The organism is Qipengyuania gaetbuli (assembly GCF_020171365.1).
Classification (GTDB): domain Bacteria; phylum Pseudomonadota; class Alphaproteobacteria; order Sphingomonadales; family Sphingomonadaceae; genus Qipengyuania; species Qipengyuania gaetbuli_B.
In genome coordinates this window covers 2,395,181-2,509,366 of sequence record NZ_JAIUZO010000002.1, presented here as the reverse complement: position 1 = coordinate 2,509,366, position 114,186 = coordinate 2,395,181, and the positions used below count along the sequence as shown (strand labels likewise).

Annotated in this window: 104 protein-coding genes (2 of these 104 only partly in view); 37 read left to right on the top strand and 67 right to left on the bottom strand. The window is 64.3% G+C overall.

What is annotated here, in order from left to right; genetic code table 11:
- A protein-coding gene (locus LCL94_RS12895; protein WP_224832547.1) for an Rne/Rng family ribonuclease crosses the window boundary here: on the top strand, nt 1-1,959 show its 3' portion. The gene continues 771 nt to the left of window position 1, outside the view; the window shows 1,959 of its 2,730 coding nt (coding positions 772-2,730); its start codon lies off the left edge, out of view; it ends in the stop codon at nt 1,957-1,959.
- Between the two features lie 48 nt (nt 1,960-2,007).
- Here the strand turns inward: LCL94_RS12895 and LCL94_RS12890 are convergent, their stop codons facing one another.
- The 3 genes from LCL94_RS12890 to LCL94_RS12880 all read right to left on the bottom strand — a co-directional run bounded on the left by LCL94_RS12890 (nt 2,008) and on the right by LCL94_RS12880 (nt 4,793).
- Nucleotides 2,008-2,643 carry a class I SAM-dependent methyltransferase gene (locus LCL94_RS12890; RefSeq protein ID WP_224832546.1) on the bottom strand — a complete coding sequence of 212 codons (636 nt, stop codon included), beginning with the start codon at nt 2,641-2,643 and terminating at the stop codon, nt 2,008-2,010.
- Between the two features lie 66 nt (nt 2,644-2,709).
- Complete coding sequence (locus LCL94_RS12885) at nt 2,710-3,465, bottom strand: nucleotidyltransferase family protein (protein ID WP_224832545.1); 756 nt, start codon at nt 3,463-3,465, stop codon at nt 2,710-2,712.
- The gene (locus LCL94_RS12880; protein WP_224832544.1) at nt 3,462-4,793 is read right to left on the bottom strand and encodes a lipopolysaccharide biosynthesis protein; all 1,332 of its coding nucleotides are present in this window, start codon (nt 4,791-4,793) and stop codon (nt 3,462-3,464) included. Before LCL94_RS12880 ends, LCL94_RS12885 begins: the two co-directional genes overlap by 4 nt.
- Nucleotides 4,794-4,874: 81 nt before the next feature.
- On the opposite strand from LCL94_RS12880, the gene LCL94_RS12875 reads away from it, so the two are divergent.
- Entirely contained in the window at nt 4,875-6,047 is a 1,173-nt protein-coding gene (locus tag LCL94_RS12875; RefSeq protein WP_224832543.1) for a hypothetical protein, read from the top strand.
- Here LCL94_RS12875 and LCL94_RS12870 read toward each other — a convergent pair.
- Complete coding sequence (locus LCL94_RS12870; RefSeq protein ID WP_224832542.1) at nt 6,022-6,678, bottom strand: HAD family hydrolase; 657 nt, start codon at nt 6,676-6,678, stop codon at nt 6,022-6,024. The genes LCL94_RS12875 and LCL94_RS12870 overlap by 26 nt on opposite strands.
- A 121-nt stretch (nt 6,679-6,799) precedes the next feature.
- Here LCL94_RS12870 and LCL94_RS12865 point away from each other — a divergent pair, with 121 nt between their 5' ends.
- The 3 genes from LCL94_RS12865 to zapE are packed head-to-tail and all read left to right on the top strand — an operon-like array spanning nt 6,800 to nt 9,166.
- On the top strand, nt 6,800-7,582 hold the full coding sequence (locus LCL94_RS12865) for a succinate dehydrogenase iron-sulfur subunit (RefSeq protein ID WP_224832541.1): 783 nt from the start codon (nt 6,800-6,802) through the stop codon (nt 7,580-7,582).
- Between the two features lies 1 nt (nt 7,583).
- Nucleotides 7,584-8,054: a PaaI family thioesterase gene (locus LCL94_RS12860; RefSeq protein WP_224832540.1), complete on the top strand. Its 471-nt coding sequence runs from the start codon at nt 7,584-7,586 to the stop codon at nt 8,052-8,054.
- The gene (gene zapE, locus LCL94_RS12855; RefSeq protein ID WP_224832539.1) at nt 8,051-9,166 is read left to right on the top strand and encodes a cell division protein ZapE; all 1,116 of its coding nucleotides are present in this window, start codon (nt 8,051-8,053) and stop codon (nt 9,164-9,166) included. Before LCL94_RS12860 ends, zapE begins: the two co-directional genes overlap by 4 nt.
- Before the next feature lie 10 nt (nt 9,167-9,176).
- Here zapE and LCL94_RS12850 read toward each other — a convergent pair whose 3' ends face one another.
- From LCL94_RS12850 to LCL94_RS12795, 12 genes are all read right to left on the bottom strand, one after another.
- The gene (locus LCL94_RS12850) at nt 9,177-11,075 is read right to left on the bottom strand and encodes an XrtA/PEP-CTERM system amidotransferase (RefSeq protein ID WP_224832538.1); all 1,899 of its coding nucleotides are present in this window, start codon (nt 11,073-11,075) and stop codon (nt 9,177-9,179) included.
- Nucleotides 11,076-11,086: 11 nt separating this feature from the next.
- Nucleotides 11,087-12,085 carry an exosortase A gene (gene xrtA, locus LCL94_RS12845; RefSeq protein ID WP_224832537.1) on the bottom strand — a complete coding sequence of 333 codons (999 nt, stop codon included), beginning with the start codon at nt 12,083-12,085 and terminating at the stop codon, nt 11,087-11,089.
- The gene (locus LCL94_RS12840; RefSeq protein WP_224832536.1) at nt 12,075-13,298 is read right to left on the bottom strand and encodes a TIGR03087 family PEP-CTERM/XrtA system glycosyltransferase; all 1,224 of its coding nucleotides are present in this window, start codon (nt 13,296-13,298) and stop codon (nt 12,075-12,077) included. Before LCL94_RS12840 ends, xrtA begins: the two co-directional genes overlap by 11 nt.
- 4 nt (nt 13,299-13,302) lie before the next feature.
- Nucleotides 13,303-14,364 carry a FemAB family XrtA/PEP-CTERM system-associated protein gene (locus tag LCL94_RS12835; RefSeq protein WP_224832535.1) on the bottom strand — a complete coding sequence of 354 codons (1,062 nt, stop codon included), beginning with the start codon at nt 14,362-14,364 and terminating at the stop codon, nt 13,303-13,305.
- Entirely contained in the window at nt 14,361-15,233 is an 873-nt protein-coding gene (locus tag LCL94_RS12830) for an XrtA system polysaccharide deacetylase (RefSeq protein WP_224832534.1), read from the bottom strand. Before LCL94_RS12830 ends, LCL94_RS12835 begins: the two co-directional genes overlap by 4 nt.
- Before the next feature lie 20 nt (nt 15,234-15,253).
- Nucleotides 15,254-16,450, bottom strand: a complete 1,197-nt coding sequence (locus tag LCL94_RS12825) for an XrtA/PEP-CTERM system-associated ATPase (RefSeq protein ID WP_224832533.1) — start codon at nt 16,448-16,450, stop codon at nt 15,254-15,256.
- A gap of 13 nt (nt 16,451-16,463) precedes the next feature.
- Nucleotides 16,464-18,098, bottom strand: coding sequence for a preprotein translocase subunit YajC (locus LCL94_RS12820; protein WP_224832532.1), 1,635 nt, complete (start codon nt 18,096-18,098; stop codon nt 16,464-16,466).
- A gap of 7 nt (nt 18,099-18,105) precedes the next feature.
- On the bottom strand, nt 18,106-19,137 hold the full coding sequence (locus tag LCL94_RS12815; RefSeq protein ID WP_412070784.1) for a capsular biosynthesis protein: 1,032 nt from the start codon (nt 19,135-19,137) through the stop codon (nt 18,106-18,108).
- A gap of 10 nt (nt 19,138-19,147) precedes the next feature.
- Nucleotides 19,148-20,665, bottom strand: a complete 1,518-nt coding sequence (locus tag LCL94_RS12810) for an XrtA system polysaccharide chain length determinant (RefSeq protein WP_224832530.1) — start codon at nt 20,663-20,665, stop codon at nt 19,148-19,150.
- Nucleotides 20,666-20,681: 16 nt separating this feature from the next.
- The gene (locus LCL94_RS12805) at nt 20,682-21,323 is read right to left on the bottom strand and encodes an XrtA/PEP-CTERM system exopolysaccharide export protein (protein WP_224832529.1); all 642 of its coding nucleotides are present in this window, start codon (nt 21,321-21,323) and stop codon (nt 20,682-20,684) included.
- 160 nt (nt 21,324-21,483) lie between these two features.
- The gene (locus tag LCL94_RS12800; protein ID WP_224832528.1) at nt 21,484-22,710 is read right to left on the bottom strand and encodes a pyridoxal-dependent decarboxylase, exosortase A system-associated; all 1,227 of its coding nucleotides are present in this window, start codon (nt 22,708-22,710) and stop codon (nt 21,484-21,486) included.
- Nucleotides 22,707-24,257 (bottom strand): acyl-CoA ligase (AMP-forming), exosortase A system-associated, encoded by a 1,551-nt coding sequence (locus LCL94_RS12795; protein ID WP_224832527.1) that lies wholly within the window; start codon nt 24,255-24,257, stop codon nt 22,707-22,709. Before LCL94_RS12795 ends, LCL94_RS12800 begins: the two co-directional genes overlap by 4 nt.
- On the opposite strand from LCL94_RS12795, the gene LCL94_RS12790 reads away from it, so the two are divergent.
- Genes LCL94_RS12790 through LCL94_RS12775 form a run of 4 tightly spaced genes read left to right on the top strand, consistent with a single transcriptional unit; the run spans nt 24,250 to nt 27,026 of the window.
- On the top strand, nt 24,250-25,218 hold the full coding sequence (locus LCL94_RS12790; RefSeq protein WP_224832526.1) for a GNAT family N-acetyltransferase: 969 nt from the start codon (nt 24,250-24,252) through the stop codon (nt 25,216-25,218). The genes LCL94_RS12795 and LCL94_RS12790 overlap by 8 nt on opposite strands.
- A 49-nt stretch (nt 25,219-25,267) precedes the next feature.
- Nucleotides 25,268-25,567 (top strand): acyl carrier protein, encoded by a 300-nt coding sequence (locus tag LCL94_RS12785; RefSeq protein ID WP_224832525.1) that lies wholly within the window; start codon nt 25,268-25,270, stop codon nt 25,565-25,567.
- Nucleotides 25,568-25,578: 11 nt separating this feature from the next.
- On the top strand, nt 25,579-26,256 hold the full coding sequence (locus tag LCL94_RS12780) for a hypothetical protein (RefSeq protein ID WP_224832524.1): 678 nt from the start codon (nt 25,579-25,581) through the stop codon (nt 26,254-26,256).
- Complete coding sequence (locus tag LCL94_RS12775) at nt 26,253-27,026, top strand: hydrolase 1, exosortase A system-associated (RefSeq protein ID WP_224832523.1); 774 nt, start codon at nt 26,253-26,255, stop codon at nt 27,024-27,026. Before LCL94_RS12780 ends, LCL94_RS12775 begins: the two co-directional genes overlap by 4 nt.
- Here the strand turns inward: LCL94_RS12775 and LCL94_RS12770 are convergent.
- The 7 genes from LCL94_RS12770 to LCL94_RS12740 form a co-directional block, all read right to left on the bottom strand.
- On the bottom strand, nt 27,023-28,219 hold the full coding sequence (locus LCL94_RS12770; RefSeq protein WP_224832522.1) for a class I SAM-dependent RNA methyltransferase: 1,197 nt from the start codon (nt 28,217-28,219) through the stop codon (nt 27,023-27,025). The genes LCL94_RS12775 and LCL94_RS12770 overlap by 4 nt on opposite strands.
- Nucleotides 28,216-29,601, bottom strand: coding sequence for an NAD(P)H-hydrate dehydratase (locus tag LCL94_RS12765; protein ID WP_224832521.1), 1,386 nt, complete (start codon nt 29,599-29,601; stop codon nt 28,216-28,218). The genes LCL94_RS12770 and LCL94_RS12765 overlap by 4 nt, the downstream gene beginning before the upstream one ends.
- Nucleotides 29,594-29,950 (bottom strand): hypothetical protein, encoded by a 357-nt coding sequence (locus LCL94_RS12760; protein WP_224832520.1) that lies wholly within the window; start codon nt 29,948-29,950, stop codon nt 29,594-29,596. The genes LCL94_RS12765 and LCL94_RS12760 overlap by 8 nt, the downstream gene beginning before the upstream one ends.
- 46 nt (nt 29,951-29,996) lie before the next feature.
- Nucleotides 29,997-31,844, bottom strand: coding sequence for a dihydroxy-acid dehydratase (gene ilvD, locus LCL94_RS12755; protein WP_224832519.1), 1,848 nt, complete (start codon nt 31,842-31,844; stop codon nt 29,997-29,999).
- A 92-nt stretch (nt 31,845-31,936) separates the two neighbouring features.
- Complete coding sequence (locus LCL94_RS12750; RefSeq protein WP_224832518.1) at nt 31,937-32,662, bottom strand: N-formylglutamate amidohydrolase; 726 nt, start codon at nt 32,660-32,662, stop codon at nt 31,937-31,939.
- Nucleotides 32,659-33,471, bottom strand: a complete 813-nt coding sequence (locus tag LCL94_RS12745) for a 4-(cytidine 5'-diphospho)-2-C-methyl-D-erythritol kinase (protein WP_224832517.1) — start codon at nt 33,469-33,471, stop codon at nt 32,659-32,661. The genes LCL94_RS12750 and LCL94_RS12745 overlap by 4 nt, the downstream gene beginning before the upstream one ends.
- Before the next feature lie 273 nt (nt 33,472-33,744).
- Nucleotides 33,745-35,394, bottom strand: coding sequence for an electron transfer flavoprotein-ubiquinone oxidoreductase (locus tag LCL94_RS12740; protein ID WP_224832516.1), 1,650 nt, complete (start codon nt 35,392-35,394; stop codon nt 33,745-33,747).
- 83 nt (nt 35,395-35,477) lie between these two features.
- Here LCL94_RS12740 and LCL94_RS12735 point away from each other — a divergent pair, with 83 nt between their 5' ends.
- Genes LCL94_RS12735 through LCL94_RS12720 form a run of 4 tightly spaced genes read left to right on the top strand, consistent with a single transcriptional unit; the run spans nt 35,478 to nt 39,642 of the window.
- Entirely contained in the window at nt 35,478-36,263 is a 786-nt protein-coding gene (locus tag LCL94_RS12735; protein ID WP_224832515.1) for a hypothetical protein, read from the top strand.
- A complete protein-coding gene (locus LCL94_RS12730; protein WP_224832514.1) occupies nt 36,260-37,975 on the top strand; it encodes a lytic transglycosylase domain-containing protein in 1,716 nt (571 codons plus the stop codon). The genes LCL94_RS12735 and LCL94_RS12730 overlap by 4 nt, the downstream gene beginning before the upstream one ends.
- Nucleotides 37,975-38,502 carry a molybdenum cofactor biosynthesis protein B gene (gene moaB / locus LCL94_RS12725; protein WP_224832722.1) on the top strand — a complete coding sequence of 176 codons (528 nt, stop codon included), beginning with the start codon at nt 37,975-37,977 and terminating at the stop codon, nt 38,500-38,502. The genes LCL94_RS12730 and moaB overlap by 1 nt, the downstream gene beginning before the upstream one ends.
- A gap of 42 nt (nt 38,503-38,544) precedes the next feature.
- Nucleotides 38,545-39,642, top strand: a complete 1,098-nt coding sequence (locus tag LCL94_RS12720; RefSeq protein WP_224832513.1) for a PA0069 family radical SAM protein — start codon at nt 38,545-38,547, stop codon at nt 39,640-39,642.
- 22 nt (nt 39,643-39,664) lie between these two features.
- Here LCL94_RS12720 and merB read toward each other — a convergent pair whose 3' ends face one another.
- From merB to LCL94_RS12660, 12 genes are all read right to left on the bottom strand, one after another.
- The gene (gene merB / locus LCL94_RS12715; protein WP_224832512.1) at nt 39,665-40,345 is read right to left on the bottom strand and encodes an organomercurial lyase; all 681 of its coding nucleotides are present in this window, start codon (nt 40,343-40,345) and stop codon (nt 39,665-39,667) included.
- Nucleotides 40,345-41,673, bottom strand: coding sequence for a spinster family MFS transporter (locus tag LCL94_RS12710; protein ID WP_224832511.1), 1,329 nt, complete (start codon nt 41,671-41,673; stop codon nt 40,345-40,347). Before LCL94_RS12710 ends, merB begins: the two co-directional genes overlap by 1 nt.
- 102 nt (nt 41,674-41,775) lie before the next feature.
- A complete protein-coding gene (locus LCL94_RS12705) occupies nt 41,776-42,210 on the bottom strand; it encodes a DUF1330 domain-containing protein (RefSeq protein WP_224832510.1) in 435 nt (144 codons plus the stop codon).
- Nucleotides 42,211-42,219: 9 nt separating this feature from the next.
- Complete coding sequence (locus LCL94_RS12700; RefSeq protein WP_224832509.1) at nt 42,220-42,765, bottom strand: pseudouridine synthase; 546 nt, start codon at nt 42,763-42,765, stop codon at nt 42,220-42,222.
- Nucleotides 42,766-42,775: 10 nt separating this feature from the next.
- Nucleotides 42,776-44,377 carry a long-chain fatty acid--CoA ligase gene (locus LCL94_RS12695; RefSeq protein ID WP_224832508.1) on the bottom strand — a complete coding sequence of 534 codons (1,602 nt, stop codon included), beginning with the start codon at nt 44,375-44,377 and terminating at the stop codon, nt 42,776-42,778.
- Between the two features lie 44 nt (nt 44,378-44,421).
- Nucleotides 44,422-47,895 carry a DNA polymerase III subunit alpha gene (gene dnaE / locus LCL94_RS12690; protein ID WP_224832507.1) on the bottom strand — a complete coding sequence of 1,158 codons (3,474 nt, stop codon included), beginning with the start codon at nt 47,893-47,895 and terminating at the stop codon, nt 44,422-44,424.
- A gap of 75 nt (nt 47,896-47,970) precedes the next feature.
- Nucleotides 47,971-48,300 (bottom strand): hypothetical protein, encoded by a 330-nt coding sequence (locus tag LCL94_RS12685; RefSeq protein WP_160606978.1) that lies wholly within the window; start codon nt 48,298-48,300, stop codon nt 47,971-47,973.
- A gap of 30 nt (nt 48,301-48,330) precedes the next feature.
- Nucleotides 48,331-48,810: a glutathione peroxidase gene (locus LCL94_RS12680; protein ID WP_224832506.1), complete on the bottom strand. Its 480-nt coding sequence runs from the start codon at nt 48,808-48,810 to the stop codon at nt 48,331-48,333.
- Nucleotides 48,807-49,325 carry a hypothetical protein gene (locus LCL94_RS12675; protein WP_224832505.1) on the bottom strand — a complete coding sequence of 173 codons (519 nt, stop codon included), beginning with the start codon at nt 49,323-49,325 and terminating at the stop codon, nt 48,807-48,809. Before LCL94_RS12675 ends, LCL94_RS12680 begins: the two co-directional genes overlap by 4 nt.
- Before the next feature lie 78 nt (nt 49,326-49,403).
- Complete coding sequence (locus LCL94_RS12670) at nt 49,404-49,682, bottom strand: hypothetical protein (RefSeq protein WP_224832504.1); 279 nt, start codon at nt 49,680-49,682, stop codon at nt 49,404-49,406.
- Nucleotides 49,683-49,729: 47 nt separating this feature from the next.
- Nucleotides 49,730-50,404, bottom strand: a complete 675-nt coding sequence (locus LCL94_RS12665; RefSeq protein ID WP_222553477.1) for an ABC transporter ATP-binding protein — start codon at nt 50,402-50,404, stop codon at nt 49,730-49,732.
- A complete protein-coding gene (locus LCL94_RS12660; RefSeq protein WP_224832721.1) occupies nt 50,397-51,638 on the bottom strand; it encodes a lipoprotein-releasing ABC transporter permease subunit in 1,242 nt (413 codons plus the stop codon). Before LCL94_RS12660 ends, LCL94_RS12665 begins: the two co-directional genes overlap by 8 nt.
- A gap of 168 nt (nt 51,639-51,806) precedes the next feature.
- Between LCL94_RS12660 and purF the strand changes: the two genes are divergently transcribed.
- From purF to LCL94_RS12645, 3 genes are all read left to right on the top strand, one after another.
- Nucleotides 51,807-53,294 carry an amidophosphoribosyltransferase gene (purF, locus tag LCL94_RS12655; protein ID WP_224832503.1) on the top strand — a complete coding sequence of 496 codons (1,488 nt, stop codon included), beginning with the start codon at nt 51,807-51,809 and terminating at the stop codon, nt 53,292-53,294.
- Nucleotide 53,295: 1 nt separating this feature from the next.
- Nucleotides 53,296-54,006 carry an SDR family NAD(P)-dependent oxidoreductase gene (locus LCL94_RS12650; protein ID WP_222553478.1) on the top strand — a complete coding sequence of 237 codons (711 nt, stop codon included), beginning with the start codon at nt 53,296-53,298 and terminating at the stop codon, nt 54,004-54,006.
- A 117-nt stretch (nt 54,007-54,123) separates the two neighbouring features.
- Nucleotides 54,124-54,471 carry a PilZ domain-containing protein gene (locus LCL94_RS12645; RefSeq protein ID WP_224832502.1) on the top strand — a complete coding sequence of 116 codons (348 nt, stop codon included), beginning with the start codon at nt 54,124-54,126 and terminating at the stop codon, nt 54,469-54,471.
- 128 nt (nt 54,472-54,599) lie between these two features.
- Here the strand turns inward: LCL94_RS12645 and LCL94_RS12640 are convergent, their stop codons facing one another.
- From LCL94_RS12640 to LCL94_RS12625, 4 genes are read right to left on the bottom strand one after another with little or no spacing between them, the layout of a single operon-like run.
- Nucleotides 54,600-55,805, bottom strand: a complete 1,206-nt coding sequence (locus tag LCL94_RS12640; RefSeq protein WP_263611781.1) for a serine hydrolase domain-containing protein — start codon at nt 55,803-55,805, stop codon at nt 54,600-54,602.
- Nucleotides 55,802-57,052 (bottom strand): SAM-dependent methyltransferase, encoded by a 1,251-nt coding sequence (locus LCL94_RS12635; protein WP_224832501.1) that lies wholly within the window; start codon nt 57,050-57,052, stop codon nt 55,802-55,804. The genes LCL94_RS12640 and LCL94_RS12635 overlap by 4 nt, the downstream gene beginning before the upstream one ends.
- Nucleotides 57,053-57,093: 41 nt before the next feature.
- Nucleotides 57,094-58,488: a cryptochrome/photolyase family protein gene (locus tag LCL94_RS12630; RefSeq protein WP_224832500.1), complete on the bottom strand. Its 1,395-nt coding sequence runs from the start codon at nt 58,486-58,488 to the stop codon at nt 57,094-57,096.
- A gap of 28 nt (nt 58,489-58,516) precedes the next feature.
- Nucleotides 58,517-59,401, bottom strand: a complete 885-nt coding sequence (locus LCL94_RS12625; protein ID WP_412070794.1) for a metal-dependent hydrolase — start codon at nt 59,399-59,401, stop codon at nt 58,517-58,519.
- A 120-nt stretch (nt 59,402-59,521) separates the two neighbouring features.
- Between LCL94_RS12625 and LCL94_RS12620 the strand changes: the two genes are divergently transcribed.
- Complete coding sequence (locus LCL94_RS12620) at nt 59,522-60,235, top strand: phosphatase PAP2 family protein (protein WP_224832499.1); 714 nt, start codon at nt 59,522-59,524, stop codon at nt 60,233-60,235.
- On the opposite strand, the gene LCL94_RS12615 is transcribed toward LCL94_RS12620, so the two are convergent.
- Both LCL94_RS12615 and LCL94_RS12610 read right to left on the bottom strand, forming a co-directional pair.
- Nucleotides 60,236-61,270, bottom strand: a complete 1,035-nt coding sequence (locus tag LCL94_RS12615) for a 2-oxoacid:ferredoxin oxidoreductase subunit beta (RefSeq protein WP_224832498.1) — start codon at nt 61,268-61,270, stop codon at nt 60,236-60,238.
- Complete coding sequence (locus LCL94_RS12610) at nt 61,267-63,216, bottom strand: 2-oxoacid:acceptor oxidoreductase subunit alpha (protein ID WP_224832497.1); 1,950 nt, start codon at nt 63,214-63,216, stop codon at nt 61,267-61,269. The genes LCL94_RS12615 and LCL94_RS12610 overlap by 4 nt, the downstream gene beginning before the upstream one ends.
- Nucleotides 63,217-63,390: 174 nt before the next feature.
- Between LCL94_RS12610 and LCL94_RS12605 the strand changes: the two genes are divergently transcribed.
- Nucleotides 63,391-64,341: an alpha/beta hydrolase gene (locus tag LCL94_RS12605; protein WP_224832496.1), complete on the top strand. Its 951-nt coding sequence runs from the start codon at nt 63,391-63,393 to the stop codon at nt 64,339-64,341.
- Between the two features lie 32 nt (nt 64,342-64,373).
- Nucleotides 64,374-64,811: an RNA pyrophosphohydrolase gene (locus tag LCL94_RS12600; RefSeq protein WP_263611920.1), complete on the top strand. Its 438-nt coding sequence runs from the start codon at nt 64,374-64,376 to the stop codon at nt 64,809-64,811.
- 4 nt (nt 64,812-64,815) lie between these two features.
- On the opposite strand, the gene LCL94_RS12595 is transcribed toward LCL94_RS12600, so the two are convergent.
- From LCL94_RS12595 to LCL94_RS12575, 5 genes are read right to left on the bottom strand one after another with little or no spacing between them, the layout of a single operon-like run.
- Nucleotides 64,816-65,322: a tetratricopeptide repeat protein gene (locus tag LCL94_RS12595; protein ID WP_224832494.1), complete on the bottom strand. Its 507-nt coding sequence runs from the start codon at nt 65,320-65,322 to the stop codon at nt 64,816-64,818.
- A 57-nt stretch (nt 65,323-65,379) separates the two neighbouring features.
- Nucleotides 65,380-66,561, bottom strand: coding sequence for an RsmB/NOP family class I SAM-dependent RNA methyltransferase (locus tag LCL94_RS12590; protein ID WP_224832493.1), 1,182 nt, complete (start codon nt 66,559-66,561; stop codon nt 65,380-65,382).
- 3 nt (nt 66,562-66,564) lie between these two features.
- Nucleotides 66,565-68,067 (bottom strand): IMP dehydrogenase, encoded by a 1,503-nt coding sequence (gene guaB / locus LCL94_RS12585; protein WP_224832492.1) that lies wholly within the window; start codon nt 68,065-68,067, stop codon nt 66,565-66,567.
- A gap of 39 nt (nt 68,068-68,106) precedes the next feature.
- Nucleotides 68,107-68,505, bottom strand: a complete 399-nt coding sequence (locus LCL94_RS12580) for a hypothetical protein (protein ID WP_224832491.1) — start codon at nt 68,503-68,505, stop codon at nt 68,107-68,109.
- On the bottom strand, nt 68,505-69,260 hold the full coding sequence (locus tag LCL94_RS12575; RefSeq protein ID WP_224832490.1) for a 3-hydroxybutyrate dehydrogenase: 756 nt from the start codon (nt 69,258-69,260) through the stop codon (nt 68,505-68,507). The genes LCL94_RS12580 and LCL94_RS12575 overlap by 1 nt, the downstream gene beginning before the upstream one ends.
- A gap of 77 nt (nt 69,261-69,337) precedes the next feature.
- Here LCL94_RS12575 and LCL94_RS12570 point away from each other — a divergent pair, with 77 nt between their 5' ends.
- The gene (locus tag LCL94_RS12570; RefSeq protein WP_224832489.1) at nt 69,338-70,189 is read left to right on the top strand and encodes a neutral zinc metallopeptidase; all 852 of its coding nucleotides are present in this window, start codon (nt 69,338-69,340) and stop codon (nt 70,187-70,189) included.
- A gap of 54 nt (nt 70,190-70,243) precedes the next feature.
- On the opposite strand, the gene creD is transcribed toward LCL94_RS12570, so the two are convergent.
- The 3 genes from creD to LCL94_RS12555 form a co-directional block, all read right to left on the bottom strand.
- Complete coding sequence (creD, locus tag LCL94_RS12565) at nt 70,244-71,629, bottom strand: cell envelope integrity protein CreD (protein WP_224832488.1); 1,386 nt, start codon at nt 71,627-71,629, stop codon at nt 70,244-70,246.
- Between the two features lie 135 nt (nt 71,630-71,764).
- Nucleotides 71,765-73,447: a M56 family metallopeptidase gene (locus tag LCL94_RS12560; protein WP_224832487.1), complete on the bottom strand. Its 1,683-nt coding sequence runs from the start codon at nt 73,445-73,447 to the stop codon at nt 71,765-71,767.
- Entirely contained in the window at nt 73,444-73,833 is a 390-nt protein-coding gene (locus LCL94_RS12555; RefSeq protein ID WP_160606934.1) for a BlaI/MecI/CopY family transcriptional regulator, read from the bottom strand. Before LCL94_RS12555 ends, LCL94_RS12560 begins: the two co-directional genes overlap by 4 nt.
- A gap of 217 nt (nt 73,834-74,050) precedes the next feature.
- Between LCL94_RS12555 and LCL94_RS12550 the strand changes: the two genes are divergently transcribed.
- Nucleotides 74,051-74,692 carry a peptidylprolyl isomerase gene (locus tag LCL94_RS12550; RefSeq protein ID WP_224832486.1) on the top strand — a complete coding sequence of 214 codons (642 nt, stop codon included), beginning with the start codon at nt 74,051-74,053 and terminating at the stop codon, nt 74,690-74,692.
- Here the strand turns inward: LCL94_RS12550 and LCL94_RS12545 are convergent.
- The 5 genes from LCL94_RS12545 to sdhC are packed head-to-tail and all read right to left on the bottom strand — an operon-like array spanning nt 74,689 to nt 78,779.
- Nucleotides 74,689-75,525, bottom strand: a complete 837-nt coding sequence (locus LCL94_RS12545) for a glycoside hydrolase (protein ID WP_224832485.1) — start codon at nt 75,523-75,525, stop codon at nt 74,689-74,691. The two genes, LCL94_RS12550 and LCL94_RS12545, sit on opposite strands and share 4 nt — an antisense overlap.
- A 50-nt stretch (nt 75,526-75,575) precedes the next feature.
- Complete coding sequence (locus LCL94_RS12540) at nt 75,576-76,103, bottom strand: hypothetical protein (protein WP_224832484.1); 528 nt, start codon at nt 76,101-76,103, stop codon at nt 75,576-75,578.
- 58 nt (nt 76,104-76,161) lie between these two features.
- Complete coding sequence (gene sdhA / locus LCL94_RS12535) at nt 76,162-78,003, bottom strand: succinate dehydrogenase flavoprotein subunit (protein ID WP_224832483.1); 1,842 nt, start codon at nt 78,001-78,003, stop codon at nt 76,162-76,164.
- Nucleotides 78,003-78,389: a succinate dehydrogenase, hydrophobic membrane anchor protein gene (gene sdhD / locus LCL94_RS12530; RefSeq protein ID WP_160606926.1), complete on the bottom strand. Its 387-nt coding sequence runs from the start codon at nt 78,387-78,389 to the stop codon at nt 78,003-78,005. The genes sdhA and sdhD overlap by 1 nt, the downstream gene beginning before the upstream one ends.
- A 9-nt stretch (nt 78,390-78,398) precedes the next feature.
- Nucleotides 78,399-78,779 carry a succinate dehydrogenase, cytochrome b556 subunit gene (gene sdhC / locus LCL94_RS12525; protein WP_224832482.1) on the bottom strand — a complete coding sequence of 127 codons (381 nt, stop codon included), beginning with the start codon at nt 78,777-78,779 and terminating at the stop codon, nt 78,399-78,401.
- Nucleotides 78,780-78,890: 111 nt separating this feature from the next.
- Here sdhC and LCL94_RS12520 point away from each other — a divergent pair, with 111 nt between their 5' ends.
- Genes LCL94_RS12520 through LCL94_RS12505 form a run of 4 tightly spaced genes read left to right on the top strand, consistent with a single transcriptional unit; the run spans nt 78,891 to nt 82,096 of the window.
- The gene (locus LCL94_RS12520) at nt 78,891-79,601 is read left to right on the top strand and encodes an SDR family NAD(P)-dependent oxidoreductase (protein ID WP_224832481.1); all 711 of its coding nucleotides are present in this window, start codon (nt 78,891-78,893) and stop codon (nt 79,599-79,601) included.
- Nucleotides 79,591-80,505: a subclass B3 metallo-beta-lactamase gene (gene bla / locus LCL94_RS12515; RefSeq protein WP_224832480.1), complete on the top strand. Its 915-nt coding sequence runs from the start codon at nt 79,591-79,593 to the stop codon at nt 80,503-80,505. The genes LCL94_RS12520 and bla overlap by 11 nt, the downstream gene beginning before the upstream one ends.
- Nucleotides 80,502-81,404, top strand: a complete 903-nt coding sequence (locus tag LCL94_RS12510) for a 50S ribosomal protein L11 methyltransferase (RefSeq protein WP_224832479.1) — start codon at nt 80,502-80,504, stop codon at nt 81,402-81,404. Before bla ends, LCL94_RS12510 begins: the two co-directional genes overlap by 4 nt.
- On the top strand, nt 81,401-82,096 hold the full coding sequence (locus LCL94_RS12505) for a DUF2459 domain-containing protein (RefSeq protein WP_224832478.1): 696 nt from the start codon (nt 81,401-81,403) through the stop codon (nt 82,094-82,096). Before LCL94_RS12510 ends, LCL94_RS12505 begins: the two co-directional genes overlap by 4 nt.
- Here LCL94_RS12505 and LCL94_RS12500 read toward each other — a convergent pair.
- From LCL94_RS12500 to ligA, 3 genes are read right to left on the bottom strand one after another with little or no spacing between them, the layout of a single operon-like run.
- Nucleotides 82,093-83,184 carry a serine hydrolase gene (locus LCL94_RS12500; protein WP_224832477.1) on the bottom strand — a complete coding sequence of 364 codons (1,092 nt, stop codon included), beginning with the start codon at nt 83,182-83,184 and terminating at the stop codon, nt 82,093-82,095. The two genes, LCL94_RS12505 and LCL94_RS12500, sit on opposite strands and share 4 nt — an antisense overlap.
- Nucleotides 83,185-83,231: 47 nt before the next feature.
- Nucleotides 83,232-84,038: a cytochrome c gene (locus LCL94_RS12495; RefSeq protein WP_224832476.1), complete on the bottom strand. Its 807-nt coding sequence runs from the start codon at nt 84,036-84,038 to the stop codon at nt 83,232-83,234.
- A 2-nt stretch (nt 84,039-84,040) separates the two neighbouring features.
- Entirely contained in the window at nt 84,041-86,119 is a 2,079-nt protein-coding gene (gene ligA / locus LCL94_RS12490; RefSeq protein ID WP_224832475.1) for an NAD-dependent DNA ligase LigA, read from the bottom strand.
- A 74-nt stretch (nt 86,120-86,193) separates the two neighbouring features.
- On the opposite strand from ligA, the gene LCL94_RS12485 reads away from it, so the two are divergent.
- Nucleotides 86,194-86,691: a DUF2165 domain-containing protein gene (locus LCL94_RS12485; protein ID WP_224832474.1), complete on the top strand. Its 498-nt coding sequence runs from the start codon at nt 86,194-86,196 to the stop codon at nt 86,689-86,691.
- A 42-nt stretch (nt 86,692-86,733) separates the two neighbouring features.
- On the opposite strand, the gene LCL94_RS12480 is transcribed toward LCL94_RS12485, so the two are convergent.
- The 6 genes from LCL94_RS12480 to LCL94_RS12455 all read right to left on the bottom strand — a co-directional run bounded on the left by LCL94_RS12480 (nt 86,734) and on the right by LCL94_RS12455 (nt 92,606).
- Nucleotides 86,734-87,336, bottom strand: coding sequence for a hypothetical protein (locus LCL94_RS12480; RefSeq protein WP_224832473.1), 603 nt, complete (start codon nt 87,334-87,336; stop codon nt 86,734-86,736).
- A 39-nt stretch (nt 87,337-87,375) separates the two neighbouring features.
- The gene (gene recN / locus LCL94_RS12475; protein ID WP_224832472.1) at nt 87,376-89,040 is read right to left on the bottom strand and encodes a DNA repair protein RecN; all 1,665 of its coding nucleotides are present in this window, start codon (nt 89,038-89,040) and stop codon (nt 87,376-87,378) included.
- A 34-nt stretch (nt 89,041-89,074) separates the two neighbouring features.
- On the bottom strand, nt 89,075-90,118 hold the full coding sequence (locus LCL94_RS12470) for a TerC family protein (RefSeq protein WP_224832718.1): 1,044 nt from the start codon (nt 90,116-90,118) through the stop codon (nt 89,075-89,077).
- Nucleotides 90,118-91,308: a Na+/H+ antiporter NhaA gene (gene nhaA, locus LCL94_RS12465; RefSeq protein WP_224832471.1), complete on the bottom strand. Its 1,191-nt coding sequence runs from the start codon at nt 91,306-91,308 to the stop codon at nt 90,118-90,120. The genes LCL94_RS12470 and nhaA overlap by 1 nt, the downstream gene beginning before the upstream one ends.
- 97 nt (nt 91,309-91,405) lie before the next feature.
- On the bottom strand, nt 91,406-91,579 hold the full coding sequence (locus tag LCL94_RS12460) for a YdcH family protein (protein WP_160606902.1): 174 nt from the start codon (nt 91,577-91,579) through the stop codon (nt 91,406-91,408).
- A gap of 223 nt (nt 91,580-91,802) precedes the next feature.
- Entirely contained in the window at nt 91,803-92,606 is an 804-nt protein-coding gene (locus LCL94_RS12455) for an outer membrane protein assembly factor BamD (RefSeq protein WP_224832470.1), read from the bottom strand.
- 315 nt (nt 92,607-92,921) lie between these two features.
- On the opposite strand from LCL94_RS12455, the gene LCL94_RS12450 reads away from it, so the two are divergent.
- The gene (locus LCL94_RS12450) at nt 92,922-93,101 is read left to right on the top strand and encodes a Flp family type IVb pilin (RefSeq protein ID WP_160606896.1); all 180 of its coding nucleotides are present in this window, start codon (nt 92,922-92,924) and stop codon (nt 93,099-93,101) included.
- A gap of 3 nt (nt 93,102-93,104) precedes the next feature.
- On the opposite strand, the gene proB is transcribed toward LCL94_RS12450, so the two are convergent.
- Nucleotides 93,105-94,253 (bottom strand): glutamate 5-kinase, encoded by a 1,149-nt coding sequence (gene proB, locus LCL94_RS12445; RefSeq protein WP_224832469.1) that lies wholly within the window; start codon nt 94,251-94,253, stop codon nt 93,105-93,107.
- Nucleotides 94,254-94,482: 229 nt separating this feature from the next.
- On the opposite strand from proB, the gene LCL94_RS12440 reads away from it, so the two are divergent.
- The 6 genes from LCL94_RS12440 to LCL94_RS12415 all read left to right on the top strand — a co-directional run bounded on the left by LCL94_RS12440 (nt 94,483) and on the right by LCL94_RS12415 (nt 102,541).
- Nucleotides 94,483-95,250, top strand: coding sequence for a pyrroline-5-carboxylate reductase family protein (locus LCL94_RS12440; protein ID WP_224832468.1), 768 nt, complete (start codon nt 94,483-94,485; stop codon nt 95,248-95,250).
- Between the two features lie 46 nt (nt 95,251-95,296).
- Nucleotides 95,297-96,562, top strand: coding sequence for a glutamate-5-semialdehyde dehydrogenase (locus LCL94_RS12435; protein WP_224832467.1), 1,266 nt, complete (start codon nt 95,297-95,299; stop codon nt 96,560-96,562).
- Between the two features lie 261 nt (nt 96,563-96,823).
- Nucleotides 96,824-97,324 (top strand): hypothetical protein, encoded by a 501-nt coding sequence (locus tag LCL94_RS12430; protein ID WP_224832466.1) that lies wholly within the window; start codon nt 96,824-96,826, stop codon nt 97,322-97,324.
- Nucleotides 97,324-99,864, top strand: coding sequence for an HWE histidine kinase domain-containing protein (locus tag LCL94_RS12425; protein WP_224832465.1), 2,541 nt, complete (start codon nt 97,324-97,326; stop codon nt 99,862-99,864). The genes LCL94_RS12430 and LCL94_RS12425 overlap by 1 nt, the downstream gene beginning before the upstream one ends.
- A 36-nt stretch (nt 99,865-99,900) precedes the next feature.
- A complete protein-coding gene (locus LCL94_RS12420; RefSeq protein WP_224832464.1) occupies nt 99,901-100,725 on the top strand; it encodes a hypothetical protein in 825 nt (274 codons plus the stop codon).
- 244 nt (nt 100,726-100,969) lie between these two features.
- On the top strand, nt 100,970-102,541 hold the full coding sequence (locus LCL94_RS12415; protein WP_224832463.1) for an ATP-binding protein: 1,572 nt from the start codon (nt 100,970-100,972) through the stop codon (nt 102,539-102,541).
- Nucleotides 102,542-102,576: 35 nt separating this feature from the next.
- Here LCL94_RS12415 and lepA read toward each other — a convergent pair whose 3' ends face one another.
- The 3 genes from lepA to LCL94_RS12400 all read right to left on the bottom strand — a co-directional run bounded on the left by lepA (nt 102,577) and on the right by LCL94_RS12400 (nt 108,966).
- Entirely contained in the window at nt 102,577-104,394 is a 1,818-nt protein-coding gene (lepA, locus tag LCL94_RS12410) for a translation elongation factor 4 (protein WP_224832462.1), read from the bottom strand.
- A 64-nt stretch (nt 104,395-104,458) separates the two neighbouring features.
- Nucleotides 104,459-106,645: a putative bifunctional diguanylate cyclase/phosphodiesterase gene (locus LCL94_RS12405; RefSeq protein ID WP_224832461.1), complete on the bottom strand. Its 2,187-nt coding sequence runs from the start codon at nt 106,643-106,645 to the stop codon at nt 104,459-104,461.
- Nucleotides 106,646-106,737: 92 nt separating this feature from the next.
- Nucleotides 106,738-108,966, bottom strand: a complete 2,229-nt coding sequence (locus tag LCL94_RS12400; RefSeq protein WP_224832460.1) for an EAL domain-containing protein — start codon at nt 108,964-108,966, stop codon at nt 106,738-106,740.
- 182 nt (nt 108,967-109,148) lie between these two features.
- Here LCL94_RS12400 and LCL94_RS12395 point away from each other — a divergent pair, with 182 nt between their 5' ends.
- The 4 genes from LCL94_RS12395 to LCL94_RS12380 form a co-directional block, all read left to right on the top strand.
- Entirely contained in the window at nt 109,149-110,456 is a 1,308-nt protein-coding gene (locus tag LCL94_RS12395; protein WP_224832459.1) for an FAD-dependent oxidoreductase, read from the top strand.
- A gap of 77 nt (nt 110,457-110,533) precedes the next feature.
- A complete protein-coding gene (locus LCL94_RS12390; protein WP_222553519.1) occupies nt 110,534-112,222 on the top strand; it encodes a PHA/PHB synthase family protein in 1,689 nt (562 codons plus the stop codon).
- A gap of 31 nt (nt 112,223-112,253) precedes the next feature.
- Nucleotides 112,254-113,120 (top strand): alpha/beta fold hydrolase, encoded by an 867-nt coding sequence (locus tag LCL94_RS12385; RefSeq protein WP_412070783.1) that lies wholly within the window; start codon nt 112,254-112,256, stop codon nt 113,118-113,120.
- Between the two features lie 25 nt (nt 113,121-113,145).
- Nucleotides 113,146-114,186, top strand: partial view of an MFS transporter gene (locus tag LCL94_RS12380; protein ID WP_224832458.1) — the 5' portion only. 453 nt of this gene lie beyond the right edge of the window; only the first 1,041 of its 1,494 coding nucleotides appear in the window; it begins with the start codon at nt 113,146-113,148; its stop codon lies beyond the right edge, outside the window.

The window sequence follows — 114,186 nt, the reverse complement described above, 5'->3', positions numbered from 1 at the left end:
ATGCCGAACAGCAGCCATGGTGGCGGCATTTCTCGCAAGATCAATTCCGCCAGCGACCGCAAGCGCCTGAAGCAGATCGTCGGCGATCTCAGCCTGCCCAAGACCATGGGCCTGATCGTGCGCACTGCCGGCCTTTCGCGCACCAAGACCGAGATCAAGCGCGACTTCGATTACCTTGCCCGCCTGTGGGACGAAATCCGCGAGAACACACTCGCATCGGCCGCACCGGCGCTGATCCATTCGGACAGCGACCTGATCAAGCGCGCCATCCGCGACATCTACAACAAGGAAATCGAGGAAGTCGTCGTCGAGGGCGAGGAAGGCTACAAGTCGGCCAAGGCCTTCATGAAGATGCTCATGCCCAGCCATGCGCGCCGGGTGAAGCAGTATGTCGACCCTGTGCCGCTGTTCCAGCGCTATGGCGCGGAAGACCAGCTCAAGGCGATGTACGATCCAGTGGTCCAGCTCAAATCGGGCGGCTACCTCGTCATCAACCCGACCGAAGCGCTCGTTTCGATCGACATCAACTCGGGTCGTTCCACCAAGGAACACAATATCGAGCAGACGGCGCTGTCGACCAACCTCGAAGCGGCCAAGGAAATCGCTCGCCAGCTGCGCCTGCGCGACATGGCCGGCCTGGTCGTGATCGACTTCATCGACCAGGAACACCATTCGAATACCCGCAAGGTCGAGCGCGCGATGAAGGATGCGCTCAAGAGCGACCGCGCGCGCATTCAGGTGGGCCGCATTTCAAGCTTCGGCCTCATGGAGATGAGCCGTCAGCGCCTGCGCACCGGCGTGCTCGAGGCGACCACGCGCGAATGTCCGCATTGTGACGGTACCGGCCTCGTGCGCACGGCCAGTTCGGCCGGCCTTTCGGCTCTCCGCCTGATCGAAGAAGAAGCGGCCAAGGGCAAGGGAACGAAGATCCGCCTCGCTGCCAGCACCGAAGCGGCAGTCTACCTCCTCAACGAGAAGCGCAACGACCTCATCGAAATCGAACAGCGCTACGGCGTGACCGTCGAAGTCGTGCCCGAAGGCGAGGACGAAGGCGCCAAGATGAGCGTGTCGAGCCACGGCCCCAAGCCGAAGGACGCGCCGCGCTTCGACACCATTGTCGATGACGAGGACGACGACGAAAATATCGTCGACGAGACCGACGAAGACGAAGAAACCGAAGAAGACGAGGGCGACGACCGTCCGCGCAAGAAGCGCCGCCGCCGCCGTGGTGGTCGCGGTCGCAACAAGAACCGCGACCGTGACGACGATTCCGAAGACGAAGGATCCGAGGACGCCGACGAAGAAGACGACAAGCCCGAAGCCGGCGAGGAAGACGGCGAGGACAAGCCGCGCAAGCGTCGTCGTCGCGGCGGTCGCCGCCGTGGTGGTCGCGGGCGCGGCGGCAAGTCGGAGGAAGTGACCTCCGAAGACGCCGCCAATCTCGAAGAAGTGTCCGAACAGGTCGTTGACGACATGGCAATCGTTGCCGGTCCGGAAGACGCCCCCCAGACCGCCGAAGAGGCATTCGAGGACAAGCCCAAGAAGAAGCGCGCCCCGCGCCGCAAGAAGGCTGCCGAGGCCGAGGCTCCCGAACAAGCGGAAGCGCCTGCAGAGGAAAAGTCCGCCGAAGAAAAGCCGAAGCGCACCCGCAAGAAGAAGGCCGATGCCGAGGCTGAACCGGCTGCGGAAAAGCCAGCGGACGCAGAGGAAAAGCCGAAGCCCAAGCGCACCCGGCGCAAGGCGGCTGACGCTGAGCCTGCGGTCAGCTCGGAAGAACCTACCGAGAAGCCCAAGCGCACGCGCAAGAAGAAGGCAGAAGAAACGGTCGAGGATCAGCCTAAGGAGAAGAAGGCTACGAAGCCCGCCGCCAAGGCTTCAGCCGAGGCCGGTGACGACAGCGATGGCGATGCCGATGGCAAGCCGAAGCGCGGCTGGTGGCAGAGAACCTTCGGCGAATAACCGCTTAGCGACCGCCCGCCCTGCCAGTGCAGCGCGGGCGGTTTGCTTTCAGACGCCGGCGCGCCGCGCGACGCCCCATTCCATCCACCCCATGATACGGGGGGCGTTGGGTAGGTAGTCCTGCCCCATCGGGGCAACATCGAACCCGGCGGCTCTCAGGCTGGAGCCGATCGGGCGCGTCAGGTGGCAGCCGCCTGCCAGCGGCTTCCATACGGGCTCCACGCGTTCCTGCCAGCGGGCTACGCCGGGGTCGGGGGCACGGCCATGCTCTAGAAACAGCAGCTTGCCGCGTGGCTTGAGAATTCGCCGCAACTCGCCCAGCACCTTGGCCGGATCCTCCACCGAACACAGGGTAAAGGTCACCACGGCTGTATCGAACGAACCGTCTGCGAACGGGATATCTTCTCCCACGCCTTGACGGATGTCGTGCTCCCAGCCCTTCTCCCGCGCTCTCTGGCGGGCAGCATCGAGCAATGTTTCGTTGGGGTCGATCCCGCTGAAGGACGTGACCCGTTCACTGTCGTACAGCGACTGGTTGAGGCCACCGCCGCACCCGAGTTCGAAAACCTTGCCTTCGGCCAGCGGCACGATTTCGCGCCGGCGCTTCTCGATCGGCTTCTGCCCGCAAGCGAGCGTGATCATCCGCGGCATTATGTGCCGGTCGTAGAAACTTCGCACTCCCATGCGTTTCTCCACCTGCGGGGAAGCGCACTATGCCCGATTTTTCGAAAGTGGGAACCGGTTTCGGTATCAGCCCAGTTTGCGGGCAAGGTAGCCCCTGATGTCGGCGAGGTCCTGCGGCTTGTCCACATCGACTGCAGCAAGCCCGTTTTCCGCCCTGACCAACCGCGCTTCGACACCCAGACGGCGACCCAGAGTCTCGATGCCCTGCGCAAGGGTCAACCTGCCAAGCGCATAGGACACCAGCGAAGCGAGCCCGAGGCGCCTCACGATACGCCAGGGACGCTTCCTGTCAGCCTCGACCGCTTTCCAGCTTTCAATCGCTGCGCGCGACCGGGGGGTCGCGAGATAGAAGAGATTGCATCCCGACCACGCTCCATCGGCGAAGTTGAGGTAGGTCCGCCGCGTGCCGGGCATATGCGCCTCGATATCGTCGCGATGCGCCAGCATGACCCCGATGTCCGCGTCGGCGGGCGTGTCCGATACGAGTTGCGTGACCCATCCGCTTTCGAGCAGGGCATGGTCAGCCGTGGTGACGACAAGCGGCGTCCCGAGTTCCTCGAAAGCGATGGCAGCACTCTCGCTCGGCCCCTGCCCCGTGAGCAAGACCTCGGCGCCAAGCTGCCTCGCGAGTGACACCACTTCGGGATGGTCGCAGGACACGCCGATACGCGCCGCCCCCGAAGCTTTCAGGCTGGAAACGACCCGCTCCAGCAAGCTGCGCCCCTCTATTTGGATCAGCGCTTTGTGCGCGGCACCCTCGGCGCCCGCCAGCGGGTCGCCCCCGGGCCTCGTTCCGGCAAGAACCAGAGCGGAAAAGGTCACGCAGCGGCCGCCTTCCGGCGAAGCTGGCGCAGGATCATCCATACCGTGGCGCTCATCGCGAAGTAGAACACGCTCATCGCCAGCGCGACCGCCCAGCCCACACCGACCGGGCCGAAGGATACGAAGCCGAGGATCGCAATCACCAGGACCGCTATGGCGAGCAGCCTGACGCGCAGGGCATGTCCGGCATAGCCGGTCGAGTAAAGAGTGGGCTCGTAGGACACGCTGGCCAGTTCGAAGGCCGCGCCCACCGCCAGCGGAACAAGCACGACAGCGCCGCGCGCGTAGTCATCGCCTCCAATGAGGACGAGCAGCGGCTCGCCCAGGAACAGGGCCGCCAAGAGGACAACCACGCCGGCCAGCGCGGCTATGCGGGTCACCCGCCGGACCAGCGTTTCGAAACGGTGTGCTTCGTCGGCCATCTGCGCGATGGCGAATTCGGGCAGGACGGCTCGCGCGATCAGGACGGCGAACTGCTTCACGCCCTGCGCCAATTGGTCGGCAAGACGATAAAGACCCGCAGCACTCGTCCCGAGGAACAGGCCGACCGCCAGCAGCGGCCCCTGCCTGACCGCAGCGTCGAGCGAGGTCGCCAGATAGGTCACACCGAAGAAGCCGCGCACGCCCTCGTTCTCGGCGAACATCGCCTGCCAGTGCCCGAAGTGCTTCCGATGGAAGGCTTCCGGCGCGAGGCGCGAGGCGGCGATCCAGTAACAGGCGGCCGAAAGCAGGTCGAAGAATGCCCAGGCGAAGAGGAACTTGCCGACGCTCGCCCCGGTCCACAGGATGATCCCGCTGGCAATCAGGCGGCCGGTCGGAATTATCGCTTCGATATACATGCCGACATCGAACCGGCCCAGGACGCGCACGATACCGCTCGGCGTGGTCAGCCGCGACCACATCAGCGCGCAGGCGAACAGGAAGCCCATGGTCGTGAATTCGGGATTGAGTTCGAGGATTTCCGCAAAGCCGAAGTACAGCAACGCAGCAATCATGCAGCCCGTGACCGCCCCAAGGATATCGGCAGAAGTGCAAAACCAGATCAGGCGGCCGAAGCGCGGATGGTCGTTTTCGAGCACGGGCTGCGCACCGAAGCGCACCAGCGTCTGCCAGGTCTGGAAACCGGCAACCGCCACCAGCGCCTGCGCGGTTCCGAAGATGAGCGAAAAGTGCCCGAAATCCTTCAGGCCTAGCGAACGGGCGAGGATCGCGAGGTAGAAAAAGCTGCAAACGGCCCCGAAGCCCTTGCCTCCGAGGATCCATGCCAGGTTGCGCAGAATGTTGGACAACCCGTCACGACGCTGCGCGGGTTCTTGGGGCGGCTGCATGGCGCGGACCTTTGGACGAATTGTGCCTCTGGTGCAATTGCGGCATTTGCCGGACGCCCATCGACGCATTATGGGCGCGCCATGCGGGCGCTGTTCCTCTTCAACCACGATGCCGGTCACCAGGTCGCTCACCTCGCGGGGATTGCCGCCGCCATGGCCCGGTTGCACCGCGACTTCGAGACGGTGGTCGCTTTTGCGACTCCGGCCATTCGCGCGAGGCTCGAAGAATTAATCGAGGAGACCGATGCAGCACTGATCCGCTGGGAAGAGCTAAGCCTGTCGCCAATGCAGGCGCTGGTGACGCGTCCGCTCGACAAGTTGCTCCCGGCAAGCCGCCTGTTGCGACTGCGCGCCCATGTCGACCTGTTTGCCAGCGCCGACATGATCATATCGACCGAGCGCACCTGCCTGCGCCTGCGCAAGCATATCGCAGCAGACCGCATGCCGCTGTTCGCCAAGGTGCCGCATGGTGCAGGCGACCGCAGCGTCGCCTATCACCCGGACTACACGCTCTTTGACCGCAGTTTCGTGGCGGGGCCCAAGGTAGTGGACCAGCTCGTCGCGCACGGCGTGGACCGCGAAAAGCTGGTGGTGGTCGGCTATCCCAAGTTCGAGGGCATCGATCTCGACGCAAAGCCGGACTTCTTCGGCAATGGCCGGCCGACCTTCGTCTACAATCCCCATTTCGACCCGAACCTGTCGAGCTGGTACGACCACGGCCCCGACCTGCTGCGGTGGTTCGCCAGCGAGGAGGGGCAAGCCTTCAACCTCGTGTTCGCGCCGCACGTCATGCTCTTCAAGAAGGAGCTGCACGTCTCGCCCGAATACAAGATCGCCCGCAAACGGCCGGAAGTCCCTGCAGAGGCGCTGGCGGCTGACAACATCATCGTCGATCTCGACAGCCCGCGCCTGTTCGACATGAGCTACACGCTGGGCGCGGATGCCTATATCGGCGACGTATCCAGCCAGGTTTACGAATTCCTCGCTCGCCCCCGCCCCGCCTTCTTCATCGATGCACGGCGAGAGAAAATGGCCGAGGACGACGAATGGCACCTCTTCTGGGAGGCTGGTCCTGTCGTCCAGTCCGCGTCCGAACTTGCGGCGATGCTGCCGGATTTCGCGTCCATCGGCGAACGCTTCATGCAGCGCCAGAAGGAGATTTTCTCCTACACGATCGACCTGGGGGACCGGCCTGCCAGCGAACGGGCGGCGGATGCGATTTCGCAGGCTATCCGGCAGAAAGCGGGTCTATAACCCGCCACCCCCGCGCCTCGGCGCGTGCAGTTTCCCGTTTCGAGGTTGTCACGAAGATCGGCTCGTCCGCCCAGTCGAGGAGCGGCGCATCTGCGAAACTGTCGCTCACGAACCGGACCGTTGCCTGCTCGCGGTCGATTTCGTTTTTGGCGAACCACGCCAGCACGCGCGCTTTCTTGGTTTCACCATAGCAATTGCCGCCGGGGATATCCGAACCATCCCATTCGGTGGCGATCAAATGCGCAATCCCCAGCCTTTCGGCAAAGCCCGAAGCGTAGAAGCCGAAAGCGGCAGTGGCGATCATCAGGCGAGCATCGGCCTTGCGGTCTTCTTCCAGCAGGCGGAGCGTGTGGGGCATGAGGCCGGGATCCTCGATCCGCGCCTGTGCATATCGGTCCCCTAGCTCGGACAGGGTTTCGCGCTCGGGACATCCCGTCATCAACTTCATTCCGAAACGCTTCAGCGCTGTGCGGGAATAGAGGCCGGCCCGGTAGCCGATCATGGCGAGCACCCAAACAGGCATCAGCGCCAGGCGCCAAGGGGCCAGCCTCCTCGCTCCGAATGCGAGAAACGGAGTGAATGTCGGCTGCCTGGTAAGGGTCCGGTCGAGGTCGTAGATCGCTATCCGCACGTTGCCGCGCTGCCACGGAGAAGGGCGCGGTGCAAGCATCGCGCTCAAGGGCCCATCCAGCCCTTGCACCATGCGCCCGAAACGCTAGATGGGTTGCGTAAAGCAACAGGATCGCTTCGCAATGGCTACTTTCACCCTCCCGAAGAACTCGAAGATCAATGGCAAGGGCCGTGCCCACAAGGCCGACGGCGCGGGCCGGGTGAAGAAGTTCAAGATCTACCGCTACGATCCCGACAGCGGCGAAAACCCGCGCTACGATACGTTCGAGATCGATCTCGACGATTGCGGCCCGATGGTTCTCGACGCGCTGTTCAAGATCAAGAACGAGATCGACCCCACTCTGACTTTCCGCCGGTCCTGCCGCGAAGGCATCTGCGGTTCCTGCTCGATGAATTTGAACGGCAAGAACGGCCTCGCCTGCACCACCGCGATCGACGATCTCAAGGGCGAAATCCGGATCACCCCCCTGCCCCACATGGATGTGGTCAAGGATTTGGTGCCCGATTTCACGCACTTCTACGCGCAATATGCCTCGATCCGCCCCTGGCTCCAGACGGTCAGCCCGACGCCCAGCGGCAAAGAACGGCTCCAGTCGCCCGAACAGCGCGAAAAGCTGGACGGCCTTTACGAGTGCATCCTGTGCGCATGCTGCTCGACCTCGTGCCCGAGCTATTGGTGGAACAGCGACAAGTTCCTGGGTCCGGCAATCCTGCTCCAGGCCTATCGCTGGCTGGCCGACAGCCGCGACGAGATGACGGGCGAACGCCTAGACCAGCTCGAGGATCCGTTCCGCCTCTATCGCTGCCACACCATCATGAACTGCGCGAACGTCTGCCCCAAGGGCCTGAGCCCGGCAAAGGCGATCGCCGAAACCAAGAAGATGATGGCAGAGCGCACCATCTAAGGTGGCGCTTCCCGATTCCGTTTTCGAGCATGGCCCCGACCCGGAAAATCCGGGCTGGCGGCATTGGAACCTGAAAGACGACACGCTGTTCAACGGCGCCGTGATGGGCAAGCTTATCACGCGGGTCGATGACGATGGCCGCGCGCGCCTCCGGATGTTCCCGGAACGCCGGCACGAGAATTTGCAGGGCATCGTCCACGGTGCGGTGACGCTGTCGCTGATCGACATATCGCTGTTCACCACCATGCACACGATCGGCAGCGGCAATGCAGGGCCTTCGGTCACGCTGGAGCTGTCCACCCAGTTCGTGGGCGCAGGCGATCCCACCCGCCCGCTCGATGCCGTGTGCGAAATCGTGCGGGAGACCGGCAGCCTCGTATTCGTGCGCGGAACCGTGGTGCAGGAAGACCACGTCGTCTGCGCCTTTTCCGGCATCGTGAAGAAGATGCACGCCCGCCCGAAACCGCAATGACCGGCATGCTGGCCCGCTACGAGCGGCTGGTGGCCGCGGGCGAATTGCAGGCAGATCCGGACCAGCGCCGCGCGGCACAACGCCTAGACCGCCTGCAGAAGGACCTCGAGGCAGAGAATCCCGGCGGTCTCTTGTCGCGGCTGTTCCAGGCCAGGAAGGCACGGCCGCAAGGTGTCTACATGTGGGGCGGCGTGGGTCGCGGAAAGTCCATGCTCATGGACCTGTTCGTGGATACGCTCGGCATTGACCAGAAGCGCCGGGTCCATTTCCACGAGTTCATGCTGGAGGTGGACCAGCTGATCCGGGAAGAGCGCCATAAGGAAAGCGGCAATCCGATCGGCCCGGTCGCAAAACGGATCGCAGAACAGGTGCGCTGCCTTGCCTTCGACGAGATGGTCGTCACGAATACCGCCGATGCGGCAATCATGGCCCGCCTGTTCACCGCGCTTATCTGCGACGAGAACGTGACCATCGTCACGACGAGCAACCGCCCGCCCGCGGATCTCTACAAGGATGGCCTGAACCGGTCGCTGTTCCTGCCCTTCATCGACTTGGTCGAAGCAGAACTGGACGTGCTGCCGCTGAACGGGCCGACCGACTACCGCCTTGATCGTCTCGGCGACCTCGAAACATGGCACACGCCCCTTGGCGAGGAAGCGACCGCACAGGTTCGCGAGGCATTCTTCCGCCTGACCGACTACGCGCCTGAAGATGCGGTCCACGTGCCCAGCGGCGAACTCCAGCTTTCAGGGGGGCGCACGCTCCATGTACCCAAGAGCTTCAAGGGTGTGGCCGTCTTCAGCTTCAAGCGCCTTTGCGCGGAGAACCGCGGGGCTGCCGACTACCTCGCCATCGCGCACGCCTATCACACGGTGATCGTGGTCGGCATTCCGCGCCTTTCGCCCGAGAACCGCAACGAGGCGATCCGCTTTACCAAGCTGATCGATGCGCTCTACGAAAACAGCGTGAAACTTTTCGCGACGGCCGCGGCAGAGCCGGAAGACCTCTACGTCAGCGGTGACGGGGCGTTCGAATTCGAACGGACGGTCAGCCGCCTGAAGGAAATGCAGAGCAGCGACTACATGGCGCGCGGCCACGGCCTCGAAGCCTGAAATCTGCCCGCTAGGCGCTGGGGCCGAGCTTCGCGATCGACCTTTCCAGCATCAGCAATTGCCACAGGGTGCGGCCATGGTCCGCCCGTCCGCCAATATGTTCATCGGCCAAGCGCGAGAGGGCCTTGCGCGAGAACCATCCGCTGTCGACCAGTAGGCTGCTGTTCGAAACCCGCCGCGCCTCATCGGCAAGCGCTCCCCTGAACCACTGCGACAGCGGCGTCACGAACCCCTGCTTCGGGCGGTAGAGAATGTCTCCGGGCAGGTACCGTTCCATCGTGTGCTTCATCAGCCACTTGCCGGTGGTACCGCGAATGCGCTCGCGATCGGGCAGTCGGGCCGCGAATTCGACCAGGCGATGATCCAGCAGGGGCTCGCGCGCCTCCAGCCCGACGGCCATGCTGGTCCGGTCGGTCTTGGTCAGGATATCGCCCGGCAGCCAGAATTTGAGATCGGCATATTGCGCCCTGTCCAGCCCGCTGCGGGCCGGCGCCGCGCGCATCAAGGCTTCGAACGGCTGTTCGGCGCGGTAGTCTCCTCGCAGGGCCAGCAACGTATCGCCGTACAGGACTTCGCGCTGCTCGGGCGCAAGGATCGAAAGGGCCCTCGCGTATCCCGCTTCACCGCTTTGCGATAGCGCAAGCAAGGTGGTTTTCGCCCGCAGCGGGCGCGGGGCCCAGTCTGCCTTGGGCCAGAGGCGCCCCAGCGTCCCGAACACCGGTCCGCGCAGGGCAGAAGGCATGACGGAACGCGCCTGTTCCTCGCGCATCTGGAACATCTGGCGGCGATAGCCAGCCAGCGCCTCGTCCGCGCCGTCTCCGGACAGGGCCACGGTCACGTGTTCCCGCGCCAGTTCGCATACGCGCAGGGTCGGCAGAGCGCTCGCATCGGCGAAGGGCTCGTCGAAGATTGCGGCGATCCGGTCGATCTCGCCGAACTGGTCGGCCGAAACGATGCGCTCGTGATGGTCGGTGCCGAAGAGCTTTGCGACAGCGCGCGCATAGGAGGTCTCGTCAACGCTCTCCACGTCGAAGCCGATCGAACAGCTTGTCACGGGCCGATTGCTCGCCTCGCTCATCAGCGCGACGACCGAAGAGCTGTCGACCCCGCCGGACAGGAACGCACCCAGCGGCACGTCTGCAACCATCCGGCTGGTCACGCCTTCGCGCATCAGGTGCAACAGCTGCGCGGAATGGTCCGCGGCGCTGCCTCGCTCACGATGTTCGAAGGTGACGTCCCACCACTGGCTCGGCGGCGAAACGGGCTTGCCGTGTTCCAGCAGCATGAAATGTCCTGCCGGGAGCTTCGACACGTTCTTCAAAACGGCGCGATGATCGGGGACGTAACCCCAAGTCATGTAGTCCTCGATCGCCAGCGGATCGATTTCGCGCCGCATCATCGGATGGGCCAGCAGTCCCTTCAATTCGCTCGCAAAGGCCAGCGCCCCGCCCGGCAAATGGGCGAGATAGAGCGGCTTTACACCGAGCCGGTCGCGTGCGAGGAAGAGCTGCCTTTTCTGCAGGTCGTACAGCGCGAAGGCGAACATCCCGTCGAGCCTCGACAGGCAATCGGGCCCCCATTTCTGCCATGCGGCGAGGATGGTTTCCGTGTCGCCATCGGTCCGGAACTGCGCCCCGCCTTGTTCCAGTTCGCGTCGCAGGGCGAGGTAGTTGTAGATCTCGCCGTTGAAGACGATCATTGCCCGCCCGTCGGCAGAAGCCATGGGCTGCGGCGAACCGGCAAGGTCGATGATCGAGAGCCGCCGGTGTCCGAGCCCAACGCCGGGTGCAGTCCAGACCCCCGATCCGTCCGGCCCGCGGTGGGCCAGCGCGTCGGTCATCGCCTCGACCCGCTTGGGATCGACCGGCTTGATCGTCTCGTAGTGGAAAAGCCCCGCAATCCCGCACATGGCGGTGCCCCCTAGACCAGTCGAACCGCTGCCGCAAAAGCTCCTGCGACGAGGAGGCTTGCAGCAAGGACCGAAAACGGCTGTGCGGGCCAATCGAGACGTGCCAGCGCAGGCAGGCTGGCGACTTGCGAAGCGGTAAAGCCAGCATCCTCCGGATCGCGCTCGAACCAGCGCCATGCGATGCCCAGCACCAGTGCGATGACGAAACCGAAGAAGAACCAGCCATAGACGATATGGTCGAAGCTGCCTGCCGCTTCCGCACCGACATATTGCGCGATGAATATCGTCGCCCATGCGCGGATGCCGTTCGCCACGATCGGCACGACAAGGCAGGCGGCAAGAAACCAGAACCGGCGTTTCCAACGGGTGAAACAGGTATGCGCGACCATGACGCCCAGCGCCAGCATGGCGATCAGGAATTTCACGCCCGAACACGCCTCGGCCACGATGAAGAGGCCTGCCGGGGTCTCGATATAGATACCGTCGGACAGCGTCTCGATACCGCTCAGCTTGGTCAACCAGGTGGCGAGATAGGCGGTAATCGTCTGCAATTGCGGAATGATCTCGTCGCCGAACGGCACTAGCGCGAAGGCGTAGAGAAGCGGAAAGGCAAGGATCAGCCCCGCCCTCGGCCCGATGATGGCTAGCGTAGCACCCTGGAACGCAGCGATCGCTCCAGCCTGGGAGAAGAGGTTGATGTCGAGCCAGCGACCGCCGAGCCACAGGCCCAGCCCCGCCAACATCCAGGCGATTCCGAGCCACCATCCGGCAGGTCGGACCTGCGCCAGATCGTCACGCTTCAGCCAAGCCAGCCAGCCAATGATCGGGATGATCAACAGGATGTGGCTGTAAGTGTCGATGTTCCACCACTGGTGCGCCATGCGCTGCCAGTCGCCGAAAGTAAGTCCGAACAGAGCGATCCAGAGTGCAGCCAGCCTGAGGCCCGCCGCCTTCCAGCCATCGCTCGCGGTCCCGGCCTCAGCCTGGGTCGTGGCGCTATTAGGCTGCATGGCTTGAAGCCGTCTTTGCCGAAACGATCTGGGCAAGTTCGGAATACACTGCCTCCCAGCTCATTCTTTCCCGCACGAATTCGCGGGCCGATTTACCGATATCATCGCCGCGCGAGCGTTCGGCAAGCAGCCAGCGCATGCGTTCGGTCATCGCCCACTGCTCGGCCTGTTCGATCAGGAAATGCTTGCCATCACTTCCATCGATGCCGGTGGCTGCTTCACGGGTCAGCATGACAGGCCGAGCCATCGCCATGGCTTCGAGCACCTTGTTCTGCACTCCTCGAGCGATGGTCATCGGTGCAAGCACGCAGTCTGCCGCGGCAAGGAAAGGCCGCACATCGGGCACCTCGCCCCAGATGCGCACGCCCGGCTGCCCGGCGCGGCGTTTCAGGAGGTCCGCGGGAGAGCGTCCCACAACATGGAACTCCGCTGTCGGAAAATGCTCGCGAATGGCCGGCATGAACGCATCGATGACGCAGAGCGCAGCGCGCTCGTTGGGCTCGTAGTCCATCTGCCCGGTGAAAACGAAATGCGGACCGGGCGTCCTGGCGATCTCCTCGTTCGGAGCCACCGCGTCAGGATCGAAGAAGGCCGTGTCGACGCCATTGCCAAGCACGCGAATGTCTCGGCCCTCTTGCCCCTCCAGCCGGTTGCGGAACAGGTCCGCCTCGCTTTCGCTGATCAGCAGGGTCACATCCGCGCGCGACGCTATATCGGCTTCGACCTCGCGCAGCAGGCGCCCCTCGCGGCGGTTGATCCAGACGCGCGAGCCATTTTGCGCATAGGCTTCGAACTTGGCGGAATCGACATCGCACAAGTCGACGATGACGCGGCCTATGAAGCTGTCGGGCACATATTGCGCCATCTGGCCGGAAAAGACGAAGATGGTGTCGATGGGCCGCGCCGAGAGGGTATCCTCCACCCACCTCTTCAGGCTCGCATCGTCGAATGCGGCGAGGCTGACCGGCCGCCGCGACAAGACGGCCTGGACCCCGGATAGCGCTAGCGGCTTGCTGCGCGAGGGTGCATGCCAGGACGAGGCAAGCTGTGCCAAGGCACCGGTCTGCGCACGATCTTCCGCATTCTCGGTGAATGTGCCGACATGGACCGGTCCGAGCCGGACAAGGCCTTTGAGCAGATGGTGCGAGCGGATCTTGTCCCCGCGATTGGGCGGAAACGGGATGCGATGCGCAAGGAAAAGGGTTTCGCCCATCGTCTCAGCCTAGCCCCCGCGCGATCCAGGGGCCGATGGCATTGGCCAGCGGCAGCGGCAGCTTTTTCCAGAGCTCGATCTTGGCCGAATGACCATCGTCGGTCGGATCGATATTGCGCGCCGCGGCGCCAGGGGCAGTCCATGCGCGGTAAACCAGCGGTTCCGGCTCGAAACCCCAGTTCTTCTTGAAATGGTAGGGACCGCTTCCGGTTTTCGAACGACCGAAGTCGAATTTTTTCATACCCTTGCGCCGTGCATGGCACATCAGTTCGTAATACATGCGCTCGTTCGCGCGAAGGCCGCGAGCCTCCAGGCCGCCGCCGCCCCAGAACGGCATCACGGCACCGTCATGATAGAACGAGAGCACGCTGGAAACCGGCTTGCCGCGATGGTGGACGGTCAGGATATCGGCATCCTCCCCGAAGGCTTCCAGCATCGCCGAGAAGAGAGATTTCGGGAACACCGGAGTGCCGAGATTGCGAACGCTTTCCGAAAAGCAGGCAAAGTGACGGGCCAGATCTTCAGGCCCTCGCCCGACGGTCACTGCAAGTTCTTTGGCTAGGCCCTTGCGCACCTCGGCGCGGGCCTTGCGCGGGATCGCGAGCAATTGTGCCTCGTCATCACCGGCAAGCTCGCCTGCGAAATTGGCGTGCCTGCCCTCGATCCTGGACCATTCCGGAGCAGCGACTGGCCCACGCAATTCAACCGTAGACGCCCCACGACGCACTGCCAGTTCCTCGGCGGCGCGGCACAAGGCGGCTACCTGTCCCTCGTCCTTGGCTAGAATTCCGCCTCCGACAGCGAAACCGCTGGAAACCAGCGCCCGTCCGAACAGAGGTGAGTGGATATCAGTGAGCGGCAGCCAACCCTGCACTACGCCGCCCTGCTCGCTCACCAGCCCGAGCGCCTTCTGGCCCGTCCCGCGCTCCACGGCCTTGAGCCAGGCCGGTCGGTGGAAAATGGAACCGCGCCGGTCAGCAACGAACTCTTCGATCCGCGCCGCCACGGCAGCGTCGGAAAGGTCGGCCAACCGGACCGTACACGCCATGGCGAGCGGCGCATTCACGCCGCCCAATCCAGTGCGCGGACCCTCTCCCGCTCGGCAAGCTCGTCCATTCGGCCCCAGGCGAATTCCCCCAGCAGGTCGGTGAGCTTGCCGGCCATGCGCGACAGGTTGGTGTAGTGGCGCAGCCTCGAACGCAGGGGCGCCCCGCCAACGCGCGGCTGCTCCGGATCGACTTCCCATGGGTGGAAATAGAAGATGGCCGGTCGCCCCTCTTCGTGGTTCACCTGCCGGATCGCCCAGCGGCTGAAGCCATAGGGCAGGACGCGGAAGAACCCGCCCCCGCCTGCCGCCAAGCGCCGGTTGGCGAACAATGCGGTCGTCACAGGGATTTCCACCAGATCGCTGCCCGGTACCGGATTGAACGCGAAGCGCGGCGCCTCGCGCCAGCCGTAGTGATCGTGAACCACCGGCGCGACGCTGGAGGAATAGGCGTAGCCGTGTTCCGCCAGAACCTCATGCGCCCAGCTATTGCGGGCATCGATCGAAAAGCTCGGAGCGCGGTAACCGGTGATCGCGCACCCGCCTGTGTCTTCGAGAATCGCACGGGCCTTGGCGAGATCGGCTGCGAATTCCTCTCGTGTGAAAGTGAATACGCGGGTGTGGTCATAGCCGTGACTTGCCAGTTCGTGGCCGCGTTCGACGATGGCGCGCATCGCCGCAGGGCTGCGCTCCGCCACCCAGCCAAGCGTGAAGAAGGTCGCCTTGACCCCGGCTTCGTCAAACAGGTCCAGAATGCGCGCGACATTGTCGCCGACACGCAGCTGGAGCGAATCCCAGTCCTCGCGCTTCAGCGTGTTCTCGAACGCGCCGACCTGGAACCAGTCCTCCACATCGACCGAGAGGCCGTTCACTATCCTGCTGTCTGTCATCCGGCCCGCCCCCAAGCGCGTCAGGCCGCTTCGCGGGTTCCGGCCGACTCGAAATAGTCGATCATCATCGAAAGGACGTGGCGCAGCGAGCGCTCCTGCTCATCGAGGCGCGCCTCGATAGCAGCGAGCCGCTTGTCGAGATCGGCCGGCGTCTCGTTGCCCTCTCCACGCGAGGCGGCGAGCTTTTCGATTTCCCGACGCAGTGCAGCCATGTGCTTGTCGCGCTGGGCAAAGGCGCCTTCGATCGCTTCGATCTGGACGTCGAGCAGGCCCTTCTGCCGCGCTTCGACATCGGCAGCGCTGGGTACCGGGGCTGCCTGGGTCCGCGCCTGCGCAATGGCATCGCTCGCCGGGAGGTTGCGGTCGGGCCTGACGCGCGGCGCTTCGGCAGCGGTTTCGGCGGCGGCATCGCCCGTCATTTCCTCGATCACGGCATCGAGCATATCGATCTCGAGCACCGATTGTTCTTCCAGCGCGCCCATCAGCAGCAGCCGGTTCATGACCTGGTTGACCTTGCGCGGAATGCCGCCCGTCGCCTTGTGCAGGCGCGGCCAGATTGCCGATGCGAACTCGGGATTGCCTGTCCAGCCGACATGTTCCAACCGGTGCGCCACGTAAGGTTCCATCTCGCCCGGCTGCATCGGTTCGAGGTGGTGTGCCGCGATGACGCGCTGGCGCAGCTGCTCCAGTTCGTCCGACTGTGCGAGCAGGTGCTTGAATTCGGGCTGGCCGAGCAGCAGCGTCTGGAGCAGCGGATGCGAACCGAGCTGGAAGTTCGACAGCATGCGCAGCTCTTCCAGCGCGCCGATCGAGAGGTTCTGCGCCTCGTCCACGATCAGCAGGACGCGGCGGCCCTGGCGTGCTTCCTCGTGCAGGAACAGTTCGATCGCCGCGAGCGCGCTTGCCTTGTCCCCGCCCTCGACATCGAGGCCGAAGCTGCGGGCGGCAACGTGGATCATTTCCTCGCCGTCGAGCGCGCTGGTGACGACTTCGCCCACGGTCATGCGGCGCTCGTCCAGCCTTTGTTTGAGATGCGCGACCAGCGTCGATTTACCCGCCCCGACCTCGCCGGTGATGACGACGAAACCTTCTCCCTGGTTCAGGCCATAGCCGAGATAGCTCAGCGCCTTCTTGTGCGTGATGCTCTCGAAATAGAATGCCGGGTCCGGCGTCAGCTGGAAGGGGCGCTCGGAAAGGCCGTAGAATTCCTCGTACATGTAACGTCCCTTATCAGAAATCGTAGCGCAGGCCGAGCAATGCGCTTGCCGCGCGCAGGTCCGCGTCGCTGACCTCGGTATCGACAGCATAGACCGAAAGTGCGGCGCGTGCCGACAGGTTCTGCCAGATGCGCTGGTAATAGGAGGCGGCGCTACCATAGGCGAAGGTATCGCCTATCTCGCCGATGCCGCTGTCGAACCAGTTGGCAAAGGTGTTCACGCTGAAGTTGCCGCGCCATGCCGGCCCGCTGACGCCGGCAGTCACGTAATAGCTTTCATCGACGATATCGTTGGCCACTTCGAGCACGGTCCCGGGCGCGGCGATGAATTTGCGGTTGTCGTAGCCTGCGGCGATGCCCGCGGTCATCCGGCCGACTTCACGCGTGTAGCTGGCGGTCACGCCGCGACCGCGGAAGACCGAGGAGCGGACCGAGCCGAGCAGGCCGGACAAGCAATTGGTGCCCAGCGTCGGGCTGGTGCAGCCGGTGATATCGCCGCTAACGGGGTCGCGGATCACCTCGAAATCGGTGGGCAGCGCGGCCAGCGCATTGTTGAGCCTGCCGCCGAAGCCCTGGATCGAATCGTAGACTGCGATGCCGAGGTTCGAGCGGCTGGACGGCTGCCAGGTAAAGCTGCCGTAATAAGTGTCGCTGTCGTAGCGGCGTCCGAAGGTTGCCTGCAGCTGCGTGCGGCTGCTCGGGCGCCAGATGACCCCAACGTCCCAGATTAGGCCTTCCGCCTCGTAAGCAATCTGGCGCGGGCTGTTGCTGTCGACGACGTAGCGACCATTCGGGCCGACGATCGGATTGCCGTCCGTATCGCGCAGGGCGTCACGGGAGGAGACTTCGACGTCCTCGACGCCGGCACCGGCGACGATGGCCAGCGTGGGCGTAACCGGAATAGTCACGTCTCCGCGCACGTAGGCATCGCGTACCCGCTGGTCCAGCGTGTCGATATCTTCCTGGTAGAAGCCCGCACCGACGCCCACGCCCACCGGGAAAGGCATATCGGGCGAAGTCGCCGCACGAACCATGGCGGAATGAGCGACGCTCTCGTCAAACAGGTCCACGGCGTCACCGCCGAGCGTGACGAAATCGGGGCCTTCCACCCGCGTATAGCCGATGCGGTAATTCGCATCGATCTTGACGTCGTCGACGCGGGTCGAAAGCGTCGGGCCGGCATAGGCGGAATAGGTCTTCGTGACGGTATCGTCGTCACCGATAACAGGCACGAGCAGCGATCCGCCCGAGCCATCCGTCCTTGTGCGGCTTGCCAGAGCGCCCGCCTCGATCTGCAGTGTACGCGGGACGATGGCCGTGTAGCCGCGCACGATGCCGGTCAGCGTGTCGGTGTCGCGCGCGTTCCCATCCCAGGCGAAATTGCGTTCGTAGCGCAGGGCAATGGCAGCGCCGCTGTTTCGGCCGCGGATCTGGGCGTCCACTCCGGCGGCGACCTGCGTGTAGGTAACGGTCTCGTCCACCGGATCGAACTGCCAGGTCACGATCTGGGAGACTTCGATGTACGGATCGATGCGCGTGCGATCCCCTTCGCGGGAGGACTCGCGATCATCCCCACGGCGATCCTGCGCAGCAACGGGGCCGGCGACGGCCAGCGCGCCTAGCGCGATCGCTGTCAGGATGCCCCGCATTGTGGGATTACTCCCCGTAACCGTAATAGCTGCCGAACTTGCGGCCGCTCGGGCTGAAGGTCGCATCGTTGAGCAGCAGGCGGATATCGGGACAGGCCGACAGCAGGTCGATCGCGTCTTCCAGAGCCACCTGTCCGGTCCGGTCCGCGCGCGCAACCAGCAGCGCCTGGCCGACATGCTTGGCAAGCTCGCTCGCGGGCGTCGCCGCCAGTGCGGGCGGGCTGTCGAACACGATCATGCGGTTCGGTGCGCCACGGGTCAGGCGATTGAGCACTTCCCACGTCCGTTCGCTGGCAAGGTATTCGCTGTCGCGGCCGGTGCGCGCGCCGGCGCCCAGCACCCAGAGGCCGGGTACATCGGTGCCGAGAACGTAATCCTCCACGTGGGCGGACGGATCGGCGAGGACGTCCATGAAGCCGGTCTCGCTCGACAGGCCGAGCTTCGACAGGATCGACGGCTTGCCGAAATCGGCGTCGATCAGCAGCACTTCACCGTCGCGTTCCGACGCCATCGCCAGCGCGAGGTTCAGGGCGCAGAAGGTCTTGCCCTCGTTGGGATGCGGCGAGCAGACGAGCACGCGGCGCGAGGCAGCCGTGCCTTCCGCCTTGGCTGTCGCCAACACTTGCCGTTTGACGATGCGGAATTCTTCCAGCAGGCGCGATGCCCCGCCATCGGGGTCGATCAGGCCCTGTTCGCGCAGCAATTCGCGCACGATTTCGTGTTTCGTTCCGGTGAATTCGACCGCGGCGGTTTCCGCGCGGCGCGGGGCTGGCTGGGCAACAGGTGCAGCAGCGGGCTCTACGACAGGCTCCGCCACACGCTTGGCAGGCGGATCGGCCAGGGCAGGCTTTTCCTCGAACTTGCGCTTGGTGGCGAATTTCTTCGCCTTGTCGCCTTCAAGCATGACCGGAACCGCAGCCGGAGCCAGCTTGTCGAGGCCGAAGGCGCCGCTGGCGCGTTCGAGCAGCGAGGCGCGTTCGGACGGAGGCGTTTCATCCTTCGCCTTGTCGGCGGGCGTGATCTTGGTGGGCTTGTTCACGCTCATCTCCTCAAGCCACCGATCCGACCTGGACGATCTCGACAACGAGCAGCAGGAAGCAGATGCCTGCCAGCGCGCCCGATCCGGCAAGGAATTGCTTGAGGCGCAGCTTCTCGTGCAGCGTCGCTTCCACCGTCATCGAGCGCGAAACGGTGCCGATGACGGGCAGTTCGAGCGCCTTTTCCAGCCGTTCTGCCGTGGTGAAGCTGGACCGCAGCAATCCGAGCAGGAAAGCAACGCCCGCCCCCACGAGAAGACCCGACAGCAGCACGCCGACCAGCAGCAACGGACGGTTTGGTGCGGCAGGCTTTTGCGGCAGGATCGGCGGATCGATCACGTCGAACTGGAACGAGCTGCGGTTGGTCTCGTAGTCGCCGCGCACCCGCATACGTTCACGGCTCTGAAGGAGCTCGTCGTATTTTTCCTTCTGGACCTCGTAGTCACGGCTGATCCGGCTGGCTTCGGCAGCAACGGCCGGTTCGTCCGCCTGCGTGGCGATCAGCGCCGAGATATCCGACTGCAGCGCCACCTTGCGCGCCTGGAGCGCTTGGACGTTGGCCTGCCGCTCGGCACGGATCGAGACCAGCGAACTATAGGCAGGGTTGAGCGAGCCGCCGGAACCGGCCGGTTCACGTTCAGCCTGCGCGCGCAGCGCCTCGATCTGACGCAACTGGGCCTGGACGTCGGGATGGCTGTTGGTGAGGCCGCGCGCACGCATGCCGGAAAGCTGGGCTTCGGCCTGCATCAGCGCGCCGCGTGCACCGCCCTCGCCCGGCATCACGATGGTGCGCGGCGTACCGGCAATCTGGCCGTTTATGGCTGCAAGCGCGCTTTGTGCAGCGGCGATGTCCGCATCGACATTGCGCATCTCGCTACGCATGGTCTGGAGCCGCATGGCGCTGGCACCCGCACCGGCCACGGCCTCGGGGTTTGCGGCCTCGAAGGCAAGGCGGCGCTGTTCGATCGCCTCGAGCTCCTTCTTGCGCTCTTCCAGCTGCTGTTCGAGGAAAATCATGGTCTGCGCCACGTCGCCGCGGTTGTCGGCAATGTTCTGTTCGCGGAACAGGTCGATCATTTGCTGGACGACTTCCTGCGCCAGCTTGGCGTTCTCCGCATCGGACAGGCTGCCCTCGCCGATGGTCGCAGTGATTTCGAACAGATTGTCCTGCTGCAGGCTGACCCGGATATTGTCCGACAGGTCCTCGACCGCGTTCTGCATCTCGAGGTCGGTCTGCACCTTGTCGCCCAGCTGGGTCGAACGGATGATCTTTTCCAGATTGGTCGCGCTGGTCAGCGTCTGGCGAACGCGGGTGATGGCCTGTTCACCGTCGCCTGCGATCTTGAGCTCGTCACCCAGCACATCGTCCAGTTCGACGAAGATGCGCGCCCGGCTTTCGTAGCTGTTGGGGATCATCGCGACCGCCAGCCAGCCCAGAAGGCACACGCCCCAGGCCACCGCCAGCGCGATCCACCGGCGGTTCCAGACCGTGTGCAGCGCGCTGCGAAACTGGTCGATGATGTCCTGCATGCCCCCTTGCCCGGCCCTAGAAGGCGCTTTCCGGGATGATGATCACATCGCCGGGCTGCAGCAGCACGTTGGCATCGCTGTCGCCGCGGCGAAGCAGGTCGGCTAGGCGCAGCGCATATTCTTTCTGCGAGCCCGACTGCTTGTCGAACCGGATGAGCTTGGCGCGGTTACCGGCGGCAAATTCGCTGAGGCCGCCGACCGAGATCATGGCATCGAGCACCGTCATGTTCGCGCGGTAGGGCAGCGATGCCGGCTTTTCCGTGGCGCCGACGATGCGGATCTGCTGGCTGAAGGTACCCGCGAACTCGTTCACGATGACCGAAACCAGCGGTTCCTCGATGTACTGGCTGAGCTGCTGGGCGATGTCCTTTTCCAGCATCGACGGCGTCTTGCCGACGGCAGGCAGGTCCTTGACCAGCGGGATGGTGATGCGCCCGTCGGGACGGACCTGGATCTTTTCCGCACCCAGTTCCGGATTGCGCCAGACGTGGATGGTCAGCTCGTCGAGCGGGCCGATCACATATTCCTCGCCCGGCTGTTCCTGCAGGGCAACGAAGGTCGCCGGCGGTAGCTCGTCGGCGCCTGTCGTGGCGCAGCCGCCCAGTCCCAGGCTCGTGCAAGCAAGAGCAACGATAGCGGCAGATCGGATCGAACGCATTCGGTATTTCCCTGTCATCGAGCGCGGTTGCCGATTGGCGGCCCCGCGCAGTCATCCCAATTTCACACAGGTCATTGCCCGAAAAAGGTGAACATACTGTTAGCCATGGAGCCGCGAACCAGCGGAATCGCTGGGATTTACCACGAAATTCGCAACTGTCTCAAATCAGGACTTCGGCAGCCGGTCCCTGGGCGAGAAATGCTGCCGGAGAGGCGCTGGCACCATAGGCCCCGGCACAGAATACCGCGACCAGATCGCCGACTTCGGCACGCGGCAGGTGCGCCTTGTCGGCAAGACGGTCCAGCGGGGTGCAAAGGCAGCCCACGACATTGGCGACCTCTTCGGGTTCCGCCCCGAACCGCGAGGCAATGGCGACCGGGTAATTGCGGCGCACGACGGTCCCGAAATTGCCCGATGCGGCCAGCTGGTGATGGAGTCCGCCATCGGTGACGAGATAGACCTCGCCATGGCTTTCCTTTCGATCGAGGATCCGCGTGAGGTAAACACCTGACTCGCCCACAAGATAGCGGCCCAATTCGACGAAGATCTCCGCCTGGGAAAGAGTTTCAGGTAGCGTTTCCAGACGCTTGGACAGATTTTCTCCCACCTTCTCGATATCGAGGGGCGTGTCTCCGCTGAAATAGGGGATACCGAAACCGCCGCCCATGTTCAGCTTCGGCAAGGTCACGCCCGCCTCCAAGGCGATCCTGTTGGCGAGGTCGAGGATATTGCCCTGCGTTTCGGCGACTGCGTCGGCGTCGAGTGCCTGGCTGCCCGTGAAGATATGCAGGCCGCGCCAATCGCACCCGGCAGCGATAATCTCCCGGGCAAGCGCGGGCACGCGTTCCGCATCGACGCCGAACGGCTTTGCGCCGCCTCCCATCTTCATGCCGGAGCCCTTGAGTTCGAAATCCGGGTTTACCCTGATTGCGAGGCGAGGCGTTTTTCCGAGACGTTCGGCAATCGCCAGCGCCCTTCTCGCCTCGTTCTCGCTCTCGAGATTGAGCGTGACACCTGCCGAAATTGCAGCCTCCAGTTCCGTGTCGCGCTTGCCGGGGCCGGCAAAGCTGATGCGCGCACCCTCCATGCCGATCGCCTGCAGCATGGCTAGTTCGCCCCCAGAGGCGATATCCAGCCCGTCGACAAATTCCGAAATAAACTGAAGAAGCGGAGAGAAACTATTGGCTTTTATGGCGTAATTTACACGAATCCGCTCAGGCAGGGCCTTGCGCAGCATCGCCAGCCGAGCCGCGATGAGATCCCTCGAATGGACGAACAGCGGGCTCGCCCCCGCCGCCTCGACGAGGTCGGAAGCCTTGCGGCCCGCAATCGCGAGTTCGCCGTCGATGGCTTCGAAGCCGTCCGGAATGGGGCCAAGCGGCTTCATGCGCCGATCTCCTGCTCGAGCCTTGTGCGGTCGATCTTGCCATTCGGGTTGAGCGGCATCGTTTCGCGCCAGTGATAGACATGCGGCTGCATGAAATTGGGCAGTTCACGCGCCAGCGCCCGCCTAAGCTCCGCCTCGGTGTTATCGGAGGCATCAGCTGCCGCCCGCACTACCAGGTGGATCGCATGGCCGAGCTGCATGTCGGGCACCCCGATCGCAACCGCCTCGGCGACCAGGCCCGAAGCCAGCGCCGCACTCTCGACCTCCTGCGGGCTGATCCGGTTGCCCGCGCTCTTGATCATGGCGTCACGGCGACCGACGAAGTGCAGCAACCCTTCTGCATCCCGCCTGACACGGTCGCCGGACCAGACGGCGGTGCCGCCATAGGTTGATGCATCCGGCGCAGGCCGGAACCGTTCTGCAGTGCGCGCCGCATCCTGCCAGTACCCTTGCGCCACGAGCGGGCCGCAATGCACCAGTTCGCCCTCTTCTTCCGGGTCGGCCACCGCGCCCTCATCGTCGATGACGAGGATTTCCGCAAAGGGGATCGCCTTGCCCATCGAGGTCGGATGGCTGTCGACAAGGTCCGGATCCAGATAAGTCGAACGGAATGCCTCGGTCAGGCCGTACATCGGGAACAGCCGCGCTTCGGGGAACAGTGCCCGCAGGTCGCGTACCAGTTCGACCGTGAGGGCACCCCCGCTGTTAGTCAGGCGGCGCATGGACGCCAGCGCCTCGGCAGGCCACTCCATCTCGGTCAGCTGGACCCAGAGCGGGGGGACGGCGGCCAGCGTGGTGACGCCGTGCCGGGCGCAGGCCTTCGCGACGTCACGCGGGAAAAGGTAATCGAGCGGAACGACGCACCCGCCCGCGTACCAGGTGGAAAGCAGCTGGTTCTGACCGTAGTCGAAACTGAGCGGCAGGACTGCAAGCGTGACGTCATCGCTGCTCATGCCAAGGTAATCGGCCACCGAGACGGCACCCAGCCAGAGGTTCGCATGGCTGAGCATGACGCCCTTGGGCTTGCCCGTCGAACCGCTCGTGTAAAGAATTGCCGCCAGCGCATCGGGATCGCTGTCCGACGGCTTCAACCGGGCGGCGGTAGCTTCGGCGCTTGCGAAGACTTCGGCTTCGTCGACCGCCTGGCACCCTGCGGGAAGATCGCCGTCCTCCAGCGTCTGGAGCCGGGCTTTGGTGCCCATGAGGAGGCACGCGCCGCTATCGGCCAGGATATGCGCCACCTGCGCGCGCTTCAGCAGCGGATTTATCGGCACGTGGACAAGCCCCGCCCGTGCAGCCGCCAGCGGCAGGAGGCAGGTCAGTTCCCCCTTTGCCGCCCAGCTTGCAACCCGCGAACCCGCCTCGCACTGGCCGGCCAGCCACCCGGCCAGCAGCGAGACCTGCTCGCGAAGTTCGGCAAAACTCAGCACACGGTCCTTGAGCACCAGGGCGCGCGCCTGTGCATCGCCGCGTTCCGCCAGTTGATCGAGCGGATAGGGCGTGGGATCAGGCGTGGAAGGTCCGGGCAAGGGATTACCGGTGGTCATTACGGTCAGCTATCACGACACGGCCAGCAAACTGCAAGGGGTTCGGCACGATCGCTCCGGGCCTTTCGACGGTCATGAGTGGTTCGAACTGCTCGAACAGCATGGCTGGGAGCCTGTGATCGCCCTTGCCGAGGACGCCCTTGCCCTGCCCCTGACGCGTGTGCCGAAAGGGCTGGAGAGCCTGACGAACTGGTTTTCGTTTACCTGGGCTCCGGTCGGTGAAGCGGGAGAGGGGGCAGCCGGTCAGCTTCGTGCGCTGGCAGCAGACCTCAAACGCAGGACCGCCCGTGTCGACTTGAGTCCCCTGGCGGGGGAGGACCGCTGGCTTGGCCTGCTGGAGGAGGCATTCCGCACTTCAGGTTGGCTGGTCTTCCGCGAGAAGTGCGACGACAACCACATCTTGCAGGTGAACGGCCGAAACTTCGAGCAGTACTGGGCGTCGCGTCCGGGCCAGATGCGGTCCACGGTCCAGCGAAAGTTGAAGAAAGTCAAAACCAAGATTTCGACGCAATTCTATGCACTTGAATGGCAAACCTACCAGTCAATATACAAAGAGAGCTGGAAACCGACCGAAGAACGCGCGGACCTGCTCGAAGCCTTCGCGCGCAGCGAAAGCGAAAGAGGGCACTATCGCCTCGGCATCGCTTTTGCCGATGACGAACCGGTGGCGGCACAGTTCTGGACCATCGAGAACGGCACGGCCTACATCCACAAGCTGGCGCATCTCAAAGAGGCGGAAAACCTCTCGGCCGGGACGGTGCTGACCGCCGCGATGTTCGAGTGCGCTATCGACACCGACGGTGCAACATTAGTCGATTTCGGAACCGGCTCCGACCCTTACAAGCGCGACTGGATGGAGGAGTGCCGGCCGCGTTATCGCCTCACCTGCCTCGACCCGCGACAAGTTGCGGCATGGCCTGGCATAGCCAAGCGCCTTCTCGGCCGCCTTGCACGCGGTTGACCACGCGGCTAAGGCGGCACCCGCTTTCAGCAGGGACACCGAAAAACGCATGGCAGAAACCGCCACCGCCGAACCGACCGGACCGAGCCGCAGCGCGATCGATGCGACGCTGCGCGCGATCCTGAGCGATGTCCTCGCGCTCGATGCCGAGCGGGTAGAGGGTTTCGATGGCGACACGGGCCTGTTCGGACACCTGCCGGAACTCGATTCCATGGCCGTGGCAACGCTGCTGACCGAAATGGAAGACCGCCTCCACATCATCATCGAAGACGACGATGTCGACGGCGAAATGCTCGAAACCTACGGCGGCCTCCTCGCTTTCGCCGAAGCGAAAACCATCGAAGGCTGAGCGCCCGCCCGATGTACGAAACCTGGCCCGCCCCGCTGCCCGAAGGTGGGACCAGCGAGGAAATGGCCCTGGTCTTCACGGCAACGGGCGGCAATCGCCTGCTCGTGCTGCCTCCCCTTTTCGAAGAAGCCAACAGGCTGCGCCGGCAATTGCGCGAGGTCATGCGCCTCCTCTCGCTGCGCGGTATCGCCAGCGTCCTGCCTGACCTGCCGGGCTGCAATGAAAGCCTTGCGCCTTTGGGCAGGCAGACCCTCGCGGGGTGGCGGACGGCCGCACAAGCGGCCGCGGGTCACTTCGGAGCTACCCATGTGCTGGCGGTGCGAACGGGCGCGGCGATCGCTCCGGGCGCGCTGCCGGGATGGCTCTACGCTCCGCAGGCACCCGCAAGGGCCCTCACATCGCTGGCCCGCGCGCAGAGCCTGTCCGAAGCGGAGACAGGCGTCGGGCGGCAGCCTGCGGAAGTCATCGCAGACGCACGCGAGCATGGCGGTATCGTCGCCGGCTGGACCCTCTCGGGCGAAATGGTCCGCGAGCTTGAGCAAGGCACCGAAGTGCAAACCGGCGATCTAATGGTCGTGGATCACCAGAAAATCGGCGGATCACCGCTGTGGCTGAGGGCCGAAATCGGCGAGGACGCGGATCAGGCGCGAGCCCTGGCCGACCTGCTCGCGCGGGAGCTCGCGCTGTGAAGCGGCTTCATCTCGCCTTCCACTGCAACGGTTTGAACCTTGCCGGTACGCTCGACAATGCGCCGGGCACGACGGGCCTGCTGATCGTGACGGGCGGGCAGGAGCCGCGCGCGGGGGCGTTCGGCTGGCAGGCGCGGCTCGCATCAGAAATCGCGGCATCCGGTTTCCCGGTTTTTCGCTTCGACCGGCGGGGGATCGGCGACAGCGACGGCGAGGATCGCGGGTTCGACAAATCGCGCGCCGATATCGCGGCAGCCCTGCGCTCGTTCCGCGCGCTGGTGCCGCAGATGACCCGCGTGGTCGGCTTCGGCAATTGCGATGGCGCCTCCGCCCTGATGCTGACCGAGGGTCTCGGCTTCGATGCGCTGGCCCTGAGCAACCCCTGGGCCATCGACGAAGAGGACGGCCCCCTGCCCTCGCCTGCACGAACCCGGGCGCGTTATCGTGCGAAACTCACCGACCCCGGGGCCATCTGGCGCCTGCTCACCGGCAAGACCGACATCGGAAAGCTCAAGGCTGGCCTGAAGCAAGCGGCGAAGGGCGAGAGCGGGCCTTCGAGGCTGGCGCAGCAGTTGCAGGAGGCTCTCGGGCAGTTCGATGGCCCGGTGCGTTTCCTGCTGGCCCAGAATGACCGCACCGCACAGGCCTTTGCGGACAACTGGTCGAGTGACGAGCGCATCCGGCAGTGTCCGGGCGCCGGACATGCCTATGCCGAACCCGACGCACGCACATGGCTGCGAAGTCAGGTGCTGGAGGCCTTGCGCGCCTAGCGGGTGAAGAGGCTGGTCAGCTCGACGTGGGTAGACCAGCGAAACTGGCCCACGGGCCGCAGCTTCTCAAGCCTGAAGCCTGCGTCCACCAGCGTCTTCGCATCGCGCGCCCAGCTCGACGGATTGCAGCTGACATAGGCGACGCGGCTCACTTCGCTTGCCGCGATCTGTGCGACCTGCTCGCGCGCGCCGGCACGCGGCGGATCCAGCAAGATGGATGAAAAGCGCGAGATTTCCGCGGCCTGCAGCGGATTGCGGAACAGGTCGCGGTGCATCGCATGAACGGGTATGCCGCGCCCATTGGCCGCCGTCTTGCAGGCCAGATGTGCATCGCGCGCTGCCTCCACCGCCAGCACCTTGGCCGGACCTGCGAGCGCAAAGGCAAAGGTACCGAGACCAGCGAACAGGTCGGCAATGGTCGCACTCTGCGCCAGCCATTCCTTCGCGTCGGCAAGCAGGACCGCCTCACCGTCGCGCGTCGGCTGGAGGAAAGCGCCGTGGGGCAAGGGAACCGCCACGCCGGCCAGCGTGATCGTCGCAGGCTCCGGCTCCCACACTGTTTCAGCACCGTAACCCTGGTCGAGCGACAAGCGCGCAAGCCCATGGTCGCGCGCGAAATCGAGCATTGCCTCGGTCGCGGCGAGGCCTTCGGTCACGATGCCCGTGATGGCGCAATCCACGCCCTGGTCCGCCAGCGTCAGCGAAATGTCCACCGGCCCGCGCCCTGCATGGGCGGCGACCAGCTTGCGCAGCGGCGCAACCAGCGCGAACAGTGCCGGGTCCAGGATCAGGCATTCCTGCATGTCGACGATGCGGTTGCTGCGTCCTTCGCGAAACCCGATTGCTCCGCCCTTGGCAGTGCGCAGGGCGTGGAGGGTCGCGCGGCGACGGGTCGCGGGCGGAGACAGGTGTGTGGGCAAGACTTCGGCGGCTGCGACCTCCTGCCCCTCGGCAGCATTCACCACCCTTTCGGTCACGAAACGGCGTAGCGCCTCCTCGTCGGCGTGCTGCAACTGGCAGCCCCCGCAAGTGCCGAAATGACGGCACGGAGGAGCGACATGGTGCGGCCCTGCTTCGACGGTTCCGTCGGGCAGGATGACGTCACCGGTGACGGCGCCCGCAACGTGCCTGCCGGACGCGGTGACGCCATCGCCCTTGGCGGCAATGCGCAGGATGGTTTCGGGCGCAGTCAAAGGAAGTTCTCCAGGGCGCGGTTGACCGAACTGGCCAGCTCTCCGGCGGTGAATGCCGCACCGGACAGGCGCGCAGCCTCGTGGTGAAGCCAGACCGCCTCCTCGCAGGCACGCGCCGGTTCGCCAAGCGAGGCGAGGCGTGCGGCGATGATGCCGGCAAGGACGTCACCCGACCCTGCGATCGAAAGCCAGCTGGACCCCGCGTCGAAGAACACCGCACTGCCCTCGCCCACGCAGATCGTGTCGGGGCCCTTGGCGAGGACGGTCATACCTGTGACGTCGTGCAGCTTTCTCGCCCGGTCCAGCTTGCTGTCCGCCTCGACTTCGAAGGTTTTGCAGAGTGCCGCCAGTTCGCCTTCGTGCGGCGTCACGACGATGCGCGAAGTGTCGACGCCTTCGATGACGTCATGGTCAAGCAGGTGCAATGCGTCGGCATCGACCACGCAAGGCTTTCCGCTTTCGAGCGCTGCGCACAGCCTGCCGCGCGCCTCATCGCTGCGGCCGAGGCCCGGCCCGACCAGGACCCCGGAAATTCGTTCGTCCGAGAGGCTCTCGGAAAGATCGCCCTGTTCGATCACCAGTTCGGCAGGCGCATCGGGATGCGAATGGTCGCTCATGAGCTTCACATATCCCGCCCCTGCCCGCATTGCCGCCTCGCAGGAGAGCAGCGGGGCACCCGGCATCTCGCCCGCAACGACTGCCACCAGTCCGCGGCGGTATTTGTGGCTGTCCTTCGGGGGCGCCGAGAATCCGGGACGCGCCGACAAACGCGCGACTAGCCCCGCGTCAGGCAGGTCGAGCGGGACCAGCCGCTTGCAGCCCATCGCGGCCATCGCCGGCATCAGGAATTGCGCCTGCTTCCACGCGCCAAGCGCCAGCGTCAGGTCGTAGTCCGGAAGCGGACCCAGGGCTTTTCCCGTATCGCTTTCGACGCTACTGGGAACGTCGATAGCTATTTTATAACAATCGTTTGAGGCGATTTCTTCAAGTAGTTCGGAAAACTTTCCCTCGACCTGTCGAGCAAGGCCGTAGCCGAACAGGCAGTCGACGACGACCGCGCCTTCGGGGGAACCGTCGCTCGCGACCTCACCGCGGAATTCCGAGCGCGCCTTTCGCGCAGTCTCAGTCCCGGGTTCGAGCGGCGCGATGACCGAAACCGCGTAACCGCGGCGGCGCAGGCTCTCTGCAATGACGTATCCGTCACCGCCATTGTTCCCCGGGCCGCACAATACGCAGACATCGCGTCCTGCCGCGACGCGGTGCACATAATGCGCCGCTCCCTCGCCTGCCCGCGACATCAGCTCCCATTCGCTGGTCCCGGCGTCCATTGCAGCACGCTCTGCGGCGCGCATCTGCTCGACCGTGAGAACGGGATCAGTCACCGGCCACCGGCATATCGAAGCGGTAACGGTCGTTGCCGATGGAGACGATCACCTTGTCGCCTTCGACCGTTTCGACCGAACTGTCGGCGCCGTCGCGCGCCAGCAGGCCACTATTGGTCTCGCCATATTCGAACACGCGGAAGCCGCCGTCGGGATGCTGGATTACCCGCGCGAGGGATTCCGCATCTGCAGACGGCAGTAGCGAGCACACGGGCGCGAAGGTTTCGGCTCCGTCGAGCGCGCATTCGACCGGCTCACCGCCCTGGTCGGCCACTTGCGGGGACGCCTCCGGCTCTCCGGAACAGGCGCTCGCCAGCAGGAACGGGGTCAGGCAAAGCAATCGGTGCATCGGGGCGCGCTGCCACTTCGGCGGCGCTCATGCAAGCGGGTTGCCGTCAGTCCTTCCGGATCTGGGAGACGTCGCGGATCGCCCCGCGCGCTGCCGAGGTGGTCATCGCCGCATAGGCTTCGAGCGCAGGCGAAACCCGCCGGTCGCGCGGCTTCGCAGGCTTCCAGCCCTTTGCGTCCTGCGCAGCGCGGCGTTCGGCGAGCGTTTCATCCGATACGGCAAGGGTGATGGTGCGGTTGGGAATCGAGATCTCGATCAGGTCCCCGTCCTCCACCAGTCCGATCTCGCCGCCTTCCGCGGCCTCGGGAGAAACGTGGCCGATCGACAGGCCCGAAGTGCCGCCCGAAAACCGCCCGTCGGTCAACAGGGCGCAGGCTGCACCAAGGCCCTTCGATTTGAGATAGCTCGTCGGGTAGAGCATTTCCTGCATGCCCGGCCCGCCGCGCGGCCCTTCATAGCGGATGACCACCACGTCGCCTTCGACCACCTGACCCGTCAGGATCGCGGTCACGGCATCGTCCTGGCTCTCGTAGACCTTGGCCGGACCTGCGAAATCCAGAATGCTTTCGTCCACGCCTGCCGTCTTCACGATGCAGCCGTCACGAGCGATATTGCCGTAAAGGACCGCCAGCCCGCCATCATTGCTGAACGCATGTTCGGGACTGCGGATCACGCCGTTTTCGCGGTCGAGGTCGAGCTCTTCCCAGCGGCGCGACTGGCTGAAGGCGGTTTGTGTCGGCACACCGCCGGGTGCGGCGGAGAAGAACTCGCGCACCTTGTTGTTCTGCGTGCGGCCGATGTCCCAGTCGTCCAGCGCATCGCCCATGGTCGGGCTGTGCACGGTCGGCAGCGCGGTGTGGAGCAGGCCCGCCTTCTCCAGTTCGCCGAGGATCGCCATGATCCCGCCTGCGCGGTGGACATCCTCCATGTGAACGTCGCTCTTCGCTGGTGCGACCTTGGACAGGCACGGCACTTGGCGGCTCAGACGGTCGATGTCCTTCATGGTGAAGTCGACGCCGGCTTCATGTGCGGCAGCGAGCAGGTGGAGCACGGTGTTGGTCGATCCGCCCATGGCGATATCGAGGCTCATCGCGTTCTCGAACGCCTCGAAACTGGCGATGGAGCGCGGCAGGACGCTTTCGTCCTCTTCCTCGTAATAGCGGCGCGCGAGCGTGACGGCGAGCCGGCCGGCCCGCTCGAACAGGCCCTTGCGGTCGGCATGGGTCGCGAGCGTGGAGCCATTGCCCGGAAGCGAAAGGCCCAGCGCCTCGGTCAGGCAGTTCATCGAATTGGCAGTGAACATCCCGCTGCACGAACCGCAGGTCGGGCAGGCATTCTGTTCGATCGCGGTCACTTCCTCGTCCGAATAGGCTTCGTCGGCGGCAGCGACCATCGCATCGACGAGGTCGAGCGCGATCTCCTTGCCCTTCACCACGACCTTGCCCGCTTCCATCGGGCCGCCGGAGACGAAGACCGCCGGTACGTTCAGCCGCAAGGCCGCCATCAACATGCCGGGCGTGATCTTGTCGCAATTGGAGATGCAGACCATCGCATCGGCGCAGTGCGCATTGACCATGTATTCGACGCTATCCGCGATCAGGTCGCGGCTGGGCAGCGAATAGAGCATCCCGTCATGGCCCATGGCGATGCCGTCATCCACCGCAATGGTGTTGAATTCCTTGGCGACGCCGCCAGCCGCCTCGATCTGGCGTGCGACCAGCTGGCCGAGATCCTTCAGATGGACGTGGCCCGGCACGAACTGGGTGAAGCTGTTGACCACCGCGATGATCGGCTTGCCGAAATCCTCGTCCTTCATGCCCGTAGCGCGCCACAGGCCGCGGGCGCCGGCCATGTTGCGGCCATGGGTGGTTGTACGGGAACGGTAGGCGGGCATGGCTGGCTCTCTGGTTGCTTGCAGTGCGGAGCCTAGCAGAGAGAATTGCCTTCGCTAACGCTAGTTTGGTCCGGGCCAGCCCAAGTTCGCCTTTAGACTTCGAGCGCGACGCGGCCCATCACGTCGGCCAGCAGCATTGCCCAGCGCGCCTGGCCCGCCTCGGTCGCGATCTGGTCCTGCCGGATTTCTACCGTGCAATAAGGGATGCCCTGCGCTTCGGCGTGGCGGTCCATCGTGGCGTTCAGCTGCTTGCCCGAATAGGGCTGGTTGTCGCCCACGGTCAGGCCCTGTTCGCCGAACAGCCGGATCGCGTGCAGCGCGGCGCGATCGTCGTTGTTGTAAAGCAGCGCGACCTCCCACGGACGCTTCTCGTCGCTGGTCGCAAGGCTTGGCGTGAAGCTGTGGAGCGCCACGATCATGCGCGGCTTGGCTTCCTTGATCATCGCTTCCAGCGCGCGGTGATACGGGCGGTGATAGAGGTTGAGGCGCTTCTCGATGTCGGCACCGATATTGCCCGGCACCAGGTGCCCGTCGCTCGACGTGGGGATGGCTGCCGGATCGTCCTCGGTCCGGTGGAAGTCGCACACGAGGCGGCTGACCGTGGCGATATGGGCCGGGATGCCATGGCGACGCGCCAGCCGGTCTGCGATGCCTTCGACGCCGATGTCGAGCGCGATGTGATCGTCCAGCAACTTGCGGTCAATACCGAGGTCGATTTCCGGCGGAACGTAGTTGGAGGCATGATCCGCCACGCAGATCAGGCCGCCCGGGCGCATCATGTCCGTCCCCACCTGGCGGTACGGCAGGCCGTCGATCATCTGAGTTTCCCCCGCATCTGCCACCAGCCCGGGTGGTCGGCGGCGATTGATGCCGCGGCCCGGTCCCGCGCTGCTTCGTTGTCGAACAGCGCGAAACAGGTCGCGCCAGAACCCGACATACGGGCGAGAAAGGGCGAAGTTCCGCGCAGTGCGGCAAGGACTCCGGCAACCGGCGGGCAAAGCGCGATGGCCGGCCCTTCGAGGTCGTTGCGCCCTTCGATCGCCACAGTCCGCGCATCGCCTTCCGGCATCGGGCCGAGGTCGACGCCGTTCCACGCTTTGAAGACCGGCCCGGTGGACAGCGGCACGCGCGGGTTCACGAGCAGGATGGGCGTCCCCGCAAGACTATCGTCGGCAGGTTCGAGTTCAGTCCCCGTGCCGCGCCCGATGCAGGTCTTGCTTTCGACGCAGGCCGGCACATCCGCCCCCAGCGCAGCAGCGCGCGCCTGCCAGTCGTCCGGCAAGCCACACCGCTCGCGCACGATGCGGAACACCGCGCCCGCATCCGCCGACCCGCCACCGAGGCCTGCCGCAACGGGCAGGTTCTTTTCGAGGGTCACGGCCAGCTCTCCGCCACGCGGCAGCTTGCCCAGTGCCTTGGCGACGAGATTGTCGAAGGGATCGTCGAGTCCGGCCGCAAACTCCCCGACAACGCGAACGCTGTCCTGCGCACTATCGGCAACGGACAGGACATCGCCCTGGTCGACGAAGGCGAACAGCGTCTCCAGCTCGTGATAGCCATCCTCGCGCCGCCTGCGGACATGCAGCGCGAGGTTGATCTTGGCGTAGGCTGTTTCGGTCGTAGTCACACGTAAGCCATGGGGTCAGGGCACCTCAATGTTTTGCTCCGTTCCCGGAGGCAGTTCCTTGAGTTGTACCTCCCATCGCTCCTCAATCCTTTGAAGCTGGATGTGGAAGCTTGGTCCTTCCCCGCCGCTGTTCATGTACCACAGATCAATGAGGTCCCCCTCGACTGAGACGAACTGAATAAAGTCCATATCGACATAAGAGCCGACATGTTCGGAAATCAGTCCAGCAACATCGAGTGCGCCGATCCGAGAGATACCAGTCACCTAGCGCGATCACATGTTCGGATAGTTCGGACCGCCGCCGCCTTCCGGCGTGACCCAGTTGATGTTCTGGTTCGGGTCCTTGATGTCGCAGGTCTTGCAGTGGACGCAGTTCTGCGAGTTGATCTGGTACTTCGGCTCGCCCGTCGCATCGTCGACCAGCCATTCGTAGACCCCGGCGGGGCAATAGCGGGTCGAGGGACCGGCAAAGACGCCAAGCTCGCTGTCCTTCTGTAGCTCCATGTCCTTGACCTGCAGGTGGACCGGCTGGTCCTCGGCGTGGTTGGTGTAGCTGAAGCTGACGCTGGTCAGGCGGTCGAAGCTGAGCACGCCGTCGGGCTTGGGATAGTCGATCGGCTTGTAGAGGTCGGCGCGGTTGAGCGCCTCGCAGTCGCGGTGGTGCTTCATGCTGATCGGCAGGCCGATCTTGAGATAGCGCATCCACATGTCGACGCCGCCAAGGACGGTGCCGATGTCGCTTCCGAAACGCTCGATCGCGGGAAGCGCGTTCTGCACGAGCTTCAGTTCCTTGGCGATCCAGCTGTCGCGGACGGCTGCATCGTATTCCATCAACTCGGTATGCTCATGTCCAGCCGCAACGGCTGCTGCCACGCTCTCGGCGGCCAGCATCCCGCTCTTCATGGCGGTGTGGCTACCCTTGATGCGGGGCACGTTGACGAAGCCGGCGGCACAGCCGATCAGCGCGCCGCCCGGGAAGGCGAGCTTGGGCACGCTCTGCCAGCCGCCGTCGTTGATCGCGCGCGCGCCATAGGCGACGCGCTTGCCGCCCTTGAGCACCTCGGCGATCAGCGGATGGTGCTTCCAGCGCTGGAATTCCTGGAACGGGCTGACGTACGGGTTCGAATAATCGAGCCAGGTGACGAGGCCCAGGGCGACCTGGTTGTTCGCCTGGTGGTAGAGGAAGCCGCCGCCGTTGCTGCCGCTTTCGCTGAGCGGCCAGCCCTGCGTGTGGACGATCTTGCCCGGCTCGTGCAGTTCGGGATCGATGTCCCACAATTCCTTGATACCGATGCCGTAGACCTGCGGCTGGCAGTTTGCCTCGAGGTCGTACTTCGCCTTCATCTGCTTGGTGAGGTTACCGCGGGCACCTTCTGCAAACAGCGTGTACTTGGCGTGGATTTCCATGCCCGGCTGGTAATCGGCCTTCTGGCTGCCGTCGGCAGCGATGCCCATGTCCTGCGTGACGACGCCCGCAACAGCACCATTGTCGTCGTACAGCACCTCGGCAGCGGGGAAGCCGGGGAAGACCATCACGCCCATGCCTTCGGCCTGCTCGGCCAGCCAGCGGCAGAGGTTTCCGAGCGAGCCGGTGTAGCAGCCCACGTTCGACATGAAGGGCGGGAACATGATGTGCGGCATGGCCGAGGCGCCGGTTTCGTTGATCGTGTAGAACAGGTCCTCGCCCACCGGCGTTTGCGCCATGGGGCAATCCATGTCGCGCCATTCGGGCAGCAATTCGTCGAGCGCCTTGGGATCGACCACCGCGCCGGAAAGGATGTGAGCGCCGATTTCGCTGCCCTTTTCGAGCACCACGACCTCGAGGTCCTCGTTGATCTGCTTCAACCGGATCGCCGCGGCGAGGCCGGCAACGCCGCCGCCGATGATGACGACGTCGCAGGGCATGGATTCACGTTCGCTCATGTCTCTCTCTTTTCGTCGCTATTCGCTTGCGCGATGCCTTGATTGCTGCCGCGTTTGAGGTCAAGACCTCCAGCGGACGGATGATGCACGAAAACCCCACGAATAACGGCGAAATCGACGCAGCCCAAGCTCTCGAAGCCGCCTTCGACTGGTGGCGCGAAGCGGGTGTCGATCACGACTATGCGGCCGATCCGCACAGCTGGCTCGCCAGCCCTGAAGCGGAAGAAGCCGTAGCGGCGCCCAAGCCCGTGGCGCGGGTGGAAGAACCCAAGCCCACCCCGCTCGAACGCGCCTTCCAGCAGGCCCCGGAGGCAGGCCGGATCGGCGGCGATGCGTCAGCCTGGCCGGACGATCTCGGAAAATTTCGCGAATGGTGGATGAGCGAGGCCTCGCTTTCGCTCGCCGGCACCGAAGCGCGGCTCCCTCCGCGCGGAGTCGCGGGAACCAAGCTGATGGTCATCGTTGCCGAACCCTATGCCGATGACGGCGATGCGCTGCTCTCGGGCGGCGCAGGTCGGTTCGCCGCGGCCATCCTGAAAGCCATGGGCGTCCAACAACATGAAGCCTATCTCGCCAGCGCCCTGCCCGCGCCTGCCGCGCTGGCCGACTGGGAAGAACTGGCCGCCAATGGCCTCGGCGCGGTGACTGCCCACCACATCGCCCTCGCCGCGCCGGAACGCGTGCTCGTGTTCGGCAGGGGCTTGGCCCCGCTGTTCGGCATCGCGCCTGCCGCCGCGCGCGAACCCGCCTTGATTACCACCGGCGAGCGTCAGGTGCCCCTGCTCCTCGCTCCCGATCTTGCCGAACTTTCCCGCACTCCGGAACGCCGCGTGAATTTCTGGAACCGCTGGCTCGAATGGACCGCATGACCAAACGCCTCCTGCTGGCCGCCGCTCTCGGTGGCTCGATCCTCTCATCCCCCGCCGCCGCGCAAGGGTCCGACAGCCTTGCCTATTTCACCCGTTCGCACGCGGCCGTCCTGCCGCAACTCCTGTCGGGCGACGACCAGCTCTATTACCGCTCGTTGTTCGAGGCGATCGAGGCGAAGAACTGGGACCGGGTCGAGGTCATGCTGGGCGAGCGGACGGACGGCCCGCTGCACGGCTCTGTCCTTGCGGCCTATTTCCTCCACCCCGAAAGCCCGCGCATCGAACTGCCCCGCATCGAGGCGTGGCTGGCCCGTTACGCGAGCCTGCCCGAAGCCGAGGGAATCATCCGGCTCGGCCGAACGCGCGGGCTGGAAAACGCCCCCACCCTGCCCCGTGAACGGCAATTGGTCGGCCAGCGCGGCGTAACCAAGCGCATGCGCCCCCGCACCGTCTCCGACGGCTCATTGCCGGACAATGTGAAGAGCGCGATCCTCGACCGGATTTCCAACGACGATCCCGATGGCGCACGGCTGCTGCTCGACGGCGTCGACGCCTCCCTGTCTTCCGAGGCTCGCGCCGAATGGCGCCAGCGTGTTGCCTGGTCCTATTACATCGAGAACCGCGATGCCGAAGCGCTCGCCATGGCGCAGCTGGTCGGTCAGGGCCGCGGCGCATGGGTGGCAGAGGGCGACTGGGTGGCGGGCCTTGCTTCCTGGCGTCTCGGTGATTGCGAAAATGCCGCCGATTATTTCCGCCGCAGTGCCGCAGGATCGGCCAATGGATCGCTGACCGCCGCAGCGCATTACTGGGCCGCCCGTGCACTGATCCGCTGCCGCCAGCCGGAAAAGGCCGACGAGCAATTGCGCGGCGCGGCGCGGTTTTCCGAGACGCTTTATGGCATGCTCGCGCACGAGCAGCTGGCCCAGCACCTTCCCGGTGATCATGCCAGCCCCGACCTGACGCAGGACGACTGGCGCCGCCTCCAGAACGAGGCCGCGGTGCGCGAGGCGGTGATGCTGGCCGAGGTCGGCCGGCGCGATCTCGCCGACGAGGCGCTGCGCTGGCAGGCACGCCGGATCGAGCCTTCGGACTTTCCGGCGCTAACGCGCCTTGCCCGCGCGCTCGGCCTCGCCGGCACGCAGACCTTCATGGCCTACAATGCGCCGCGCGGCACGAGCTCGCCCGCCAATTTGCGCTGGCCCGTCGCCTATCACCAGCCCACCGGTGGCTGGCGCGTCGATCCGGCCCTCGCTTTCGCCCACGCGCTGCAGGAATCGAACTTCCGCGAAGGTGTAGTCAGCCCCGCCAACGCTATCGGTCTGATGCAAATCCGCCCGATCGCCGCGCGCGAATATGCGGCTTCCATCAACATGAGCGCCGGTGCGGACCTCAAGAACCCGGCGGTCAATCTCGCTTTCGGCCAAAGGGCGCTGCAGGCGTTGGCGGATGCAGGCTACACCCGCGGGCACCTGCCCAAGGTCATGGCCGCCTACAACGCCGGCCCCACGCCGGTCGCGCGCTGGAACAGCGAGATCAACGACCAGGGCGACCCGCTGCTCTGGATGGAATCGATCCCCTATTGGGAAACGCGCGAGTACGTCGCCGTGGTGATGCGCAATTACTGGATGTACCTGCGCCAGGCCGAGGCAGTCGCGCAAAGCAGGACCGAGCTTGCGCAGAACCAGTGGCCGCAATTCCCGAGGACGCGCTGATGGCAATCGACGAGACCCGCGCCTTCAAGCCCGTCAATATCGCGCTGCTGACCATTTCGGACAGCCGCAAGGCCGAGGACGATACCTCGGGCGACATCCTCGCCCAGCGGATCGAGGCAGCCGGCCACACGCTCGCCGCGCGCGAGATCAGCCGAGACGACAAGAACGAGATCGCCGCCCACCTCCACCGCTGGATCGACGACGAGATGGTGGATGCGGTGATTACCACCGGCGGTACGGGCCTGACAGGCCGCGATGTGACGCCCGAAGCGCTCGACCGCGTGAAGGACAAGGATATTCCCGGCTTCGGCGAGTATTTCCGCTACATCAGCATCGAGAGCATCGGCACCAGCACGATCCAGAGCCGCGCCTGCGCGGTACTGGCACGCGGGACCTATATCTTCGCGCTGCCCGGATCGAACGGGGCGGTGAAGGACGGGTGGGACAAGATCCTCGTCCACCAGCTCGACAGCCGCCACCGGCCCTGCAATTTCGTCGAACTGATGCCCCGCCTACGGGAACGCTGAAGCCGCTTCCACGCCCTTTATGTTCTGTGTATGTTCTCATACATGGAAGCCAGCAACGAGTCGCCCCTTCGCGGGCGCGGCGCCCAGTCCGCCGCGGTCCCGACGCGCTTCGGCCTTGCCACGCGCGAGGCCGATGGCGACTGGCGCGACCACATGGAGGCGCTGGCCAGGATCGAGGGCGGCCCGCCAGTGAAGCTGCGTACCCATGTGACGGAGGAACATCCGCGCACCATCCTCAGCTTCAACCAGTCGCCCGACATCTTCTTCGACCGGTCTATCAATGCCTATCGCGGGTGCGAGCATGGCTGCGTCTACTGCTTCGCGCGGCCGACGCATGCCTATCACGACCTGTCGCCGGGGCTCGATTTCGAGACGCGCCTGTTCGCCAAGCCCAATGCGGCGGAACTGCTGCGCGCCACGCTGGCCAAGCCGAAGTACCGCCCCCGCCCCATCGCCATGGGGACCAATACCGATCCCTACCAGCCGATCGAGCGCGACTACCGGATCACGCGGCAGGTGCTGGAGGTGTGCCTCGATGCGCGCCACCCGGTGACGATCACGACCAAGTCCGATCGGGTACTCGACGACCTCGACATCCTGTCGGAAATGGCGCAGCGGCGCCTGGTCGCGGTCGCCATTTCGGTAACGAGCCTCGATGCGAAGCTGTCGGGAAAGCTCGAACCACGCGCAGCTTCACCGGCCAAGCGACTCTCAGCATTGCAAAAACTTGTCGAAGCCGGTGTGCCGACGCATTGCTCGGTCGCGCCGGTCATTCCCTCCATCACCGACGAGTTCATGGAGGAGATCGTCCAGCGCGCTGCTGCAATAGGCGTCGACAGCGTGGGCTGGATCCCCCTGCGCCTGCCGCACGAGGTCGCCCCGCTGTTCCGCGAATGGCTCTCGGTCCATTACCCCGAGCGCGGCGACAAGGTGATGGGCATCGTCCAGTCGATCCGGAACGGGAAGGACAACGACCCCAACTTCTTCTCCCGCCTGAAGCCGACCGGCGTCTGGGCCGACCTCTTCCGCGCAAGGTTCCGCCTTGCGTGCAAGCGCGCAAGGCTGGGCAAGGCGAAATTCAAACTGGACTGCACGCAGTTCAGGCCACCTGCTGTGGGCGGACAGCTGCGGTTGCTGTGAGGGAATGCGAGAACGGGATGGACTATTCGAGGCGCCAGAAATCGCCCTCGAAGCCATGTTTGGCGAAGACGGCCGAGGCGTCCTCGACGGAACGTTTTTTCCACGGCTCGCGCAGGTAATCGCCATACCATTCGCTCGCGAAAAGCCACATCCTCTCCATGGGAACGACCGCCCCGCGGGGAAGAGCATGGCGCTGGCACCACAGGTCGATCTCTGCCTCGGAACGAAACGGCTGGAACGTCGCGCAGGCGTGGATGACATTGTCCCACCATTCGCGGACCGGCGTCGAGAGGTGGAACAACAGCTCCCTTTCCTGCACGTTCTGGTTTTCGATGTGGACCACGACCGGCTCGCCCTCTCCTCCAAGCCGAGTGTGTATCGCCGCATCTTCGCCAATGGCGGCCGCGATGCCCATTCCGCAGTAGAGGCAGTTTGCCCACCACCCGCGCGCTCCGGCTTCGACCCAGCAAGAGGCAGGGGACAGGGCGAAGGGGTGGACTGCCCACGGCTTGCAACAGTGGGGATGCAGTTGCAGCGCATGAGCGTCGTTCAGGCGCTTCAAGGCACGCTCCACAGTCGCAACCGGCGCGCCAATCCGCTCGCCAAGCGCCTCGTTGGTCGGTGCATAGCCAAGCTCCGCAATTGCGCGGGTGAGTTCGCCGCGAACCTGCAATTCGAATGGCGTGAGTGGTTCGGTGCGCATCACGCCTTGCCGAGTTCCGACGCCAGATGCGCCCTCGCACGCCAGAAGAAGAAGGCCGGCACTAGGCCCAGCCATGCTGCTCCGTAGAGCACCCAGCGCACGCTGTCCTCGCCTGCAACGGGCGCGAAGGCGTCCGACAGCATGCCGAAGAACAGCGGTCCCAGTCCCAGTCCGATCAGGTTCTGCGCGAACAGCATGACAGCGGTCGCCATCGCTCTTGCCTGCGGACGCACCAGCCCCTGCACGCAGGCATAGGTCGGGCCGTAGTAGAAGCTGTTGAGAACCGTCGCGACGACGATCATCACGAGGCCGAAGCGCCAGTCGGCGGCCGCATAACCGAAGAACAGTATCGGTGCGCCGATCACGAGGCCCAGCGCGGGCGCAGTCAAGATATGGCGCGGGTCCCGCGAGCCGTAGCGGTCGGCGATCCAGCCGCCGCCCCATGTCCCGAGCATGGCCGCCAACCCGGCCGAGATGCCGAGCCACAGCCCGGTTTCCCCCGGGGAAAGGCCGTGCGACCGGATGAAGTAGATCGTAGCCCAGACGGTCTTGCCGTAGGACAGGAAAGCCACCAGCCCGGCGGCAACCAGAAATTGCACCATAGCTTTGGAGCGCAGGATTTCCCGCAGCGCGTCGCGGGCAGGCAGAGCGGCGGGCGGCTCGCCCGGAACCGCTGCGGCCGCGCCCGGTGCGTTGGGCATGGGCGCGTGCTCGCTCGCCGCGGCCGGGCTGTGTCGGCGCGGTTCGCGGATCAGCATGGGCACCGCGACCGCCATGATGATGCCTGGCACGCCTGCAACCAGGAATGCGGTGCGCCAACCGTAAGCATCGGCAAGGAGGCCTCCCATCGCCATCCCGAGCAGGCTGCCGATCGGGATTCCCAGACCGTAGAAAGCCATCGCCGAAGACCGCTTTTCTGCCGGCACCGTGTCGGTAATGAGCGAATGGGCGGCAGGCGTGCACCCTGCCTCACCCACCCCCACACCGATCCGCGCGAGCAGCAACTGGCCGAAATTTTGTGCAAGGCCGCACAGGGCCGTCATGCCCGACCAGAAGGCGAGCGAAATTGAAATCAGCGTGGTGCGGCTGAACTTCGGGTTATCGGCATATCGCGCGATCGGGATGCCGAGAAACGTGTAGAACAGGGCAAAGGCGAGCCCGGTCATCAGGCCGATCTGGGTGTCCGACAGGCCGAGATCCTGCTTGATCGGTTCGGCCAGAATATTGACGATCTGCCGGTCGAGAAAGTTCAGGATGTAGACGACGAGCAGTGTCCAGAGGACGAGCCGTGTAGACTGCGCGGCGACGGGAGAGCTGTTCTTGTTCATGCGTTTAAAGGCTTACCGCCCCTTCCCCTGCATTTCGCGATTGGTCGCGCTGGTCGACCTTCTGCACGGCCTTTGCGAATTGCTGATCGTCACGGGCAGGCCCTACCCGAACCCTTCCCCTGCAACGCCGGGCTTGAAGCGCACCAGCCTGCTGTCCGCCAGCGCCGCCGTGCGGTTCACGACTGCCTTCTGGTAGTCCGCATCCTTGATCATCTCGAAGAAGGCTCCGGCATGCGGGTATTGCGCGACGAAGCCGTCGTGCCATTGCATCGCTTCCGGTCCCGTCACCACCGTCTGGAACGCGCCGCGCCAGACGATGCTCCCGCCCACGCGGCGGAAGATCGGGCCGCTGGTCTTGCCGTATTCCTCGTAGGCGCGCCGCCCGCTCCAGCCCTTGCCGGCGTGCTCGTGGCCTTCGGGATATTCGGCGAGATCGCGATAGCGCAGGAGGTTGAGCATGTGGATCGGCTCGTCGCGCGGCAGGTCCTTGAAGGCGGCGAAATTGGTCGGGCTCGGGTCGATATAGGTGTCGCTCATCTCTCTCTCCTAGACCTGCAATTCACGGTATGTCCCCGGTGCGATGCCGTCGAGGCTCCACTCGCCGATGCGCCAGCGGACCAGCCGCAAGGTGGGCAAGCCGACGGCCGCGGTCATCCGGCGCACCTGCCGGTTGCGGCCCTCGGTGATTTCCAGCGCAATCCAGCTGTCGGGAACGCTCTTGCGATAGCGTACCGGCGGATCGCGGTCCCACAGCGGCGGCGGGTCGATCCGCTTGGCGCGTGCAGGTCGGGTCATGCCGTCATTGAGTTCGAGGCCCCGGGCAAGACGTTCCAACGCCTCGTCGCCGACTTCGCCTTCCACCTGCACCAGGTATGTCTTGGGCAGCTTGTAGCGCGGTTCGGCGATGCGTGATTGCAGCCGCCCGTCGTCGGTCAGCAGCAGCAGCCCTTCGCTATCCTTGTCGAGGCGGCCCGCCGGATAGACGCCCGGCACATCGACGAGATGCGCCAGCGTGTCGTCCACGCCGTCCTTGCCCCCGGTGAACTGCGACAGCACACCGTAGGGCTTGTTGAGAAGGATCAGGCGCGCCACGCGCGTTGGCTCAGCCGTCGGCCAGCTTGTAGTCCGCGAACCGGTCGCGCAGGTCCTTCTTGCTGATCTTGCCGGTGGCCGTGTGCGGGATGTCGTCGACGAATTCGACCGCATCGGGCAGCCACCACTTGGCGACCTTGTCGGCGAGGTAGTCGATCACGTCGCGGTCGGAGCAATCGGCTCCTTCCTTCTTCACCACGAACAGCACCGGACGTTCGTCCCACTTGGGGTGGAACATGCCAATGCAGGCGGCTTCCGCGACTGCCGGATGGCCGACGGCGGCGTTTTCCAGCTCGACCGAGCTGATCCATTCGCCGCCGGACTTGATCACGTCCTTGGTGCGGTCGGTCAGCTGCAGCGTGCCGTCGGGATGGAGCACGCCAACGTCGCCGGTGTCGAACCAGCCATCCTCGGTCACGGCATCCTCTTCGGCCTTGAAATAGCGCTTCACCACCCAGGGCCCGCGGATCTGGAGCGCGCCAGAAGTCTCGCCGTCGCGCGGCAGGACCTTGGTGTTGTCGTCGAGGTCGACCGTGCGCAGTTCGACGCCGAAGATCGGGCGGCCCTGCTTCATGGTCTTCACCACGCGCTCTTCGAGGCTGAGGTTCTCCCAGTCGTGCGTCGGGCCGCCGACCGTGCCGATGGGCGAGGTTTCGGTCATGCCCCAGGCGTGCTGGACGCGGGTGCCGTTCTTCATCAGGCGCTCGATCATGAATTTGGGCGCGGCAGAGCCGCCGATCGTCGCGGCCTTCAGCGGCGGCAGGTCGATGCCATTGGCGTCGCAATACTGGAAATGCGCAAGCCATACAGTCGGCACGCCCGCGCTGTCGGTCACGCCTTCCTTGAGCATCATCTCGTGCAGCACGGCAGGATCGTTCACGGCCGAGAAGACGAACTTGATGCCCGCCATCGCGCCTGCATAGGGCAGGCCCCAGCTCGCCGCATGGAACATCGGCACCACGGGAAGCATCACGGACGAAGCGCTGAAATTGAATGCCGCGGGCTGCAGGCCGGCCATGGCGTGCAGCACCGTGCTGCGGTGTTCGTACTGGACGCCCTTGGGATTGCCGGTCGTGCCGCTGGTGTAGCAGATCATGCACGGGTCACGCTCGCTCCCGGCGACCCACTGGAAGTCGCCCGACTGCGCGGCGATCCAGTCCTCGAACGAAGTCGTATGCTCGCCGCTGTCGAAGCAGATGTAGTGTTCGACCGTAGTCCAGCGATCGCGCATCCGGTCGACGATCGGCTGGAAGGCCGCGTCATAGACCATCACGCGGTCTTCCGCGTGATTGACGATGTATTCGAGCTGGTCGTCGAACAGGCGCGGGTTCACCGTGTGGAGCACGCCGCCCATGCCCGCCACGCCGTACCAGCTGACGAGGTGGCGCGAGTGGTTCATCGCGAGGCTGGCGACCTTGTCGCCCTTGCGCAGACCCAGCGCCTGCAGCGCCTGCGCCATCTTCAGCGCGTCGGTGCGGATACCCTGCCAGTCGGTGCGCGTCTCGCTGCCGTCGGCCCAGCGGGTGACGATTTCACGGTCAGGTGCCTCGCGCGCCGCGTGATCGATCACGTGGGTGACGCGCATGGTCCAGTCCTGCATCGCTCCGAGCATTCAGCCTCTCCTCTCTCGTGCCGCCTCCTCGGGCGGCTCTCAACTCAGTTGACGAGTCGCAGGTGTGCCCCGCCTCGCCGCTTGTCGAGTTGCACCTTGGCAAGGCTCGGCACGCTTGCCAAGCGTTCGGCGAGTTCGCCGTCGAGAGAGAAATTGCGCCCCAGCCGCATGACCGGATCGGCCGCTTCGCCGGTCCGTAGCGTCACCAGCACTTCGTCCTGCCCGCCCATGGCCGCGAGCAATTCCGCCTTGAGCTCTTCCAGCGCCGATCCGTCGAGCACGTCGAGCGTCATGATCATCGGCATGGAGCCGCGCACTTCGGCCAGCGGCGTGCCCCCGCGCACGGTGATGCGCGGCGGTTCGTCGGGGCTCGGGGAATCGAGTTCGACCTGCAGCAGCACGCAGGTCTGGTCTTCCGCCCATTTCATGAACTTCTCGACCATGCCTTCCTCGAAACAGGCCGCGCTGAACTGGCCGGAGGCATCGGAGAAATCGGCGCGGATGAAGGGCTTGCCGCGGCGCGTGGTGCCCTTGTTCACCTTCTCCACCATGGCCGCCATCACGGCGTTGGAGCGCCCGCCGGCAGGCGCGCCGCCGGCCATCAGCGAGGCGTAGGAACGCGCGCCATTGGCCGATGCGACCTGTTTCCAGGCCGCGACCGGATGGGCGGAGAAGTAGAAGCCGAAATTCTCGCGTTCGCGCGCCATGCGCTCGGCGCGCGGCCAGTCCTCGACCTCCTTCAGGCGCAGCGTCTCGCCGGGCTGGTCCTCGCCGCCGAACAGCGCCGCCTGCCCGCTGCTACGCTCGCGCTCGGCAGCGTCGGCCACGGCGAGCAGCATGTCGGCATTCTCGAACACTTTCGCCCTGTTGGGCTCCAGCGCATCGAGCGCACCTGCACAGGCGAGCGCTTCCAGCTGGCGCGAATTGAGCGAGCCCTTCGGGATGCGCTCGAACAGGTCCTGCAGGCTCTCGAACGGGCCCGCCGCCTCGCGCTCGGCGACGATCGCCTCCATCGCCTTTTCGCCGACGTTGCGGATGCCTGCCAGCGCATAGCGCACGGCATATCCGTCATCGGTCTGCTCGACGGTGAATTCGGCTTCCGAACGGTTGAGGCACGGCGGCTCGACCGCGATGCCCTGCCGCCGCGCATCGTCGACGAAGATCGTCAGCTTTTCCGACTGGTGCATGTCGAAGCACATGGACGCGGCGAAGAATTCTTCCGGATAATGCGCCTTCAGCCACGCCGTCTGGTAGGCGAGCAAGGCATAGGCGGCGGCGTGCGACTTATTGAAGCCGTAGCCGGCGAACTTGTCGATCAAGTCGAACAGCTCGTTCGCCTTGGCCTTGTCGATGCCTGACACGTCCTTGCACCCGGCCACGAAGCGTTCGCGCTGAGCATCCATTTCCGCCTGGACCTTCTTGCCCATCGCGCGGCGCAGCAAGTCTGCATCGCCGAGCGAGTATCCGGCGAGGATCTGCGCGGCCTGCATGACCTGTTCCTGGTAGACGAAGATGCCGTAGGTTTCGGCGAGGATTTCCTCGAGCTTGGGGTGCGGATACTCGATCGGCACCTCGCCTGCCTTGCGCTTGCCGAACAGCGGGATGTTGTCCATCGGGCCCGGACGATAGAGCGAGACGAGCGCGATGATGTCGCCGAAATTGGTCGGCTTCACCGCAGTCAGCGTGCGGCGCATGCCTTCCGATTCCAGCTGGAACACGCCGACCGTGTTACCCGCCTTCATGAGGTCGTAGACCGCCGGATCGTCGAGCGGCAGCTGCGAGAGATCGATGTCGATCTCGCGCTTCTTCAAGAGGTCGGTGGCCTTCTTGAGCACCGACAGCGTCTTCAGGCCGAGGAAGTCGAATTTGACGAGACCGGAGCTTTCGACATTTTTCATGTCGTATTGCGTCACCGGCATGTCGGAGCGCGGATCGCGGTAAAGCGGCACCAGCTTCGCCAGCGGACGGTCGCCGATCACCACGCCGGCCGCGTGGGTCGAACTGTTCCGCGGGAAGCCCTCCAGTTGCATCGCCAGGTCGACGAGGCGCTTCACCTCGTTGTCGTTGTCGTATTCGGCCTTGAAATCCGCCGCGCCGTTGAGCGCGCGCGGCAGGGTCCACGGGTCGGTCGGATGGTTCGGCACCATCTTGCAGATGCGGTCGACATGACCGTAGCTCATCTGGAGGATACGGCCCGTATCGCGCAGCACGGCGCGCGCTTTCAGCTTACCGAAGGTGATGATCTGCGCGACGTGATCGTGGCCGTACTTGGCCTGCACGTAGCGGATCACCTCGCCGCGGCGCGTTTCGCAGAAGTCGATATCGAAGTCGGGCATCGACACGCGTTCGGGATTGAGGAAACGCTCGAACAGCAGGCCCAGCTTGATCGGGTCGAGATCGGTAATCGTCAGCGCCCAGGCCACCAGGCTGCCTGCACCCGAACCACGCCCCGGCCCCACGGGAATGTCCTGGTCCTTCGCCCATTTGATAAAGTCGGCAACGATCAGGAAGTAGCCGGGAAAGCCCATCTGGTTGATGATGCCGACTTCGTAGTCGAGCCGGTCGACATAGACCTTCAGCTCCTCGTCCGACATCTCGCCATAGGGTTCGAGACGCTTGGCAAGACCCTTGCGCGCGTCCTCTTCCAGCATCCGCGCCTCTCCTTCGAGGTCGCCTGCAAGGCTGGGCAGGATGGGATTGCGGTAAGGCGGCGCGAAAGCGCAGCGCTGGGCGATGACGAGTGTGTTGGACACCGCTTCGGGAAGGTCGGCAAAGCCTTCTTCCATCATGTGCGCGGTCTTCACATAGGCTTCGGGATTGGACTTGGCCCGTTCTTCCGCATCGACATGGGTCGAATTGGCGATGCACAGCATGGCGTCATGCGCCTTGTACATGTGCGGTTCGGCAAAGTTCGCAGGGTTCGTCGCGACGAGCGGCAAGTCGCGTTCGTAGGCGAGGTCGATCAGTGCGTTTTCGGCTGCCTCTTCCGCTTCGTTCCCGCGCCGGGCCAATTCGATGTAGAGCCTGCCGGGGAACAGAGCCTCCAGCCGGTCCAGCATGGCAGTGGCGTGGCTGACCTGCCCCTCGGCCAGCAGGCGTGTCACCCCGCCCTCGCTCGCGCCGGTCAGGGCGATCAATCCGTCCGTATGACCTTCGAGGTCGGACAGTCGGACGTGCGGTTCGAATTCCAGCGGGCGGTCGAGATGCGCGCGGCTGACGAGATGGCAGAGATTGTCGTAGCCAGCCTCGTCCTGCGCATAGAGCGGAAGGTAATCGACGATCCGCCCTTCCTCGTCGCGCGCCACGCCCAGCAGCGTGCCGATGATCGGCTGCACGCCTTCGGCCTTGCAGGCATTGGCGAACATGACCGCACCATAAAGTCCGTTGCGGTCCGCAATCGCGATGGCGGGAAAGCCGTGTTCCTTCGCCAGCTTGGCCATCGCCTTGGGGTCGATCGCCCCTTCGAGCATCGAATAGGCGGACAGCACGCGCAGGGGAACGAAGGGCTTGTAAGGCATCGGGCCAGAGTAGGAACTCGGCGCCCAAACTGGAAGCGGCAAGCCGCGCTTATTCTCCACAGACAGTGGAGAAAATCAGTCGTCCGAAATCGCCGCGATCTTGCGCCGCGCGTCGCGGATCGTCGACCACGCGCCATAGGCAATCAGCACGCCAAGGAAGATCCACACCCAGACCGGGATATTGCGCCCTGCGATGGCGAGGTAGAGGTAGGCCGAAACGAAGCAGAAGCCTGCGCACAGCGTCGGCACGACGGTCGACCGCTTGGCCCGCGCGCGTTTTACCAGCCACGTCATCGAAGCGAGGAAGAAAGGGATCGCCCCCACGTAGATCGCGCCGAAGATATACGGGTTCACCCCGTATTCGGCACCGAGCGAAAGGAACCACTGGTTGAGATCGGCTAGCATGGTGGTGACTTCGTCCCGGCGCGGCTGAGGTTACAGGAGCTTTTCGATATCCTTGGCGATGGCCTTGGGCGCATCGTTGGGGCCGTAACGCTTCACCACATTGCCTTCCCGGTCGATGAGGAACTTGGTGAAGTTCCACTTGATCGATTTCGACCCCATCAGGCCCGGCTTCTCGTTTTTCATCCAGTCGAACAGCGGGCTGGCCTTGTCGCCGTTCACATCAACCTTCGCCATCAGCGGGAAAGTCAGGCCGAAGTTGACCTTGCAGAACTGCTCGATCTCGTCGGCATCGCCCGGTTCCTGGTTGCCGAACTGGTTGCAGGGAAAGGCCATGACCTCGAAGCCCTTGTCGCCGTAGTCCTGGTAGAGCTTTTCCAGCCCGTCGTACTGGGGCGTGAAGCCGCACTTGCTGGCGGTGTTGACGACCAGCAGCACCTTGCCGAGCTTTTCCGACAGATCGACCTCGCGGCCCTTGTTGTCGGCAACGGTGAAATCGGCGATCGTGGTCATTCGGCGGTGTCCTTGCGGCGGTAGATGAAGTCGAAACTGTCGCTCCAGCTTCGACCGTGATCGCTGCTGGCCTGCCCGTATTGCCGGACGGAGCCGTCGCCTTGCACCGAGTAGGTCATGCGCACAAGCTGCGAATTGCCCTCGGCGTCCAGCCCCCAATAGCCGGTCAGCACCATCTTCCCGCCGGTGGGTCCACCGTCGAAGAATACGCGACCCGGCGAGCCGCCGACCCACAGCTGGTGCCAGTTTCCTGTGGCAGGATCAAAGGCGGACAGGCTGGTTCCGTGCCGACCGCGATAGGGCATCCATGTTTCGCGGATCGCGCAGCCAGCGCTCACCTTCTCGATGCGGCTGTCGGCCACCGCGTCTCCGCCGGCGGCAGGCGTTACCACCCACTCGCCGACCCAGAAGTCGAAAGCCTCGTATTTCGCGCCCTCGCACGATGGCGGGGGTGACGGCGGCGTGCCAGCACTGGCGGCCTGCGCGACCAGCAAGGCAATCGATGTAGAGAACATGGCTCATCCCTCCTGCAAGAAGGCTTGCACAGGTGCCATGCCCGCCCAAGCCGCGTTCGATGGAGGGGCTATGTTGCGCTACGAGCGCGGGAAATCGTCGCGGCGCGAGAGGCTGGCGATTTCATCCGCGTGGAATTCGCGGTCGCCGGCCTTCTCGATGTAGTAATTGGCCCGTTCGCCTTCGGGCATCAGCATAACGTGGTCGATCAGTTCGGCGAAAGTTCCGCTGCGCAGGCTCTTGGCATCGTCGAGCACGCCGTCACCATCACCGGTGCGGCGCAAGGTTGCGCGGTCATCCCACTGGATTCCCACGCGATTTGTGTCTTCGGCCTTATAAGTGCTGGGATGGTCGGTCATGGCAAATCTCCTTGCCTGACCAACGCTCGAAACGCGCTGCGGGTCCGCTATTCCAGCACGCCGTCGTGCAGGCGGACCACTCGGTCCATCCGGCTTGCCAGGCGCTCGTTATGCGTGGCGACCAGCGCCGCACTGCCTTCGCCCCTGACCAGCGCGAGGAACTGCTCGAGAACCTTGTCCGAGGTAGCCTCGTCGAGGTTGCCCGTCGGTTCGTCGGCCAGCACCAGCGCAGGCCGGTTGGCGAGCCCGCGGGCGACTGCCACGCGCTGCTGTTCGCCGCCCGAAAGCTGGCTCGGCCGGTGCGTCAGGCGATGCCCGAGGCCAAGTGCGCGCAGGAGTTCCTCCGCCCTCGCCTCCGCCTCTTCACGCGGCTTGCCTGCCACGAGCTGCGGCAGGACGACGTTCTCGCGCGCGTCGAAATCGGGAAGCAGGTGGTGGAACTGGTAGACGAAGCCCAGGTGGTTGCGGCGCAGCGTCGTGCGCGCATTGGCATCGGATTTCTCCGCCGAATGGCCGGCGATCACAATTTCGCCCCCGAACCCGCCTTCGAGCAGGCCCACGGCCTGGAGCATGGTCGACTTGCCCGAACCCGACGGGCCGAGCAGCGCCACGATCTCGCCGGGCATGATGCGCAGGTTGACGCCGCGCAGCACGTCGATGCGCTCGCCGCCCTGCTCGAAACTGCGGGTCAGGCCCCTGAGTTCGACGACCGGACTATTCATAGCGAAGCACCTGTACCGGGTCCGTGCTGGCAGCCTTGAGCGCCGGATAGAGCGTGGCGAGGAAGCTCATCACCAGCGCAAGGCCGACGATCATGGCGATTTCCACCGGATCGGGCTTCGACGGGATGGTGCTGAGGAAGCGGACCTGCGGGTCCCAGAGGTCGGCGCCGGTCAGCCAGCTGATGGCCGCCACGATCTGTTCGCGGAAGCCCAGCACGAGCGCGCCGAGGATGAGGCCGGCGATCGTGCCCAGCGCGCCCACGGTGAAGCCGGTGGTCACGAAAATCTTGGTCAGGCTGCGCCGCGTCGCGCCCATCGTGCGCATGATGGCTATGTCGCGCGTCTTGGCGCGGACGAGCATCACGAGGCTCGACAAAATGTTGAATGCGGCCACCAGCACCATGAAACTCAAGGCGAAAGCCATTGCTGCGCGTTCCACCTGAAGCGCCTCGAACAGGGTCGCGTTGATGGTCTTCCAGGTCTGGATGACCGCGCGCCCGGCAAGCTGCGCCTGCACGGGTTCGAGGATCTCCTCGACCTCGTCCGGATCGGTCACCTTCACCTCGATCATGCCGACCTTGTCGCCGATCAGGAGCAGGGTCTGCGCATCCTGCATCGGCATGACGACGAAGGCGCCGTCATAGTCGTAAATGCCGATTTCGAAGATCGCCCCGATCTCGTAGCCGATCTGGCGCGGCACGGTACCGAACGGCGTCGAACGGCCCTGCGGATTGATGACCGTGATGGTGTCGCCTACCCGCGCGCCGATGTTCTCCGCAAGCCGCGCACCGATCGCGACCTTGCCTGAGCCCGGCTGGAGCGAATCCATGTTGCCGCCGAGCGTCTTTTCGCCCAGCTCGCGAATGTCCTGCGCCGTATTGCCGCGCAGCAGGATCGCCTCCGCCCTGCCGTTGAAGGTCACCAGCAGCGGCTGTTCGATCAGCGGGCTGGCTTCCACCACACCGGGCGTCTGGCGGGTTTCCTGGAGGATTTCCTCCCAGTCTTCCATCGGTCCGCCATAGGCCTGGATGATCGCGTGCCCGTTGAGACCGACGATCTTGTCGAGCAGTTCGGCGCGGAACCCGTTCATCACGCTCATCACGATCACCAGCATGGCGACCGACAGCATGACGACGGTGATGGATATGCCCGCGACCAGCGCGATGAACGCCTCGCTCCTGCCGGGAAGCAGGTAGCGCTTGGCGATGGTCCGTTCGAAGGGAGAGAGGATCAAGGCGGCTCTTGTCTGTCGTTGTCCGTTGCCTGCCGCGTTTAGGCAGGGATTGCTGGCCGTGCAATGAATTGCCGCATCCGGTCCACCGTTACCGCCGTCATCGCCCTTGTAATCGGGGCGTAACATCGCCATTGGACCGCCATCGGTTGGCAGCGCGGACAGCACCCTGTGAATACGCCCCTTGGGAACCTCACCCACCCTTTCCTCGACGAGGATGGCGACAAGCTGCGTGAGGAATGCGGCGTGTTCGGCGTCATCAACGCTGCCGATGCATCGGCGGCCACCGCGCTTGGCCTCCACGCGCTCCAGCACCGCGGGCAGGAAGCTGCCGGGATCGTCGCCTGGGACGGCTCGGAATTCCGCGCCCGCCGCGGCCTCGGCCATGTGGCCGAGAACTTCTCTTCCGCCGACGCGATCGCAGAACTGCCCGGCCACATGGCCGCCGGTCACGTGCGCTATTCGACCACCGGCGGCGCAGGCCTGCGCAATGTGCAGCCGCTCTATGCGGACCTTGCGAGCGGCGGTTTCGCCGTCGCGCACAACGGCAATATCTCGAACGCCGGCACTCTGCGCGAAGAACTGGTCCAGCGCGGCGCGATCTTCCAGTCGACCTCCGACACGGAAGTCATCATCCACCTCGTCGCCACCAGCCGTTACCCGACCATCGTCGACCGGCTGGTCGATGCGCTGCGCCTGCTCGAAGGCGCCTATGCGCTGATCGTGATGACGCCCGAAGGCATGATCGCCTGCCGCGACCCGCTCGGCATCCGTCCGCTCGTCATGGGCCGGATCGGCGATGCGACCGCGTTTGCCAGCGAAAGCGTCGCCTTCGACGTGGTCGGCGCGGAAATGATCCGCGAGGTCGAACCGGGCGAACTGATCAAGGTCGATTACGACGGCAATATCGATTCGATCCACCCGTTCGGCACGCACCGTGCGCGCCCGTGCATCTTCGAACACGTCTATTTCAGCCGTCCCGACAGCTTCTTTGCCGGGCGTAGCGTCTACGAGGCGCGCAAGGCCATCGGCGCCGAGCTGGCGAAGGAAAAGCCGGTCGAGGCCGATCTGGTGGTGCCCGTGCCCGACAGCGGCGTTCCGGCGGCCATCGGCTATGCGCAGGCGTCGGGCATCCCGTTCGAACTGGGCATCATCCGTTCGCACTATGTCGGGCGCACCTTCATCCAGCCGTCCGACGGCGCGCGCCACGCAGGCGTGAAGCGCAAGCACAATGCCAACCGCATGCTTGTGGAAGGCAAGCGCATCGTCCTGATCGACGATTCGATCGTGCGCGGCACCACCTCGATGCAGATCGTCGAGATGATGCGCGATGCGGGCGCCAAGGAAGTGCACTTCCGCGTCGCCAGCCCGCCTACCGCCTACAGCTGCTTCTACGGCGTCGACACGCCCGAACGGTCCAAGCTGCTGGCAGCGCGCATGGATCTCGAACCGATGCGCGAATTCATCAAGGCGGACAGCCTCGCCTTCGTGTCCATCGACGGGCTTTACCGCGCGGTCGGCGAAAAGCCGCGCAAGAAGGAATGCCCGCAATTCTGCGACGCCTGCTTCACCGGCGATTATCCCACCTCGCTGACCGACCTCGCCAAGCGCGAGGACAAGCAGAAGCAGCTCGCCTTTCCGGTAAACAAGGTCGCCTGACATGACGAAACCGCTCGAGGGTAAACTCGCCCTGGTCACGGGTGCGAGCAAGGGCATCGGCGCGGCCAGCGCCGTCGCGCTCGCCGAAGCAGGCGCGCACGTGGTCCTCACCGGCCGCGACGTGCGCGCGCTGGAGGCGGTGGAAGACCGCATCCACGAAACCGGCGGCCAATCCACCATTGCCCCTGTCGACCTTGCCGAAAGCGACGGCATCGCCCGCCTCGCCTCCGCCATTGCCGGACGCTGGGACAAGCTGGATATCCTGGTGATTTCAGCAGCCTATCTGCCAACCCTTACACCGGTTACGCAGATCGACGGCAAGCAGTTCAGCCAGGCGATGACGATCAACGTGCTGGCGACGCAGGCACTGCTGGCGAATTTCGACCCGCTGCTGAAGCGCGCCGATGCCGGCCGCGTCATCGGCCTGACCAGCAGCGTCGGCGAAACCCCCCGCGCCTATTGGTCCGCCTATGGTTCGACCAAGGCCGCGTTCGACAATCTGCTCGATTCCTATGCGCAGGAGGTCGAAAAGATTTCCGGTGTCCGCGTGTCGATCGTCGATCCGGGCGCGACCCGCACCGCGATGCGCGCCAAGGCCTATCCCGGCGAAGACCCGCAGACGGTCAAACCGCCCGAAGCCGTGGGCGAGCGCCTGGTCGAGCTGCTTGTTAACGATTTCGCGACCCGCCACCGAGAGCGGATCGAAAGCTAGGTTAACCACATCCGGCGAAACTTCCGTAATCCTGCTGAGAGAGATTCCGACAGATAACCCGCGCGCGCTTTTACCCCGCGTGCGCTTCGGATTTCAGTCTCAAGCAAGGTGCCGGACATGAGCTACCAGACCCAGGATCGCTACTCGCTCGCAGCGCAGGAAGACCGGTGCGCGCCGCGCACCAGGCTGACCATTCCCGGCCAGCTGCGCGCCAGCGGCGGACGCGCCTTCCAGACGGTGGTCCACGATCTGTCGATCTCCGGTTTCTCGGCAGCGGCGATCAACCGCATGCACGAAGGCCAGATGTGCTGGCTCACCCTCCCCGGCCTCGAATCGCTGCAGGCGCAGGTCGTGTGGTGGGAAAACTGCATGGTCGGCTGCGCGTTCAGCGAGCTGCTGAGCCCGATCGTCCACGACAACATCCTCGCCCGTTACAGCGGCGAAGGTGCCTACCGCCCTTACTGACAGCCTACGGGAAGGCGACAAGACCGACGCATTGGCGGCGACTTCTGGGCGCTGGCCTGAACCTTCGTCCGGTATCGTCGTCGGTGGCGGTGTGCCTTCGCGGCCTCCGCCACCACTCGTAAAGCGGTCTAGTCCGCCCCTTCCGACAGCTTTGCGACGAGTGCCTGCGCCTTGGCGCGGTTTTCGCTGCTGGTCGCGGTCGGCCAGTTGCTGACCACGGCGACGACAAGCTTCTTTTCGGGCACGATGGTGATCGCCTGGCCGAAGATGCCCTGCGCCCCGTAATTGCCGCCCGGATATGCCCACCACTGGTAGCCATAGCCGAAGCCCGGCGCGCGCGGCGCGAAGGAGACCTGCGGTGCGCCTGCCTCGGCGAACCAGCCGTCCGGCACCACGCCGTCACCGCCTTCGAGCACGAACTGGCCGAAGCGCGCATAGTCGGACAGGCGCAGCGACAGGCAGCAGCCGCCGATATTCCCGCCGGTGAGGTCCTGCATCCAGAACAATCCGCCGGCAAAGCCCGCCGGATCGACGATCTTCTCCGCCGAATAGGCCGCGAGCGACTTGCCGGTGGCTTCCTCGACGATCAGGCCGAGGAGGTTGGTCTCCAGCGTCTTGTAGACCCATTTCTGGCCCGCGGGCGCCTCACGCTTGAGCGTCCGGGCATAGGTGACGGCCTGCGATTCGCCTTCGACGGGCGCGATGGCGAGCATCTTGGCCACGTCGCTGTCGGGATCGGTGTAGTCCTCGTTCCATGCCACGCCCGAGGTCATCATGGCGATCTGGCCGACCGTGACGCCGTCATAGGCCGTTCCCGCAAGTGCCGGGATGATCGCGGTCACGGGCGTATCGACGCTCTCGATGTGCCCGTCCTGGATCGCTGCGCCCAGCAGGGTCGAGGTAAAGCTCTTGGCGACCGAGAAGCTGGTCCAGCGGTCGTTGGAGTCTAGGCCCAGCGCGTAGTCCTCGAACCGGACCTTGCCATCCTGCAGCACCATCACGCCTGCTGCCGAGGTATCGGCCATGAAGGCGCGCACCGCAGCCTCCTGATCCGCGCTCAATGCCTTGCCGTCGGGAAGGTGACGGGTCTGCGATGCCGGAGCGACTTCCAGCCCGGGGAACATCGTCTCCATGCTGCGGAAGGCGGCAGAGCGGCGCGCATCGTTCCAGAACAGGATCGAATCGGACGGGTCGAGGCTCGCCATCTGGGCCGGGGTCGACTGCGTCACCGCAGGCGCCGAATGCACATGTACCGTCTGCGTTGCATCGTAGCTTGCGGCGCACCCGCACAGCGCGATCGCCGTCATCGATGCAAGAACCGAACGAATCCTCATTTGCCCTCTCCCTCTTTCACCAGCGTGACCTGGTGGACATCGATCCCGCCGCCGCGGAATCCCCCTTCGCAATACATCAGGTAATAGCGCCACAGATTGCAGAACCGCACGTCGAAACCGGGCGGCAGTTCGCCTGCCTGCTCGGCATGGTCGAACCGCTCGCGCCAGATGCGCAGCGTTTCGGCATAGTCGAGCGCGAAATCGGCCTGGTCCTGCCATGCAAGGCCCCGCTCTTCGGCCAGGCGGCGGAATTCGCTGGTGCGGATCAGCAGCCCGCCCGGGAAGACATAGGCCTGGATGAAGTCCGCGCTCTTCGCATAATCGTCGAACAGCTCGTCGCGCATGGAGATATACTGGATCGCCGCGCGCCCGCCCGGCTTCAGGTTTCGCGCGATGCAATCCATGAAGGTCGGCCAGTATTCGCGCCCCAGCGCCTCGACCATCTCGACGCTGACAATGGCGTCGTAGCGGCCTGCCGTGTCGCGGTAGTCCTGCTTGCGGAAATCGACGGCGTCACTGTGGCGCGCCCTCGCCCAGGACAGCTGTTCGTCGGACAGGCTTATCGCCGTGACGTCACTGCCCCGCGACGCGAAAAAGTCCGCCAGCGCGCCCCAGCCGCAGCCGATTTCGAGCAACGAGGCGGGATCGCCAAGGCGTGACGCCAGCGCGTCCCACTTGCGCCGCTGCGCCGCCTCGAGCCCGTCGCCGCGCACATCGAGCGCGGAGGAATAGCTCATCGTCGGGTCGAGCCACGCGGCGTAGAAATCATTGCCGAGGTCGTAATGCGCCGAGATGTTCTTCTGCGCGCCCTCGTGCGTGTTGCGGTTGAACAGGTGGGCGAGCTTGAGCCCGTGGCGGAACGGACCCTTGGCCCGCGCCGTATCGCCCAGCCGCGCGGCGTGCTGCATGAACAGCGCGAAGAGCGGGACCGGATCGGGGCTCCACCATTCGCCCGTCTCCCACGCCTGGTACCAGCCGACCGAGCCATTGCTGGCAAGGCGCACCAGCGCATTCCAGCTGCGCAGCTCGACCTCGCATTCAAAACCCTGCGCACGGCCGCCGAGAGTGCGCGTGCTTCCATCGGGCAGCGTCACGTGGATAGTGCCCGAAACCAGCGCCGTGTCGATGCGGTCGAGGATCTTGCCGAAGCCGGGGGCAACCAGCCGTGCCAGGAGGCCGGGCTTGCGGGCAAAGGGCCGCGCACCTTCGATAAGGTCTCGTCCGCGCTGGCTGGTAGGCATGTCCATGCCCCGCGCTATGGCGCGCAGCCGCGCCTGCGACAAGTCCGCTACGACTTGGCCGACTTGTAGGCCTCCAACGCCCGTTCGCGCGCTTCCTTGTGGCCGATCATTTTCTTGGGATACTTGCCGCGCTGGTGGTCCGGCGGATCGTGGATCTCCGCATCGGACAGTCTTGCAAGCTCCGGCACGTACTCGCGGATGTATCCCGCCGCGTCGAACTTCTCGCTCTGGGTGAGCGGCGCCATGATGCGCACGAACATGTTGCTGTCGACGCCCGTGCCGCTGATCCACTGCCAGTTGACGCCGTTATTGCCGTAATCGGCATCGACGAGGCAGTCCCAGAACCATTGTTCGCCGAAACGCCAGTCGATCAGCAGGTGCTTCACGAGGAAGCTCGCCGCGATCATCCGCACGCGGTTGTGCATCCAGCCGGTCCGCCACAGCTGGCGCATTCCCGCATCTACCACCGGATAGCCGGTCATGCCGCGCTGCCAGCATTTCAGGTCCTCGCGGATCAGGTGCCCGGCATCGGGATTGCGCCACAGCTTGCGCTCGTCATAGTCGCGGTAGCTTGTCCGCGGATAGTCGGGGAACTGGTCGATCACGTTCTGCGCATAATCGCGCCAGATGATCTCCTTCACAAAGGTCCTCCACCCGTCGGACCGTTTGTCCTTGAGCTTGTGCCACACCTGCGCAGGACTGATCTCGCCCCAGTGCAGATGCGGCGACAGGCGCGAGGTGATGTCCTTGGACGGCAGGTTGCGCCCCTCGTCATAGTCGCCCACGCGGTCCACCCACCAGTCGAGCCGGCCATGCGCCGCCGCCTCGCCCACTTCCCAGAACGCGCGGAAACCGCCCGCCCAGTCGGGCCTGGTCGGCAGCAGGTCCCAGTCTTCCAGAGTGTCGCTATCGGGCCATGCCTCGGGCGAATGGATCGTATCCGGCTCGCCCAGCACATCGCGCGGGGGCATGTGTTCGAGCAGCGCCTTCGAAAACGGCGTGTAGATCTTGTAAGGGTCGCCCGAGCCGGTCGTCACGCTGCCCGGCGGCATCAGGTAATTCCCGTCGTAGAGGCACAGCTTGCGCCCCTCGCCCAGCGCATCGCGCAGCTCGTCCTCCGCCTCCTTCCACCAGGGCTCGTAATGGCGGATGGCGTGGATGCAGCTCGCACCCGTCTCGTCGGCGAGAGCAGCAAGCACCTGCGGCGCGTCGCCCTTGCGCAGCACGATCCGCGACTTGCGAGCGCCCAGCGAACGGCCGAGCGATTCCAGCGAATGGTGCAGCCACCAGCGCGACGCACCGCCATAGGCGTGGTCGCCCGCCCGTTCGTCGTCGAGGACATAGACCGGAATGACCGGCCCGGCCTTGGCCGCGGCATGGAGCGCAGGCTGGTCGGCCATGCGCAAGTCGCGCCGCAACCAGACGATCTGTGGTAAACTCATGAAAACCCCTTTTGCGAGGGGAACGGGGTCACTGCGCCCTCGGTTCCGTGCGAATTCCCGGGCAGGCATCGGAGGGCAATTGCACTTCGAAGCGTCCGCTGGCGCGAGGGTCGGAAAAGCGGGCATCCTGCAGCCACAGCGTGCCGTCTTCGCGCGGCACGATATAGGGCGTGCGCGACCAGAACAGGAAGGCCCGGACCTGCGAATTGAAGGTATAGGGCGTCATCAGGTCGCACCGGTCGAGCGGCACGCCGGGCAAGCTCGTATCCTCGCCTAGCGTGTAGAGCCCGTTGCCGCCTGCGATCATCTCGCGTTGCCAGAACCAGAAAGGCACCGGGCTAGCGATGACGATGTCGGTTCCGGTGGGGCTTTCGCGCAGCTCGGCCTCCGCCTGCCGCGTGATCGCATGGTTCACGCCGATATAGGCGAGCATGGCGGCAAGCGCGGCCCTGGCCGGGCCTTGCCACGCACCGCCGCGCTTCTCGCGCCGGAGGGAAAACCACGTCGCAAAGCCCAGCAGCGCCCACAGCCACAAGTCGATGATGAACAGCGTGTCGCCATAGAACCAGCGCGAGGAAAACGGCTCCAGCAGGCGGATGCCATAGACGTTCATCCAGTCGAGCGCCGGATGGGTCAGGCACCCGATCAGGCTGACGAGGTAGAGCCATTTGAAATCGACCGGCAGCCGCCCTTGGGGCCGCGTGCCGCGCTTCTCCTGCCAGCGGTCGTATCCGTAGAGCAGGCCGGCCAGCAGCAGGGGTAGCAGCACCAGCGCAGGCGGCCCGTGGGTAATGCCGCGACGGAAGCCGAGGTGTTCGACCCCTTCCAGCCAGAACAGGCAGGCCGCATCCACATCGGGCAGGTTCGCCCCGATGATCAGCGCAGGCATCGCCAGCCCGGTTTTCTTCTTCAGCCCTGCCTGGCCGATCAGCGCGCCGACCAGCGAATGGGTAAGATTGTCCAGGCGACCTCTCCTTCGTGGAAATATCCGCAGCTTCGCACGTTGCGGTCAGGTCGTCCTAGAGGAATTTCCGTGCCGCTTTCCAGCCTGAAGACATACATCCACCGCGAACAGAAGCTGCTTATCGGCCTTGCGCTGGGCGCGGCGCTGACGGCAGGCTTCATCAGCCTTGCGGACGAGATGGCGGAAGGCGAGACGAAGGCCTTCGACACGGGCTTCCTGCGGGCGCTTCGCACGCCCGACGACCTGTCGACGCCGATCGGTCCGGACTGGCTGCTGCCTGCCATGCGCGACCTCACCGCATTGGGCGGTGTGACCGTGCTGACGCTGGTGTCCGCCCTTGCGGTCGCATTCCTGCTGACACGGGGGCGCGTGAGGCAGGCGTTCTACACCGCGCTTGCCACTGGCGGCGGCGCGCTATTCGGCACGCTACTGAAGGAACTTTTTGCCCGCGCGCGGCCCGAAGCGGTGCCGCATCTCGTCGAAGTCACTTCGCTCAGTTTTCCGAGCGGCCATTCGATGAACAGCGCGATCATCTATCTCACGCTGGCCGTGATGATTTCGCGAAGTTTCGAGGAGCGACGAACACGGCTTTTCGTGATCGGCGTTGCGGCGCTACTGGTGCTGACCATCGGCTTCACCCGCCTCTATCTCGGCGTGCATTATCCGACCGACGTGCTCGGCGGGTGGACCGTTGGTGCGGCATGGGCGCTCGCCATGGGCCTGGTGGCGACCAGGCTTCAGGACAGGCGAAAGATGGAACAGCCGGGCAAGGACCCGGCCTGATCAGACCGGATCCTGCGCCGTGCCGCTGACCGTCCAGGTCTGGCCCTTGCCCAGCAGCTTGGCGAGATTGGCTTCCTTGCCCGCACTCGCCTGCTCACGCTCTGCGATCACCGCTCTTTCGAAAGTCGGGCGCGGATCGTCGTAAAGCACGCCGAGAGCCATCGGGAACGGGCCGAAGGGCATTTCGACGAGCATGTGCGCGATCGAGCGGTTGGTAACGTCGTGGACGATCACGCCTGCCGCTTCCCAGTCGCCATCGACCACGTCGACCACGCCCAGCGTCAGCTTCTCCCGGTCGAGCGTGATGCCCTTGGTGTCGCCTGCGAACAGCATGGGCTTGCCGTTTTCGAGCCAGAGCTGGCGGTCTTCGGCACCCTTGGGCGCGGCGAAATCATCGAACACGTCCTTGTTGTAGACGATGCAGTTCTGGAAAATCTCGATGAAGGCCGCGCCTTGGTGGGCATGGGCTGCCATCAGCACGTCGGGCAGGTTCTTCGAAACGTCGAAGCCGCGGCCAACGAAGCGCGCCCCCGCACCCAGCGCGAAAGCAGCCGGACGGGCGGGATGGTCGACGCTGCCCAGCGGGGTCGAAGGCGACTTGGTTCCTTCGCGGCTGGTGGGCGAGTACTGGCCTTTGGTGAGGCCGTAGATCTCGTTGTTGAACAGCATGATCTGCATGTTCACGTTACGGCGCAGCACGTGCATCAGGTGGTTGCCGCCGATGGACAGGCCGTCGCCGTCACCGGTCACCAGCCAGATGTCGAGATCGGGATTGGCGAGCTTCGCCCCCGTCGCGAAAGCCGGCGCGCGGCCGTGGATCGTGTGGAAGCCGTAGGTTTCCATGTAATAGGGGAACCGGCTCGAACAGCCGATACCGCTGATGAAGCAGGTGTTGGCCGGGTTCGCACCAAGCTGCGGCAACGTGCGCTGCACGGCCTTCAGGATGGCATAGTCGCCGCAACCGGGGCACCAGCGGACCTCCTGGTCGGTTTCCCAGTCCTTGAGCGTGGTCTCGAATTTGGCAGGGGCGTTCATTCTGCACCTCCTTCGGTGCTGGGAAGCTGCTGGTCGTTCGCGGGAACCTGCCCGCCTTCGTTGCCGGGGACGCCGTCGAAGAACTTGGCAATCTCGGCTTCGAGTTCGGCGATCTGGAACGGCTGGCCGCTGGTCTTGGTCAGCGGCTGGGCGTCGATCAGGTACTGGTCGCGCAGCACGGTCTTGAACTGGCCGGTGTTCATTTCGGGCACCAGCACGTGGTCGAAACCGCGCAGCAAATCGCCGAGGTTCTTCGGCAGCGGCCAGATGTGGCGCACGTGGATGTGGCTGACGTCGAGGCCCCGGCGGATCGAATTGTCGACCGCGCGGTGGATCGGGCCGAAAGTCGAACCCCAGCCCACCACGGCGAGCTTGCCCTTCGACTTGCCGAGGCAGACGTCCTGGTCGGGCACCGCAACGCCGTCGACCTTGCCCTTGCGCAGGTCGGTCATGCGCTGGTGGTTGTCGGGCGAATAGTCGATATTGCCGGTCAGCTCGTGCTTCTCGATCCCGCCGATGCGGTGCATCAGACCAGGTGTGCCGGGCTTGATCCAGGGGCGTGCGCCCTTCTCGTCGCGCTTGTAGGGAAGCAGGCGGTCGCCATCGTTCTTCTCTTCGAGGAACTTGGCGGGGAACGGCGTGTAGTCGGCCGGATCGGGCACCTTCCACGGCTCGGCGGCATTGGCGATGTAGCCGTCGGTCAGCAGCATGACGGGCGTCATGTACTCGACCGCGATGCGGCAGGCCTCGATCGCGACTTCGAACGCATCGGACGGACTGCGCGCGGCAATGACCGGCATTGGCGCATCGCCGTTGCGGCCATAAACGGCCTGGTAGAGATCGCTCTGCTCGGTCTTGGTCGGCAGGCCGGTCGACGGACCGCCACGCTGCGAATTGACGATCACCAGCGGCAGCTCGGTCATGATGGCAAGGCCCATCGCCTCGCCCTTCAGCGCGATGCCGGGACCCGACGAAGAAGTGACGCCCAGCTGGCCGGCATAGCTCGCACCGATGGCGGCGCAGATCGCGGCGATCTCGTCTTCCGCCTGGAAGGTCGTAACGCCGAATTCCTTGAGCCGGGCAAGGTGGTGCAGAATCGCCGATGCGGGCGTGATCGGATAGCCGCCGAAGAACATCGGCAGTTCAGCCAATTGTGCGCCCGCAACAAGGCCCAGGCTGACCGCTTCTGCGCCGGTTACGGTACGATAAAGGCCCGGCGCGCTGGGTACCGGATCGACATGGACCTGCTTCAGCGGACCTGCCAGTTCGGCGGTTTCGCCATAGGCATGGCCCGCGTCGAGCGCAGCGATGTTCGCATCGGCGATGTCAGGCTTCGACTTGAACTTGGCGCGCAGCCAGTCGTGGATCGGCGCGCGGTCACGGTCGAACATCCACAGCGCAAGGCCGAGCGTCCACATGTTCTTGGACCGCAGCGCATCCTTGTTGCCGAGACCGTAGGGTTTCACCGCCTCGATGGTCTTTTCGCTGATGTCGAAGGCCAGCACATCGTACTTGGCAAGGCTCCCGTCCTCGAGCGGGTTCGCATCATAATGCGCCTTGTCGAGGTTGCGCTTGGTGAAGGCGCCGGTGTCGGCGATGATCAGCCCGCCCGGCTTCAGCGCGGCGAGGTTCACCTTGAGCGCGGCCGGGTTCATCGCCACCAGCACGTCGGGCGCGTCACCCGCCGTATTGATCTCGCGGCTGCCGAAATTGATCTGGAAGGCGGAAACGCCGAACAGCGTACCCTGCGGCGCGCGGATTTCGGCCGGGAAGTCGGGGAACGTGGCGAGGTCGTTGCCGGCCAGCGCGGTCGACAGCGTGAACTGTCCCCCGGTGAGCTGCATGCCGTCGCCGGAGTCGCCGGCGAACCGGACCACGATGGCTTCGGGGCTTGCGGGGATGCCGTCCTGCGGCGAGCCGACGCTATCGGGAGCGGCTGTTGCCATCCAATCTTATCCTTGTCGCGCGCCGCACCCGGCGGCGCTTTTCCGTTCGGAGCGGCACCTAGGAGCCACCCCTTCCTCTCGCAATGAAGTTTCTCTGCTAGCGCCAAAAAGCCCGGTGGAAAAGCGCTGCCGACGCGCTAAGTCTCAATTCGAAACGAATGGGAGAGAATAGCGATGGCCGATACCGAACACTTCGTGCGCGATGACGTGCGTGGATTTCTCGACATGCTCGAGCAGATCGGCGGCAAGGGGGTCGAGGAAGTCGGCGCGGTGGAAGGTCGCAACCAGATGCGCGCCATGGGCCAGATCGCCGAAGCGCCTGCCCGCCCGATGGCCGTTCGCAAGGACCTCACGTGCCCGGGACCGGCGGGCGACATCCCGCTGCGCTTCTACGATCCGCTCGACAGCCGCGAGGCCGGCCCCTGTGTGATCTTCATCCATGGCGGCGGCTTCGTGATCGGCGATCTCGAGGTCTACGATTCGCTCTGCACCGAAATCGCCCACCAGCTGGACCTGCCGGTCGTGTCGGTCGATTACCGCCTGGCGCCCGAACACCCCTTCCCCGCCGCACCCGACGATTGCGAAGCGGCGGCGCGCTGGGTCGCGACCTCGCCTGCCGAACTGGGACGCGAAATCACCGGCCTCGTCATCACGGGCGACAGCGCAGGCGGCAATCTGACGATCGTCACCACCAACCAGCTGGTCAACGAACCGGCCAAGGTGCCCGTGATCGTCCAGGCGCCGATCTACCCGGTGGCGAGCGACACGACGCACCACAACTCGCTGCGCGACTTTGCCGAAGGGTTCCTGCTAACCCGCGCGGCCATGGCGTGGTTCACCGACCAGTATGGCGGCGATGCCGGCGACCCGCGGCACACCCCGATGGTCGGCGATTGCAGCAACACGCCGCCGACGGTGGTCTGCACCGCCGGCCTCGACCCGCTGCGCGATTCGGGCCGCGAATATGCCGCCCACCTGATCCAGCAGGGGACCGAGGTCGTCTATCTCGAGTTCCCCGGTATCATTCACGGCTTTACGACGCTGAGAAAGGCTATACCGAGCGGGCAGAAGGATCTCGATGCCTTCCTCGATGCAATCAGACTGATGGTGGAGCGATACAGGTGAGCGAACTCGGCTACCGGCCCTGTGTGGGCGTGATGCTGGTCAATGGACACGGACGCGTTTTCGTGGGCCGGCGGATCGACAACAAGGAAGGGGACTGGTGGCAGATGCCGCAGGGCGGCGTCGACGAGGGCGAGGACCTTCACGAAGCGGCGCTGCGCGAACTGGCCGAGGAAACCGGCGCGCGCGCCGAACACGTGGCGATCATCGACCGGATGAAGGAGCCCGTGCGCTACGACCTGCCGGAAGAACTCATCGGCAAGCTGTGGGGCGGCAGGTATCGCGGACAGGAACAGGTCTGGTTCCTCGCCCGGTTTTCCGGCGAGGATGCCGACATTGACCTGGAAGCGCACGATCCGCCCGAATTCTGCGACTGGAAATGGGCCGAGCCCGACCAGCTGCCGGAGCTGATCGTACCGTTCAAGAAGCGGGTCTATCGCGCGGTGGTCGAAGCCTTCCGCGAACTGGTCTGAGCGCCTAGTTCGACTGGACCGGCTGCGCGTCGGGCAACTTGGCTTCGGCAGTCAGGACAGGCGTGCGCGGACCGGCGGCGATCGCGGCGGTCAGGCGCTGCGTTTCGGCGCAGCTGTCGCCGCACAGCGAGCGAACTTCGGCGAGTTTTGCGCGTGCCTTTTCGACCGCGCCCTTTTCGGCCAGCGCAGCGCCTTCACCGGCAAGCGCGGCAAGGTTCTTGGGATCACGGTCCAGTGCTTCGCGGTAATAGCGGATCGCCTTGCCCTGCAGGTTCTCGGCACGGGCCGCTTCGGCAAGGCGGATGAAGATCGGCGTGTGACCCGGGTCCACCGCCAGCGCCGCTTCGAACGCGTCGATCGCGCCCTGCGTGTCGCCCGCTTCGAGTGCTGCCTGGCCCTGCGCGATCAGCACGCCTGCCCGCGGTTCGGGATTGCGTTCGTTACCCCAGCTGACGCTGGCCGTGAGGGCGAAGGCAAGCGACAGAGCAGTAGCGGCGGGGGCAAAACGCATGATTGTCTCCGTAAGGGACCGGTTCACTGATGGACGCAGATCGGCCATTTCCAAAGGCTAACACGACTTTTCTGCACGGGCGATGAAAAATCCATCGGTCCCGGCATGGGACGGCGTGAGCCGGATTCCGTGCCCGCGGTGCCGGCCCGCCGGTAGTTCCGGTATGACCGCTCGGAAGTCTCCGGTGCGCGCGAGAAAGGCGTCGAACTGTCCTGCCCCTTCCTCGTCCAGCAGCGAGCAGGTGACGTAGACCAGCCGGCCTCCCGGCTTGAGCAAACCGGCTGCGATATCGAGCAAGCGCGACTGGATCGCGGTCAGCCGCCCCAGTTCTTTGTCGTCGAGCCGCCAGCGCGCCTCGGGATTGCGCCGCCACGTCCCCGTGCCGGAACACGGCGCATCGATCAGCACGGCGTCGGCCTGGCCGGCGAGGTCCGCCAGCGCTTCCATTTCTTGTCCCGGGTTGAGGAGCCTCGTCTCGATATTGGTCGCGCCAGCGCGCTCGGCCCGCGGTGCCAGCGCCGACAGGCGGTTGCGGTCCGTATCGCTCGCCACCAGCCGCCCGAGATTGTCCATCGCGGCTGTCAGAGCCAGCGTCTTGCCCCCGCCGCCTGCGCACAGGTCGATAACCGTCTCGCCCGGCTCGGCGCCGAGAGCGAGGCAGGCCATCTGCGATCCCGTGTCCTGGATCTCGATTTTACCGTCGCGCCATTCGGCCCATTGCTCGACCTGCGTGCCCGGTTCGAGACGCAGGGCCTGAGGCGCGGCAGTCGGCTCGGCCGGTGCGGGGAGCGAAAGGGTCGCGCGCTCCGCCTTCAGCGTGTTCACCCTGATGTCGAGCGGTGCGCGGCCAAGCAGTGCTGCGGCCTCTTCGCCGTCGATGCCCGACTGGCCGAGGCGGTCGGTCAGCCAACGCGGCGCCACGCCGCCTTCTGCAACCGGCTCGCCCTCGCCCAGTAAGGCAGGACCGTACTGCGACCCGTCGAACAGCGCCGATAGGCTCTGATCCTGCTGCGCAAGCCGCAGCATGGCCGCCCTGCCCGTATCCGGAACCGGACCGCAGGCGCGGATTGCCGCGAAGACAAGTTCGCGAATGGCTCTGCGGTCCTTCGAGCCGGCAAAGCGGTTGTTGCGGAACCACTCCGCCAGGATGCGGTCAGCCGGCGCACCCTTGGCGCGCGCCGAGGCGATGATCGCATCGAGCAGCTCGATGGCGGTCTGGACCCGCGCTGCGGGAGTCATGACCTAGCGCGTCGGATAGTTCGGTGCCTCGCGGGTGATCGCAACGTCGTGGACGTGGCTCTCTGCGAGGCCTGCATTGGTGATGCGCACGAACTGGGCGCGCTTGCGCAGGTCCTCGATCGTGGCGCTGCCGGTATAGCCCATGGCTGCCTTGATGCCGCCGACGAGCTGGTGGATCACGGCCGCTGCCGGACCCTTGTAAGGCACCTGGCCCTCGATCCCTTCGGGCACCAGCTTCTGCTGCGAAACGTCGGCCTGGAAGTACCGGTCGGCGCTGCCGCGCGCCATCGCGCCCACGCTGCCCATGCCGCGATAGCTCTTGTAGCTGCGGCCCTGGTAGATGAAGGTTTCGCCCGGCGCTTCTTCCGTGCCTGCGAGCATGGAGCCGACCATGATGGTCGACGCGCCGGCCGCGAGTGCCTTGGCTGCATCGCCGCTGGTGCGCAGGCCGCCGTCGCCGATCACGGGTACGCCCGCCTTCTCGGCCGCTTCGGCGCAGTCCATGATCGCGGTAAGCTGCGGCACGCCGACGCCGGCAACGACGCGGGTTGTGCAGATCGAGCCGGGGCCGATGCCGACCTTGACCGCGTCCGCGCCCGCATCGACGAGCGCCCGGGTGGCTTCTGCAGTAGCTACGTTACCCGCGATCACCTGCACGGTGTTAGACAGTTTCTTGACCCGTTCGACAGCCTTGGAAACTTCCTTGTTGTGGCCGTGCGCGGTGTCGATGACTACCACGTCGACTTCGGCGTCGATCAGCGCCTCGGTGCGCTCGAAACCCTTGTCGCCGACGGTAGTGGCGGCTGCCACGCGCAGGCGGCCGTTTTCGTCCTTGGTGGCTTCGGGATAGGCAACCGCCTTCTCGATGTCCTTGACCGTGATGAGGCCGACGCAGCGACCGTCATTGTCGACGACGAGCAGCTTCTCGATGCGGCGTTGGTGCAGCAGGCGGCGCGCTTCGTCCTGGCCCGTGCCCAGCGGCACGGTGGCAAGGTTTTCGGTGGTCATGAGTTCCTTGACCGGCTGGCGCGGGTTTTCGGCAAACCGCACGTCGCGGTTGGTCAGGATACCCACCAGCTTGCCCGAAAGATCGGTCACGGGAATGCCGCTGATGCGGTTGGTGGCCATGATTTCCTGCGCTTCGCCCAGCGTGGCGTCGGGGCGGATGGTAATGGGGTTCACCACCATGCCGCTTTCATAACGCTTCACGGCGCGAACGGCGGCAGCCTGTTCCTTGATCTTGAAGTTGCGGTGCAGCACGCCGATGCCGCCCAGCTGCGCCATGGCAATCGCCATGTCGGCTTCCGTCACCGTGTCCATGGCGGACGAGATGACGGGGATGTTCAGTTCGATCCCGCGCGTCAGCCGCGTGGCGGTGTTCGCCATCGAGGGAAGGATGTCGCTCTCGGCCGGACGCAGGAGAACGTCGTCGAAAGTAAGGCCGAGGGGAATGTCGAGATGTGCCACGTTTGAGAATCGCCTGCCGGGATGAATGTGGCGGCCCATGTAACGACGGTTTCGAGCGGGCGCTAGTGGGCCGCTGACCTAAGCTCGACCGTAGTTCACGAGTCCACCGAAACCGCTGCGATACCGCCACGCCAGGATGACCAGGCCGATGGCCCATCCGAAGCCCCAGATGGCGCTGCCGCCGAGGAGTAAGTGATAGAAGAAGATAACGGTGACGAACGGTGCGAGGAGGATAACACCCAAGGGCGCAGTTCGCTCGATCGACAACGCAAGTCCGCCTACCACGAACAAGCCGAGCATCGTCGGCACCAGGAACCCCGTCGCCTCCATAGCTGCCTGAAAGTCCGGACCTGGCCCTTCACCCGAAAGGAACGGATTACCTTGCCCCCTGAACAAGGCGACAGAGCCCCACGCACCGATCACTGCGAAAAATCCGCCGTAGGCAATACGGAATACGTGCCAGAACAATCGCGTCATTATTCCGCCGTCCAGCCGCCATCGACGCTCCAGTTCGCGCCCGTGACGTTCTGCGCCTCGGTGCGGCACAGGAAGACGGCCAGCGCGCCGATTTCCTCGGGCTGGACGAACTTCTTGGTCGCCTGCTTGACCAGCAGCACGTCGTTGATGACCTGGTCGCGGGTGAGGCCGCGAGCCTTCATCGTGTCGGGGATCTGGTTTTCGACCAGCGGGGTCCAGACATAGCCCGGGCTGATGCAGTTCGCGGTGATGCCGTCTGCCGCCAGTTCGAGCGCGATCGTCTTGGTGAAGCCGTCGAGCCCGTGCTTGGCCGCGTTGTAGGCGCTCTTGAAAGGGCTCGCGACCTTGGAATGGGCGCTGGCGGTGTTGATGATCCGACCCCAGCCCTTGGCCTTCATGTGCGGTACGGCAAGGCGCGTGGTGTGGAATGCAGCGGTCAGGTTCAGCGCGACGATCGTGTCCCACTTCGCCACCGGGAAGTCCTCGACCGGGGCGACATGCTGGAGCCCGGCATTGTTGACGAGGATGTCGATGCCGCCGCTATCGGCCATCATCGCCTCGATCTGGGCAACGTCAGTGAGGTCCGCGCCGGAGTGGGTCGCACCCAGTTCCGCGCACAGTTTCGCGATTTCGCCTGCGTCGCCGAACCCGTTGAGGACCACCTCGGCCCCCTCTGCCGCAAGCGCCCGCGCGATGGCGAGGCCGATGCCGCTGGTCGATCCGGTTACAAGTGCGCGCTTTCCTTCGAGAAACATTTCTGGCCTCAAGTGTTGTGATAGGCAAAGGTGCCATCGCGCAGGAGCGCGGCACGGTCAATCTCGGGGAGGCATGAATGCGGCTCAATCCATTCGATACCAGCAGGATCGACGTCGGAACCACGGGTGGCGGAGGCGTCGGCAAAGCGGGCGGTATCGGGTGCGGGACGATCATCATCGCCGCGCTGGGCTATTTCGTGTTCGGCCTCGACCCAATGCAGACCGCCGCGACGGTAGAAGGCATGCAGCAGGGCCAGGTCGCGCAGGCACCGACGAACGAGGACGAGGACGCGATCTGCTCCTCCAACCAGTACGCGACCGAGACGTGCAATGCGCTGCTGTCGCTCAACGAAACCTGGCAACAGACCTTCGAGCAACAGGGTTATGGCGACCAGTTCCAGCAGCCGGGGCTGCGGTTTGCCACGAGCGAGAGCTTCAGCACCGGCTGCGGCAGGGGCTCGGTCGGCATGGGTCCGTTCTATTGCCCGGCCGACCAGCGCATCTACATCGACGTGAATTTCTACGACCAGCTGGCGCAGATGTCGGGCAATCGCGGAGATTTCGCGCGCTATTACGTGATCGCCCATGAATACGGGCACCATATCCAGACCATTACGGGCATCTCGCAGCAGATCCGGTCGTACCAGCAGGCCAATCCGCGCCAGGCGAACCAGCTATCGGTCCTCATGGAACTGCAGGCCGACTGCTATGCCGGCGTATGGGCAGGCAAGAACCGCAACCTTATCGATCCGGGCGATATCGAGGAAGGGATGCAGGCCGCCGCCGCCATCGGTGACGACACGCTGACCAAGGGCCGTGTGAGTTCGGAGAACTTCACCCACGGCACCAGCGCCCAGCGTAGCCAGGCGCTCCGCCTCGGCCTGCAGGGCGACGACAGGCAATGCGACGCCATCACCAATATCGGCTAGGCATGAAAAAGGGCGCGGCTCGATAAGACCCGCGCCCTTCTTCTTTGCGAGAAATCAGGGGGCGAAAGTGCCCTCGCTCTCCTCGCGGCGCACCGCCGTCGACCAGTCAAGATTGCGGGTCGCATACATGACCGATGCGAGCGCGAAGAACATCGCCAGCGCGCCGACGATCAGCGACGCTTCCTCGAGGCTGAGGAGGACGTAGAGGCCGCCGTAGAGCAGCGTCAGCAGCCCGCCGATGAAGCCTGCCCGCTTCCATCCGCCCAGCACGGCCGCGCTGTAGGCGGTGAGCAGCCCGATGATCGCCGCGCTGGCAATGACATAGGCCAGCGCGAAGCCGGTAATCTCGGCAAAAGCCAGCAGCAGGACGAAGAACAGCACCAGCCCCGCGCCCGTCAGCAGATATTCCGCTGCAGCTACCCGCGCGCCGCCGACCACGTCGAACAGGAGGAAGGCGAGGAATGTGAAGCCGATGAAGAGGAAGCCGTATTTCACGCTGCGGTCGACCTGCGCGTAGATATCGGCCGGCTCGACAAGGTTGATCGTGGCAAGGCCGACCTCCGCTTCGGCCATTTCGGCTCCGCGATATTCGGCCTGCGGGACCAGGGGCTGGGCCGAAGGATTGTCGGTCATGCTCATCATTCCCTGCCCCAGCGCGAGATTGCCGATCGTCCAGCGGGCGCTGAAACCGTCGGGTCCGATCTCGCTTTCGTCGGGCAGGAAACCGCCGCCAAAGCCCGGGTGCTGCCAAGGGGAGCGCACCGTCCAGCGCGTCTCGCCGCCCTGGGGCGTCAGCGCGAGGGCGCGGCTACCGCGAAGGACGTAGGCATAGTCGACAGAGAGCGCCGAAGTACCGCTCCATTCGACCGGCCCGTGGAAGCCGCCGCCGCCCTGTGCGCCGCCCTTGCCCGGTGTCAGGTCGACGCGCTTGCCGCCCGCACGGACATCTGCCGCAGAGCGAAGGCCGCGCGGATCGAAGGTCGAGAAGCGGATTTCAGCCTCTTCGATCAGTAGCTGCTCGCGCTTCACGCCGTAGCGGGCGAGGTCATCGGGCAGTTCGAAGCGCGCCTTGCCTTCTATCTTCGCAAGATAGGTGACCGTCTCGTAGATGGCCTTGCGCTTCAGCTCGGGTTCGAGCGTCGTGGTTAGGTCATTGGTATGCGGGAAGAGGAAAATCTCCGAACGGACGGTGCGCGGGCGGGTGACGGTCTGGCCGTCCACCACGGTCTGGACCTCCTGTTCGCTGCGAAATGGGATCGCCAGCACGGGACCGGAAATGGTCTGCGCCCCGCCGGCACCGGCAGTAATGGCGTCCTGCGCGACCCGCGCCTGTTCCTGCCGGTCGGACACGAGGCCGTAGACCATGATCATGGGTATCAGGAGCGCGAGGCCGACCAGCCCCGCGATGAATAGTTTTGCCGTGGGCGATCTGTCTCGCATCGTCTCGTCTCCTTACGTCTGCGACGAAACGTGCTTTGTGAGCGACGAACTGAATAACTTGTGAACCCGGCCCGCCATACGAAAAAGCCCGGCGCTTTCACGCCGGGCCTTCTCGGTTGTCGGTGATGGCGAACGCTATTTGCGCTTAAGCTCGGCAATTTCCTTGTCGATGGCGCGCAGGGCCTCGGCACGTTCGCTGTCGCTGAGATTGCGGTCGGCGGCGATCGCCTTGCGAGCGGACTTCACTGCGGTCAGCGCGATCTTGTCGGCATTGGCCTCGCAGACGAACATGGTGGTGCGCCCCTTCCCGTCCACTTCGGTCGCGACGATATTGGTCTTGTCCTTGCACTTCATCACGACACGCGGTGCACTTGCACGGGCGATGTCGGACATGGCGATGGCTTCGCCGGCCGCCGCCATTGCCTCTGCCCGAGCCTCGGAAGCTTCGGCATGGGCCTCTGCCACGGCGAGCGTGATTTCGCGGCGCATGTTCGCATGGCTCATCGCGGTATCGGCGCGCATTTCGGCGAGGTCCGCTTCCATTTCCGCAAGGTCCGCTTCCAGCTCGGCGCGTTCTTCCTCGCTCATGTCGCGGCGAAAACGACGGACCACGCGGCGCTCCCCGTCCTTGTCGACGATGACGCGGCGCTCCACGCGAACTTCGCCGTCCTGCTGGATATCGATGTCGACATCGACGTCCTCGTCCACTTCGGGAGCGGGCGGTGCGTCGGGGGCCGGCGGCGCGAGAGGAGCAGCAGGCACCGGCATGACCCAGGTCAACGGCGCTTCAGGTGCAGCCGGCGGCGTCGGCGCGGCAGCGGCTTCGGCAAAGCAGACCGACGCGGTCAGCGGCACCGCGAGAAACGCGCTGGCAAGGGTGGCGCGTCCCGCAAGGCGGCGGCGCGGCGAAATGTCGGACATGTTCAAACTCCTCAAGCGATGGATGATCGACTTGTCCCCCAGAACCGGACAGGCCATCGGCGCGGCGAGCGCCGGACGCGGCGTTCCCTGCGGATGGCGAGCGAAATCGGCGATGATGCCGGCGTAAGTGGCGCGTTCCTCGCGCGGGCGGGCGGCCACGACGCGGGCATCGCAGGCGGCTTCCTGGTCGCGGCGCAGCGCGTTCCAGCCCAGCCAGCCGAGCGGGTTGAACCAGTGGATCGCGAACAGCGGCTGGACCGCCATGTTGACGATCAGGTCGCCGCCGCGGTGGTGGGCGAGTTCGTGCGCGATGGCGAGGTCGCGCGACATGCGGTCGCGGCTGGCCATGAAACCTTCGGGCAGCGCGATGACGCGGTCGATCACGCCGAACGCCATCGGGCCGGAAATCGCAGGCGTTTCGATGAGGCGGATGTTGCCTGCCTCTCCCACGGGCCGTGCATACTCCAGCAGGTCGCGGCGCAGCTCGAAATAGAGCCAGAAGCGGCGCACCAGCATCATTCCCGCACCCAGCAACCAGATCGCGACGAGCGGCATGACGAGGTCGGTGGGATCGGGAAAGGTCGACGGCGCAGGCGGCGTTGCGGCCATGTCGGCGAAATAGGTGGAGGCTGAGCCCGCCCGTTCTGGCAGGACCATCGGGGCAGTTTCGAAGCTGACGGGCACGCTCTCGCGCGTCGGTCCCATCCAAGCCGGCAGGGTGAACGGCGGCAGGACCAGCCGTGCGAGCGGGACGAACCACAGCGCATAGGCCGCGCCCGATCCGAAATAGCGCGCCACGGGGCGGCGCAGCAGCATGACCAGTGCGATCAGCGCGCCGGTCCAGACCAGCGTGTCGAACAGGAACCAGTCCCAGTATTCGCGCAGGAGCTCGGTCATTTGCGCATCTCCTTGAGGAGGGCCTCGATCTCTTCCAGATCGGCGTCGGTGAGCGCTTCGTTTTCTGCGAGGTGGGCGAAGAGCGGCGCGGCGCGGCCGCCGAACAGGCGATCGACGAGACGGCGCGATTCGCCGCCGACATAGTCGGAGCGTTCGATCAGTGGATGGTAGAGGAAGCGGCGGCCTTCGGGTTCGGTGCCCACGGCCCCCTTCGACACCAGGCGGCCGAGCAGTGTTTTTACCGTCGGGATCGACCAGTCGTTCGCCGCGCAGACGCGGTCGCAGACATCGGCAGCCGACAGCGGGCTTTCGGTCCACAGAGCCTCCATGACTGCGTGCTCAGCTTCGCTGATCCGCTCGCCCGGTGCCTGTTTACGCTTGGCCATCGCCTCTATCTCCCCTTCGGTTTCGCCGAATTCGTTTACGTGTGTAGTTCTCAAGACTACGCTTGTAAACAGAAAATGCGAACCCTACCCGATCGCAGGGCAGACGATGGGAGTCCGGCGAGCAATCCGAATTCGCCGTGAGGACACGTATTCTCGACCAACGACAGGGCGGGCGAGGAAGGTTGAAACCGCGTGATCTTGGGATAGTCTCCCCGTCATGAGCAGAATCCTCGCCGCCGCCCTCGCCCTCCTTGCCACGCCGCTTTCGGCGCAGGAGGAAGCAGCGCCCCCGCCTGCTGAGCCGGCACGCACCATGGTGGTCCTCGAAACCACTGCAGGCGACATCACGGTGGCACTCGAGACCGAACGCGCGCCCATCACTGCCGGCAATTTCCTTCGCTATGTCGACGAGGACAGGTTCGACGGCACGGTGTTCTACCGCGCGATGAAACTCGACTGGGGCGACCAGCCCAACGGGTTGATCCAGGGCGGCACGCAGTGGGATCCGGACCGTGTCCTGCCCGGTATTCCGCACGAGCCGACCACGTTGACCGGCCTCAGCCACACCAAGGGCGCGCTGTCGATGGCGATGGGCGAGCCCGGCACGGCCAATGGCGATTTCTCGATCTTCCTGCAGGATTCGACCGGAATGGACGCCGATCCCAAGTCGGAAGACCCGGTCTGGCGCAACGGCTATGCCGTTTTCGGCTACGTCACGGATGGCATGGAGGTAGTGCAGGCCATCCATGCCATGCCGACCGATCCCGACAAGGGCGAAGGCTGGATGAAGGGCCAGATGCTGGCGCAGCCAGTGAAAATCGTCGAGGCGCGCCGGCTGGATCCCGCCGCCAGCGACTAGCAGACCTCGGCGGTATTCTCCGGGATCGGCCCGGGCGGAACGCGGGCCGCGCTCATCGCGAAGGGATCGGACTTGAGGCGATGGCTTGAGCCATAGGCGCGCGCGAGAGCGGCGTAGAGCCGCGGGTCGTAGACCTCGAGATCGGGGTGGTTCAGGATACGGCGTCCGTCGACCACCACCAGCCGGTTCGAATTGAACCAGACCTGCGTCCCCTCCGCCCAGTATTCCTGGATGGTGGTGGTGGCGTATTCATTCAGCCAGAGGTCGCTTGCGAGCGCATTGGCGTAGGCTGCCTCGATCTCGCGGTAGAGCGCCGGATCGACCGCCTCGATCGCGAACAGGACGTTGTGCGCCATTTCGTGGACGAAGATCGTCTCGCCGTAATAGCGCGAGCTCGGCAGGCCGAGCACGTCCTCTTCCGAACCCACCGTACGTTCACCGCCGATGCCGCGCGCACGTTCGTTCCAATACTGCCGATCGCTCTTTGCCCCGATGCGCGTGTCATAATGCTTGAGTTCGCAGCGGGTCAGCCGCGGATCGTCGCGCGCCGGCTTGGTCCAGTGCGCCTTGTCGGGCAGGTCGAGCAGCGCCTCGTCCTGCGCGATGATCGCAACGCGGTAGTCGTTCGCGGCCAGCCATTCGGCCAGCTCGGGCCGGTGCGAAAGCATGTCCCGCGCCATGTCTCGGGCGGCGACCAATGCCGCATCGGAAACGCGCCCGGAAGACAGGATCGGGATACCCCGCGCATCGACATATTTCGCATAGAACGGCTCCGCGCCGACCGTCTCCGGCGGAGGCACTGGCGCAGCCGCGCAACCTGCCACGAGGAGCATGGCGAGGAAGGAAGCCGACCTTCCTCCCGGAAATCTTGAGATCACTGTCCTCAATCCTGCACCCGGCCGAGGCGCCCGACTCTCGTCTCGATTTCGTGGCAGAGCGTCTCGAATTCGCCTTTCACCGGAAAGGTATGTGCGCTCAGATGGATGTTCTTCCCTTGCCTGGCCCTTACCTTGATCGCCGCAGCATGCTGTATGCGGTAGCGTTCGGTGCTCGCGATATCGTCCCAACGGACCGAGGCATCACTGGCGATCGGGCGGCCGCCGAGCGTCAGCCTTCGCTCGTCCATACGGACATGCGGCTTGCCTCCGCGCAGCAGGCCAAGCGTGATAACGACCGCCGGGGCCAGCATGCCGAGCGTTCCCACGAGGAAAAGAGCTTTCCAGACCCACGGATCGAGCGAAAAGCCCGCGTCGATGCCTCGATACCGCACCGAAGTCGTGTCCTCGAAGAAGAGGCCGTAGGCAAAGACGCAGCCGAACCCCAGGCACATCGCAAGGACCACGAGGCTCGTCCACAGCGGGACGTGCATGAAGAAGACCAAAGCTCCGTCCGGCCTGCGTTCGATTGTCATGGAGCACTCCGCCGCTACTGCCTGTCGGAACAGACAGTAGGAGCGGCGGAGTAGCAAGTCAGTAAACGCGCTTCTTCGGCTTGATGTACTCGACATCGTCGGTGAGCGTGTATTCGTGCACCGGGCGGTAGCCGATCTTCACGCCGCCGCCGTTTCCGCCCCAACCGTCGAACCACGCGATCGTGTGCTTCATCCAGTTGGCATCGTCACGCTCGGGGAAGTCCTCGTGTGCGTGGGCGCCGCGGCTTTCCTTGCGGTTTTCGGCCGAAGCGATGGTGACGTTGGCCTGCGCCATGAGGTTGTCGAGTTCCAGCGTCTCGATGAGGTCGCTGTTCCAGATCAGCGAACGGTCGTGGACCTTCACGTCCGCCATGCGCTTGTTCACATCCTTGAGCAGTTCGACGCCTTCGGACAGCAGCTTGCTGTCGCGGAACACCGCGGCGTGCTTCTGCATGCCCTTCTGCATTTCGGCGCGCAGGGCCGCCGTCGGCGTGCCGCCATCGGCATAGCGGAAGTGGTCGAGACGGGTCAGCGACAGGTCGGCACTATCGGCCGGAAGCTCGTCATGGCTCTGGCCGGGCTTGACGATTTCCTTGAGGCGATGGCCGGTCGCGCGGCCGAAGACCACGAGGTCGATCAGCGAGTTCGAGCCGAGGCGGTTTGCGCCATGGACCGACACGCAGGCCGCTTCGCCCACGGCGAACAGGCCGGGGACGATCTTTTCCGGATCGTTCGGATCGCCCGCCATCACTTCGCCGTGATAGTTACAGGGGATGCCGCCCATGTTGTAATGGACCGTCGGCGTGACCGGCAGCGGCTGCTTGGTCAGGTCGACACCGGCAAAGATCTTGCCGCTTTCGGTGATGCCCGGCAGGCGCTCGCCCAGCACCTTGGGATCGATGTGGTCGAGGTGCAGGTAGATGTGGTCGCCATCCGGCCCGACGCCGCGCCCCTCGCGCATTTCCAGCGCCATCGAACGCGACACGACGTCGCGTGATGCGAGGTCCTTGGCGCTAGGGGCATAGCGTTCCATGAACCGCTCGCCCTCGGAATTGGTGAGGTAGCCGCCTTCGCCGCGCGCACCCTCGGTGATGAGCACGCCCGCACCGTAAATGCCGGTCGGGTGGAACTGCACGAACTCCATGTCCTGCAGCGGCAGGCCCGCGCGCAGCACCATGCCGCCACCGTCGCCGGTGCAGGTATGGGCCGAGGTTGCGGTGTAATAGCAGCGGCCATAGCCGCCCGTCGCCAGCACGACGGCATGGCTGCGGAAGCGGTGGATCGTACCGTCGTCGAGGCACATGGCGATGACGCCGCGGCAAACCTTGCCGTGCGGGCCGTCTTCCATGATCAGGTCGAGCGCGAAATATTCGATGAAGAAGTCCGCGTCGTACTTCAGGCTCTGCTGGTAGAGCGCGTGCAGCATGGCGTGGCCGGTACGGTCGGCCGCTGCGCAGGTGCGCTGCACCGGCGGGCCTTCGCCCATGTTCTGCATGTGACCGCCGAAGGGGCGCTGGTAGATCGTGCCGTCGGCATTGCGGCTGAAGGGCACGCCTGCGTGCTCCAGCTCGTAGACCGCCTGCGGGGCTTCGCGGACCATGTATTCGATCGCGTCCTGGTCGCCGAGCCAGTCGGAACCCTTGACCGTATCGTACATGTGCCACGACCAGTGGTCGGGCGTGTTGTTGCCGAGCGAGGCGGCGATACCGCCCTGCGCGGCGACGGTGTGCGAACGGGTCGGGAATACCTTGGTGATGCAGGCCGTGCGCAGGCCGGCTTCGGCGCTGCCCATGGTCGCGCGCAGGCCCGAGCCGCCGGCGCCGACGACGACGGTGTCATAGGTGTGGTCGACGATGGGGTAGCTGCGACCGCCGATTTCGAAAGTCTGGGTGCGGGCCATCAGGCGGCTCCTCCAAGGGCAAGGCGGGCGATCGAAACGATGCCGAAGGCCGCGCCGCCGATGGTTGCAAGGTTGAGAAGGGTGAGAACGCCGAACTTGGTGCCGGCGTCATGGACGTAATCCTCGATCAGCACCTGCAGGCCGAGGCGCGCATGCCAGAACACGCTGACGATCAGCAGCGCCAGCGCCGTCGCGGGCAGCGTCTGCGACGCCCAGCCGGTCATGGTGGCGTAATCGTAGGCGGGCAGCATCGCGAGGCTGCCGACGAGGAAGAGCATCAGCACGAGATTGCCGATCGCGGTGAAGCGCTGCACCAGCCAGTGATGCGCGCCTTCATGCGCCGAGCCGAGCCCGCGGACGCGTCCGATGGAGGTTCCGTTACCCATGGATAAAGCTCACTTGAGAAGGATCACGGCCCAGAAAAGGGCGGTGAGGAGAATGGCGATGATCGGCGCTGCCACCGACCAGAACTTGTTGGTGTCGAGTTCGTAACCCGCACCGATATCGAGCACGAAATGCCTCAGCCCGCTCATCATGTGGGTGAAGAAGGCCCAGGACAGGCCGACCAGCACCACCATGCCCAGAGGCGAACCCATGACTTCAGCGAAGGTCGCATAGCTTTCCTCGCCCCCGGCCATCGCGCCCAGCCACCACAGGAGAACGGCAAGACCGACCAGCGCCATGCCGTCGCCGGTGACGCGGTGCAGGATGGATACCGCCATGTGCGGGCCCCATTTCCAGATCTGCAGGTGCGGTGAGAGCGGGCGGTTTGCCATGCCTGATAAATTCCGTAGCGGTGGATTTGTGCCGTCTCCTTAGCGAACTGCTGAGGCAGTGCAAGGCATCCGGCCTCGACAAAAGGCGCAAATTTTCGAATAGCGTGATGCATGACATGCATCCTCCTTACCGGCGCGTCCCGCGGGATCGGCGCCGCCTCGCGAGAAGCACTCGAAGCGCGCGGGGCCAAGGTGATCGGCCAGGCCACTTCGGCAGGCGGTTTCGGAACCCTGGCTGCGGACTTCCGCGACCCCGGCGCGCCGCAGGAATTGTGGCAGGCCGCGCTCGACCAGGCAGGCGGCGAGATCGACGTGCTGGTCAACAACGCCGGCCTCTTCGCCCCCAACCCGATCGAAGCCTCGGACATCGAATGGCTCGACGGGTGGGAGGACACCATGCGGATCAACCTCACCGCTTCCGCCCAGCTCAGCCGGTTCGCGGTGAAGCACTGGCTCGAACGCGGGTGTTCGGGGCGCATCGTCCATGTCGCGAGCCGCGCGGGCCATCGCGGCGATTCGCCTGCCCACTGGCACTATGCGGCGAGCAAAGGCGGGATGCTGGCGATGCACAAGACCATTGCGCGCCAATATGCGGCAAACGGCATTCTCAGCTTCGCCATTACGCCCGGCTTCACCGACACGGCGATGGCGGGCGACTATCTTGCCAGCAGGGGCGGCGCAGGCCTGCTCGCCGACATCCCGCTGGGCCGCGTAGCCGAACCCCAAGAAATTGCCCGCATCGTCGAATTCTGCGCGCTCGACGCGCCGCCCAGCATGACGGGCGCGACGCTCGACGCAAACGGAGCAAGCTATGTCCGCTAGGTTCCTGCTCGCACCGGCGCTGATGGCCATCGCCGCCTGCGCGGCGGCTCCCACCATTGCGGACGCGCCTTCCCCGCGCGCCATCCCCGCCGACCAGCAGGCCTTTCTCGACGCCTGCGAAGACTGGGACGAGTGGGACAAGCCCGCCCCGCCCTTTCGCATATACGGCGGGACCTATTACGTCGGCACCTGCGGGATTTCCGCGATCCTCGTCACGCATAAGGACGGTCACTCGCTGATCGACACCGGGACCGAGGAAGGTGGAAAAATCGTCCTCGCGAACATAACGAAGCTGGGCTTCGACCCGAAGGACGTGGACACGATCACGCTGAGCCACGAGCATTTCGACCATGTCGGCGGGATTGCCAGCGTCCAGTATGCCACCGGCGCCACGGTCTATTCCTCTCCGGCGGCCACAAAGACGCTGCACTCGGGGCTTCCCTCTGCGGGCGACCCGCAGGCGGCATCGGACCACCCCGCGTTCCGTCCTCTCAGCACGCTCGTCTTCCTCCTCGAAGACGGCAAGAGCGATCCGGTCGGACCGAAGAAGCTGAAGCCGATCGTCACCCAGGGCCATACACCCGGCGCGCTCAGCTGGCAGTGGCGCGAATGCGAAGGCAGCGACTGCCGCTGGCTGGTCTATGCCGACAGCCTCTCGCCGATCAGCGCGGACGGTTACCGTTTCTCGGACCATCCCGAATACGTCGCCAGTTTCCGCGCCGGGCTCGACCGCTTGGCGAAGGCGCAATGCGATATCCTGATGACGCCTCACCCCAGCGCAAGCGACATGCTGGCGCGGATGAAGGGCGAGAGCGGCCTCCTGCTCGCCGACGGCTGCGCGTGGTATCCGGAGCGGATCGGCGAACGCCTCGACAAGCGGCTGGCGGAAGAAGCGGCAAAATGACCGCCTGGAGAATGTACGCAGAAGCGCCCAAGCGCGTGGTGCAGGCTGCCCTCCTCGCGCATGACGAGGCCTGGGATTTCCCGCCCGAACTCGTTGTATCGGGCCGCGAGATCGCCGAAGACAAGCCCGACGACTGGATCCTGGAAGTCTGGCTCGAACGCAAGCCGAACGCCGCCGACCGGAAGGCGGTTGCCGCGCTGTTCGAAGGCGCTGCCCCCGAACTCGATGCGGAAAAGCTGCCAGAACAGGACTGGGTGACGCTCAGCCAGCAGGGGGTGGAGCCGATCCGTGCCGGACGCTTCCACGTACGCACGCCTGATTTCCCGGCCGACCCCGAAATGGTCGATTTCGCCATTCCCGCCAGCCAGGCGTTCGGCACCGGCCAGCACGAAACCACCGCCGCCTGCCTCGCCATGCTCGACCTGATGAAGCGCGAGGGGCTTACGGTACGCAACCATGCCGACATCGGCACGGGCACCGGCCTCTTGACCTTTGCCGCCATGCACCTGTGGCCGCACGCCAAGGCGACCGCGTCCGACATCGATGCCGTCTGCGCGTGCGTGGTCGAGGATAATGCGCGCATGAACGGCGTGACCATGGGCGACGGCCCGGGTGCCCTGACCATGATCATCGCGCCTGGCATGGACGATGCCTTGCTGCAGGCGCGCGCGCCCTACGACTTGCTGATCGCCAATATCCTTGCCGGGCCGCTGGTCGAACTCGCACCCGATTTCGCGCCGGCGGTTGCGCCGGGCGGCAGCCTGCTGCTTGCAGGGCTGCTGCAGACGCAGGAACGCGAGGTGCGCCGCGCCTACCGTGCGCAGGGCTTCCGCCTCGCGCGGCGCGTGACTAATGGCGACTGGTCGATCCTGTGGCTGCGCCGGAGCCGTATCCGGTGACCACGCGCCGGGTCCTGAAGCTCGGCGGAGCCCTACTGGCCTTGCCGGTCGCGATCATCCTCCTGTTCATGCTCGCCGCGTGGATAGGCAGTTCCATCCCGCGCAACCCCGACTGGACAGAAGCCGATGAAGGCGTCGTCGTGATGATCGAGACGAACGGCATCCACACCGGCATCGTCATGCCAGTGGTGAGCGAGGTGAAGGACTGGCGCGAGACCTTCCCGTCCGCCGGACAGCCGCGCGACGACGGACGCATACCCACGCATATCGCCATCGGCTGGGGCGAGAAGGAAGTCTTCCTCAACACGCCCACCTGGGGCGACCTCAAGGCCAGCACGGCGCTGCGCATCGCCTTTTCGGGCGGCGACGGGCTGATGCGCGTCGGCCATTACGCCTGGCCGCAGCCGTCCGAATACCACCGTCCGCTGGTGCTTCGCCCGGATGAATACCGGCGGCTCGTCGCCGAGGTCGAGAAGGCCCTGCCCGCCCTGCCGCATGGCGAAGAGCGCTTCAGCTACGACAGCTTCGAGCAGGGCGCGCGCAATTACGACGCGCGCGGACGCTATACGCTGGCCAATACCTGTAACCAGTGGGTCGGCGATACGCTGGCCAAGGCCGGAGTGAAGATCGGCCACTGGACACCGCTCGCTGGCGGCGTGATGAAATGGGTACCGGTCCCCGCAGGGCGCTAGTTGCGCGACAGGTGATGGTCCGCCACGGCGCGGGTCACGGCCTGCATCATCTCGAAACGGCTCGAGAACGAACTCCGTGTGCGCCCGATCATCACGGCAATCGCATATTGCGAGCCGTCCGGCGCCCTGAGCACACCCACATCGTTATAGCCCGACTGCTCGCCGTCGAAGACCTGCCCCGTACCCGTCTTGTGCGCCATGACCCAGCCCGCAGGCGTGCCACCTTTCAGCCGGTTGGGGCCGCTCTTCGTCCTTTCCAGCGTCCCGAGGATGAAGCTGGTCGAAGCAGGCGACAGGATGTCACCCTTCGCTAGCCGCGCGAGCGCCTGCGCGATGCCGATGGCGCTGGCGCCGTCGACCGGGTCTGCCAGATATCTCTCGAAGGCCTGCCTGCGCCGCTCGGGCGACAGGCTGTCGCGCGCATCGTAGAAGCCGCGTCCCATCGAAAACGAGGGGTTCCATTCGAGACCCGCGATCGCGCTCTGCTTGGTCCGTTCGTCCGGCCCGAACTGGACGCCGGTAATCCCCTCGCGCCGCAGGAAACCGTCAACCGCTGTCGGGCCGCCTACCCGGCGCAGCAGACGGTCGTTCGCAGTGTTGTCGCTTTGGGTAAGCGCCCGTTCGAACAGATCGAAATAGTCGGTGTCGTAGCGTCCGCGCGTGCGCACGATTTCGCGGATGGGCTGGTGGAAGAGCGTGAGATCACGGCGCTCGATGCTGACCGGCTCGGCAAGGTCGAGCGCCCCCTGGTCGACCAGGTCGAGCGCGGTCATGGCGACCCACAGCTTGCTGACGCTCTGCTGCGGAAACGGCTTGCGCCCTTCGAAGTGCATCCGCGCGCCGCTGCTTACTTCGACCACGGCAATCCCGACCTCCCCCGGGAAAGCCTTGCCGATGGCGGCCAGCCGATCCTGCAGCGCCTTTTGCCGGTCATCCAGCGGCGGCGGGGCCTTGAAGCGGTTCGCCTGCGGCAGCCTGATACGGTCGCCGAATTGCGAGGCGCTTTCGCCCGGCTGGTAAACGCAGGTTCCCAGCAAGGCGAAGGTGCTGACCAGCAGCAGCGTAATTGTAACGAGGGTACGGGTCACAGGGCTTTCAGGCGGGAATCGGGTGGAATTTCAGGCGAGTTGGCGGCCTACTCGCCCGTTTTCGACAGCACGACAAGATAGTCATGGACGGCTGCCAACTCCTCGTCGGTGAATTGAGAGAAACGGCCACGCGCGACCGTGCTCATCAAGCCGATCTCGCGGTCTCCCGCCGCCTTGCCGGTCCGCATCAGCGTCTCGAAATCGGCGCGGTCATAGGACGCCGCGATCCGCAAATCCGGTCGCGGTACATCACCGGGAAAGGGCGAGGTCGCTCCGCTAAGGTCGATGCCATGACACTCCGCACAAGTGGCGCGCACGATATAGCGTCCCAGCGCGTGTTCTTCGCCGAGGTCGGGTGAATGCTCGCCCCCCATTTCGGCAACTTCCGCGGCCGAAGACTTGAGCGTGCCTTCCTCTAGCATCGCCAGAAGTTCCGGCCCGAAGGTCGGTTCGGGATGCACAGCGCCCGCAGGCGGCTTGCTGCGCAGGAAGGCAAGGATCGCTGCGAGATCTTCTGCGTGCATCATGGTGAAGACATGCGAGGGCATGCCATGAAGCTCGCGGTCCGCGCGCTGTCCGGTGAGGACCATCGCCAGCAATTCCTCGTCGGAATGTTTCTCGACGCTGCGCGTGAGGTTGGCGGTCCACAACGTGCCGAGCTCGTCGCTCCAGTCGCGGCCCTGCAGGTTCCGGTTATGGCAGCCGGTGCAGCCGACGATATCGGCAACGCGCTGCCCATGTTCGACCATGTCGGCGGACAGGCGCTGGAAGTGCGGCTCATCCGCGCGTTTGACGACACCCGGCCCGTCGCAGCCTGCAGCAAGGAGCGCCAGCAGGAGCAGGGCCGCGCGCATCGCTACCCGGCCGCCTTCACGATTTCGGCCCAGCCGGCCTCGTCGATGACTTCGATGCCAAGTTCCGCCGCTTTCTTGAGCTTGCTGCCCGCGCCCGGCCCGGCGACCAGCAGGTCGGTCTTGGCGCTGACCGAACCGCTTGCCTTGGCGCCCAGCCGTTCCGCCTGCGCCTTGGCCTCGTCGCGGCTCATGGTTTCGAGCTTGCCGGTAAAGACCACCGTCTTGCCTGCCACTGCGCTGTCCGTCGTTTCGACCACATAGGGCGGCGGTGAAACCTGCGAAAGCAGGTCGTCCCACACCTCGCGATTGTGCTCCTCGTGGAAGAAATCTCCAAGCGCTTCGACGACGGCCGAACCGATGCCATCGATGGAGACCAGCGCGGCGGCTGCATCCTCGTCCCCCGCCCTCGCCTTTTCGGCCGCATCGCGCAGCGCGGGCAATTCGTGGAAATTCTTCATCAGGTCGCGGGCCGTCACTGCGCCCACGTGGCGGATGCCGAGGCCGAACAGCAGGCGCGCCGCATCGGGCTGCCGCCGCGCCTCGATGCCGGCGAGGAGGTTGTCGACCGACTTTTCCTGCCATCCTTCAAGCGCGAGGATATCCTCCCGCCGTTCGCGCAGGCGGAAGATGTCCGCCGGGCTTTCCAGCCAGCCGAGCGCAAAGAACTGGTCGATGGTCTTCTCGCCCAGCCCGTCGATATCGAGCGCGGCGCGGCTGACGAAATGCTTCAGCCGCTCTGTCCGCTGAGCGGGACAGATGAGGCCGCCGGTGCAGCGAACGTCGACCTCGCCTTCTTCCGCCACCGCTTCGCTATCGCATTCAGGGCAATGGTCGGGGAAGATAAACGGTTCGCGTTCCACCTTGCGGGTGAGGTTTTCGACCACCTGCGGAATGACATCGCCGGCGCGCTGGATGACGATCCGGTCGCCCGGACGCACCCCGAGGCGCGCGATTTCGTCGCGGTTGTGCAGCGTGACATTGGTAACGGTGACACCGCCGACCAGTACAGGCGCGAGGCGGCCCACGGGCGTCAGCTTGCCGGTGCGTCCGACCTGGATGTCGATCGCTTCGAGCGTGGTCTCGGCACGCTCTGCCGGGAACTTGTGCGCCAGTGCCCAGCGCGGTGCCTTGGCAACGAAACCGAGGCGTTGCTGGTAGTCCAGCCGGTCGACCTTGTAGACGACCCCGTCGATTTCATATGGCAGGTCCGGCCGCGCCTTGCCGATGGCGGCATAATGCGAAAGCAGGCCTTCCACGCTATCGACCCGCGCAAACAGCGGCGAGATCGGGAAACCCCATTCGCGCAGCATTTCTACCACCTCTGCCTGGGTGTCGCCCGGCACCAGCGATGCTGCACCCCAGCCATGCGCCCAGAAGCGCAAGGGGCGCTGCGCGGTGACCTTCGCATCCTTCTGCCGCAGCGATCCTGCCGCAGCATTTCGCGGGTTGGCAAAGAGCTTTCCGCCTGCCTCTTGCTGCGCAGCATTGAGTGCAGCAAAGGCCTGTTTTTCCATGTAGACTTCGCCGCGAACCTCGAAAACCTCGGGCGCTTTGCTGCGCAGCATTTTCGGGATGTCGGGGATATGCTGCACGTTCGCCGTGACGTCCTCGCCCACCTGCCCGTCACCGCGTGTGGCCGCACGCACGAGCTGGCCGTTTTCGTACCGCAGCGAGCAGGACAGGCCGTCGATCTTGTCCTCTGCCGTGAAGGCGACGGGATCGCTTTCGCCGAGCGAGAGGAAGCGCCTGACGCGCGCGGCCCACTCCTCCACTTCGTCAGCTGAAAACGCATTGTCGAGGCTCATCATGCGGACCTCGTGCGCGACCTTGGACAGGGGCGAGGAGGCGATGGCGTGCCCGACCTTGCGCGAGGGAGAATCCTCGCGGACGAGATGCGGGAAAGCCGCCTCGATCGCGGCGTTGCGACGCACCAGCGCGTCGTATTCCGGATCGCTGATCTCGGGCGTATCCTCTGCATGGTAGAGCCGGTCGTGATGGGCGATCTGTTTCGCCAGCCGCATCAGTTCATTGGCCGCCTCGGCTTCGCTCATGTCCACAGGCGCGATTTGGTCGATTCCCATGCCCTGCGCTATGCATCACCCACGGCACGGGGAAAAGTGCCGCGAGGTCGCATCACCAGTTTGGGGGAGTTGGGATGATCGACCGCTATCTGAAAACAGCCTTTGTTGCCTCACTCGGGCTCATGGCGCTGCTCTATGTGATCCATAACATCATGAACATCGACCAGGCCTATGGCGCGGTCGGATACGTGCTCGGGATGGAAGGCAACGAGCTTTTCGACAACAATTTGCTGCCGGCCATTACCGGATCGGCGGTCTTTGTATTCGCGTGGATCATCTTCGCCTTCGAGATTGCGACAGGGCACATCTGCCTGTGGGGCGCATGGCAGTTGTGGTCTGCAAGAGGATCCGATGCTTCGGGCTTCGAGGCGGCCAAGGGCATGGCGAAACTCGGGGCCGGCCTGTCGGTCGTCACATGGTTCGGCCTGTTCGGCACCTTCGGCGGCGCGGGCTACCAGATGTGGCAGAACGAAATCGGTGCCGGGTCGCTGGGTGACGCCTTCAAGTTCAGCGTCTGGGGGCTGCTCGTGCTGATCTACCTCGGCCAGCGCGAGAGCGAAGTCGCCGTCTAGGAAATCACGCCGTTGCCGGTGCGCTCGGCGATCCATTGGCCTTCAATACGGCGCAGGCGTGTCCAGCAGGGGCGCGCCATACTGCTTCGGGGGCACGCTTTCCTGTGTGCCGGCGGTAAGGATGATATCCAGTTCCTCCGGCTCGATCCGCCACTGCCCGTCCACGAAGGTCATGCGGTAATAGCTCCAGCCGTGCCGGCCGTTGGCGTAATAGCCGGCGTAGCCGAGGCATTCGGTTGGGCGGTCGCACACGAAATCGTGCACGTCGAAGATCGCTGCCGTCTGACGCGTGTCCGAGGCCACGATGTCAAGCCCTTCCCGCTCGCAGCGCGATAGCGGAGAGAGGCCGGGAAATCGCTCGATCAGCTTCGACTCGACTTCGGAATCGAGCGGATGCGGGCGCGAGGTGGCGATGTGCGGGACCATCTTCTCGGCTGCCGCACAGACTACCGCATAGGGGCGGTCCCTTTGCGCGAGATATTTGCCCAGCCGGTATTCCAGCAACGCAAGGCGCGGGGTCTGGATGTTTTCGTAATAGCCGGTCTCGAAAGCCCCTTGCGCCGGCGCATAGCGCGGGAGATAGGCCGAGCAGGCCGACAAGGCGGTGAGCATAACCAGTGCGACCAGGCTGCGAAGGTGGGTCATGCGGCAGGAAACGCGTAACTCCCCGCCAAGTGCCTGCAATCAGGCTTTTTCCAGCAAGCGGTCCGCCTGCGCCCTTGCCTCGGGCGTGACTTCGGCGCCCGACAGCATCCGGGCGATTTCCTCCTGGCGCCCGGCATCGTCGAGCAGCGATACGCTGGTCTTGGTGACGGTGCCTTCGGACGACTTGGCGATCATGTAGTGCGTCACCCCGCGTGCCGCGACCTGCGGTGAGTGGGTCACGGCTAGCAATTGCCCGCCATCGGCAAGGCGCGCCAGCCGTTCGCCGATCGCGCTCGCCACCGCGCCGCCGACGCCGCGATCGATCTCGTCGAAAATCACGGTCGCCGCCCCGCCCTGCTCCGCCAGAGCGACTTTCAGCGCGAGAATGAAGCGCGACAGTTCCCCGCCGCTGGCGATCTTGTTGAGCGGGGCGAAATCGGCACCCGGATTGGTCGCGATCAGGAATTCGACGCTGTCCATGCCGTGCGCGCCCCAGCGTTCCTCGGGCAATTCGGCAACCGCCGTGTGAAAGCGCGCCGCGTCGAGCTTGAGCGGGGCGAGCTCGCGGGCCACCGCCTCGTCCAGCCGCATCGCGGCCGCCACGCGGTTCGCGTGCAAGGCCTCTGCCTCGGCGCGGTAGCGATTGCCCGCATCCTTCGCCGCCGCTTCGAGCGCGTCGAGTTCGGCCTCACCGCCTTCGATGGAATCGAGCTGGCTGCGCATCTCGCGCATCTTCTCGGGCAGTTCGTCCACCTCGCAGCGATGCTTGCGAGCGAGCGCGCGCAGTTCGAACAGGCGGGTTTCCGCGGCCTCCAGCGCCTGCGGATCGTGTTCCAGCGCATCGGCGGCGGCCTGCAGCTTGTCCTCCGCCTCTCCCGCCTCGATCACTGCACGGTCCAGCGCGGCAAGCGCATCGGCGAGCAAGGGATGCTCCGGCGCGATCCGGTCGAGCCGGCGCGCCGCCACGCGCAGGGCGGCGAGCGGCGAATCCGAGCCTTCCCAGATGTGGCGCAATTCCTCCAGATCGCCCGACAGCTTCTCGCCCTTCTGCATCGAGGCGCGGGTTTCGGCGAGGCGCGCCTCTTCCCCGGCCTGCGGTTCGAGCGAGGTAAGTTCGGCAAGATGGGCAAGCAGGAGGTCCTGGTCCAGCTTGGCCTGTTCGAGCGCGGCCCGCGCGCGAGCCAGCTGGTCTTCGGCCCCGCGCCACTTGGCCCAGGCTTGTTCGACCCGCGCGGTTTCCGCCCCTGCAAAACGGTCGAGCAGCGCGCGGTGGCCGCGCGGATTTACCAGCCCGCGATCATCGTGCTGGCCATGCAGTTCGACGAGGAACCCGGCGAGTTCGCGCAGCAGGCCAACGCTCACCGACTGGTCGTTTACGAAGGCCTTGCTCTTCCCGTCCGCCTTAAGCTGTCGGCGCAGGATGAGCGGTTCACCCTCCTCGATCTCGATATCGGCATCGTCCAGCAATTCGGCGATGCCCTGCGGCAGGACCGCGAAATCGAAACTGGCGGTGACGCTGGCCTTTTCCTCTCCGGCCCGCACCAGCCCGCTATCGGCGCGATTGCCGAGCACGAGGCCGAGCGAATCCAGCAGGATCGACTTGCCCGCCCCCGTCTCGCCCGTCAGCACGCCGAGACCACGCCCGAACTTGAGGTCGAGCGCGTCGATCAGGACGATATTGCGGATGGCCAGCCGGGTGAGCATCGGAAGCCGTTCCTAGCCCACCCGGCGGCCTGCGTCATCCACCCTTTGTTCCGTTAGCAACAGCTTCCGCAGGCGTGCTGCTTTCGGGGCCTGCAGGCCAGTTCGGCTCCTCCGCGCCGCGGGTCTTCCACAGCGAATAGAGGATGCCCGCCGCGATCAGGCCGAAGGTCACACCTAGGCTGATCCACGCAGGCATCTTGCCGCCGCCGAGCAGGAAGTCGGTCACGAAGATCTTGCTGCCGATGAACACCAGCACCGCTGCCAGGGCATACTTGAGGTAGTGGAAGCGGTGAACCATCGCGGCGAGCGCGAAATAGAGCGCGCGCAGCCCGAGGATGGCGAAGATGTTCGAGGTGTAGACGATGAAGGTGTCGGTCGTGATCGCGAAGATCGCCGGCACGCTGTCGAGCGCGAAGACGAGGTCGGCAAGGTTGATCACCACCAGCGCTAGGAACAGCGGCGTCGCCGCCGTCACCAGCTTGCCGGTCTTGCTGTCGGGCACTTTCACGAAGAAGTGCTGGTCGTGCAGTTCCTTGGTCACGCGCATATGCGTGCTGATCCAGCGGATCACCGGGTTCTTGCCGACATCCATCGGCTCGTCACCGGCGAAGAACATCTTGATACCGGTCACGATCAGGAAGGCTGCGAACAGGTAGAGCACCCAATAGGCTTCCGCCAGCAGGGCCGCCCCACCCGCGATCATCAGGCCGCGCAGCACGATGACTGCCATGATGCCCCACAGCAGCGCGCGATACTGGTATTTCGCCGGGATCGCGAAGTAGGTGAAGATCAGGCTGATTACGAAGACATTGTCGATCGATAGCGCCTTTTCGATGAAGAAGCCGGTGTAATATTCCATGCCCGCCGACGCGCCGCGTTCCACCCAGACCCAGGCGCCGAACAGCAGCGCCACGCCGATGTAGAAAGCGGACAGTTTCAGGCTTTCACCGATGCCCAGTTCCTTGTCCTCCTTGTGCAGGAAGCCGAGGTCGAAGGCGGTCAGGACGATGACGATGGTGATGAAGGCGGCCCAGAACCACACCGGGGTTCCGAGCCAGTCGGTAAACAGGAATTCCATCATTCAAGGCTTTCGGAATGCGCGTCATACGTGAGCGCGCGGCTGAGGAGGAGGTAACCGGCAATCGCGGCAGTGGTCGATCCGGACAGGACGCCGATCTTGACGGCGTCGATCAGGAGCGGATCCGCAAAGGCGAGATTGCCGATGAACAGGCTCATGGTGAAACCGATGGCGGCCAGGAGGCTCATGCCGTGGACCTGCCGCCAGCTGACGTCTTCGGGCAGGCTCGCGATGCGCAGTTTCACTGCAGCATAGGCGAAGCCGAAGATGCCGAGCTGCTTGCCCAGCAGCAGGCCCAGCGCGATGCCCAGCGGCAGCGGTTCGAGCAGCGCCGATGGCGACAGGCCGAACAGCGTCACGCCGGCATTGGCAAAGCCGAAGATCGGGATCACGAGGAAGGCGACCCACGGATGGAGCGCGTGCTCCATTGTTTCCAGCGGGCCGTGATCGCTCTTGGGATCGAGCGGCACCGTCATTGCGGCCGCAACACCCGCCAGCGTCGCATGGACGCCCGATTTGAGGACGAAAGCCCACATCAGGATCGCCAGCAGGATATAGGGGATGGTGGACTGTACCCGCGCCCTTCCGACCGCCAGCATGACCACGAATACGATGGCCGCTGCGCCGAGCATGCCGGTGTCGAGCTCACCCGAATAGAACAGGGCGATGATCGCGATGGCGCCGATGTCGTCGATCACCGCAATCGCCAGCAGCAGCGCTTTCAGTGCAACGGGAACACGCGGTCCGAGCAGCGAGAGGATACCCAGCGCAAAGGCGATGTCGGTCGCAGCGGGGATCGCCCAGCCATTGATCGTCTCGGGCGACCCGGCATTGAGCGAAAGGAAAATCAGGGCCGGCACGGCCATGCCGCCGATCGCGGCGACCAGCGGCAGCGATGCCTTGTCCCAGCTGGACAGCTGGCCTTCGAATATCTCGCGCTTCACCTCGAGACCGACGAGGAAGAAGAACACGGCCATCAGGCCGTCGTTGATCCACAGCAGCAGGGGCTTGTCGATGAGGAAGCTGCCGATGCCGACCACCACGCCCGTTTCGAGCAGGTTCTGGTAGCCACTCAACAGGGGCGAGTTGGCGACCACAAGCGCCAGTAGCGCTGCGAAAATCAATACGATGCCGCCAGCCGATTCCTTTTGCAGGAAGTCGCGCAGCAAGGGTGCAATGGCCTGGACCATGGTCGTCTCCGACGATCTCTGGGTGAAGTGGAAAATGGGCAGCCGCCGCGCACCGCTTATGGGGGGAGAAGCGCGCGACGGCCCCCGTTCGCTGCCGTCAGGCAGGCTTGGCGCGCTTGGCCAAGCGGTAGAGCGCGTCTTTGGCGCGCAACTTCATTTTCTTGAGGCGGGAGACCTCCAGCCAGTCGGGCACGCGCTTGCGCATTTCGCTGCGCAGGCGCTCGTCAATCCGCTGGTGGATCTGGGTCAGTCTGAAAGTACGGGCCGTCATCATAGTCTCCGAAATCGAGGCTTATGTCGATCGGACAGCCGATGGGCCGGTAGGCTGGGAGGGGAGGGGAAAGGGCCTGCCAGCACGCATCGGTTGTCCGATGCGGTCCGACATCACGTTCGCACAAGAGGCGCACGCCAGAGGGGCCCGGTCCGCATTGTCTAAATGCGACCAAAGCGATCCGGTTTCAAGGTCCGGAAAAAAATTTTCGCGAAATTGCGCTTTAGCTGGCGGTGACGCCGGCCGCGTGGTCCTGCACCAGCTCGTATGCCTTGTCGTACCATTCGCTGCCCGGGTAGTTGGCACCGAGGACGGCGGCATACTTCACCGCTTCCTGCGGGATTCCGAGCGCGAGGCTGGTTTCCGTGAGACGGTAAAGCGCTTCGGGCGCGTGGCTGGTGGTCTGGTAATTCTCGACCACGTTCTGGAAGCGGATCTGCGCGGCGATCCACTTGCCCGAACGTTCGTAATAGCGGCCGATTTCCATTTCCTTGCCTGCCAGGTGATCGCGCACGAGGTCGATCTTGAGACGCGCATCGGCAGCATACTCGGTCTGCGGGAAACGGCGGTCCAGTTCGCGCAGCGCCGTGAGCGCCTGCTCGGTAACCTTCTGGTCGCGCTGGATGTCGCTGATCTGCTCGTAATAGCTGAGCGCGATCAGGTAATAGGCGTAAGGCGCGTCCTTGTTACCCGGGTGGATCGACAGGAAACGCTGCGCCGAGGCGACCGACTTGTTGTAATCGCGCGCGACGTAATAGCTGAATGCGCTCATCAGCTGTGCGCGGCGGGCCCAGGGCGAATAGGGGTGCTGACGCTCCACCTCGTCGAACAGCGCGGCGGCAAGCTGCGGCTGGTTGCGGTCGAGCCGGCCCTTGGCTTCGGCATAGAGCGTTTCGACATCGCGAGCGACGTATGCGGTATCCTTCGGCCCATCCCCGCCGCGGCTGGCGCAGCCGGCAGTTACGAGCGTGGCACCGATCAGGGCACCGAGGGCGAGCTTGCGAGCGATACGCGAATGGGTCGTCATGGTGGCGAGCCTATAACCAGCCCCCCGCTGAACGCCAAGTGAAGTTGTCACGGCTTCCACCATATAGGTGTGCTTCCCCGCTTGTTTCGGGATTGGCAGCGCCATGGGGATATCCCTCTACACCGATATCAGGCCGGATCGCGGCGAGGAGCAAAAGGATTACCCCGCAAGCGAGATTTCATGACCAGCAGGCCACGTGCAGGGCCGCGCCGCGCTTATCGTTAACCTGCATCAAGCGCACTCGGGAAGGCTCGATTAAGCACCCTTGGCGCATATCGGCAGTGAGTGGGCCGGCCTTTCAGGGAGTCGCTTGCTATGCAGTTCTTCAAACGCCTGGGCCAGGATCGCAGCGGTGCGACGGCCATCGAATACGGCCTGATCGCCGCGCTTATCGCGGTCGCGTCGATCACCGCTCTCCAGTCGCTGGGCGGCGAGGTCTCGACGACCTTCAACACCGCAGACAGCGCCATGGCGAGCGCGAACGCAGCCGTCTGAGGCCTAGCCTTCGCTCAGCGCTGCGGGCGCGTCCCACAGGAGGTGGCGCGTGTCGAGCGCGACGAGGTTGTTGTCGCGAATGATCTCGCCCTTGGTGCGATAGCCGAGCAGCTGTTCGGCATCGGTATCGGGGTTGTTGATCATCACGCGTAGTTCTTCCGAGGTGAAATCGGACAGGCCGCGCGCGCGCTCTATGCCCTTGCTGTCGTAGACATGCAGCACGTCGCCGCGAGTAAAATCGCCGTCGGCGGATACCACGTCCGCCCGGCGGATCGGGCGGCCGCCCTGCGCCACTTCATCGGCTACTCGTTCGGAAACCACGATACTGCCTGCCATCTGCAGGCGGTTGGCAATCCAGCTGTCCCAGCCCGACAGGGGTTCGGGATTGGGCACGACCCTGGTCGCCCTGCCCTCGCCCGACAGCACGCGTGACAGCGGCCGGTCGACCTCGCCCTGCGCGATCCACGTCGTGACGCCCGCTTCCTGCGCCATGTTCGCCGCCTGCAGCTTGGTGGCCATCCCGCCCGTGCCAAGGGTGCTCTTGCCCCTGGTCGCGTCCATGTACTGCGACACATCCTCGACCTCTTCCACGAAGCGCGCGTCCGGATCGTCAGGGTTGCGATCATACAGCCCATCGACGCCGGTCAAGATGATGAAGTCGCTCGCCCCGACCATCTGGGCAACCTTGGCGGCAAGGCGGTCGTTGTCGCCGACGCGGATTTCCTCGGTCGTGATAGTGTCGTTCTCGTTCACGATCGGCATGACGCCCGCTTCGAGCAGGCGGTGAACGGTGTTGCGGGTGTTGAGGAAGCGCCGGTGATCCTCGAAATCGCCCAGCGTCAGCAGCACCTGCGCGATGTCGAAACCGAATTCGTGCCCGACCTGCTTGTAGGCGTTGAGCAACAGCGGCATTCCGCATGCCGCAGCCGCCTGCTTGTCCGACACGCCCGCGCTTTGCGGCGTTTCACCGATAATGCGCAGCCCCAAGGCGACCGAACCGGACGAGCAGACCAGCACGTTCCAGCCGTCCGCCCTCAAGGCGGCGATGTCTTCCATCAGGCGCTGAAGGAAACCGTAACGGGGGGTAAGCAAATCCTGATTTGCCAGCAGCGCGGATCCGATTTTAACGACGAGTGTCTTGCGTGAAGCCATAATAGAAAAATGATTCAACCTTGAAATAATTGGAAAGTGATATAGATACTCATGGTGCAGCGCACAATGGCAAATCCGATGAATTTCGAATGCATCGCGTAAAGATGTTTATCTAAAGAAATAAATTCATCTGAATTCCAAGTGCTCGAAGTATTTTGAAGTAATATTCATTTTGTGAAATCGCGATCTGACGCGGGAACAGGAAACAACCATTATCAATACGGTACTCATGGTCGGATGCGGAAAGATGGGATCCGCTCTATTGGGTCAATGGGCCAAGGGTCGGGAATCGATCACCGTGGTCGATCCCGGCCAGGAAAGCGTGCCCGGCGGCGCGCGGCTCCTGTCCGACCGTGCGCAAATCGAAGGCGAAGGCTTCGATTGCATCGTCGTCGCGGTGAAGCCGCAGATGATCGACGATATCATGCCTACCTATGCCGCAAACCTCGCGCCGGGCGGCTATGTCCTGTCCATCGCGGCAGGCTATTCCGCCGGCCGCCTCTCGCAGGCCATGAACGGCGCGCCGGTCGTGCGTGTCATGCCGAACCTTCCCGCAGCCATCGGGCGAGGCGTCAGCGGCATTTACCCCGCCGAAGGCGCTACCGAGGCTCAGATTGCGCACGTGCAGGACTTCATGGCCCGTGCCGGAACGACCGTAACCGTCGCCAGCGAGGACGAGCTCGACCGCGTGACGGCAGTTGCAGGTTCGGGCCCCGGCTACGTCTTCGAAATCGCCCGCGCCTATGCGCTGGCCGCGATGGAACAGGGCTTCACCGAACAGCAGGCGCGCGAAATGGTGCTGGGCACCATCGGCGGTGCAATCGCCATGGCGAGCGAGCCGGGCGCGCTGTCGTTGGAGGAGTTGCGCAACTCCGTCACCAGCAAGGGCGGCACTACCGCCGCCGGCCTCGCCGCACTCAACGGCGACGATGGCCTAACCGATCGCCTGCGTGCTACATTGCAGGCGGCTTACGACAGGGCGGTCGAGCTGCGCTGACCAGCGGCAGCACCCGCCCCGCACACGAACAGACAAGAGAATTCACATGACCGACCAGGCACTCGACCCCCAGATCCATATTCATGAGCTAGGCCAGCGCGCCCGCAAGGCTGCACGCGGTCTCGTATCCGCCAGCACCGATGCCAAGAACGCGGCCCTGCGCCAGGCCGCCAAGGCCCTCCGCAACGCGAGTGCCGAACTGATCGAAGCGAACGACCGCGACGTCGCCAGTGTCGCCGGCAAGAAACCCGACAGCTTCATCGACCGCCTGCGCCTCGACGAAGAGCGGATCGAGGGCATGGCAAAGGCGCTGGAGGAGATTGCCGAACTGCCCGATCCCGTCGGCCGCTCGCTCGCCACCTTCGAGAGGCCCAATGGCCTGAAAATCGAACGCGTAGCCGTCCCCATCGGGGTCATCGGCATGATTTACGAGAGCCGCCCGAATGTCGGCGCGGATGCATCGGCTCTGTGCCTCAAGAGCGGCAATGCCGTGATCCTGCGCGGCGGTAGCGAAAGCCGCCAATCCACGCGCGTGATCGTCGACTGCATGCAGGCCGGTCTCGAGGCTGCCGGATTACCGCGCGATGCGGTACAGACAGTGCAGACGACCGACCGTGCCGCAGTGGCCGCGCTATTGAAGGCCGACAAGTTCGTCGACCTCGTCATCCCGCGCGGCGGACGCGGCCTCGTCGAACTGGTGCGCGACCAGGCGAGCGTGCCCACGCTTCTCCACCTCGACGGCAATTGCCACAGCTACATCCATGAAGCCGCCGACGTCGCGAAGGCAGTGGACGTCATCCGCAACGCAAAGCTGCGCCGCACAGGCGTTTGCGGGGCGACCGAAAGCATCGTGATCGACCGCAGCATTGCGGGCAAGGCGGTCCCTGCCGTCGCCGACGCGATGGCAGCCGATTGCGAATTGCGCGGCGATGCGGAAGCCGTCGCCATCGACGCGCGCATCGCGGCCGCCGACGAGCAGGACTGGGACACCGAATACCTCGGCCCCATCGCCTCGGTGAAAATCGTGGACGGGCTCGATGAAGCAATCGCCTGGGTCGAAGACCATTCGAGCCATCATACCGACGCGATCCTGACCGAAGACGACGAGGCCGCTCGCCGCTTCCTGCTCGGCGTGGACAGCGCCGTCGTCATGCACAATGCCTCCACCCAGTTCTCCGACGGCGGCGAGTTCGGCATGGGCGCGGAAATCGGCATCGCTACCGGCAAGATGCACGCGCGCGGACCGGTCGGCCTGGAACAGCTGTGCAGCTTCAAATACCTGGTACACGGTACTGGCCAGACGCGGCCCTGATCCGCTCGCAAATGTGATCCGGCAAAGTAGTAACAAAAGACATTATATTAATTTCCAATCGGTTGGAACCGGCTCGGAACAAACCCGTTAGATGCCCAATGCTTCGACTGGCTCGCAAGAAGTCGGCGCCGGTAATCGGCTAGGCGCTAACGTCCGGATGAAAGGCCGGTAAACGCATTATCCGGGGGCGCGGTTAATCCGCATGAGGTGAAGACGGGACGCGAAATTCTGAACCGGCGGACCCGCCACGGCCATTCCGTGGTGGAAGAGGCATTCGACGTTTTCGATATGGAAAGCACAGATGGTATGCATGCCATCCTGTCGTCACATATCGCAGCAATCGGGCGTCTTCTGCCGGGCCTTTCCTCCACACCGGTCTACAAGAACGAAATCGAACGCCTGAGGGCTCTTGCCATGGCCTCCCGTCAAGCGCTCGATCTGCCCCAAGCTACGGAGGCGGTCAGACCTCACAGGCAACTTCACCCACTTGCCATCGCTTATGTCGTGCTCGGTTCACGTCTGGGTGCACGTGTGCTGTCCCGGCGCCTGGACCGACAAGAAAAACAATGGGATCCCGCTGTTCGCGGCTACTTTACCGACGAGAGTTCGGGACCTGCCTGGGCCCTCCTTTGCAGCGAACTTGAAGCGCTGACGCCCGACGACGAAATCGAAGTCATCGCAAATGATGCACAGCGGGTGTTCGCACTGTTCGGCGAAGAAGCGCGCGCACGGGCACCTGCCCGCTCACTAGCGAACGCGTGATGGAGGTCGACCTTACAAATTGCGAGCGTGAGCCGATCCACCAGCTCGGCCATGTGCAGAGCTTCGGCTGCCTCATCGCCCTGTCGCCCGACTGGCTAGTCCTGCATGCTTCGGCCAATACGGAAGAGCATCTGGGCATCGCCGGACAGGACATGATTGGCAATCCGCTGCGCAGTTATTTCGGCGACGCGGCGCTCCACGAAATCAGGACCGAGATTCAGACGCTCTCTTCGCCCGATGCGGTCGGCAGGTGTTACGATTTGCAGGTCCGCGACGGGGACGAGCGGCATTTCCATGTCGCCGTGCACCGGTCGGATCAATCGATCATCGTCGAGTTGGAACCGGTGCTGGAACCGGGCCGGCGCAAGGACGCATTGCCGCAGGTTCGCGGCATGGTGGAACGACTGAAGACCAGCCGCGACGTCACCGAACTCTGCAAGAATGCCGCGCGCTTCATGAAGGCGCTATGCGGCTTCGACCGGGTAATGGTCTATCGCTTCGCCCCCGACGATTCCGGCGAGGTGATCGCCGAGGCGCTCGCCCAAGGCATGGAGCCGTTTCTCGGCCTTCGCTATCCCGCCTCCGACATTCCGAAGCAGGCCCGCGCCCTGTACAAGCGTTCACCCATTCGCATCATCAGCGATGTCGACGACAGGGTCTCCCCGATCCTGCCCGAAACGGGCACCTCCGGTGAGCCGGTGGACCTGTCGCTGAGCACGTTGCGAGCCGTATCGCCCATCCACCTCGAATATTTGCGCAACATGGGTGTGGCAGCATCGATGTCGGTCAGCATCATGGACGGTGACCGGCTGTGGGGCCTGTTCGCCTGCCATCACAACACCCCGCGCAAGCTCGACTATGCGGCGCGTTCGGCCTGCGACCTCTTCGGCCAGATGTTCGGTTTCCTGCTGACGCAGGTGACCTCCCGCAGCGCGTTCGAGGAATCGGAAAGAGCGCGGGATTCGCACAATGCGCTGATGCGCAAACTGGCCGAGGGCGGGTCTATCGTCGACGACTTCGACGTCATCGTGGAGGAACTCCGCCGGCTGATCGAATTCGATGGCGCGATCGGCTGGGTCGACGGGGAATTCTGCCAGTTCGGCGTAACGCCCACGCGCGAGGAAACCATGGCGCTGGTGCGCTTCCTCAACACGACGCAGACCAGCAGCGTTTACGCGACCGACTGCCTCCAGCGCGCCTATCCCCCCGCCGCCGATTTCGTCGAGCGGGCAGCCGGGCTGATGGCCCTGCCTGTCTCGCGCAGCCCCCGCGACTACGTTATCCTGTTCCGCCGGGAAGTCGCCCGCACGGTCACCTGGGCGGGCAATCCCGAAAAGCCGGTCGAGGTCGGCCCCAACGGCGTGCGCCTGACCCCGCGCAAGAGTTTCGAGGCGTGGACCGACACCGTCTCGGGCCACAGCGCCGAATGGACCGCCGCCGAACGGCAGGTGGCGGAGGCAATCCGCATCACCTTGCTCGAAGTCGTGCTGCGCCTGTCGGACGCCGCCAATGCGGACCGCAAGCGGGCGCAGGAGAAGCAGGAACTGCTCGTCGCGGAACTGAATCACCGCGTGCGCAATATCCTCAACCTCATCCGCGGGCTGGTCGACCAGGGCAAGTCGGACTCCTCGACCGTATCGGAATTCACCCAGGTCGTCGGCGACCGCATCCACGCCCTCGCCCGCGCGCACGACCTCATCACCAGCGCGACATGGGAAGCGGCCTCGCTCGCCGGCATGATCGAGACAGAGGTCGCCGCCTATCTCGGCGACAAGCAGCACCGCGTCCACCTGCCCGATACCGATGCGATCATCCATCCCGACGCGCTTTCGACGCTCGCGCTGGTGTTCCACGAACTGACCACCAATTCCGCCAAATACGGCGCGCTCAGCGATTCCAGCGGCTCGATCGAGATCGGGCTGGAGAAGCAGCCGGACGGCGGCGCCGTGATCACCTGGAAGGAACGCGGCGGGCCGGTGGTGAGGCCGCCCATGCGCCGCGGCTTCGGCTCGACCGTGATCGAACGCTCGATCCCCTTCGAGCTGGGCGGCAAGGCCGACATCTCCTTCCCGCTGAAGGGCGTGGAGGCGGAATTCTACATCCCCGACCGCCATGTGAAAGGCTTCGAAAGCCGCGCGGCCAAGCCCGCCCCTGCCCCCTCGAGCACGGCCGCAAGGCCCTCCGCCAGCTTCGGCGGGACGGCGCTGCTGGTGGAAGACAACCTCATCATCGCGATGGATAGTGAACATTTCCTCATGGAACTGGGCGCGCAGAAGGTGCTCACCGCCTCCACCGTCCGGCAGGCGCTGGAATTCGTGGCGGAAGGAGCGCCCGATTACGCGGTGCTCGACGTCAATCTGGGCACGGAAACCAGCATCGAAGTGGCGCAGGAACTCGCCGCGCGCGGCATCCCCTTCGCCTTTGCGACCGGCTATGGCGAGGCATCGGGCCTGCTGGAACAATTCGCCGACGCCCCCGTCCTGACCAAGCCCTATGACAAGCGCGCCCTCGAAGGCGTGCTCGCCCGCATCCTCGGCTAGTTTCCTACTCTGCGCTTTTCTGCTCCATCCTCGCGGATGAGCACACCCAAACTCCTCCCCGCCTTCGCCCCCGTCCCGCGCCTGAAGGACCGCAGCAACGGATGGAAACCCGAAGTCCAGCGCGCCTTCATCGAGGCGCTGGCCGATACCGGCTCCGTCACCTCGGCCTGCCGCGCGGTGGGGCGCAGCACGCATGGCGCCTACCATCTGCGCCGCCAGCCGGGGGCGGAGGAATTCGCCGCCGCCTGGGAAGCCGCGCTCGATTTCGGCATGCGCCGGATCGAGGACGTCGCCATGGACCGCGCCTTGAACGGGGTGGAGGTGCCCGTGTACTCCTACGGCAAGCTCGTCGGCACGCGCATTTCGCATAACGACCGCCTGCTCATGTTCATGCTGAGGAACCGCTCACCCGATCGCTTTGCCGATGGCCGCAGCGCCCTGCGACAGGGCGGCGGGAACGCGATCGACAGGATGGAACTTACCCGCCTGCGCAAACAGTGGCGCAAGGAATGGGAGGCCGAACGCGCCGCCGAGCAGTTGAAGCAGGAGGCGGTGACCATGGAATCGATCAACGCCAAGATCGACGCGATCCGCGCGCGGGAGGAAGCCATCGAAAGCCCCCGCGTGCGCGCCGCGCGCGAGGCACTGGAAGCCGCAATCGCCGCCGACCGCGCCGAAGGCTACAACCCCCGGCGCGATCCCGAGCACGAAATGTACAACCCCAACCTCGCCCGCCGGACGCGCGAGGACGGCGAGGTCCAGCTACCCGAGTGGTGGGACGACGAGGTCGCGGAAATGGAAGCCGAGGAAGCGGAAAACCGCCTGCGCCTGCGGTCGCTTAAGGATGAGGAGTGGGATTAGGCCTTCACGGTTCGCGCGGGTCCGGTCCGCGACCAACGGACCGCAAGGCCGACCGGCCGCCCGAGCTTATGCGAGGAAGCCAAGGGGCGCGGATGCTAATGGTGATGGAGATGCGGGCTCAAGAGGCGGCATTTAATTTAATTGAGCGAGAAGCTGGTTAGGATGCGGTTGAATTGACTGAGTGATCCTTTTCATCTCTTTATTTGCATCATATTGTACAAGTGGATTTTTAATTGGGGACAAAATGTCAGAGCTTATCCATGTCGACGCAACACCGCAGAAGCGCCTTTTTCTATCCATCATTGCTGACTATGACATCAAGACAGCTATCTGCGAATTGGTAGACAACGCGATCGACCATTGGATCGATGGCGGACGTAGGAACATTCTCAAAATAGGCGTCCGCGTCAATTTAGACCGACAAACGATTGTTATCAGCGACAATGCAGGGGGTGTAAGCAAGGACGATTTGCAGCTCCTTGTCGCCCCCGGGGCAAGTCGAGAGAAGATCCAAGAAGGCCTCATTGGAAATTTCGGGGTCGGTGGGAAGCGTGCCGGAATTGCGCTTGGCGAACTCGTAGAGATTAAAACGAGGCATAAACAGGGCAAGACTTTCGAATTCGAACTGTCCGATAAATGGCTTAGTCAAAATGACTGGAATGTTGATGTTTATGAATCAGAAAACATTGCAGCCAATACTACAACTGTTCGTATTTCTAAGATGAGGCAAGGATTTGATGCCGATGGCGTAAAAAGTCTTCGCAAGCATCTTGCTGAAACATACGGGAAGTTCATTTCTGACAAGTGCCGCCTGGAATTCAATGGCGAACATGTAGAGGCCGTTGCGTTCGACCAATGGGCATTTCCACCTGATTATTCACCAGTTCAGCACACTGGCGAGATCGGACCTTTCGGCGTCGATGCCAAAAAGGTGAAAGTGAAAATCACAGGTGGTTTAACTTTTGACCGCGACCCCTCCGATCGAAACTATGGCGTATACTTCTACTGCAACGAGCGCTTGGTCCTCTCGCATGAGAAGAGTCACCATGTGGGTTTCATGCAGAAATTCGCTGGCGTCCCGCACCCAGATGCATCCCTTTGTCGTGTCATCGTTGAGCTGACAGGGATGCCAACGCAGATGCCATGGAATTCAAGCAAAAGCGGCATTAATTGGAGCCACCCGGCCTACTTAGAAATTCGAGAAGAGATATTTGCTCTCGCTACACGCTATTCGACGATATCTCGAAGGCTTAAGGGTGATCGCGAAGGTGAGGTTTACGCGTATAAGAGCGGAAACCTCTCAACCAAAAAACTCAAGCCAGGTTTGACCGGCAAAGAAATTGTAGCCCTACCTGTTCCACGGGGAAGGCAAAAAAACTACCCGGAGAGAATCTTAGATCAGAACGAAGCACTCTTCCGGAAAAAGCCTTGGGTCAGAGGCCTTATTGAGGCCGTCGGCCTTGCAGAAATCATATTTAGGCGGAGGTATCAGACAAAGAATCGCGTGGCCCTTATTGTCTTAGACAGTACACTTGAAATATCTTTGAAAGAGTACCTCGTCCATCAGAAGAAGAAGTATTTTTCTGACAGCCAGATCGCCGATCTCTTTAAAAGTAGAGACAAAGTACTGAAGGAAATTGAAGCCCTCACGAAAGTACCGAAGCGCGACCTCGACCTCGCCCGTCATTACGCGAACTTGCGCAATAAATTAATTCATGAACGCGCAACAGTTAACATTCTCGATGAAGACATAATAACGTATAAAGCCGTGACAGATCGCATCGTGGAAAGGCTATTCGGAGCAGATCTGGACTAATAGATCCTTACAAGCTCTAGAAGTACACGCCTTCTTCACTCCTCCCCCATCCGCAGCGCGGCGATAAACGCCTCCTGCGGGATGCTCACGTTTCCGTACTCGCGCATCCGGGCCTTGCCCTTCTTCTGCTTCTCCAGCAGCTTCTTCTTGCGCGTGATGTCGCCGCCGTAGCACTTGGCGGTGACGTCCTTGCGCAGGGCGGCGATAGTTTCGCGGGCGATAATCTTGCCGCCGATCGCGGCCTGGATCGGGATCTTGAACAAATGGCGCGGGATGAGGTCCTTCAGCCGTTCGCACATGCCGCGACCGCGTTCTTCCGCCACGGCGCGGTGGACGATCAGCGATAGCGCGTCGACCGGCTCGTTGTTGACGAGGATGTTCATCTTCACGAGGTCGCCTTCGCGCAGGCCGATCTGTTCATAGTCGAAGCTGGCATAGCCGCGGCTGATCGACTTCAGGCGGTCGTAGAAATCGAACACCACCTCGTTCAGCGGCAGCTCGTAGGTCACCTGCGCGCGGCCACCGACATAGGTGAGGTCGGTCTGGATGCCGCGGCGGTCCTGGCACAGCTTCAGGATCGGCCCAAGATAGTCGTCGGGCGTGTAGATCGTCGCCTTGATCCACGGTTCCTCCACCATGTCGATCCGGTTCACGTCCGGCCAGTCGGCGGGGTTGTGGATGTCGATGACCTTGGCATCTTCGGTCTTGGTATGGGCGAGGTGCACGCGGTAGACCACGGACGGGGCCGTGGTGATGAGGTCGAGGTCGTATTCGCGGCTGAGGCGTTCCTGGATGATCTCCAGGTGCAGCAGGCCGAGGAAGCCGGCGCGGAAGCCGAAGCCCAGCGCGGCGCTGCTTTCCATCTCGTAGCTGAAGCTGGCGTCGTTGAGGCGCAGCTTGCCGATGCTTTCGCGCAGCTTCTCGAACTCGGCCGCGTCGACCGGGAAGAGGCCGCAGAAGACCACCGGCTGCACTTCCTTGTAGCCGGGCAGCGCCTTGTCCGCCCCGCCCTTCACCGTGGTGATGGTGTCGCCGACGCGGGCCTGTTCGACTTCCTTGATCTGCGCGGTGATGAAGCCGATCTCGCCCGGCCCCAGTTCGGGCAGGTCGGTGCGCTTGGGGGTGAAGCAGCCGACGCGGTCGATCAGGTGCTGCGTGCCGCCCTGCATGAACTTGATGTTGAGGCCCTTTTTGATGACCCCGTCCATCACGCGCACGAGGATGACCACGCCGAGGTAGGGGTCGTACCATGAGTCGACCAGCATGGCCTTCAGCGGCGCGTCGCGGTCGCCCTGCGGCGGCGGGATGCGGGCGACGAGCGCCTCCAGCGTGTCCTCGATGCCGATGCCGGACTTGGCCGAGGTGAGGACGGCGTCCGATGCGTCGAGGCCGATGATGTCCTCGATCTCGGCGCGGACCTTGTCTGGTTCGGCGGCGGGCAGGTCGATCTTGTTGATGACGGGGACGATTTCGTGGTCGTGCTCGATCGACTGGTAGACGTTGGCGAGCGTCTGGGCTTCCACGCCCTGCGCGGCGTCGACAACCAGCAGAGCGCCCTCGCACGCGGCCAGGGAGCGCGAGACCTCGTAGGCGAAGTCGACGTGGCCGGGCGTGTCCATGAGGTTGAGCTCATAGGTCTCGCCATCCTTGGCGGTGTAGTTGAGGCGCACGGTCTGCGCCTTGATGGTGATGCCGCGTTCCTTCTCGATGTCCATGTTATCAAGGACTTGCTCGGACATCTCGCGGTCGGTCAGGCCGCCGGTGAACTGGATCAGCCGGTCGGCGAGCGTCGACTTTCCGTGATCGATATGGGCGATGATCGAGAAATTGCGGATCTTGGAAAGGTCAGTCATTACGCCAGCGCCTTTAGCGGCGCAAAACTGCGCTGTCAGCCGGAATTAGAGCGCTGCAACGCGCTCAGTTCTGGTTCTGGCTTGGCGCGTTGGGCGAGAGCTTGAACTTGGCGAAACCGGCATTGGCCGGCGCCTGGTCCGCCATGGCGTGTTTGCCGGCCGGAAGGGCCTGCAAGGGAGCACCGGCAACAGCAAGTTCGTACGGGCTGACACGGTGCCGGGTGCACAAGCCGCCTGCCCCGTCGTCGACCAGTTCCTGCTCGAATTCCAGACCTTGCGTATCCCCCATCGTCCGGCGCACGGTGCAGACAGCCAGCTGGCCGCCACCGAAATCGAGCACGAACATCGTGCCCACCGGCACGTCTTCAAGCCCTTCGATCATGGCGCCGGTGCGCGACAGATTGCGCAGCGTCACGTCGTAATAGTGGTCTTCGTGGATAAGGCCGATGCGACGGAAAACAGTGCGGCGATTGGCGCGTTGGCTTCCCTGGTCGGTGGGCTTGAGCACCCACTCGCCGCTCGTGATTTCCTGCATGACGGCTTCGTGGCCGATGGCGTCGGAGAAGACGAACCCCTGCACCTGGTTCACGCCGAGATGGTGCAGCTCTTCCATCAACGGCAGGGCGTGCACGCCCGAAGCGGCCGTTTCCATTCCCATCGCATTCGCCAGAGCCACTACCGCGCGCACGAGGTCCATGTCCCCGAGGTCGTTGCCGAGCACCGGCTCGAAGAACTTCGCTCCGATCTTGAGAGTATTGAACGGAGCCCGGCGCAGATAAGCGAGCGAGGACATGCCCGTGCCGAACTGGTCGAGAGTCAGACGAACGCCCAGCTTAAACAGCTGGCTGAGGACTGCATCGACCTTGGATGCATCGCCGAGCAGGACAGATTCGTTCAGTTCAAGTTCGAGCCGCGAAGGGTCGAGGCCGGTCTCTTCCAGGATCTGCCCGACAAGGTCGGCAAAGCCGTTGGCTTCGAACTGGACGGGAGAAATATTGAGCGAAAGGCGCAGGTCGCCCGGCCATTTCACCGCGTCCCCGCAAGCACGGCGCAGGGCCCATTCGCCGATCGGCACGATCAGGCGGCTGCCCTCTGCAATCGGGAGGAAAGTGTCTGGCGAGACACGGCCGCGATCCTCGTCTTCCCACGAATACTTGGCCTCAAGGCCCACCACCCGGTTCGAACCCAGTTCCACGATCGGCTGGTATTCGATGGTGAAATGGCCGTTCTCGATCGCGCTGGCGAGGTCCTCTTCCATGCGCTTGCGCAGATTGGCCTCGTGCTCGAGGTCTGCCGCATAGAAGCGGAACTGGCCGCGTCCGCCGTTCTTCGAGGCATAGAGCGCAAGGTCTGCCGCACGGGTCAGTTCCTCGCGCTTGACGCCGTCATAGGGGGCAATCGCCACCCCGACGGAGCAACCGATAGTGCAGCGGCCTTCTTCGACAGAATAAGGCTGCGAGAGCATCTGGATGATCTTCTTGGCGATCTCGCCCAGTTCACCGCGATCGTCCATGTCGGGGATCAGGACCTGGAATTCATCGCCGCCCAGACGCCCGATCTCGCCGCGGCTACCGACAGCGCTGCGGAGGCGATCGGCCACCTGCTGCAGGAGCTGGTCACCGGCGGCATGGCCGAGCGTATCGTTGACCTGCTTGAAGCGGTCGAGGTCGAGCATCATCAGCGCAGCCGTCCGCTTGGCAGCGCAGAAGGCATGCAACGTGGAATCTATGCGCTGCTCCATCCGGTGCCGGTTGGCGAGACCGGTCAGCGAATCGAACTTGGCGAGGCGATTTGCCTCTTCCTCGGCGCGGAATTCCTCGGTGACGTCGACCACGCTTCCGCGGAAACCGGCAAAATCCGTCTGCTCGTCATAAAGCGGACGGCCGGAAAGGCTAAGCACCGCATCATTGCCCGGCGCCTGGGCCTGTGTCGACAAATTCGCGAAGGATTTGCGGGTATTGAGCTTCAGGCCAAGCGAACGGCCATCCGTTTCTCCCTCGATGGGGATGAGGACTTGCTGCAGCTGGGTGCCGATGAGTTCATCCTGCGTCGAACCGAGGCGTGCAGCGATGGCAGGGGAGATGTAAGCGATGTTGCCCTGACGGTCGGTAGCCCAGAAGCCCAGCACGCCGCTTGCTTCGATTTCGTCGACGATCCGCGCCTTGTCGGAGACCGCAAATGTGCACTGGCCCACCACATCGCCCGCGTCCTTGCGCGAGGAAAACAGGTTGGAAAAGGGCATGGCCCCCATGGCGGGTCGACCTCGAAAACGTTGAACTCTCTTTACGAGGTCTAGGCTGGAATGGTTATTTTTAGCCTAACACCAAGCGTAAATGTCCCCGATCAACCGGCTTTTTTCTTGCGCGGCTTGTTGCTGGTATCGACTTCCAGGAACTGCCTGCGCGTCCCGTTGGCGATGTTTTCGGCCATGAGGACGGCATAGGGATCTTCCGGCAGGCTCGCCAAAGGCTGGTTTGCTGCTGCCGCAATCTCGTAAGGCGAGACGCGGTGGCGCGTACACAGCCCGTCCGAGCCGTCGCTGATGAGCGGCGTCTCGAATTCGAGCCCCTGCGTGAATTCGTCCGAACGGCGAACCGTCGCGACCGCCAGCTGGCCACCGCCGAGATCCAGCACCACATGAGTACCTACGGGGACGTTGAGCAGCCCCTCGACGCGCGCACCGGTCTTGGAAAGGTCGCGCATCATCACGTGGTAGCGGTGGTCTTCGTGGATCAGTCCGACGCGGCGATAGACGGTCCTGCGCTCGGCGCGGAAGCGTTCGGGTCCGCGCGGCTCATACTGCAATTGCTGGCTCTCCAGCCGTTCCAGCAATTCGAAGTTGCTGATGGCATGGGCGAAGATGAAACCCTGGATATGGCTAGCGCCGCGCGCTTCCACGAGGTCCAGTTCGTCCTTCGTTTCCACGCCCTCGGCAACGGTCTCCATTCCGAGAGATTCGGCAAGGTTCACGATCGCAGACATGATCGCCGGATTGTTGTTGCCCTTCTCGGTCGCGCCGCGAACGAACGCCTGGTCGATCTTGATCTTGTCGAACGGCGCTTTTTGCAGGTAGCTGAGCGATGAATAGCCGGTGCCGAAATCGTCGAGCGCAAGGCGAACGCCGATACGCTTCAATTCCTCGAACATGGTCTGCGTGCGGTCAGCATCGCCAACGAAAACGCTCTCGGTAATCTCGAGCTCGAGACGGCGTGCCGGCATTCCGGTCTCGCGCAGCACTTCCTTCAGCTTCTTGGGAAAGTCGTCATTGGCGAACTGGATTGCCGACACGTTGACTGCAACGCGCAGTTCGCACGGCCACTTGGCTGCATCGCGGCAGACCTCTTGCAAGGCCCAATCGCCCAGTTCCGTGATCATGCCGATTTCCTCGGCCACCGGAATGAATTGCGAGGGCGGGATAAAGCCCCGCTCCGGATGTTCCCAACGCATCAACGCCTCGAGGCAATGGAGCGTGTGATCCTTCGCCTTGACAATCGGCTGGTAGTACATGCGCAGGTCGCCGTCCTCGATCGCCTGCCGCAAATCCATCTCGATCCGGTTGCGTGTCTGCGCGCCGTCACGCATGTCGACATTGTAGAAGCGATAGCAGCCCTTGCCCTTGGCCTTGGCGCCGTAAAGCGCAAGGTCGGCTGCCTTGACCAGTTCTTCCGGCTCGACGCCATCGAACGGTGACACTGCCACGCCGACCGACGTACCGATCGACACGCGGGTGTTCTTGATCTGGTAAGGCTGCGAAATCATCTTGATCAGGCGGTCGGCGAGTTCGCCCAGTTCCGCACGGTCGTCGATATCCTGCAGCATGACCTGGAATTCGTCACCGCCAAGACGTGCAATTTCGCCCTTGTTGCCGATGATCCGCTCGATACGGTTCGCGACCTGCTTGAGCAGTTCGTCGCCTGCCGGATGGCCATGCGTATCGTTGACCTGCTTGAAGCGGTCGAGGTCGAGCATCAGCAGCGCACAGCTGCGTTGCGAGGCCTGGAACGCCTTGAGCGTCGATTCCAGCCGCTTGTTCATGCGATGGCGGTTCGCCAAACCGGTAAGGGAATCGAACTGGGCAAGACGCTCTGCATCGAGGCGCGATGCACGGGTCGAGGTAATGTCCTTGGCGCTGCCGCGATAGCCGAGAAAATTGCGATCGCTATCGTATTGGGGGACGCCCGACAGTTCCCAGTACTGCCCGCTTTCCTTGCCGCCACCAACAATTTGCACCGGATGGTGCGAGATGGAACCGCGCGCAGAAACGACGAATTTGAACGGACGGCCTTCGCGCGTGCATTCTTCGTCCTGCAGGAAGAATTCGGCCAGCGGTGTACCCACTACGTCATCCTCGGAGAAACCGAGTTCCTTGAGTGCGGCAGGCGAGAGATAGATGAGGCGGCCGTCGCTGTCGCTGGCCCAGAACCAGCCCAGCCCGGCATTCTCGAAACTGTCGAGCAGTTCGAGACGCGAGAGCATTTTGGGCGCTTCGGAATCATTGGCGGCGGCGACCTTGCCGCCTTTGCCCGATGCCCCGGCCTTGGCTTTCGACCGTTTCGAGAAAAATCCGCTCATTCCAATATCCGATTGCAATCCCGTTTCCCGATCCAGGCCGGGCGTTGCGCGTTTCCTAATCGAAAATACTTACCCAATGCATAACCATCGAACCGACCTGTGAGCGCGGCTTGGCGCATGCTTGCACAGTGCTGCTTACGGAGGCATTGTCGCTACTCATTCAGCGGGGGAGAGGACCGCAGATGCGTCACATCGCTATTATCGGCTCGGGTCCGTCAGGCTATTACGCTGCAGAAGCGGCAGGCAAGAAGTGGGGCGATGATGCCCGTATCGACGTTTTCGACAAGCTCCCGGTACCTTACGGACTGATCCGCACCGGCGTCGCTCCCGACCACCAGTCGATCAAGGCGGTTGCGCGGCGCTACGAAAAGACTGCACTCACGGAAAATGTGCGTTTCGTCGGGAATGTGACTGTCGGCACCGACGTGACCGTGCCGGAGCTGCAGGACCTCTACGATGCAGTCGTCTTTGCAACCGGCGCGCCACATGACCGCCAGCTGGGGCTCGAGGGGGAAGATCTCGGCAACATCTTCGGCAGCGCGGCCTTCGTCGGATGGTACAACGGGCATCCCGATTTCGCCGCGCTCGACCCTGATTTCTCGGGCAAGCACGCGGTTGTCATCGGCATGGGCAATGTCGCGCTCGACGTCGCCCGGATCCTGTCCAAGACAGAAGGAGAGATGGCGGGATCGGATATCGTCGAACACGCGCTGTCCGCCTTGCGTGGGTCGAAGCTTGAAACGGTGACGATCCTCGGCCGGCGCGGTCCCCACCAGATCATGATGACGCCCAAGGAACTTGGCGAACTGATGCATCTCGAACGGGCCAGCCCGATGGTCGACCCCGAAGACCTGCCGCCGGTGGACGACGATCTCATCCTCGAGCCGGGTCTGCGCAAATCGGTTACGTTGCTGCGCGATTTCGCGGCGATCCCGGCCAGTATCCATGGCGAAACGCCGATCGGGATCGAGTTCGATTTCTTCGCCAACCCCGTCAGCTTCGTCGGGAAGGACGGCAAGGTCAGCGCGGTCGAGGTCGAAAAGACCGTAATCGAAAAAGGCCGCGCCCTGGGCACCGGCGAGACATACCGTGTGCCCGCCGACCTGGTCATCAGCTGCATCGGCTATCGCAGTTCTTCGATCGAAGGTGTCCCGTTCGATGAACGGCAGGGCAAGTTCGCCAATGACGACGGCCGCATCCTTCCCGGCCTTTACTGCGTCGGCTGGGCCAAGCGCGGACCTACCGGCACCATCGGCACCAACCGGCCCGACGGCTATGGCGTCATCGACCTCGTGGCAGAGGACATCGGACAGGGCGGTCGTAAGCTCGGGCGCGAGGGGTTCGATGAACTGGCAGCGGCTCGCGGGCTCGACGTCGTGACTTTCCGCGACTGGCAAAAGATCGAGGAAGCCGAAGCCGCCGCAGCGCGCGAAGGCGCCCCGCGCGAGAAATTCGTCGATATCGCCGACATGATTGCAGCACGCGGATAATCGGAACGCTGGCGCAGCGGCACGTGTTGGCTTAGTGATACCGACATAAGAACGAACGAAAGGGACCCGGAATACCCATGGCACAGCTCGAAGACGAAGCCGCCCAGTCCACCAGCGCTCTTGGCCCGCTCATCGGCCTCACGCGCGAGGATATCTTCGGTGCGGTCGCCGTCATGCTGCGTGAAACGGCATCGGACCCCCAGCGGCTGATGAAGCACGGTCAGGACATGGGTCAGGACATGGTCAAGATCATGACCGGCCAGAGCGATCTTGCCCCCGATCCGAAAGACAAGCGGTTCCAGGACCCGGCCTGGCAGTACAACCCCTTCATGCGCGCCGGCATGCAGTACTACCTTGCTGTCCAGAAGGGCGCGTCCAAATGGCTCGAGGACCTCGAGCTCGACGAGCTCGAAAAGGACCGCGCCCGTTTCATCTCGAATATCATCATCGACGGGCTTGCCCCGACCAATACGCTGGTCGGCAACCCCACGGCGCAGAAAATGGCGATCACCAGCGGCGGTCTCAGCCTGATCAAGGGCCTCAAGAACGCCTACGATGACATGGTCCACAACAAGGGCATGGTCAGCCAGGTCGACAAGAAGCCGTTCAAGCTGGGCGAAAATATCGCGACATCGAAGGGTTCTGTCGTCCTGCGCACCGAGATGATGGAACTGGTGCAATATGCCCCGACCACGGACGAGGTCTACGAGATCCCGCAGCTCACCATCCCGCCGCAGATCAACAAGATGTATATCAACGATCTGTCGCCCGAAAAATCGGTGGTGAAGTACCAGCTCGACAACGGCATCCAGACCTTCGTGATCAGCTGGAAGAACCCCAGCAAGGAACAGGGCCACTGGGACATGACCGACTACGTCCGCTCCTGCCGCGAGGCGATGGAAGCGGTCAGCAAGATCACCGGTTCGAAGAAGGTGAACGTGTCCGCGGGCTGCTCGGGCGGCCAGACCGCATCGATGCTCGCCAGCAAGATGGCCTCGGACAAGGACGATCTACTCGGCGCGCTCACGCTCATGGTCTGCGTGCTGCACCCCAAGCAGAACGATATCGAGGCAGGTTCGCTCGTCAGCGAAAACGGCCTCGCGCTGGCAAAGCGCCGCGCTGCCAAGAAGGGCGTCATCAAGGGTGACGACCTCTCGCGCGGCTTCGCGTGGTTGCGCCCGAACGACCTGATCTGGAACTATGTGATCAACAACTACCTGCTCGGCCAGGACCCGCCCGCTTTCGACGTGCTGTTCTGGAATGCCGATGCTACAAATCTCTCGGCCGCACTGATGGGTGATTTCTTGCACGCCTTCGAAACGCTCGCCTTCACTAAGAAGGGCGAGGTGGAAATGGTCGGCCACAAGGTCGATTTGTCGAAGGTGACGAGCGACCTGTTCATCCTCGGCGGCGTGACCGACCACATCACCCCGTGGAAGGCCACTTACCGTTCGACGCAGCTCTTCGGCTCGAAGGACATTACCTATGTTCTTTCGCACTCGGGCCACATGCAGGCAATTCTCAACCCGCCCGGAAACCCCAAGGCGCGCTACTATGTGCAGAAGGACCCGAAAAAGAAGCTGCCCGACACTGCGGACGAGTGGTTGAAGGGAACCGAAGAAGTTTCAGGGTCTTGGTGGCCATACTGGATGGAATGGGTGCAGGCCCGCGCCGGCAAGCAGAAGAAAGCACCCGCGAAACTGGGGAACAAGGAATACGAACCGCTGGACCCCGCCCCCGGTCTCTACGTTATGGAGGCGTGCTGACATTTCCGTCGGCAGGTTGCAGGACACACACGTGAGCGCATCGAACAAGGGAAGCCTGACCGCGACGGTCGAGATGATCGAAGCAGGCGGCAGGTCGTTGCGCGTTGCGCACTGGCGACTGGACGAGAAATCGGACCACCCGCCAATCCTGTTCTTCAACGGCATCGGCGCCAATATCGAAGCGGTCGCCCCGCTCGCCGAAATGCTGACCGAGCGCGGCTTCGTCATGTTCGACATGCCCGGCACCGGCGAAAGCCCGGACCCGGTCATGCCCTACAACCCCTTCACCATGTGCTGGACCGCCTCGCAGGTCCTCGACCACCTCGGCGTAGAGCTGTGCGACGTGATGGGCGTGTCCTGGGGCGGCGCGATGGCGCAGCATTTCGCGCTCCAGCATCCCAAGCGCACCCGCAGGCTCGTGCTGGCCGCAACGACCCCGGGCATGCTGATGGTGCCCGGCAATCCGGCGGCTCTGTCCAAGATGGCGGACCCGCGCCGCTACATCGATCCCGAGTTCATGAACGAACACTTCGCCACGCTTTACGGCGGCGTGGACCGTGACGGTGCGGCACACCAGAAGGACAGCCATATCGGCCGCCTCAAGCCGCCTTCGCCGCGTGGCTATCTCTACCAGCTGCTCGCCATGCTCGGCTGGACCAGCCTTCCCGCCCTGCCCTTCCTTTCGAAGGAAGTGCTCATCATGATGGGTGACGACGACCAGATCGTCCCGCTGATCAACGGCAGGATCCTGACCTCGGCTATCCGCAATTCACAGCTCAAGGTGCTGAAAGGCGGCGGTCACCTGTTCCTGCTGACCCATGCCGACGAAAGCGTGGAGGCGCTGCGTGACTTCCTCGACGCGCCAGAGACACCCGAAGAACTAAGCCGCGCCGCCTGAACGGGGCAACGGGGTCGGGAGGGGAATGACGATAGCCACCGATCCCGCAGTTGCCGCCAATCCTCTGGCCAGCCAGCCGGTCCGCCACTCGACCGGCGAAGGCGGTGCGCTCGGCCGGACTGGCCTTGCGTGGGCCAGCTTCGAATGGGCTCGCAATCCCTATTACATCCTGATCGTCATCTACATTTTCGCACCCTATTTCGCGCGCGACATCATCGGGGCGGACCTGCTGGCAAGCGGTACGCTGGATGGCCTTCCGCCTGAAGAGGCCCGTGCCGCCGCCAATGCGCAGGGACAGGCGACGATCGCATCGGTCACGAAATGGGCAGGCCTGATTGCCGCGTTGACGGCCCCGTTTCTGGGGGCAGCGCTGGATCGCGGCGGGCGGTTGAAGCCGATCCTCGCCATTTTCCTCGGCCTGATTACGCTGTGTTCGGCAATGCTGTGGTTTGCCATGCCGGGCGGCGAAGGCCTGCCCGTCGGCATGATCATGGCGCTGCTGGTGATCGCCTATGTCAGCTATACCTATTCGGAAGTCACCCATAACGCGATGCTGAGCGTGTCGGGCGAACCGCGCAGGCTGGCGATGATTTCCGGCCTTGGCCTGGGCCTCGGCAATGGCGCGGCGACGCTGATCTTTGCAGCCATCGCCCTGCTGTTCGTCCTGCCCGCCATGGTCGGCTGGCCCTTTGCCGAGCCGCAATTCGGTCTCGACCTTACCAAGTTCGAGCACGCCCGGCTCGCAGGCCCGATCTGCGCCGTGTGGCTGGCGCTGTTTTCGATCCACTTCTTCCTCCATGCGAAGGATCCCGGCGTACCCGGCGCAAGCTGGCGAGCCGCGTTCCGTGACGGGGCGCGCAGCGTATGGCGCACGGTGCGCGAGGCGGCGACGTACCGCGAGCTGCTGAAATTCCTCGTCGCGCGGATGTTCTATGCCGACGCCATGGCCGCCCTGCTGGCGCTGGGTGCGGTCTATGTCGCGCTGTTCCTCGAATGGAACTTCCTCGAGATGCTCTGCTACGCGATCTTCGCCAGCGCCTGGGCCTTCGCAGGCGGCATTTTCGGC

Coding starts and splice junctions, on each gene's coding strand:
- LCL94_RS12850 (WP_224832538.1), bottom strand. CDS start 11,075: ATGTGCGGGATTGCGGGGCTTTTCCACTACGAGACGATCAAGCCGGTC.
- sdhC (WP_224832482.1), bottom strand. CDS start 78,779: ATGGCAAACCGCCCGCTCTCACCGCACCTGCAGATCTGGAAATGGGGC.
- proB (WP_224832469.1), bottom strand. CDS start 94,253: ATGGCTTCACGCAAGACACTCGTCGTTAAAATCGGATCCGCGCTGCTG.
- recN (WP_224832472.1), bottom strand. CDS start 89,040: ATGCTCACCCGGCTGGCCATCCGCAATATCGTCCTGATCGACGCGCTC.
- LCL94_RS12545 (WP_224832485.1), bottom strand. CDS start 75,525: ATGCTCCTCGTGGCAGGTTGCGCGGCTGCGCCAGTGCCTCCGCCGGAG.
- LCL94_RS12735 (WP_224832515.1), top strand. CDS start 35,478: ATGCACGAAAACCCCACGAATAACGGCGAAATCGACGCAGCCCAAGCT.
- LCL94_RS12670 (WP_224832504.1), bottom strand. CDS start 49,682: ATGACCGACCATCCCAGCACTTATAAGGCCGAAGACACAAATCGCGTG.
- LCL94_RS12560 (WP_224832487.1), bottom strand. CDS start 73,447: ATGACCGAGCTCCTGCGCGAATACTGGGACTGGTTCCTGTTCGACACG.
- LCL94_RS12635 (WP_224832501.1), bottom strand. CDS start 57,052: ATGGACATGCCTACCAGCCAGCGCGGACGAGACCTTATCGAAGGTGCG.
- LCL94_RS12600 (WP_263611920.1), top strand. CDS start 64,374: ATGCTGGTCAATGGACACGGACGCGTTTTCGTGGGCCGGCGGATCGAC.
- LCL94_RS12485 (WP_224832474.1), top strand. CDS start 86,194: ATGATCGACCGCTATCTGAAAACAGCCTTTGTTGCCTCACTCGGGCTC.
- LCL94_RS12705 (WP_224832510.1), bottom strand. CDS start 42,210: ATGAGCGACACCTATATCGACCCGAGCCCGACCAATTTCGCCGCCTTC.
- LCL94_RS12425 (WP_224832465.1), top strand. CDS start 97,324: ATGGAGGTCGACCTTACAAATTGCGAGCGTGAGCCGATCCACCAGCTC.
- LCL94_RS12555 (WP_160606934.1), bottom strand. CDS start 73,833: ATGGCCAAGCGTAAACAGGCACCGGGCGAGCGGATCAGCGAAGCTGAG.
- LCL94_RS12570 (WP_224832489.1), top strand. CDS start 69,338: ATGCGGCTCAATCCATTCGATACCAGCAGGATCGACGTCGGAACCACG.
- LCL94_RS12645 (WP_224832502.1), top strand. CDS start 54,124: ATGAGCTACCAGACCCAGGATCGCTACTCGCTCGCAGCGCAGGAAGAC.
- LCL94_RS12780 (WP_224832524.1), top strand. CDS start 25,579: ATGTACGAAACCTGGCCCGCCCCGCTGCCCGAAGGTGGGACCAGCGAG.
- nhaA (WP_224832471.1), bottom strand. CDS start 91,308: ATGGTCCAGGCCATTGCACCCTTGCTGCGCGACTTCCTGCAAAAGGAA.
- sdhD (WP_160606926.1), bottom strand. CDS start 78,389: ATGGGTAACGGAACCTCCATCGGACGCGTCCGCGGGCTCGGCTCGGCG.
- LCL94_RS12805 (WP_224832529.1), bottom strand. CDS start 21,323: ATGCGTTCGATCCGATCTGCCGCTATCGTTGCTCTTGCTTGCACGAGC.
- LCL94_RS12750 (WP_224832518.1), bottom strand. CDS start 32,662: ATGATCGACGGCCTGCCGTACCGCCAGGTGGGGACGGACATGATGCGC.
- LCL94_RS12820 (WP_224832532.1), bottom strand. CDS start 18,098: ATGCGGGGCATCCTGACAGCGATCGCGCTAGGCGCGCTGGCCGTCGCC.
- ilvD (WP_224832519.1), bottom strand. CDS start 31,844: ATGCCCGCCTACCGTTCCCGTACAACCACCCATGGCCGCAACATGGCC.
- LCL94_RS12800 (WP_224832528.1), bottom strand. CDS start 22,710: ATGAAGCCGCTTGGCCCCATTCCGGACGGCTTCGAAGCCATCGACGGC.
- LCL94_RS12390 (WP_222553519.1), top strand. CDS start 110,534: ATGGCACAGCTCGAAGACGAAGCCGCCCAGTCCACCAGCGCTCTTGGC.
- LCL94_RS12785 (WP_224832525.1), top strand. CDS start 25,268: ATGGCAGAAACCGCCACCGCCGAACCGACCGGACCGAGCCGCAGCGCG.
- dnaE (WP_224832507.1), bottom strand. CDS start 47,895: ATGCCTTACAAGCCCTTCGTTCCCCTGCGCGTGCTGTCCGCCTATTCG.
- LCL94_RS12760 (WP_224832520.1), bottom strand. CDS start 29,950: ATGCACCGATTGCTTTGCCTGACCCCGTTCCTGCTGGCGAGCGCCTGT.
- LCL94_RS12540 (WP_224832484.1), bottom strand. CDS start 76,103: ATGACAATCGAACGCAGGCCGGACGGAGCTTTGGTCTTCTTCATGCAC.
- LCL94_RS12875 (WP_224832543.1), top strand. CDS start 4,875: ATGCGGGCGCTGTTCCTCTTCAACCACGATGCCGGTCACCAGGTCGCT.
- LCL94_RS12575 (WP_224832490.1), bottom strand. CDS start 69,260: ATGTTTCTCGAAGGAAAGCGCGCACTTGTAACCGGATCGACCAGCGGC.
- LCL94_RS12495 (WP_224832476.1), bottom strand. CDS start 84,038: ATGCGCGCGGCCCTGCTCCTGCTGGCGCTCCTTGCTGCAGGCTGCGAC.
- LCL94_RS12640 (WP_263611781.1), bottom strand. CDS start 55,805: ATGAGGATTCGTTCGGTTCTTGCATCGATGACGGCGATCGCGCTGTGC.
- LCL94_RS12825 (WP_224832533.1), bottom strand. CDS start 16,450: ATGTACGAGGAATTCTACGGCCTTTCCGAGCGCCCCTTCCAGCTGACG.
- sdhA (WP_224832483.1), bottom strand. CDS start 78,003: ATGGCCCGCACCCAGACTTTCGAAATCGGCGGTCGCAGCTACCCCATC.
- LCL94_RS12890 (WP_224832546.1), bottom strand. CDS start 2,643: ATGGGAGTGCGAAGTTTCTACGACCGGCACATAATGCCGCGGATGATC.
- LCL94_RS12435 (WP_224832467.1), top strand. CDS start 95,297: ATGACCGACCAGGCACTCGACCCCCAGATCCATATTCATGAGCTAGGC.
- LCL94_RS12695 (WP_224832508.1), bottom strand. CDS start 44,377: ATGCTCGGAGCGATGCAGGACTGGACCATGCGCGTCACCCACGTGATC.
- LCL94_RS12880 (WP_224832544.1), bottom strand. CDS start 4,793: ATGCAGCCGCCCCAAGAACCCGCGCAGCGTCGTGACGGGTTGTCCAAC.
- LCL94_RS12510 (WP_224832479.1), top strand. CDS start 80,502: ATGACCGCCTGGAGAATGTACGCAGAAGCGCCCAAGCGCGTGGTGCAG.
- LCL94_RS12710 (WP_224832511.1), bottom strand. CDS start 41,673: ATGAACAAGAACAGCTCTCCCGTCGCCGCGCAGTCTACACGGCTCGTC.
- LCL94_RS12680 (WP_224832506.1), bottom strand. CDS start 48,810: ATGACCACGATCGCCGATTTCACCGTTGCCGACAACAAGGGCCGCGAG.
- LCL94_RS12440 (WP_224832468.1), top strand. CDS start 94,483: ATGGTCGGATGCGGAAAGATGGGATCCGCTCTATTGGGTCAATGGGCC.
- LCL94_RS12400 (WP_224832460.1), bottom strand. CDS start 108,966: ATGAGCGGATTTTTCTCGAAACGGTCGAAAGCCAAGGCCGGGGCATCG.
- LCL94_RS12615 (WP_224832498.1), bottom strand. CDS start 61,270: ATGAACGCCCCTGCCAAATTCGAGACCACGCTCAAGGACTGGGAAACC.
- LCL94_RS12470 (WP_224832718.1), bottom strand. CDS start 90,118: ATGGAATTCCTGTTTACCGACTGGCTCGGAACCCCGGTGTGGTTCTGG.
- LCL94_RS12550 (WP_224832486.1), top strand. CDS start 74,051: ATGAGCAGAATCCTCGCCGCCGCCCTCGCCCTCCTTGCCACGCCGCTT.
- LCL94_RS12405 (WP_224832461.1), bottom strand. CDS start 106,645: ATGGGGGCCATGCCCTTTTCCAACCTGTTTTCCTCGCGCAAGGACGCG.
- LCL94_RS12810 (WP_224832530.1), bottom strand. CDS start 20,665: ATGCAGGACATCATCGACCAGTTTCGCAGCGCGCTGCACACGGTCTGG.
- LCL94_RS12580 (WP_224832491.1), bottom strand. CDS start 68,505: ATGACGCGATTGTTCTGGCACGTATTCCGTATTGCCTACGGCGGATTT.
- LCL94_RS12650 (WP_222553478.1), top strand. CDS start 53,296: ATGACGAAACCGCTCGAGGGTAAACTCGCCCTGGTCACGGGTGCGAGC.
- LCL94_RS12830 (WP_224832534.1), bottom strand. CDS start 15,233: ATGACAGACAGCAGGATAGTGAACGGCCTCTCGGTCGATGTGGAGGAC.
- LCL94_RS12685 (WP_160606978.1), bottom strand. CDS start 48,300: ATGCTAGCCGATCTCAACCAGTGGTTCCTTTCGCTCGGTGCCGAATAC.
- ligA (WP_224832475.1), bottom strand. CDS start 86,119: ATGGGAATCGACCAAATCGCGCCTGTGGACATGAGCGAAGCCGAGGCG.
- LCL94_RS12455 (WP_224832470.1), bottom strand. CDS start 92,606: ATGACGACCCATTCGCGTATCGCTCGCAAGCTCGCCCTCGGTGCCCTG.
- LCL94_RS12730 (WP_224832514.1), top strand. CDS start 36,260: ATGACCAAACGCCTCCTGCTGGCCGCCGCTCTCGGTGGCTCGATCCTC.
- LCL94_RS12795 (WP_224832527.1), bottom strand. CDS start 24,257: ATGACCACCGGTAATCCCTTGCCCGGACCTTCCACGCCTGATCCCACG.
- LCL94_RS12840 (WP_224832536.1), bottom strand. CDS start 13,298: ATGGGCGAAACCCTTTTCCTTGCGCATCGCATCCCGTTTCCGCCCAAT.
- LCL94_RS12460 (WP_160606902.1), bottom strand. CDS start 91,579: ATGACGGCCCGTACTTTCAGACTGACCCAGATCCACCAGCGGATTGAC.
- LCL94_RS12590 (WP_224832493.1), bottom strand. CDS start 66,561: ATGACTCCCGCAGCGCGGGTCCAGACCGCCATCGAGCTGCTCGATGCG.
- guaB (WP_224832492.1), bottom strand. CDS start 68,067: ATGGGCCGCCACATTCATCCCGGCAGGCGATTCTCAAACGTGGCACAT.
- LCL94_RS12630 (WP_224832500.1), bottom strand. CDS start 58,488: ATGAGTTTACCACAGATCGTCTGGTTGCGGCGCGACTTGCGCATGGCC.
- LCL94_RS12720 (WP_224832513.1), top strand. CDS start 38,545: ATGGAAGCCAGCAACGAGTCGCCCCTTCGCGGGCGCGGCGCCCAGTCC.
- LCL94_RS12610 (WP_224832497.1), bottom strand. CDS start 63,216: ATGGCAACAGCCGCTCCCGATAGCGTCGGCTCGCCGCAGGACGGCATC.
- LCL94_RS12675 (WP_224832505.1), bottom strand. CDS start 49,325: ATGTTCTCTACATCGATTGCCTTGCTGGTCGCGCAGGCCGCCAGTGCT.
- LCL94_RS12415 (WP_224832463.1), top strand. CDS start 100,970: ATGTCAGAGCTTATCCATGTCGACGCAACACCGCAGAAGCGCCTTTTT.
- xrtA (WP_224832537.1), bottom strand. CDS start 12,085: ATGCAGCCTAATAGCGCCACGACCCAGGCTGAGGCCGGGACCGCGAGC.
- LCL94_RS12480 (WP_224832473.1), bottom strand. CDS start 87,336: ATGACCCACCTTCGCAGCCTGGTCGCACTGGTTATGCTCACCGCCTTG.
- LCL94_RS12595 (WP_224832494.1), bottom strand. CDS start 65,322: ATGCGTTTTGCCCCCGCCGCTACTGCTCTGTCGCTTGCCTTCGCCCTC.
- lepA (WP_224832462.1), bottom strand. CDS start 104,394: ATGACTGACCTTTCCAAGATCCGCAATTTCTCGATCATCGCCCATATC.
- LCL94_RS12450 (WP_160606896.1), top strand. CDS start 92,922: ATGCAGTTCTTCAAACGCCTGGGCCAGGATCGCAGCGGTGCGACGGCC.
- LCL94_RS12740 (WP_224832516.1), bottom strand. CDS start 35,394: ATGAGCGAACGTGAATCCATGCCCTGCGACGTCGTCATCATCGGCGGC.
- merB (WP_224832512.1), bottom strand. CDS start 40,345: ATGCGCACCGAACCACTCACGCCATTCGAATTGCAGGTTCGCGGCGAA.
- LCL94_RS12665 (WP_222553477.1), bottom strand. CDS start 50,404: ATGAATAGTCCGGTCGTCGAACTCAGGGGCCTGACCCGCAGTTTCGAG.
- LCL94_RS12395 (WP_224832459.1), top strand. CDS start 109,149: ATGCGTCACATCGCTATTATCGGCTCGGGTCCGTCAGGCTATTACGCT.
- moaB (WP_224832722.1), top strand. CDS start 37,975: ATGGCAATCGACGAGACCCGCGCCTTCAAGCCCGTCAATATCGCGCTG.
- zapE (WP_224832539.1), top strand. CDS start 8,051: ATGACCGGCATGCTGGCCCGCTACGAGCGGCTGGTGGCCGCGGGCGAA.
- LCL94_RS12605 (WP_224832496.1), top strand. CDS start 63,391: ATGGCCGATACCGAACACTTCGTGCGCGATGACGTGCGTGGATTTCTC.
- bla (WP_224832480.1), top strand. CDS start 79,591: ATGTCCGCTAGGTTCCTGCTCGCACCGGCGCTGATGGCCATCGCCGCC.
- creD (WP_224832488.1), bottom strand. CDS start 71,629: ATGCGAGACAGATCGCCCACGGCAAAACTATTCATCGCGGGGCTGGTC.
- LCL94_RS12520 (WP_224832481.1), top strand. CDS start 78,891: ATGACATGCATCCTCCTTACCGGCGCGTCCCGCGGGATCGGCGCCGCC.
- LCL94_RS12420 (WP_224832464.1), top strand. CDS start 99,901: ATGAGCACACCCAAACTCCTCCCCGCCTTCGCCCCCGTCCCGCGCCTG.
- LCL94_RS12865 (WP_224832541.1), top strand. CDS start 6,800: ATGGCTACTTTCACCCTCCCGAAGAACTCGAAGATCAATGGCAAGGGC.